Annotated in this window: 92 protein-coding genes, 1 tRNA gene and 2 pseudogenes (1 of these 95 only partly in view); 60 read left to right on the forward strand and 35 right to left on the reverse strand. The window is 70.9% G+C overall.

All coding sequences use genetic code 11. From position 1 onward, the window contains the following. Positions 1-870: the 3' portion of a zinc-binding dehydrogenase gene (locus ACWC0C_RS12115; protein ID WP_449197300.1), read on the forward strand. The gene continues 96 nt to the left of window position 1, outside the view; the window shows 870 of its 966 coding nt (coding positions 97-966); its start codon lies beyond the left edge, outside the window; the stop codon is at positions 868-870. Positions 871-886: 16 nt separating this feature from the next. On the opposite strand, the gene ACWC0C_RS12120 is transcribed toward ACWC0C_RS12115, so the two are convergent. Beyond that, positions 887-1,918: a PadR family transcriptional regulator gene (locus ACWC0C_RS12120; protein ID WP_450863531.1), complete on the reverse strand. Its 1,032-nt coding sequence runs from the start codon at positions 1,916-1,918 to the stop codon at positions 887-889. Between the two features lies 1 nt (position 1,919). Further along, complete coding sequence (locus ACWC0C_RS12125; RefSeq protein WP_450863533.1) at positions 1,920-2,975, reverse strand: DUF4097 family beta strand repeat-containing protein; 1,056 nt, start codon at positions 2,973-2,975, stop codon at positions 1,920-1,922. 181 nt (positions 2,976-3,156) lie between these two features. Here ACWC0C_RS12125 and ACWC0C_RS12130 point away from each other — a divergent pair, with 181 nt between their 5' ends. The 8 genes from ACWC0C_RS12130 to fxsT all read left to right on the forward strand — a co-directional run bounded on the left by ACWC0C_RS12130 (position 3,157) and on the right by fxsT (position 14,541). Beyond that, positions 3,157-3,336: a DUF6104 family protein gene (locus tag ACWC0C_RS12130; protein ID WP_003992906.1), complete on the forward strand. Its 180-nt coding sequence runs from the start codon at positions 3,157-3,159 to the stop codon at positions 3,334-3,336. 122 nt (positions 3,337-3,458) lie between these two features. Then, positions 3,459-3,815, forward strand: coding sequence for a CU044_2847 family protein (locus ACWC0C_RS12135; RefSeq protein ID WP_450863534.1), 357 nt, complete (start codon positions 3,459-3,461; stop codon positions 3,813-3,815). Next, positions 3,812-5,764, forward strand: coding sequence for a VMAP-C domain-containing protein (locus ACWC0C_RS12140; RefSeq protein WP_450863536.1), 1,953 nt, complete (start codon positions 3,812-3,814; stop codon positions 5,762-5,764). The genes ACWC0C_RS12135 and ACWC0C_RS12140 overlap by 4 nt, the downstream gene beginning before the upstream one ends. Before the next feature lie 136 nt (positions 5,765-5,900). After that, positions 5,901-6,899, forward strand: a complete 999-nt coding sequence (locus ACWC0C_RS12145; RefSeq protein ID WP_450863538.1) for an AAA family ATPase — start codon at positions 5,901-5,903, stop codon at positions 6,897-6,899. Between the two features lie 3 nt (positions 6,900-6,902). Then, on the forward strand, positions 6,903-10,175 hold the full coding sequence (locus ACWC0C_RS12150) for an SAV_2336 N-terminal domain-related protein (protein ID WP_450863540.1): 3,273 nt from the start codon (positions 6,903-6,905) through the stop codon (positions 10,173-10,175). Next, positions 10,172-10,324, forward strand: coding sequence for a hypothetical protein (locus ACWC0C_RS12155; protein ID WP_450863542.1), 153 nt, complete (start codon positions 10,172-10,174; stop codon positions 10,322-10,324). Before ACWC0C_RS12150 ends, ACWC0C_RS12155 begins: the two co-directional genes overlap by 4 nt. Then, positions 10,321-11,520 carry an FxsB family cyclophane-forming radical SAM/SPASM peptide maturase gene (locus ACWC0C_RS12160; RefSeq protein ID WP_450863543.1) on the forward strand — a complete coding sequence of 400 codons (1,200 nt, stop codon included), beginning with the start codon at positions 10,321-10,323 and terminating at the stop codon, positions 11,518-11,520. Before ACWC0C_RS12155 ends, ACWC0C_RS12160 begins: the two co-directional genes overlap by 4 nt. 60 nt (positions 11,521-11,580) lie before the next feature. Further along, on the forward strand, positions 11,581-14,541 hold the full coding sequence (fxsT, locus tag ACWC0C_RS12165; protein WP_450863545.1) for an FxSxx-COOH system tetratricopeptide repeat protein: 2,961 nt from the start codon (positions 11,581-11,583) through the stop codon (positions 14,539-14,541). Between the two features lie 192 nt (positions 14,542-14,733). Here the strand turns inward: fxsT and ACWC0C_RS12170 are convergent, their stop codons facing one another. From ACWC0C_RS12170 to ACWC0C_RS12185, 4 genes are all read right to left on the reverse strand, one after another. Beyond that, on the reverse strand, positions 14,734-18,552 hold the full coding sequence (locus tag ACWC0C_RS12170; protein ID WP_450863546.1) for a multifunctional oxoglutarate decarboxylase/oxoglutarate dehydrogenase thiamine pyrophosphate-binding subunit/dihydrolipoyllysine-residue succinyltransferase subunit: 3,819 nt from the start codon (positions 18,550-18,552) through the stop codon (positions 14,734-14,736). 303 nt (positions 18,553-18,855) lie between these two features. After that, positions 18,856-19,980, reverse strand: a complete 1,125-nt coding sequence (locus ACWC0C_RS12175) for a HAMP domain-containing sensor histidine kinase (protein WP_450863548.1) — start codon at positions 19,978-19,980, stop codon at positions 18,856-18,858. Further along, on the reverse strand, positions 19,977-20,717 hold the full coding sequence (locus ACWC0C_RS12180) for a response regulator transcription factor (RefSeq protein WP_449197288.1): 741 nt from the start codon (positions 20,715-20,717) through the stop codon (positions 19,977-19,979). Before ACWC0C_RS12180 ends, ACWC0C_RS12175 begins: the two co-directional genes overlap by 4 nt. A gap of 113 nt (positions 20,718-20,830) precedes the next feature. Next, positions 20,831-21,508 carry a spermidine synthase gene (locus tag ACWC0C_RS12185; RefSeq protein WP_450863551.1) on the reverse strand — a complete coding sequence of 226 codons (678 nt, stop codon included), beginning with the start codon at positions 21,506-21,508 and terminating at the stop codon, positions 20,831-20,833. Between the two features lie 197 nt (positions 21,509-21,705). On the opposite strand from ACWC0C_RS12185, the gene ACWC0C_RS12190 reads away from it, so the two are divergent. The 5 genes from ACWC0C_RS12190 (at position 21,706) to ACWC0C_RS12210 (ending at position 26,978) form a co-directional block, all read left to right on the forward strand. Next, a complete protein-coding gene (locus ACWC0C_RS12190) occupies positions 21,706-22,554 on the forward strand; it encodes a rhomboid-like protein (protein ID WP_450863553.1) in 849 nt (282 codons plus the stop codon). A gap of 88 nt (positions 22,555-22,642) precedes the next feature. Next, entirely contained in the window at positions 22,643-25,072 is a 2,430-nt protein-coding gene (gene lon, locus ACWC0C_RS12195) for an endopeptidase La (protein ID WP_450863555.1), read from the forward strand. A gap of 94 nt (positions 25,073-25,166) precedes the next feature. Then, entirely contained in the window at positions 25,167-26,117 is a 951-nt protein-coding gene (locus tag ACWC0C_RS12200; RefSeq protein WP_449197284.1) for a serine/threonine-protein kinase, read from the forward strand. Positions 26,118-26,429: 312 nt separating this feature from the next. Continuing rightward, positions 26,430-26,801 carry a DUF1153 domain-containing protein gene (locus tag ACWC0C_RS12205; RefSeq protein ID WP_450863556.1) on the forward strand — a complete coding sequence of 124 codons (372 nt, stop codon included), beginning with the start codon at positions 26,430-26,432 and terminating at the stop codon, positions 26,799-26,801. A 33-nt stretch (positions 26,802-26,834) separates the two neighbouring features. Next, a complete protein-coding gene (locus ACWC0C_RS12210; RefSeq protein ID WP_450863558.1) occupies positions 26,835-26,978 on the forward strand; it encodes a hypothetical protein in 144 nt (47 codons plus the stop codon). A gap of 1 nt (position 26,979) precedes the next feature. On the opposite strand, the gene ACWC0C_RS12215 is transcribed toward ACWC0C_RS12210, so the two are convergent. Beyond that, entirely contained in the window at positions 26,980-29,352 is a 2,373-nt protein-coding gene (locus ACWC0C_RS12215; RefSeq protein ID WP_450863560.1) for a SpoIIE family protein phosphatase, read from the reverse strand. Between the two features lie 209 nt (positions 29,353-29,561). On the opposite strand from ACWC0C_RS12215, the gene ACWC0C_RS12220 reads away from it, so the two are divergent. Further along, entirely contained in the window at positions 29,562-29,765 is a 204-nt protein-coding gene (locus ACWC0C_RS12220; RefSeq protein WP_449197279.1) for a response regulator transcription factor, read from the forward strand. Between the two features lie 52 nt (positions 29,766-29,817). On the opposite strand, the gene ACWC0C_RS12225 is transcribed toward ACWC0C_RS12220, so the two are convergent. Then, entirely contained in the window at positions 29,818-30,651 is an 834-nt protein-coding gene (locus ACWC0C_RS12225; protein WP_450863562.1) for a lysozyme, read from the reverse strand. Between the two features lie 237 nt (positions 30,652-30,888). On the opposite strand from ACWC0C_RS12225, the gene ACWC0C_RS12230 reads away from it, so the two are divergent. Then, positions 30,889-31,380 (forward strand): MarR family winged helix-turn-helix transcriptional regulator, encoded by a 492-nt coding sequence (locus tag ACWC0C_RS12230; RefSeq protein ID WP_449197277.1) that lies wholly within the window; start codon positions 30,889-30,891, stop codon positions 31,378-31,380. 85 nt (positions 31,381-31,465) lie between these two features. Here the strand turns inward: ACWC0C_RS12230 and ACWC0C_RS12235 are convergent, their stop codons facing one another. Beyond that, positions 31,466-32,254: a protein phosphatase 2C domain-containing protein gene (locus ACWC0C_RS12235; RefSeq protein ID WP_450863564.1), complete on the reverse strand. Its 789-nt coding sequence runs from the start codon at positions 32,252-32,254 to the stop codon at positions 31,466-31,468. Positions 32,255-32,638: 384 nt separating this feature from the next. Between ACWC0C_RS12235 and ACWC0C_RS12240 the strand changes: the two genes are divergently transcribed. Genes ACWC0C_RS12240 through ACWC0C_RS12260 form a run of 5 tightly spaced genes read left to right on the forward strand, consistent with a single transcriptional unit; the run spans position 32,639 to position 38,957 of the window. Continuing rightward, positions 32,639-36,130 (forward strand): nitrate- and nitrite sensing domain-containing protein, encoded by a 3,492-nt coding sequence (locus tag ACWC0C_RS12240; protein ID WP_450863566.1) that lies wholly within the window; start codon positions 32,639-32,641, stop codon positions 36,128-36,130. Beyond that, positions 36,127-36,624 carry a roadblock/LC7 domain-containing protein gene (locus ACWC0C_RS12245; RefSeq protein ID WP_449197274.1) on the forward strand — a complete coding sequence of 166 codons (498 nt, stop codon included), beginning with the start codon at positions 36,127-36,129 and terminating at the stop codon, positions 36,622-36,624. The genes ACWC0C_RS12240 and ACWC0C_RS12245 overlap by 4 nt, the downstream gene beginning before the upstream one ends. Continuing rightward, a complete protein-coding gene (locus tag ACWC0C_RS12250; RefSeq protein WP_449197273.1) occupies positions 36,621-37,049 on the forward strand; it encodes a DUF742 domain-containing protein in 429 nt (142 codons plus the stop codon). Before ACWC0C_RS12245 ends, ACWC0C_RS12250 begins: the two co-directional genes overlap by 4 nt. Then, positions 37,030-37,668, forward strand: a complete 639-nt coding sequence (locus tag ACWC0C_RS12255) for a GTP-binding protein (RefSeq protein ID WP_449197272.1) — start codon at positions 37,030-37,032, stop codon at positions 37,666-37,668. Before ACWC0C_RS12250 ends, ACWC0C_RS12255 begins: the two co-directional genes overlap by 20 nt. Before the next feature lie 35 nt (positions 37,669-37,703). Beyond that, a complete protein-coding gene (locus ACWC0C_RS12260) occupies positions 37,704-38,957 on the forward strand; it encodes a styrene monooxygenase/indole monooxygenase family protein (RefSeq protein ID WP_449197271.1) in 1,254 nt (417 codons plus the stop codon). Between the two features lie 84 nt (positions 38,958-39,041). Here ACWC0C_RS12260 and ACWC0C_RS12265 read toward each other — a convergent pair whose 3' ends face one another. From ACWC0C_RS12265 to ACWC0C_RS12285, 5 genes are all read right to left on the reverse strand, one after another. After that, a complete protein-coding gene (locus ACWC0C_RS12265; protein ID WP_449197270.1) occupies positions 39,042-39,314 on the reverse strand; it encodes a hypothetical protein in 273 nt (90 codons plus the stop codon). 117 nt (positions 39,315-39,431) lie between these two features. Further along, entirely contained in the window at positions 39,432-40,475 is a 1,044-nt protein-coding gene (locus ACWC0C_RS12270; protein ID WP_450863569.1) for an NlpC/P60 family protein, read from the reverse strand. Between the two features lie 111 nt (positions 40,476-40,586). Beyond that, positions 40,587-40,889: a hypothetical protein gene (locus ACWC0C_RS12275; RefSeq protein WP_449197268.1), complete on the reverse strand. Its 303-nt coding sequence runs from the start codon at positions 40,887-40,889 to the stop codon at positions 40,587-40,589. A 4-nt stretch (positions 40,890-40,893) separates the two neighbouring features. After that, a complete protein-coding gene (locus tag ACWC0C_RS12280) occupies positions 40,894-41,550 on the reverse strand; it encodes a TetR/AcrR family transcriptional regulator (protein WP_450863571.1) in 657 nt (218 codons plus the stop codon). A gap of 132 nt (positions 41,551-41,682) precedes the next feature. Beyond that, a complete protein-coding gene (locus ACWC0C_RS12285) occupies positions 41,683-42,621 on the reverse strand; it encodes an AurF N-oxygenase family protein (RefSeq protein WP_450863573.1) in 939 nt (312 codons plus the stop codon). Between the two features lie 123 nt (positions 42,622-42,744). Here ACWC0C_RS12285 and ACWC0C_RS12290 point away from each other — a divergent pair, with 123 nt between their 5' ends. Next, positions 42,745-43,854, forward strand: a complete 1,110-nt coding sequence (locus tag ACWC0C_RS12290; RefSeq protein ID WP_449197265.1) for a ferritin-like domain-containing protein — start codon at positions 42,745-42,747, stop codon at positions 43,852-43,854. 210 nt (positions 43,855-44,064) lie between these two features. Then, positions 44,065-44,937 (forward strand): hypothetical protein, encoded by an 873-nt coding sequence (locus tag ACWC0C_RS12295; protein WP_450863575.1) that lies wholly within the window; start codon positions 44,065-44,067, stop codon positions 44,935-44,937. On the opposite strand, the gene ACWC0C_RS12300 is transcribed toward ACWC0C_RS12295, so the two are convergent. The 6 genes from ACWC0C_RS12300 to ACWC0C_RS12325 form a co-directional block, all read right to left on the reverse strand. Continuing rightward, positions 44,930-45,418, reverse strand: a complete 489-nt coding sequence (locus ACWC0C_RS12300; protein ID WP_450863577.1) for a DUF3291 domain-containing protein — start codon at positions 45,416-45,418, stop codon at positions 44,930-44,932. The genes ACWC0C_RS12295 and ACWC0C_RS12300 overlap by 8 nt on opposite strands. A 45-nt stretch (positions 45,419-45,463) precedes the next feature. After that, complete coding sequence (locus ACWC0C_RS12305) at positions 45,464-46,921, reverse strand: penicillin-binding transpeptidase domain-containing protein (RefSeq protein ID WP_450863652.1); 1,458 nt, start codon at positions 46,919-46,921, stop codon at positions 45,464-45,466. Positions 46,922-46,944: 23 nt separating this feature from the next. Next, entirely contained in the window at positions 46,945-48,306 is a 1,362-nt protein-coding gene (locus tag ACWC0C_RS12310; RefSeq protein ID WP_449197262.1) for an FtsW/RodA/SpoVE family cell cycle protein, read from the reverse strand. Positions 48,307-48,380: 74 nt separating this feature from the next. Then, on the reverse strand, positions 48,381-49,631 hold the full coding sequence (locus tag ACWC0C_RS12315) for an ATP-binding protein (protein ID WP_449197261.1): 1,251 nt from the start codon (positions 49,629-49,631) through the stop codon (positions 48,381-48,383). Beyond that, positions 49,628-50,443, reverse strand: a complete 816-nt coding sequence (locus ACWC0C_RS12320) for a hypothetical protein (RefSeq protein WP_450863580.1) — start codon at positions 50,441-50,443, stop codon at positions 49,628-49,630. Before ACWC0C_RS12320 ends, ACWC0C_RS12315 begins: the two co-directional genes overlap by 4 nt. Positions 50,444-50,555: 112 nt before the next feature. Further along, entirely contained in the window at positions 50,556-51,065 is a 510-nt protein-coding gene (locus ACWC0C_RS12325; RefSeq protein ID WP_449197259.1) for a protein-tyrosine phosphatase family protein, read from the reverse strand. A gap of 98 nt (positions 51,066-51,163) precedes the next feature. On the opposite strand from ACWC0C_RS12325, the gene ACWC0C_RS12330 reads away from it, so the two are divergent. Beyond that, positions 51,164-51,967, forward strand: a complete 804-nt coding sequence (locus ACWC0C_RS12330) for an NERD domain-containing protein (RefSeq protein ID WP_449197258.1) — start codon at positions 51,164-51,166, stop codon at positions 51,965-51,967. Between the two features lie 53 nt (positions 51,968-52,020). Here the strand turns inward: ACWC0C_RS12330 and ligD are convergent, their stop codons facing one another. Beyond that, positions 52,021-52,908, reverse strand: coding sequence for a non-homologous end-joining DNA ligase (ligD, locus tag ACWC0C_RS12335; protein WP_449197257.1), 888 nt, complete (start codon positions 52,906-52,908; stop codon positions 52,021-52,023). Between the two features lie 63 nt (positions 52,909-52,971). Between ligD and ku the strand changes: the two genes are divergently transcribed. Further along, complete coding sequence (gene ku / locus ACWC0C_RS12340) at positions 52,972-54,033, forward strand: non-homologous end joining protein Ku (RefSeq protein ID WP_450863583.1); 1,062 nt, start codon at positions 52,972-52,974, stop codon at positions 54,031-54,033. A 124-nt stretch (positions 54,034-54,157) separates the two neighbouring features. Here ku and ACWC0C_RS12345 read toward each other — a convergent pair whose 3' ends face one another. Continuing rightward, a complete protein-coding gene (locus ACWC0C_RS12345) occupies positions 54,158-54,946 on the reverse strand; it encodes an amidohydrolase family protein (RefSeq protein ID WP_450863585.1) in 789 nt (262 codons plus the stop codon). 99 nt (positions 54,947-55,045) lie between these two features. On the opposite strand from ACWC0C_RS12345, the gene ACWC0C_RS12350 reads away from it, so the two are divergent. Both ACWC0C_RS12350 and ACWC0C_RS12355 read left to right on the forward strand, forming a co-directional pair. After that, positions 55,046-55,408, forward strand: coding sequence for a MerR family transcriptional regulator (locus ACWC0C_RS12350; RefSeq protein WP_450863586.1), 363 nt, complete (start codon positions 55,046-55,048; stop codon positions 55,406-55,408). A gap of 155 nt (positions 55,409-55,563) precedes the next feature. Further along, the gene (locus tag ACWC0C_RS12355) at positions 55,564-56,241 is read left to right on the forward strand and encodes an HNH endonuclease family protein (protein WP_449197253.1); all 678 of its coding nucleotides are present in this window, start codon (positions 55,564-55,566) and stop codon (positions 56,239-56,241) included. A 230-nt stretch (positions 56,242-56,471) separates the two neighbouring features. Here ACWC0C_RS12355 and ACWC0C_RS12360 read toward each other — a convergent pair whose 3' ends face one another. Further along, on the reverse strand, positions 56,472-56,711 hold the full coding sequence (locus ACWC0C_RS12360) for a hypothetical protein (RefSeq protein WP_449197339.1): 240 nt from the start codon (positions 56,709-56,711) through the stop codon (positions 56,472-56,474). A gap of 193 nt (positions 56,712-56,904) precedes the next feature. Beyond that, a pseudogene (locus tag ACWC0C_RS12365) lies at positions 56,905-57,169 on the reverse strand (transposase); the annotation flags it as partial. 76 nt (positions 57,170-57,245) lie between these two features. Here ACWC0C_RS12365 and ACWC0C_RS12370 point away from each other — a divergent pair. The 3 genes from ACWC0C_RS12370 to ACWC0C_RS12380 all read left to right on the forward strand — a co-directional run bounded on the left by ACWC0C_RS12370 (position 57,246) and on the right by ACWC0C_RS12380 (position 59,486). After that, on the forward strand, positions 57,246-58,115 hold the full coding sequence (locus ACWC0C_RS12370; RefSeq protein WP_450863589.1) for a trypsin-like serine peptidase: 870 nt from the start codon (positions 57,246-57,248) through the stop codon (positions 58,113-58,115). A 162-nt stretch (positions 58,116-58,277) separates the two neighbouring features. Continuing rightward, the gene (locus ACWC0C_RS12375; protein ID WP_450863591.1) at positions 58,278-58,802 is read left to right on the forward strand and encodes a hypothetical protein; all 525 of its coding nucleotides are present in this window, start codon (positions 58,278-58,280) and stop codon (positions 58,800-58,802) included. Positions 58,803-59,105: 303 nt separating this feature from the next. Next, positions 59,106-59,486 carry a DUF6083 domain-containing protein gene (locus tag ACWC0C_RS12380; RefSeq protein ID WP_450863593.1) on the forward strand — a complete coding sequence of 127 codons (381 nt, stop codon included), beginning with the start codon at positions 59,106-59,108 and terminating at the stop codon, positions 59,484-59,486. 126 nt (positions 59,487-59,612) lie between these two features. Here ACWC0C_RS12380 and ACWC0C_RS12385 read toward each other — a convergent pair whose 3' ends face one another. The 5 genes and pseudogenes from ACWC0C_RS12385 to ACWC0C_RS12405 all read right to left on the reverse strand — a co-directional run bounded on the left by ACWC0C_RS12385 (position 59,613) and on the right by ACWC0C_RS12405 (position 63,140). Further along, positions 59,613-60,413 carry an FkbM family methyltransferase gene (locus tag ACWC0C_RS12385; protein ID WP_450863594.1) on the reverse strand — a complete coding sequence of 267 codons (801 nt, stop codon included), beginning with the start codon at positions 60,411-60,413 and terminating at the stop codon, positions 59,613-59,615. A gap of 169 nt (positions 60,414-60,582) precedes the next feature. Then, positions 60,583-60,690: pseudogene (locus tag ACWC0C_RS12390) on the reverse strand (Imm32 family immunity protein); the annotation flags it as partial. A 206-nt stretch (positions 60,691-60,896) separates the two neighbouring features. Then, entirely contained in the window at positions 60,897-61,421 is a 525-nt protein-coding gene (locus ACWC0C_RS12395; protein WP_450863596.1) for a hypothetical protein, read from the reverse strand. A gap of 949 nt (positions 61,422-62,370) precedes the next feature. Next, complete coding sequence (locus ACWC0C_RS12400) at positions 62,371-62,838, reverse strand: hypothetical protein (protein ID WP_450863597.1); 468 nt, start codon at positions 62,836-62,838, stop codon at positions 62,371-62,373. Positions 62,839-63,068: 230 nt separating this feature from the next. Beyond that, a tRNA-Arg gene (locus tag ACWC0C_RS12405) sits at positions 63,069-63,140 on the reverse strand. Positions 63,141-63,373: 233 nt separating this feature from the next. Between ACWC0C_RS12405 and ACWC0C_RS12410 the strand changes: the two genes are divergently transcribed. The 25 genes from ACWC0C_RS12410 to ACWC0C_RS12530 all read left to right on the forward strand — a co-directional run bounded on the left by ACWC0C_RS12410 (position 63,374) and on the right by ACWC0C_RS12530 (position 89,735). Then, positions 63,374-63,928 carry a response regulator gene (locus tag ACWC0C_RS12410; RefSeq protein WP_450863598.1) on the forward strand — a complete coding sequence of 185 codons (555 nt, stop codon included), beginning with the start codon at positions 63,374-63,376 and terminating at the stop codon, positions 63,926-63,928. A gap of 197 nt (positions 63,929-64,125) precedes the next feature. After that, positions 64,126-65,376 carry an ArgS-related anticodon-binding protein NrtL gene (nrtL, locus tag ACWC0C_RS12415; protein ID WP_450863600.1) on the forward strand — a complete coding sequence of 417 codons (1,251 nt, stop codon included), beginning with the start codon at positions 64,126-64,128 and terminating at the stop codon, positions 65,374-65,376. 52 nt (positions 65,377-65,428) lie between these two features. Then, entirely contained in the window at positions 65,429-66,820 is a 1,392-nt protein-coding gene (gene lysA / locus ACWC0C_RS12420; RefSeq protein ID WP_450863601.1) for a diaminopimelate decarboxylase, read from the forward strand. Between the two features lie 149 nt (positions 66,821-66,969). Continuing rightward, positions 66,970-68,259, forward strand: a complete 1,290-nt coding sequence (locus tag ACWC0C_RS12425) for a homoserine dehydrogenase (protein ID WP_449197335.1) — start codon at positions 66,970-66,972, stop codon at positions 68,257-68,259. Positions 68,260-68,265: 6 nt separating this feature from the next. After that, the gene (gene thrC / locus ACWC0C_RS12430) at positions 68,266-69,324 is read left to right on the forward strand and encodes a threonine synthase (RefSeq protein ID WP_449197241.1); all 1,059 of its coding nucleotides are present in this window, start codon (positions 68,266-68,268) and stop codon (positions 69,322-69,324) included. Positions 69,325-69,582: 258 nt separating this feature from the next. Continuing rightward, entirely contained in the window at positions 69,583-70,500 is a 918-nt protein-coding gene (gene thrB / locus ACWC0C_RS12435; protein WP_449197240.1) for a homoserine kinase, read from the forward strand. Between the two features lie 403 nt (positions 70,501-70,903). After that, entirely contained in the window at positions 70,904-72,868 is a 1,965-nt protein-coding gene (gene rho, locus ACWC0C_RS12440) for a transcription termination factor Rho (RefSeq protein ID WP_450863603.1), read from the forward strand. 351 nt (positions 72,869-73,219) lie between these two features. Beyond that, positions 73,220-74,353: an LCP family protein gene (locus ACWC0C_RS12445; RefSeq protein WP_450863605.1), complete on the forward strand. Its 1,134-nt coding sequence runs from the start codon at positions 73,220-73,222 to the stop codon at positions 74,351-74,353. Positions 74,354-74,534: 181 nt separating this feature from the next. Continuing rightward, on the forward strand, positions 74,535-74,759 hold the full coding sequence (rpmE, locus tag ACWC0C_RS12450; RefSeq protein WP_014675000.1) for a 50S ribosomal protein L31: 225 nt from the start codon (positions 74,535-74,537) through the stop codon (positions 74,757-74,759). A gap of 108 nt (positions 74,760-74,867) precedes the next feature. Beyond that, positions 74,868-75,935: a peptide chain release factor 1 gene (gene prfA, locus ACWC0C_RS12455; RefSeq protein WP_449197237.1), complete on the forward strand. Its 1,068-nt coding sequence runs from the start codon at positions 74,868-74,870 to the stop codon at positions 75,933-75,935. A 37-nt stretch (positions 75,936-75,972) separates the two neighbouring features. Next, on the forward strand, positions 75,973-76,818 hold the full coding sequence (gene prmC / locus ACWC0C_RS12460; protein ID WP_449197236.1) for a peptide chain release factor N(5)-glutamine methyltransferase: 846 nt from the start codon (positions 75,973-75,975) through the stop codon (positions 76,816-76,818). A gap of 61 nt (positions 76,819-76,879) precedes the next feature. Continuing rightward, positions 76,880-77,527: an L-threonylcarbamoyladenylate synthase gene (locus ACWC0C_RS12465; RefSeq protein WP_449197235.1), complete on the forward strand. Its 648-nt coding sequence runs from the start codon at positions 76,880-76,882 to the stop codon at positions 77,525-77,527. Next, positions 77,524-78,201, forward strand: a complete 678-nt coding sequence (locus ACWC0C_RS12470) for an arsenate reductase/protein-tyrosine-phosphatase family protein (protein ID WP_449197234.1) — start codon at positions 77,524-77,526, stop codon at positions 78,199-78,201. The genes ACWC0C_RS12465 and ACWC0C_RS12470 overlap by 4 nt, the downstream gene beginning before the upstream one ends. Positions 78,202-78,317: 116 nt before the next feature. Next, on the forward strand, positions 78,318-79,556 hold the full coding sequence (locus tag ACWC0C_RS12475) for a serine hydroxymethyltransferase (RefSeq protein ID WP_449197233.1): 1,239 nt from the start codon (positions 78,318-78,320) through the stop codon (positions 79,554-79,556). Between the two features lie 151 nt (positions 79,557-79,707). Next, positions 79,708-81,018 (forward strand): MraY family glycosyltransferase, encoded by a 1,311-nt coding sequence (locus tag ACWC0C_RS12480; RefSeq protein WP_449197232.1) that lies wholly within the window; start codon positions 79,708-79,710, stop codon positions 81,016-81,018. 303 nt (positions 81,019-81,321) lie between these two features. Continuing rightward, positions 81,322-81,759, forward strand: a complete 438-nt coding sequence (locus tag ACWC0C_RS12485) for a hypothetical protein (RefSeq protein WP_449197231.1) — start codon at positions 81,322-81,324, stop codon at positions 81,757-81,759. Positions 81,760-82,032: 273 nt separating this feature from the next. Beyond that, a complete protein-coding gene (atpB, locus tag ACWC0C_RS12490; protein ID WP_449197334.1) occupies positions 82,033-82,803 on the forward strand; it encodes a F0F1 ATP synthase subunit A in 771 nt (256 codons plus the stop codon). 77 nt (positions 82,804-82,880) lie between these two features. Continuing rightward, a complete protein-coding gene (gene atpE / locus ACWC0C_RS12495; RefSeq protein WP_069778692.1) occupies positions 82,881-83,129 on the forward strand; it encodes an ATP synthase F0 subunit C in 249 nt (82 codons plus the stop codon). Between the two features lie 40 nt (positions 83,130-83,169). After that, a complete protein-coding gene (locus ACWC0C_RS12500; protein ID WP_450863610.1) occupies positions 83,170-83,718 on the forward strand; it encodes a F0F1 ATP synthase subunit B in 549 nt (182 codons plus the stop codon). Then, a complete protein-coding gene (locus ACWC0C_RS12505; RefSeq protein ID WP_450863612.1) occupies positions 83,715-84,530 on the forward strand; it encodes a F0F1 ATP synthase subunit delta in 816 nt (271 codons plus the stop codon). The genes ACWC0C_RS12500 and ACWC0C_RS12505 overlap by 4 nt, the downstream gene beginning before the upstream one ends. Positions 84,531-84,661: 131 nt before the next feature. After that, positions 84,662-86,254, forward strand: a complete 1,593-nt coding sequence (gene atpA / locus ACWC0C_RS12510) for a F0F1 ATP synthase subunit alpha (RefSeq protein ID WP_450863614.1) — start codon at positions 84,662-84,664, stop codon at positions 86,252-86,254. A 21-nt stretch (positions 86,255-86,275) separates the two neighbouring features. Then, positions 86,276-87,193 (forward strand): F0F1 ATP synthase subunit gamma, encoded by a 918-nt coding sequence (locus tag ACWC0C_RS12515; protein WP_450863615.1) that lies wholly within the window; start codon positions 86,276-86,278, stop codon positions 87,191-87,193. Beyond that, the gene (atpD, locus tag ACWC0C_RS12520; protein WP_450863616.1) at positions 87,194-88,630 is read left to right on the forward strand and encodes a F0F1 ATP synthase subunit beta; all 1,437 of its coding nucleotides are present in this window, start codon (positions 87,194-87,196) and stop codon (positions 88,628-88,630) included. Positions 88,631-88,759: 129 nt separating this feature from the next. Then, the gene (locus ACWC0C_RS12525; protein ID WP_031171909.1) at positions 88,760-89,134 is read left to right on the forward strand and encodes a F0F1 ATP synthase subunit epsilon; all 375 of its coding nucleotides are present in this window, start codon (positions 88,760-88,762) and stop codon (positions 89,132-89,134) included. 154 nt (positions 89,135-89,288) lie between these two features. Then, positions 89,289-89,735 (forward strand): DUF2550 domain-containing protein, encoded by a 447-nt coding sequence (locus ACWC0C_RS12530; RefSeq protein WP_031171908.1) that lies wholly within the window; start codon positions 89,289-89,291, stop codon positions 89,733-89,735. A 14-nt stretch (positions 89,736-89,749) separates the two neighbouring features. On the opposite strand, the gene ACWC0C_RS12535 is transcribed toward ACWC0C_RS12530, so the two are convergent. The 3 genes from ACWC0C_RS12535 to ACWC0C_RS12545 all read right to left on the reverse strand — a co-directional run bounded on the left by ACWC0C_RS12535 (position 89,750) and on the right by ACWC0C_RS12545 (position 93,516). Continuing rightward, positions 89,750-91,570 (reverse strand): glycosyl hydrolase family 18 protein, encoded by a 1,821-nt coding sequence (locus tag ACWC0C_RS12535; RefSeq protein WP_450863619.1) that lies wholly within the window; start codon positions 91,568-91,570, stop codon positions 89,750-89,752. A 126-nt stretch (positions 91,571-91,696) separates the two neighbouring features. After that, positions 91,697-92,347, reverse strand: coding sequence for a response regulator (locus ACWC0C_RS12540; protein WP_450863621.1), 651 nt, complete (start codon positions 92,345-92,347; stop codon positions 91,697-91,699). Beyond that, positions 92,344-93,516: a sensor histidine kinase gene (locus ACWC0C_RS12545; RefSeq protein WP_450863623.1), complete on the reverse strand. Its 1,173-nt coding sequence runs from the start codon at positions 93,514-93,516 to the stop codon at positions 92,344-92,346. Before ACWC0C_RS12545 ends, ACWC0C_RS12540 begins: the two co-directional genes overlap by 4 nt. 150 nt (positions 93,517-93,666) lie before the next feature. On the opposite strand from ACWC0C_RS12545, the gene ACWC0C_RS12550 reads away from it, so the two are divergent. Next, entirely contained in the window at positions 93,667-94,200 is a 534-nt protein-coding gene (locus ACWC0C_RS12550; protein ID WP_450863625.1) for a hypothetical protein, read from the forward strand. On the opposite strand, the gene ACWC0C_RS12555 is transcribed toward ACWC0C_RS12550, so the two are convergent. Genes ACWC0C_RS12555 through ACWC0C_RS12565 form a run of 3 tightly spaced genes read right to left on the reverse strand, consistent with a single transcriptional unit; the run spans position 94,197 to position 96,332 of the window. Next, the gene (locus tag ACWC0C_RS12555) at positions 94,197-94,769 is read right to left on the reverse strand and encodes a cob(I)yrinic acid a,c-diamide adenosyltransferase (protein WP_449197223.1); all 573 of its coding nucleotides are present in this window, start codon (positions 94,767-94,769) and stop codon (positions 94,197-94,199) included. The genes ACWC0C_RS12550 and ACWC0C_RS12555 overlap by 4 nt on opposite strands. Before the next feature lie 13 nt (positions 94,770-94,782). Continuing rightward, positions 94,783-95,532, reverse strand: a complete 750-nt coding sequence (locus ACWC0C_RS12560; RefSeq protein WP_450863627.1) for an ABC transporter permease — start codon at positions 95,530-95,532, stop codon at positions 94,783-94,785. Between the two features lie 14 nt (positions 95,533-95,546). Then, positions 95,547-96,332 (reverse strand): ABC transporter ATP-binding protein, encoded by a 786-nt coding sequence (locus tag ACWC0C_RS12565; RefSeq protein WP_450863629.1) that lies wholly within the window; start codon positions 96,330-96,332, stop codon positions 95,547-95,549. 114 nt (positions 96,333-96,446) lie between these two features. On the opposite strand from ACWC0C_RS12565, the gene ACWC0C_RS12570 reads away from it, so the two are divergent. From ACWC0C_RS12570 to ACWC0C_RS12585, 4 genes are all read left to right on the forward strand, one after another. Then, the gene (locus ACWC0C_RS12570) at positions 96,447-97,088 is read left to right on the forward strand and encodes a TetR/AcrR family transcriptional regulator (RefSeq protein WP_449197220.1); all 642 of its coding nucleotides are present in this window, start codon (positions 96,447-96,449) and stop codon (positions 97,086-97,088) included. A gap of 193 nt (positions 97,089-97,281) precedes the next feature. Next, positions 97,282-98,130 (forward strand): 3-hydroxyacyl-CoA dehydrogenase family protein, encoded by an 849-nt coding sequence (locus ACWC0C_RS12575; protein WP_450863631.1) that lies wholly within the window; start codon positions 97,282-97,284, stop codon positions 98,128-98,130. Between the two features lie 176 nt (positions 98,131-98,306). Beyond that, the gene (locus tag ACWC0C_RS12580; protein ID WP_014675024.1) at positions 98,307-98,630 is read left to right on the forward strand and encodes an STAS domain-containing protein; all 324 of its coding nucleotides are present in this window, start codon (positions 98,307-98,309) and stop codon (positions 98,628-98,630) included. Positions 98,631-98,934: 304 nt separating this feature from the next. After that, complete coding sequence (locus ACWC0C_RS12585) at positions 98,935-101,352, forward strand: ATP-binding protein (protein ID WP_450863654.1); 2,418 nt, start codon at positions 98,935-98,937, stop codon at positions 101,350-101,352. Positions 101,353-101,390 lie beyond the last annotated feature (38 nt).

Raw genomic sequence — 101,390 nt, forward strand, 5'->3', positions numbered from 1 at the left:
AGCACCATCAAGGTGCGGGCCGCTTCCCTCAACCACCATGACCTCTGGTCCCTGCGGGGCGTCGGCCTCACGGAGGACCGGCTGCCGATGATCCTCGGCTGTGACGCCGCCGGTGTCGACGAGGACGGCAACGAGGTCGTCCTGCACTCCGTCATCGGCCAGACCGGCCACGGGGTCGGCCCCAAGGAGCCGCGCTCCATCCTCACCGAGCGCTACCAGGGCACCTTCGCCGAGCAGGTCGCCGTGCCGACCTGGAACGTGCTGCCCAAGCCCAAGGAGCTGTCCTTCGCCGAGGCCGCCTGTCTGCCGACGGCTTGGCTGACGGCGTACCGGATGCTGTTCACGAATGCCGGGGTACGGCCCGGCGACTCGGTCCTCGTGCAGGGCGCGGGCGGCGGTGTGGCCACGGCCGCGATCGTGCTCGGCAAGGCGGCGGGGCTCCGCGTCTTCGCCACCAGCCGGGACGAGGCCAAGCGGAAGCGGGCCCTGGAACTGGGGGCCGTGGAGGCGGTGGAGTCCGGGGCGCGGCTGCCGCAGCGGGTCGACGCCGTCATCGAGACCGTGGGCGCCGCCACCTGGTCCCACTCGGTGAAGTCGCTGCGGCCGGGCGGGACGATCGTGATCTCCGGGGCGACGAGCGGGGACCGGCCGTCGCATGCCGAGCTGACCCGGATCTTCTTCCTGGAGCTGAAGGTCGTCGGCTCCACCATGGGCACCAAGGAGGAGCTGGAGGACCTGCTCTCCTTCTGCGCCGCGACCGGGGTACGGCCCGTCATCGACGAGGAACTGCCGCTGGACCGGGCCCGCGAGGGCTTCGAACGGCTGGCGTCCGGGGAACAGTTCGGGAAGATCGTGCTGACCAACAGCTGACCTGGCCTCAAGAGGTCTAGGCCTTCGGTTGGCGCAGTATCGCGCCGATGTGGGCCGCCGCCGTCGACAGGTGGCGGCGGGCGTCGCGGAGCTGGGTCTGGGTGACTCCGTGGTCGCGGGCCGCGTCGCGGATGTCGTCACGGAAGCGGTCCAGGAGGCGGTCCAGGTCGCGGGCCGGGTCGCCGGTGAAGTCCTCGTGCGCCCAGGAAGGCTCGTACTCGGCCGGGAAGTCCTCGGTGGGAGTGACGTAGTGCGGGGCGGTGTCGGGGGTGGGGGGCGGCTCCTCGGCCGGGCGGGGGGAGGTCCAGTTCTTGCCGAAGTCGCCCAGTTCCCTGGCCAGTTCGGACAGGCCCTCGCGGACGCCCGTCGGCCAGTCGCCGTGGGCGAAGTGGTCCTGGACGCGGTCCTGGACCTGGCGGGCGATGCGCTGCATCTCCTCCTGCGCCTGGGCCCGGGCCCGCGCCTGCGCCTCCTGGGCCTGGTGGCGGGCCTGCTGGGCCTCCTGGCGGGCCCGGCGGCTCTCGTCCTTGGCGCGGCGGGCCTGCTCCTTCCACTCCTGCCGGACGCGGCGCATCTCCTCCTTCGCGGCCCGCCAGGCCTCCTTGTCGGTGAGGTCGCCGTACTCCCCGGCGGGACCGGTCGCGCCCGTCCTCGCGCTCCGGCGGGCCTCGGTCGCGGCCTCGCGCATCTCGCGGCGCAGATCGCCCGCCGCGCCGCGCACGTCGGCCCTTATCTCGGCGGCCAGTTCCGCGACCGACTCGCGGATCTCCAGCTCCAGGTCGGCCAACTCGCCGCTGCGCTCGGCCAGTTCCGCACGGCCCGCGTCCGTGATGGCGTATACCTTGCGGCCGCCCTCGGTGGTGTGCCTGACCAGCCCCTCGGCCTCCAGCTTGGCCAGCCGGGGGTAGACCGTGCCCGCCGAGGGGGCGTACAGCCCCTGGAAGCGTTCCTCGAGGAGCCTGATCACCTCGTAGCCGTGGCGCGGAGCCTCGTCGAGCAGCTTGAGCAGGTACAGGCGGAGGCGCCCGTGGGCGAAGACGGAGGGCATGTCAGAGCACCTTCTTGTCGGTCGTGCCGTCGGCCGGGCTGTTGATGCCGTCGGAGGCGTCGGCACCCTGGCCGGAGACGGAATTGTCCCCCGGGGTGGTCGGGGCGTCGGCGGCGGGGGCGGTGCCGGGGGTCGCGATGCCAGAGGTCTGTGGGGGCTCGAAGGACTCGGACGGCTCGGAGGACTCGGATGGCTCGGACGGCTCGGAGGACCCGGAGGGCTCGGATTCCCACGGGGTGTCGTGTTCGTCCTCGCGTGGCGGGCGGCGCAGCAGGGCGATGGAGCCGGAGACCGTGGTGGCCCGGAGCCTGCCCGTGCCCGCGCCGAGGCGGCCGGTGATCTTGTGGGCGCCCCACTGGCCGTGCACCCTGAGGCCGTCGAAGGCGTTGGAGATCGTGCCGCTCGCGGTGTTGGCCTCCACCTCGGCGTCCCCGGGGTGGGGCAGGCGGATGGCGATCTCGCCGGAGACGCTGGTGAGGCCGACCTCCGTGGGGCCGTCCGGGTCCAGGTCCACGATCATGGAGCCGCTGACGGAGTCGGCGCGGACGGAGCGGCCGGAGCCCTCGACCACCGTCAGGTCCCCCGAGACCGACTTGAACCGGAGGTCGCCGGTGACCGCCTGGGCTTCCACGTTTCCCGACACGGTCTCCGCGCTGACCGGGCCCGAGACGCCGACGAGGGTGGTGTCGCCGGTCACTCCCTTGACCACGGCGGGGCCGCGCATGCCGGAGACGACCGCGCCGGCGCCGACCACGCCCACCTCCACGCGGGTGTCGGCGGGCACCGCCAGGGAGACGACGGCGCTGCGCCGCCAGCCCTTGCGGTCGAGCCACTTGAGGAAGCCCTTCCAGGGCAGGTCGTCGTAGGCCACCGTGAGGGTGTCGCCGCTCTGGGTGACGATCAGGGGCGGGCCTTCGATCTCCGAGATTTCGAGGCGGGCGGAACCTTCGTCCGTGCCCACCACGTTCACCGTTCCGTTGACGATGCGGACCTGGAGGTCGGTCACGCGGGTGTCGAAGGTCAGCTTCCGGGGCTCGGTGACGGACCACTCGGGCATTGGGGACTCCTCGGCCGGGCATAGTCGCGACACGTCATATCGCGTCCTCTGGGAAACACGATATATCGTGGCTCCCGGAAGTCAAGACACCCTTGCGCATCCCGCGCCCGGGATGCGGCCCACTCCGGGGAAGCGGGCCCGTACCCTGGGAAAGTAGGTCCGTCCCCATCAGGAGTGAGAGTTGTACTTCACCGACCGTGGCATCGAGGAGCTGGAGAAGCGGCGCGGCGAGGAGGAGGTCACCTTCGAGTGGCTCGCCGAGCAGCTGCGGACGTTCGTCGATCTCAACCCGGACTTCGAGGTGCCGGTGGAGCGACTGGCGACCTGGCTGGCGCGGCTGGACGACGAGGACGACGAGTAGGACAGGTCCTAGGCCGGGCGCATAGTCCTGCAACCAAGGTGGGTATGAGCCTCGTCGCTGTTCGAGTGGGCGCCGTTCAGGCCGGGTTGACCTGACGGCTCGGGCTCTGCGGGGGGAGCGGAATGAGTCACATCCAGGACATCGAACTGCCGGACGGCACGGTGGTCACCGCCCGGATCGGCGCGGGGGAGGCCTACGACGACCAGGAGGACGTGGGCTTCACCGAGACCGCGGTCGCCAAGGTCGAGCAGCTCCAGGAACTGATCAGGGGCGTCGGCGGCACCGTTCTCGACGCCGCACGCGCGGCCAAGCCGCACGAGGCCTCCATCACCTTCGGCGTGGAACTGACCGCCAAGGAGGGCCTGGCCGTCGCCGTCCTCGCGCGCGGGGAGGCCAAGGCGTCCCTGGAGATCACCCTCACCTGGCAGTTCGACCGGGGAACCGCGGGGGAGGGCGACGGGAGAACGGTCGGCGCATGAGCGAGCGTGACGAACGTCTTTTCGATCTCGTCCGGGCCGCCACCGTCCATCTGCTGCCCGCCGACGGGAAGGACGGCCCCTTATGGGGCAGCGGTTTCTTCGTCGCGCCCGGCTGGGTGCTCACCGCCGCCCATGTGCTGCGCCCGCACCTCGCGGCGGACCGCACGACCGGCTTCCGGGTGCGCGGCGAGGGCGTCGAGGCCGGGGCCCGTCTCGCGGAGTGGCTGCTCACCAACCCGCGCGACCCCAAGGTCCCGCTGGCCGAGGACCTGGCCCTGGTCCGGCTGACCGACGAGTGCCCGCACGAGTGCGTGTGGCTCACCGACCGGGCCGCCCGCCACTCCGGCGCCCTCAAGGCCTGCGGCTACTACCCCGGCCCGCCCGAGGCCCGCTTCCGCATCGTGGACGCCGAGATCAACGGCCACGAGGACACGTACGGGCTCATCATCAAGCCCGACATCGACTTCCCGAGCGGCATGTCGGGCGGGCCGCTGCTCGACCCCGAGTCGGGAGCGGTCGTAGGACTGATCAAGTCGCGGCGCAAGGAGAAGGACGGCGGCAAGGCCGTCGGGATCGCCGCACTGCGCCGGTTCGGGGAGACGTACCGCGAGGTCATGACCGCCCACGACCACTGGCACGGCGAGGAGCCGGTCTCCGAGACCGGGGACAACTGGATCGACCTCCAGCGCGGCCCGGCGGCCGACCCGGGCGCGGTCTGGACGCCCCGCGACCGCCGCAAGGCGCTCGCCCTGCTCGCCGCGCTGCCGCACCCGCCCGACGAGCCCACCGTCAAGCTCATCGCCAAGGAGGCCCGCAGCGGCAACCAGTGGCCCGGCGGCACCCCCGAACTGCGCACCTGGCGCGACGGCCTCGGCCTGCTGTACGAGGGCACCACCCCGCTCGACCCGCTCGTCTTCCTGCGCTACCTCAGGCTCGTGGAGCTCCACGCCTGCGCCCGTGAGGCCGGCGACCCCCTGCTCGCCGGCTGGATCAGCAAACGGCTGCGCCAGGACACCCGCCGGCACTTCCACGCCATGGTCCGCGACGCCACCATCCCCGACGAACTGAAGCCGCCCCCCGAGGACCACGGCCCCGAGCGCGTCGTGATCTCCTACCCCGGCCCCGGCGAGGGCCCCGTCGTGGCCCTGCTGCTCGACCCGGTGATCGGCGCGCAGCCCGTCCGGTTCTTCTGGCAGATCTGGTACGACGACGGAGACGGCCTGCCCGAGGTGCACGAGACGGACTCCTCGGTGCACGGGTACCGGCCCGACGAACTCGTCCAGGCACTGCGCGTGCCCCTCGGTGGACTGCTGGAGTCCAAGGACCGGGAGGGCCACCCCGTACCGCTCGAAGTCGCCCTGCCCGCCGAGCACTTCGACACCGCCGTGCACCGCTGGCGGTTCGCGGACATCGCCGAGCTGAACGACCCCGGGCACCTCGGCGCGCGCCGCCGCCTGGTGCTGCGCGCCCTCGAGCGCCGGGGAGATCCGGACAATCCCTGGCTGAGCCGGTGGCAGGACCTGGCGGTCGGGCACCGCTTCCAGGGCTGGCGCATGCCCCCGCCGGGCGCCGTGGACCCCTCCGGCTACCGCGCGGCCGAGCGCGACCGCATCCCCGTGATGTGCCGCCCGGCCGGACAGGGCGCCGGACGGGTCGCCATGAAGCACGCCCTGAACAGCGGCCACGCCGTCGCGCTGTGGCACATCGGCCCGCACCCGGAGCGCGGCGCCTGCCTGCCGGAGTGCGACACGCTGCACGCGCGCGTGGAGAAGTTCCTCGAAACGCTCGGCTCGCTGGCCGAACTCCCCGACCGGCTGCGGCTCGTCCGGCAGGACATCAGCGAACAGCGCCACGACAGCGCCTGGGCCGAACCGCTCGCCCTGCTCTACGACGACCCGCGCAGGCCCCTGCCGGGCGAGGAGACCGAACCCGTGGACGCGCCGCCGTGAACACCATCCAGGGCTGGCCGAAATCACCTGTGCACCAGGGCTGTTCTGGGTATGTTCTCAGGGGCCCGTTGCGGGCGCACGACGCCCCCGTCGGCCAGGACGTGGACTACCACCGACCGTCGACGAGGAGCACGGCATGAGCGAGTGGTTCATCTACCAGGGCACCGGGCAGCCGGATCCGGCCAGGATCGACGCGCTGCCCAAGCCGCCGCCCTGGCGGAGGTTCGACGCCCCGCCCGTCGACTACGCGGTCCCGGAGCTCGACTCCGCCACCCATCGCAGGCTCGGCGAGCGCACCGTCCCGCTGCCCGTCCAGGATCCCGACGCGCTCGAACTGGTCAACGCCGCCCTGTACTTGCGGCGCCCCCTGCTCGTCACCGGCGAGCCTGGCGTCGGCAAGTCCACGCTCGCCCACTCCGTCGCCTACGAACTCGACCTCGGCCGCGTCCTGGAGTGGCCGATCGTCAGCCGCAGCGAACTGCGCGACGGCCTCTACACCTACGACGCCATCGGCCGCCTCCAGGACGCCCAGCTCCCCGGCGAGGCCACCGCCCAGGACATCGGCCGGTACATCAAGCTCGGCCCGCTCGGCACCGCGCTGCTCGCCGCCGACAGGCCCCGGGTGCTGCTCATCGACGAGCTCGACAAGAGCGACATCGACCTGCCGAACGACCTGCTCAACGTCCTGGAGGAGGGCCGCTTCGCCATCCCCGAGCTGGAGCGCATCGCCGACCGCGCCCCCGAGGTGCGGGTCCTCACCGACGACGGCCGGCGCGTGGCCGTACGGGACGGCCAGGTCCGCTGCCGCGCCTTCCCGTTCGTCGTCATGACCAGCAACCGCGAGCGTGAGTTCCCCGCCGCCCTGCTGCGCCGCTGCATCCCGCTCGACTTGAAGGCCCCGCGCGAAGAGCGCCTCGCCGCCCTCGTCGAGGCCCACTTCGGCCAGGGCTCCTACGACGCCAACCACGATCTCGTCGACCGGTTCACCCAGGCCGAGGCGGACGGCGCGCTGCGCCCCACCGACCAGCTCCTCAATGCCATCTTCCTCGCCCAGCACGCCGCCCGCGAGGCCGGCCAGCGGCGCGAGGAGATCTCGGAGCTGCTGATGCAGCCCCTCGACCGAGGACCGCGCTAGCCCATGACCTCCCGCGCTCCCGGTGGCCCGACGAGCGGCGTGAGCCCGGTGCTCACGGCGCTGGTCGCGCGTATGCGGGACGCGGGGATCGCACCCGGGGTCGAGGAGCTGGCGGACGCGCTGTGGCTGGCGCGGTGGCTGCCGGCGCCCGCCGGACAACCCGCCGAGCCCCGGCTCGATCCCTCCTCCGGCCCGGAACCGCCCGGGGCGCACGGCACGCCGCCCCCACGCCCACAGCGGTCCCTCCCCCTGCCCACCGGGAGCGACGAGCCCGCGCAGCCCGACGGCGCCCGCCTGTTCGCCCCGGGTCCGGGCGGCGACGGCACCGGCACCCGGATGACCCCGGTCCGCGTCCCGGCCGCCCCCGCCCTGCCCGAACCCCTCGCCCTGCAACGAGGGTTACGGCCCCTGCAGCGCTACCGCGCGCCCGTACGGCCGGTTCCGCGCACCCTCGACGAGCGGGCCACCGCCGAACGCGCCGCCGAGTCCGGGCTCGTCCTGCCCGTCCTGCGCACCGACCGGCGCCGGGAGGCCCGCCTGCTGCTCCTGATGGACGTCTCCACCTCGACGGTCGTCTGGCAGCAGGCCCTCGACGAACTCCGCCAGGTCTGCGCCCGCGCCGGCGCCTTCCGCGAGGTGCAGATGCGCTATCTGCACGAGGCGCCCGGCGGAGCGCCCGGCTGCGCGGCGAGCCCGGAGCCCGGTGTCCCGCTCTACGCGCCGGAGCAGCTCAGCGATCCGACGGGGCGACGCGTCACGCTGGTCCTCAGCGACTGCGCCGGGCCCATGTGGCGCAGCGGCCGGGTGCAGCGGCTGCTGCACCGCTGGGCGGCCACCGCGCCCGTGGCCGTCGTACAGCCGTTGCCGCAGCGGATGTGGCTGCGGACCCATCTGCCCGCACGGCGTGGGTTGCTGCACCGGCGTGAGGGGCCGGCCGGGTCGCTGGGGTTCCGGCCGGACCGGGGGCCGGTGGAGGCCGGCGCGCTGCCGGTGCCCGTGCTGGCGTTGCGGCGGGAGTCGGTGGAGGGCTGGGCGCGGCTGGTGTCCGGTGCCACGGAGCAGTCGCTGGCCGCCGCGGCCGGGTGGGTGCGGGCCGATCACCCGGCGTCCGGGGCGCCCTTGCGGGCGGCGCAGGAGCGCGGCGCCGAGGAACGTGTGCGTGCGTTCTGGCGGCAGGCCTCGTCCGAGGCGCGGCGGCTGGCGGTGTGTCTGTCGGCGGTGCCGCTGTACCTGCCGGTGATGCAGCTCGTGCAGCACGCGATGCTGGCCGGGAGCGGGCCGGACGTCCTGTCCGAGGTGCTGTTGAGCGGGCTGCTGCGGCGGCGGGAGGACGCGGACGATCCGCGGACCGTGCGGTACGACTTCCTGCCGGGCGTCGCCTCCGAGCTGCGCTCGCGGCTGTCCGTCGACGAGGTGGAGCTGCTCTTCAAGCACTGCTCCGCGTACGTGGAACGCAAGTTCGGGCGCAGTGCGCGCAACTTCCCCGCCCTGGCCGGGGCGTTTCTGCGGGGAGCGGTGCCGCCGGACGGGGAGCTGTCGGCGGGCCCGGGGGAGCGGGAACCGGCAGGACTGTGGGCGTTCGCCGAGGTGTCGGCCGCGGTGCTGCGGGATCTGGGGACGCGGTTGCCGGCGGTGGCCGCGGCGGCCGGGCGGTCGGCGCAGGAGCTGCTGGAGCTGGGGCGGCGGGCGCTGGCCCGGTTCTACGAGGAGGGCCTGACCCGGGAACTCGACGCGGCGGTGGGATATTTCGGGGTGGCGGCGACCGATGCCGGCTCGGACGCGGAGCGGGTCCTCGCCCATGAGGACCTGGCCGACGCGCTGCTCACCCGGTGGCGGGTGCGGCGCGTGGGGGACGACCTCAGGGAGGCGTGGGAGGCGGTCGAAGACACTTCGTCCGTCTCCGGGCGACTCGTCCGGGGACTGGTGTGCTGGGCGCAGGCGCAGGAAGTGCGGTACGCGGGGGTCGGCTTCGACGGCATTCCGCAGAGCCTGCGGGAGTGGGCTCGTCAGGAGCCGGGGCGGGCCGAGGAGCGGGCACTGCGCGTGTTGCTGTACGTCGCCGAAGCGAGCCTCGTGGCCGTCATGGACGCGGGGGACGCGGGTTTGGAGCAGCGCAAGGTCGCCGCCGAGGTGCTGACGGATGTGCGGCGGGACATGGCGGGGTTGGGACCGGACGACGGGATCGACGCCGAGTTCTGGTACGTCCGCCACCTGGAGCGGGCCGGTGACGCGGTGGAGGTGTGGCTGGGGGGCCTGGACGGGTTCGTCGTACGGGGGCGGTTGTGGCTGGACCTGGCCCGGCAGTACGCGGGGAAGGGGCCGGTGGCCAGGTCCGCCCCCGACCGGTGGCGCGCCGAGTACTGCGCCGCGCGGGCCGGTGACGACCTCGTCGCGGCGGCCGGCGACGAGACCCTCCTGCCGGACGCGGTGCGCTGCCGGGTCTGGCTGGACGCGGCGGCCGCCATCGAGATCGAGCAACCCCCACGCGAGGACGGCCGGGAGCGGCGGACGCTGCTGTACGCGGTGAACGAGGCCTTGCGGGCCGCGGGCGACGACAAGGAGCTGAGGTTCGAGTGCCACGCGTGGGCCGCGAGGATCTACAGCGACCGCTACGCTCACTCCGCGGACCCGGCCCAGCTGGACCGAGCCATCGACGCGTGGTCCGAGGCCGCAGCGCTCCTCCACCTGGACGACCCCCGGCGGCCGGAGGTGTCGGCCGACCTCGGTCGTGCCCTGCTCCAGCGGTTCGTACAGGCGGGACAGTCGCCGGACGACCTCGCCCGGGCCGTCCACATGCTGCGCCGCGCGGTCGAGCAGTCCCTGCCCGACGATCCCCAGCTGCCCCTGCGGCGCCGGAGCCTGGCGGACGCGTACATCATGCGCTACCGCGAGACCGACGTACTGACCGAGCTGTACGAGGCCGACTGGCTGCTGGGCGCGGCCGTTCGCGCCGCCGACGACCCGGCGGACCTCGCCCGGTGCTGGAACAGCCGCGCACACGTGGCCCTGGAGCTGTACGGGCGCACCGAGGCGGTCACGGACCTGCACACGGCGATCGACTGGTTCGGCAAGGCCGTCGCGTACGCCGAGGAGGCGGGCGACGACGCCCTGGTGGCCGAGGCCCTCAGGGGGCGTGCCCAGGCACGGGAGCGGCAGGGCAGACCCGCCACGGCCCGCAGCGACTACGAACGTGCCCGACGCCTGACCGACCCCGCGCGTGCCGACGACTTCGACCGGCGCCGCTCCCCCCTGTCCCCCGAAACGGCCGACGAGTGATCCTTCCCGCCGACGACACCCACATACCCCTCCCGGAGATCGCGCCACCCGATCACACCGACCACCCGGTATTGGCCGCGATCCTCGCCGAACTCCGGGCACGAGAGGGGGAGCCCACCGTCGTCGCCCACTACGAGGACGCGCCATGAGGACCCACCCGGCATGGCCGTACGACACCCTGGACCCGCGCGCCCACGAGCCCGTCCCGTTCCGGCAGTTCGTGCTGAAGGTGCACGGCCGCTGCAACCTCGACTGCACCTACTGCTACCTCTACCAGGGCCCCGACCACGGCTGGCGCGACCGCCCACGGAGCGCCTCCGCCCGCACCATGCGCCGCACGGCACACCGCATCGCCGAGCACGTCCGCGCCCACCGCCTCGACGCCATCCGTATCGAACTCCACGGCGGCGAACCCCTCCTCACCGGCCCCGACCCGGTCCTCGCCTACGCCGATGCCGTACGCGAGGCCGTCGACTGCCAGGTCACCGCCACCGTCCAGACGAACGGCACGCGGCTGACGCGGGGGACCCTCGACCGCCTCGCCGAGGCCGGTATCCGGGTCGGCCTCAGCCTCGACGGCGGCCGCCCCGCGCACAACGCCCGCCGCGTCGACCACGCCGGCCGCCCCGCCTGGCCCGCCGTCCGCGCGGCAGCGGAGCGGCTCGCGGAGCGCCCGGAGTCGTACGCCGGCATCCTCTGCACGATCGACCTGGCCGCCGATCCGCTCGACGTCTACGGCTCCCTGGTCCGCCTGCGGCCGCCCGGCATCGACTTCCTCCTGCCGCACGCCAACTGGGGCACGTACGGCCGGCCCCCGGGAAGGCACCGCCCTGCCCCCACCCCGTACGGCGACTGGCTCACCACCGTCTTCGACGCCTGGTGGGACGGGCAGCGCCCCGCAGTCCCCACCCGCATCCGGCTGTTCCAGGAGATCGCCGCCCTCCTCCTCGGCGCCCCCAGCCGCGCCGAGGCCGTGGGACTGTCGCCCATGGCGGCCGTCGTCGTGGAGACCGACGGCGCCATCGAGCAGGTCGACGCGCTCAGGTCGGCGTACGAGGGAGCTTCCGAGACCGGGCTTGACGTCCACCGGCACTCCTTCGACCAAGCCCTGCGCCACCCCGGCGTGGCCGCACGCCAGCTGGGCGAGCGGGCGCTCGCCGACGAGTGTCGCAGCTGCCCCGTGGGGAAGGTGTGCGGTGGCGGGAACTATGTGCACCGGTACGCCCCGGGGACCGGGTTCCGGCACCCGAGCGTCTACTGTGCCGATCTGGAGCGGCTCGTCCGCCACATCTCCCGTCGGCTGACCGGTACCCTGCTCAACCCAGCACCTCTGCAGCCGACTTGACGCACAATTGAATAACCTGTGCACACTCGTGGCCAGGTTCAGTCGAGGGGAAACGGCGAGATGGCGGCGGAACTCGGACACGTCACGGTGGTGTTCGCCGGGCAGAGCGAGTCCTGGGCCAAGTGGATCGACCACCAGATCCGGGCCGCGGGACGGGGCACCACGCTGGTCAGGTGGAACCCGCTGCGGCGACCGCCGTCCGCCGAGGCGTTCGCCGAGCTGCTGAGCGCGCCGGGGCGCGTGCTGCTGGTGATCGACGACTGGCACGAGCGGCTCGGCGCCGAGCGGTTCGACGCCTGGGCCGAGGCCCTGCGGCAGGTGCTGCCGACGTACCACGACCGCATCGCCGCCGTGAGCATCACCGCCCGGCCCATGCCGGAGGCCGTCATCGCCCTGGCCCCCGTCGAACTGCGCGGCCTGCGGCCGGAGATCGCGCGCACCCGCGTCCTGGAGTGCGCGGGCATCCCGGCCCCGGGCACCCTGATCGACCTGCGCCGCGGCCCCCGGTTCCCCGACGACCCGCCGGACGTGTGGCAGGTCCCGCGCCGCAACCGCCGTTTCATCGGCCGCACCGAACTGCTGGAGAAGGTCTACGGCGCCTTCTCCGCCGCGGGGCTCGACGGCGCCGCCGTGGCGCTGCTCGGCCCGGGCGGCTTCGGGAAGACGCAGCTGGCGCTGGAGTACGTCCACCGGTTCGCGGGCGAGTACGACATCGTGTGGTGGGTCAGCGCCGCCCAGCGCGTCACCGCCCGCCAGCAGTTCGCCGACCTCGCGACCGCGCTGGAGCTGCGGGACGCCGGTGATCTGTCGGCCACCATCACGGCCGTACGGCGGGAACTCGACCGCACCCGGCGCCCCTGGCTGCTCGTCCTGGACGGTGCCGGCGACCCGGAGCGGCTGGTCGACCTGCTGCCCGAGGGGCGCGGGCACGTCCTGATCACCACGCACCGCAGCGAGTGGGGCGCCCACGCCGAGAACATCGCCGTGCCCGTCTTCGAGCGCGGCGAGAGCGTCGCCTTCGTCTCGCGGCGCACGGAGCGGCTCAGCGACACCCAGGCCACGCGCCTCGCCGAGGCCGTGGAGGACATGCCGCTGCTGCTCGACCAGACGGCCGCGTGGCTGGACATCAACCCGACCGTGCCGGTCGACGACTACATCCGGGACATCCGCGACGGCCGCCCGGCCCGCTTCGGTGTGATGCCCTCCGGCCAGTACCCGGAGAGCTTCGAGGTCGCCTGGGCCAAGCTCGTCAACACCCTGCGCGAGGGCTCCGAGTCCGCCTGGCAGCTCCTCAATCTGCTCGTGTGCTTCTCGCACGACGTGGTGCCGGTACGGCTGCTGCAGACGGCCCGGCACGGCGATCTGCCCGACGAACTCGCCGAGTTGATCACCGAGCCCAGCAGCTGGAACACCGCGCTGCGCCGGCTGTCGGAGATCACCTCCATGCGCATCGAGTACGAACCCGGCCCGCGGATGGACACCCAGACCGTCGGCACCCTGCGCATGCACCGCCTCTTCCACCGTTTCGTCCGCTCCATCCAGTCACCCGCCGACGCCGAGCGCTATTCGGCCGCCGCCCGCAAGGTCCTCGTCTCCGCCGACCCGCGCGACTCCTCCTCGCCCGGCAACTGGGCCCGGTACGCCTCCCTCATCCCGCACCTGGAACCGTCCGGTGCCCTAGAGTCGGCCGACGACGACGCCCGGCAACTCGTCCTGAACTGCATCGAATACCTGCGGATGCGCGGCGAGTACCACGACGGCTGGTGGCTCAGCCGTACGGCCGTGGGGCACTGGCGGGCCACCTCCGGCGACACCGACCGCTCGGTGCTCGTCGCCGGCCACCAGCTCGCCAACATGCTGCGCCGCCTCGGCCGGTACGAGGACGCCAAGACGGCCGGCCAGGAGATCCTCGCGCGCCTCGAACGCGCCGACGACGTACGGCCCATCGAGATCATCCGCGCCAAGGACGGCCTCGGCGGCACCCTCATGGCGCTCGGCCGCTACGCCGAGGCCCACGCCCTGTTCGAGGAGGCCGCCACGACGGCCGCCGCGGAACTCGGCGGGGAGCAGGTGCCGCGCACCCTCGCCGTCCGCAGCAACCTCGCCGTCGCCCTCGGCCTGGAGGGCCGCTACGCCGAGTCCCTCGCCCTGCACCGCAAGATCTTCGAGGCCCGGCTGGACATCCTCGGCGGCCGCGACGCCCTCACCCTCAACTCCGCGCTGCGCACCGCCTGGATGCTGCGGCTGCTCGGCAGCTACCGGGAGGCGCTGGCCATCCAGGGCCACAACTCCCGTGTGCACAGCCAGGTGCTGGACCGCACCCACGGCCAGACCCTGCTCGCCGAGCACAACCTCGCCCTGTGCGCCCGCCGCGTCGGCGATCTGCAGTTCGCGTACGCCATGCTGCGCGGGGTCCGGGAGAAGCTGATCCGCCGGCGCGGCCCGCTGCACCCGGACACGCTGATGGTGTCCTGCGACTACGCGATGCTGCTGCGCGACCTGGACCGCACCGAGGAGGCCCGCGACCTGGCCGAGGCCACCGCCACCCACTACGCCGCCCAGCTCGGCGAACGCCACCCGTACGCGATCGGCGCGCGGGACAACGTCGCGACCGTCATGCGCGACCTGGGCGAGCACCGGGTGGCGCTGGACCTGTCCCGGCAGGCCGCGCGTCAGATGCGGCGGGCGGTCGGCAGGGAGCACCCGTGGGCCATCGGCTGCGCCAAGAACGAGGTCGCCGCGCTGGCCGCCGTGGGACGGACCGATGAGGCGGCGGCGCTGGGCCGGGAGGCGGCCGACCGGTCCGCGCGTGTGCTGGGCGACGCGCATGTCCTCACCATCAGCCTGCGGGCCGGGCTCGCGCTCGACCTGGCCGACCTGGGCGAGCGGGACGAGGCCGAGTCACTGCACGAGGCCGCGGTGACCCGCCTCACCTCACTTCTCGGCGCCGACCACCCCCACACCCGCTACATCCTCGAACGCCGCCGCCCGTACTGGGACTTCGAGCCCCAGCCGATCTGATCGACCGAGGGTGCGGCAGTTCCCTAGGGGCGCGGGGCTGTATCGATATGCGGCTCCGCCGCGTGGGCGCGACCAGCCACGACGCATCCGCAGCCGCGAACGGACTCAACCAGCCCCGTGGGCAGGCGAAGGGCCCGGTACCGAGTAAGAACTCGGTACCGGGCCCTGAGCGTCGGCTGAACCGCCGGAGGCCTACGCCTCGAAGACCTCACGCACCAGCTGCTCCTGCTCCGCCTGGTGGCGCTTGGCCGAACCCACCGCCGGGGACGAGGAGTGCGGGCGCGAGATGCGCCGCAGCCGCTCGCCGTGCGGGACGTCCGCGCCGACCGCCAGGTCCAGGTGGTCGATCAGGTTGAGCGCGATGAACGGCCAGGCACCCTGGTTCGCCGGCTCCTCCTGCGCCCACAGGTACTTCTCGGCGTTCGGGTACTTCTTGATCTCCGCCTGGAGTTCGGCACCCGGCAGCGGGTACAGCCGCTCGATGCGGATGATCGCCGTGTCCGTGACGCCGCGCTTGACCCGCTCGGCCTCCAGGTCGTAGTACAGCTTGCCGGCCACGAAGACGACCTTGCGGACCGCGGCCGGGTCCACCGTCGCGTCGCCGATGACGGGACGGAACTGACCCGACGTGAACTCCTCCGTCTTCGACGCGGCGGCCTTCAGGCGCAGCATCGACTTCGGGGTGAACACCACCAGCGGCTTGTGGTGCGGGTTGTGCACCTGCCACCGCAGGAGGTGGAAGTAGTTCGACGGCAGGGTCGGCATGGCGACCGTCATGTTGTTCTGCGCGCACAGCTGGAGGAACCGCTCGACACGGGCCGAGGAGTGGTCCGGGCCCTGGCCCTCGTAGCCGTGCGGCAGGAGCAGGGTGACGCCGGACGTCTGGCCCCACTTCTGCTCGGCTGCCGAGATGTACTCGTCGACCACCGTCTGGGCGCCGTTGACGAAGTCGCCGAACTGCGCCTCCCACATCACGAGCGCGTCGGGGCGGGCCAGCGAGTAGCCGTACTCGAAGCCCATGACCGCGTACTCGGACAGCAGGGAGTTGTAGACGTTGTAACGCGCCTGCTCCTCGGACAGGTACTGCAGCGGCGTGTACTCCTCGCCCGACTCGCGGTCGATGAGGACCGCGTGGCGCTGGCCGAAGGTGCCGCGCTGGGAGTCCTGGCCGGACAGCCGGACCGGGGTGCCCTCCAGCAGCAGGGAGCCGACCGCGAGGGTCTCGCCCATGCCCCAGTCGATCGTGCCGTCCTCGACCATCGTCGCCCGGCGCTGCAGCTGCGGCAGCAGACGCGGGTGCACGTGGAAGGAGTCCGGGATGTTGACCTGGGACTCGGCGATGCGCTTGACGACCTCCGAGGAGATCGCGGTGCTCACGGCGACCGGGAAGTCCGCCTGGGGGTCCGGCACCGGGCCGGTGCCCTGCGGGGACGTGACCGCCTCGCGGACCTCGGTGAAGACCTTCTCCAGCTGCCCCTGGTAGTCCTGCAGGGCCTGCTCGGCCTCTTCCAGGGTGATGTCGCCGCGACCGATCAGGGACTCGGTGTAGAGCTTGCGCACCGAGCGCTTCTTGTCGATCAGGTCGTACATCAGCGGCTGGGTGAAGGCCGGGTTGTCCGACTCGTTGTGACCGCGGCGGCGGTAGCAGATGAGGTCGATCACCACGTCCTTGTTGAACGCCTGGCGGAACTCGAAGGCGAGCCGCGCCACGCGCACGACAGCCTCGGGGTCGTCGCCGTTCACGTGGAAGATCGGGGCCTCGATCATGCGGGCCACGTCCGTCGCGTACATGGAGGAACGCGAGGACTCGGGGGCCGCGGTGAAGCCGACCTGGTTGTTGATGACGATGTGGACCGTGCCGCCGGTGCGGTAGCCGCGCAGCTGCGACATGTTCAGGGTCTCGGCCACCACGCCCTGGCCCGCGAAGGCCGCGTCGCCGTGCAGCGCGACCGGCAGGACCGTGAAGTCCGTGCCGCCCTTGTTGATGATGTCCTGCTTGGCGCGGGCGATGCCCTCGATGACCGGGTCGACCGTCTCCAGGTGGGACGGGTTGGCGGCCAGCGAGACGGTGATCTGCTCGCCGTCCAGGCCGGTGAAGGTGCCCTGGGCGCCCAGGTGGTACTTCACGTCGCCGGAGCCGTGCATCGACTTCGGGTCGAGGTTGCCCTCGAACTCGCGGAAGATCTGCGCGTACGACTTGCCGACGATGTTCGCGAGGACGTTCAGGCGGCCACGGTGGGCCATGCCGATGACGACCTCGTCCAGACGGGACTCGGCCGCGGAGTCGATCACCGCGTCGAGCAGCGGGATGACGGACTCGCCGCCCTCCAGCGAGAAGCGCTTCTGGCCGACGTACTTCGTCTGCAGGAAGGTCTCGAAGGCCTCCGCGGCGTTCAGGCGGCGCAGGATCCGCAGCTGCTCCTCGCGCTCCATCTTGGAGTGCGGGCGCTCCACGCGGTCCTGGATCCACTTGCGCTGCTTGGGGTCCTGGATGTGCATGAACTCGATGCCGATGGTGCGGCAGTACGAGTCGCGCAGCACGCCGAGGATGTCGCGCAGCTTCATCAGGGACTTGCCGGCGAAGCCGCCGACCGCGAACTCGCGCTCCAGGTCCCACAGGGTGAGCCCGTGCTCGGTGATGTCCAGGTCGGGGTGCTTGCGCTGCTTGTACTCCAGCGGGTCGGTGTCGGCCATGACGTGGCCGCGGACCCGGTAGGAGTGGATCAGCTCGAAGACACGGGCGGCCTTGGTGACGTCGTCGTCGTGGCTGGCGTCGATGTCCTTGAGCCAGCGGACCGGCTCGTAGGGGATGCGCAGCGCCTCGAAGATGTCGTCGTAGAAGCCGTTCTCGCCGAGGAGCAGGTTCGCGACCTGGCGCAGGAACTCGCCGGAGGCGGCGCCCTGGATGACCCGGTGGTCGTAGGTCGACGTGAGCGTCATGACCTTCGAGATGCCGAGCTTGTTCAGGGTGTCCTGGGAGGTGCCCTGGAACTCCGCCGGGTAGTCCATGGAGCCGACGCCCATGATGACCGACTGGCCGGGCATCAGACGCGGGACGGAGTGGACCGTGCCGAGGCCGCCCGGGTTGGTCAGGGAGACCGTGACACCGGTGAAGTCGTCCATCGTCAGCTTGCCGTCACGGGCGCGGCGGACGATGTCCTCGTAGGCCTGCCAGAACTCGAAGAAGTTCAGCGTCTCGGCCTTCTTGATGGCGGCCACGACGAGCTGGCGGTCGCCGTTGGGCTTCACCAGGTCGATGGCCAGGCCGAGGTTGACGTGCGCCGGCTTGATGAGGGTCGGCTTGCCGTCCTTCTCGCCGAAGGCGTAGTTCATCGCCGGCATGGCCTTGATGGCCTGCACCATCGCGTACCCGATCAGGTGCGTGAAGGAGATCTTCCCGCCGCGGGCGCGCTTGAGGTGGTTGTTGATGACGATGCGGTTGTCGAACAGCAGCTTCACCGGGACCGCGCGGACCGACGTGGCGGTCGGCAGCTCCAGCGAGGCGTTCATGTTCTTCGCGACCGCGGCGGCCGGGCCGCGCAGCGTGACCAGCTCCGGGCCCTCGGGGGCCGCGGCGGCGGGAGCGGCCGTCGGCTTCGGCTGAGCGGGCGCCTGTGCGGGCTGCGCCGGCTTGGCCGGGGCCGGGGCCGCGGGCTTGGCCGCGGGAGCCGGGACCTGCGCGGCGGGGGCCGCAGCGGGCTTCGGAGCGGCCGCGGGGGCCGGGGCGGCGGCCTGGGGGGCCGGGGCCGCGGGCTGGGCCTGAGGGGCCGTGCTGGTGGTCTCTGCGGCCCCCGCGGCCGCAGTACCCGCCGCAGCCGGGGTGGCAGGAGCACCCGGCTTGTAATCGGCGAAGAAGTCCCACCAGGCTCGGTCTACCGAATTCGGGTCCTGGAGGTACTGCTGATAGATCTCGTCGACGAGCCACTCGTTTGGACCGAACGCGGCAGCGGGGTTCTTCCCGGCTTGGTCGTCGGTGGAGACGCTCGGGTTACTGGGGGACTGTGGCGACACGGCGGCAACCGCCCTCTTCCGCTTCACAAGGTGATGGACAGCGGGAATAAAGGCTACGCCTCCACGGCCGGGAAGGTCAGGTCGAGCAAGGTCATCGTCGCGTAAGTCACATCGAAAATCTTGTTTCAGGGCTTGATATGGCGGGAAACAAGCGTGGTTCCGCATGTGAGAGGGTGCGTGGGCACCGGCCCGGCGCGCCGTCGTCCGGCCGATCGCGCGGGCCTGCCCCTGATCACACGTGTCCAGCTGCCCGGCAGCGGCGCGGGCGCCCGTGGATCTTGTTCTTCCGGTTCGGACTTTACGTCAACTTGGGACGGAAGTCAGTCCCGGGAGAGTGACGATGATCCGGCAGCCCCGCTCGGATTCGGCCACACCGATCCGGCCACCGTGCAGATCCACCGCCCAGCGGGCGATCGCGAGACCGAGTCCCGTACCGCCGTCGCTGCCGGGGCCGTGCGGCCGGGTCACCGCGCCCCGGTTGAAACGCTCGAACACCCGGCGCCACTCCGACCTCGGGATGCCGGGGCCCTCGTCCAGGACCTCCAGCTCCAGCGACTCCGGCTGCGGCCCGCGCCGCGCCTTCACCGTCACCCGGCCGTGCGGCGGGCTGTGCTTGACCGCGTTGTCGATCAGGTTGGCGACCACCTGGTGGATGCGCTCGGGGTCCGCGTGCGCGGTCAGCTCGGGCGGGGAGACGTCCAGGTGCAGATGGACGTCGGTGCGCGTGTGGCTGCCCGAGCCGGAGGCGATGCCGGCGCGCGCCGAGGCCACCATGTTGGCCTCCTTCAGCACGCCCGAGAGGTACGGCCACACCTCGAAGCGGCGCATCTTCAGCGGTACGACGCCGTTGTCGAGCCGGGACAGGTCCAGCAGGGTCTCCACCAGCCGGCCGAGCCGCTCGGTCTGCTTCAGGGCCGTCCGCATGGTCTCCGGGTCGGCCTCGGTGACCCCGTCGACGATGTTCTCCAGCACCGCGCGCAGCCCGGCGATGGGCGTCCGCAGCTCATGGGAGACGTTCGCGACCAGCTCTTTTCGCTGGCGGTCCTGGGCCTCCAGCTCGTCCGCCATGACGTTGATCGTCTGGGCCAGGTCGCCCAGCTCGTCCCGGCGGCCCTCACTCACCCGGCGGGTGTAGTCGCCCTGGGAGATCGACCGTGCCACGGCGTTCATCTCGTCCAGCGGCATGGTCAGCGAGTGCGCCACGAACTGCGTGATCAGCAGGGTGGCGATCATCGAGAAGACCGTGATGAAGCGCAGCTCGGTCTTGGTGTGCACGGCGACGATCGACAGACCGGTGGTGATCAGCACCGCGATGACGACCAGCGCGCCCAGCTTGGTCTTGATCGAGAACGGGCGTACGCCGCCCCAGGGGTCCTCGGTGGGTGTCCCGGGGCTCCTGCGTGCGGCCTGCCGCCCGTCGCCGCTCATGGTGTGGGCGTCTCCAGCGCGTACCCGACGCCGTGCACGGTACGGATCCGCTCGGCGCCGATCTTCCGGCGCAGCGCCTTGATGTGGCTGTCGACCGTACGGGTGCCGGAGGCGTCCGCCCAGTCCCACACCTCGGCCAGCAGCTGCTCCCGGGAGAGCACCGCGCGCGGGGTGTTCGCCAGGCACACCAGCAGGTCGAACTCGGTGGGTGTGAGGTGGACGTCCTCGGACTTCACCCGCACCCGGCGCTGCGCGTGGTCGATCTCCAGCTCACCGAGGCGCAGGATGCCGGAGCGCGGGGTGGTGGCGGCCAGCGCCGCCCGCTCCACCCGGCGCAGCAGCACGTGCACCCGTGCGGCCAGCTCCCGCATCGAGAACGGCTTGGTCATGTAGTCGTCCGCGCCGACCCCGAGACCGACCAGCATGTCCGTCTCGTCGTCGCGCGCGGTCAGCATCAGCACCGGCACCGGGCGCTGCGCCTGCACCCGCCGGCAGACCTCGAGGCCGTCGAAGCCCGGCAGCATGATGTCGAGGATCAGCAGATCGGGCTGCCAGGCCTCGGCCGTGTCCACGGCGGACGGGCCGTCCGACGCGGTCTGTACGAGAAATCCCTCGGCGCGGAGCCGGGCCGCGATGGCGTCGACGATCGTGGGATCGTCCTCGACGACCAGCACCCGGCGCTGTGCGCCCGGGGTGGTCGTCGCCGCGCCGCTCTGGGAGGTGTGTGTCTGCTCCATCGCCCGCCCCTGCTTGTTGCTTTCCGGAACCAGTGGGGTGATCCCATGTCTGCGATTGACGCTTGAATGATCCGCGTCAGGGCAGCACATTACGGGGATCCACCGCGGTGTCGCTATCCAGGTCGGACGCCGAGGTGTACCGCGTCCGGAACGCCCCGGGCAACGGGCACCTCTTCGGTACGCACCTGACGGAACCCGGCATTCCGCAAGGTTCCTTCAAATTCCGGAGAGGGTTCGGCGGACCACACGGCGAGCACCCCGCCGGGGTTCAACACCCTTGAGCAGGCGGTGAGTCCGGCCGGCGCGTAAAGGGTGTGGTTGTCGTCCGTCACGGTCCAGCCGGGGCCGTTGTCGATGTCCAGGCAGAGCGCGTCGAACGTGTCGGATGTCTCATTGACGAACGTCACGAGATCGCTCTCCACGATCTCGGTGCGCGGATCGCCGAGCGCGTCCGCGGTGACCTCCGCCAGCGGCCCGTCCCGGTGCCAGCCGACGACGGCGGGCTCCCGCTCGACCACGGTGATCCGCCCCCACCGGGGGTCCGCCGCGGCATGTGCGAGTGAGAATCCCACTCCCAGCCCGCCGATCAGCACTTTCGGCTCGGGCCGCCCGTCCAGCGCGGCGTACGCGGCGTCCACCAGCAGCCGCTCCGAGCGCCCGTCGGAGGTGTCCATCAGGAAGCAGCCGTTGGCGATGATCTGCAGCACCGTTCCGTGCCGGCGCAGCACCACCTCACCGAACGGGCCGTCGCGCCGGTCGAGGACCACGGGGGAGTCGTACACGGCAGTCATGAGCCCATCTTGGTCGAACGGGGCTTGGCGTTCACGGGAATTCCCGATGTCGACCGCTCCATGGTGACGGCCGTGGTGGTGTGCGGACGCTTCTGGAGCGTGAGAGGTTGCTGTGAATCGGCTCTCGGGTGGCGTCGGTCATAGACAGCGGCCTCGGGAACGCGAAGGGTGGGGCGCGACGGAAGGAGCGCCACACCGTGGAACGGATCGTGACCGGCCCCGTGACGGCCGCGTCCCCGCCCCAGGGCACGCCTCTTCCGGCCACCGGCCTGCCGGACGTCGCCGGGCTGCTCGACGGCGTCCCACGGCAACGCGAGCTGCACGCCCCGGTCGCGGTCGCGACACCGGTACGGGCCATGTCGCCGGCCCCGGCCGCGTCGCCGGTCCCCGCCGTGCCCCGGCCCTCCTTCCGGCCGTGGCACCCGCTGCTTTCCCTCCGGCCCTGGCACCTGCTGCCCAGCCCGGCCGGCACCCCGTTCACCTTCGCCTACGCGGCCGTCCTGGCCGTCACCTCCGTGGTGGCGGCCCTGGCCGACCCGGGACTGGTGCACACCCTCTACCAGGACTCCAGCACGGACGTCGCCCATCTGCTGCGTTCGCCCGCCCTCGTATTGCTGGCGAGCGCGCTGTGGATCGCGGGGGGTGTCCTCTCGCCGTACGCGCTCGCGTTCGTGCTGGTGCTCACCGCGCTGGAGCGGCGCATAGGCGGTGCGCGGACCGCCTGCGTCTTCCTGGCCGGCCATGTCCTGGCCACCCTCGCCACCGAGATCCCCGTGGGCCTGGCCGTCCTCTTCGGCCACCTCCCCACCACCTCACTGCACCGGCTCGACTACGGCATCAGCTTCGGCGTCGCCGCCAGCATCGGCTCCCTGGCCGGCCTCCTGCGCCCCTGGCTCCGCTGGCCCCTGCTCGCCCTGACGGCCGGTCTCCTGCTGAACGACCTGATCGCGTTCCTGGACCCCATGACCAACTGGGGCCACCTGATCGCTTTGACGATAGGCGTGACGAGCTGGCCCCTTGTGCGCCGGTGGACTGTGCGCAACTGATCGCTCACAGCGAACAAACAAGGGGAACACCAGCAGCCCCCGGGTAGTTGAGTCGGCATAGCTCAACTTGACTGCAGAAGGGGAGATCATGGCTACTGAGTCCTCCGCGTTCACGCTCGTCCTGCCCGTGCTCCCGCTCGACGACGAGGTCGTGCTGCCCGGCATGGTGGTTCCGCTGGACCTGAGCGACGCCGAGGTGCGGGCCGCGGTGGAGGCCGCACAGGCCGCCGCCCGGTCCGAACCGGGCAAGCCCAGGGTGCTGCTGGTGCCACGGATCGACGGCACGTACGCGAAGACCGGGGTGCTGGGCACGGTCGAGCAGGTCGGCCGGCTGGCCGACGGTGACCCGGGGGCTCTGATCCGCGGCCGCAGCCGCGTACGGATCGGCGCGGGCACCACCGGTCCCGGCGCGGCCCTGTGGGTCGAGGGCGCGCGGGTCGAGGAGACCGTGCCGGAACCGCTGCCCGGCCAGGTCGCCGAGCTGGTCAAGGAGTACAAGGCCCTCGCCACCAACTGGCTGAAGAAGCGCGGTGCCTGGCAGGTCGTGGACCGCGTCCAGGCCATCGACGACGTCTCCGCGCTCGCCGACAACTCCGGCTACTCACCGTTCCTCACCATCGAACAGAAGGTCGAACTGCTGGAGACCGCCGACCCGGCGGCCCGGCTCAAGCTCGCCACGCAGCAGCTCCGCGACCACCTCGCCGAGCAGGACGTGGCCGAGACCATCGCCAAGGACGTCCAGGAGGGCGTGGACAAGCAGCAGCGCGAGTTCCTGCTGCGCCGCCAGCTGGAGGCCGTCCGCAAGGAACTGCGCGAGCTGAACGGCGAGCAGGACGGCGAGGAGTCCGACGACTACCGCGCCCGCGTGGAGGCCGCCGACCTGCCGGAGAAGGTCCGCGAGGCCGCGCTCAAGGAGGTCGACAAGCTGGAGCGGTCCAGCGACCAGTCCCCGGAGGGCTCCTGGATCCGCACCTGGCTGGACACCGTCCTGGAGATGCCCTGGAACGAGCGGACCGACGACAACGCGTCCGCGTACGACATCCAGGGCGCCAAGGCGATCCTGGACGCCGAGCACGCGGGCCTTCAGGACGTGAAGGAGCGCATCACCGAGTACCTCGCGGTGCGCAAGCGGCGCGGTGAGCGCGGCCTGGGCGTCATCGGGGGGCGGCGCGGAGGTGCCGTACTGGCCCTGGTGGGCCCGCCCGGTGTCGGCAAGACGTCGCTCGGCGAGTCCGTCGCCCACGCCATGGGCCGCAAGTTCGTCCGCGTCGCCCTCGGCGGCGTCCGCGACGAGGCCGAGATCCGCGGTCACCGCCGTACGTACGTCGGCGCGCTGCCCGGCCGGATCGTGCGGGCCGTCAAGGAGGCCGGGTCGATGAACCCGGTGGTCCTGCTCGACGAGATCGACAAGGTGGGCTCCGACTTCCGCGGCGACCCGGCCGCGGCCCTGCTCGAAGTCCTGGACCCGGCGCAGAACCACACCTTCCGGGACCACTACCTGGAGGTCGAGCTCGACCTGTCGGACGTGGTCTTCCTGGCCACCGCCAACGTCCTGGAGGCCATCCCGGAGGCGCTCGCCGACCGTATGGAGATCGTCCGCCTGGACGGCTACACCGAGGACGAGAAGGTCGTCATCGCCCGCGACCACCTGCTCCCGCGCCAGCTGGAGCGGGCCGGCCTGGCGAAGGACGAGGTCACCCTGGACGAGAGCGCCCTGCGCAAGCTGGCCGGCGAGTACACGCGCGAGGCGGGCGTGCGCACCCTGGAGCGGTCCATCGCCCGGCTGCTGCGCAAGGTCGCGGCCCAGCACGAACTCGGCGAGCGGGAGCTGCCGTTCACCGTGGGGGAGGAGGACCTGCGCGGTCTGATCGGGCGCCCGCACCACGTGCCCGAGTCCGCCCAGGATCCGGCCGAGCGCCGTACGTCCGTCCCCGGCGTGGCGACCGGTCTGGCGGTCACCGGCGCGGGCGGCGACGTGCTCTTCGTCGAAGCCTCCCTGGCCGATCCGGAGACGGGCGCGGCGGGCCTGACCCTGACCGGTCAGCTCGGTGACGTGATGAAGGAATCGGCGCAGATCGCGCTGAGCTTCCTGCGCAGCCACGGCGCCGAACTGGAACTCCCGGTCGGTGACCTGAGGGACCGGGGCGTGCACATCCACTTCCCGGCGGGCGCGGTCCCGAAGGACGGCCCGAGCGCCGGCATCACGATGACCGCGGCGCTCGCGTCCCTCCTCTCCGGCCGGCTGGTCCGCACGGACGTGGCGATGACCGGCGAGGTCTCGCTGACCGGCCGGGTGCTGCCCATCGGCGGCGTCAAGCAGAAGCTGCTCGCCGCCCAGCGTGCCGGGGTGACCACCGTGATCATCCCCAAGCGCAACGAGCCCGACCTGGACGACGTCCCGGCCGAGGTGCTGGACCGGCTCGACGTCCACACCGTGACCGACGTCCGCCAGGTCCTGGAGCTGGCGCTCGCGCCCGCGACGAACGGCGCGACGCCGGAGGTTCCCGTGGCGGCGTGACGGACGCTTCGGGAAAGGCGAGGCCCGGGTCCCGTGAGGGAGGCCCGGGCCTTGGCCATGCGCTCATACCGGGATAGGTCGATAGAATTCAGGCGTGAGTTGGCCCCCCAAGAGCCCCTCCGGCCTGATCGGGGCCGAGATCGCGGGTTACCGGGTGGAACGCGAACTCGGCCGCGGTGGCATGGCCGTCGTCTACTGCGCCAAGGACCTGCGCCTCGGCCGGACGGTCGCCCTCAAGCTGCTCGCCCCCGAGTACACCCGCAACGACGCCTTCCGCCGCCGTTTCGCCCAGGAGTCCCGGGTGGCCGCCGCCATCGACCACCCCAACATCGTCCCCGTCTTCGAGGCCGGCGAGTTCGACGGCGTGCTCTACATCGCCATGTGCTTCGTCTCCGGCAAGGACCTGCGCGCCCTGATCGACCGGGAGGGCCAGCTGCCGGTCGCCACGGCGCTGCGCATCGCCGCCCAGCTGGCGTCCGCCCTCGACGCGGCCCACGCGCGCGACCTGGTGCACCGGGACGTCAAACCGGCCAATGTGCTCGTCGCCAAGGGGGTCGACAGCGATCACCCCGAGCACGTCTACCTCACCGACTTCGGGCTGGCGAAGAAGTCGCTGTCGCTGACCGGGTTCACCACCGCGGGCGAGTTCGTCGGCACCCTCGACTACGTGGCGCCGGAGCGGATCACCGGGCGCCCGGTGGACGGCAGGTCCGATCTGTACAGCCTGGCCTGTGTGGTCCACGAGATGCTCGCGGGCACCCCGCCGTTCAGGCGGGAGGACCAGCTCGAACTGCTGTGGGCGCACCAGTACGACGCGCCGCCCGCCCTCAGCAAGGAGCGGCAGGACATTCCGGAGACCGCCGACGACGTGGTCAAGAGGGCGCTGGCCAAGGCCCCGGAAGACCGTCACGGCAGCTGCCTGGAGTTCGTCGCGGACCTGCGCGGCGCAGTTGCCGTCTGCGGCTCCCGTGACCGCACGCCCACCCGGGTGGACCGCGTTCCGCCCCCGGAACCGCCGTCCTGGGCCCGGCCGTTCCTCACCTGACCTGCGTCTCTTACGCGGGCATTACCCGACGCCTGTGAGTGCGTCAAGTCCCGAGTCCTCGGAACGTGACCGCGATTTCCCGTTCGGGCTTACTTGAAGCACGGCCTCACCGGAAAGGAAATGAGGCGGTCCGGAGGGCGGAAATCCTCCGGAATGCTTCCGGGAATCCTCTCGGGAAATCCTCACGGCAATGGGAGAAAATCCCTGCGTCACCGGTGGTGGCGGTGGCAGCCTCTTCTGATCGTCTCTTCACCCGAAACCCCCTCATCCAGAACCTCACCTCACCCCCCACGATCGAAAACGGAGACCCCGATGTCCACAAGCTTCTGGCGGCGTCCCCTCGCCCTCGCGGCGGCTTCCGTGGCCATCGTCACCGTCACCGCGTGCGGCGCCCAGAAGGCCACCCACACGACCCCGTCCGCCCCCACCGGCTACTCGGCCCTGGCCCACCAGTCCCCGCCCTGCGGCTTCTCGCTGCACGACCTGCCCGACAAGCCGAAGTCGGAACTCACCCTGGTCGACCGGGCACGGATCATGCTGGCCGTACTGACCGGTCAGGTGAAGAAGGACGAGGTGGCCAAGAAGTACAAGGTCTCGGACAAGGAGATCACCAAGTGGGAGCACCAGGTCCTGAACGGCGACTGGCTCGGACTCCTGGGAGATGTTTCCCCCTTCTCTTCGTGACCCGCGAACGCGAACGGAATTGAAAAAACGGAATTGAAAAAGCGGAATGGGGTCTGCGTCGGCGTCTGCGCGGGCAGCGTGAACGGCGGCAACGGCAGGAACGGCGGGATCTGTCTCGGCGTCGGCTGCGAGACCAGCGGTCAGGGCGGCCGTGGGGGCGACGGCGGCGACGGCTGACTCAGCCGGTGGCCCTGGAGAGCGACTGCTCGGCCCACACCGTCTTGCCGACCCGGTCGTGCCGGGTGCCCCAGCGGTCGGCCAGCTGGGCGACCAGCAGCAGGCCCCGGCCGCCCTCGTCGAAGATCCGGGCGCGCCGCATGTGCGGGGTGGTGCCGCTGGAGTCGTACACCTCGCAGATCAGGGTCGAGTTCTGGTGGATCAGCCGGAGCCGGATGGGCGGGCGGCCGTAGCGGATGGCGTTGGTGACCAGCTCGCTGACCATCAGCTCGGTCGTGAAGACCGCCTCCGCCAGACCCCAGGCGAACAGCTGGTCGTCGACGAGGCGGCGGGCGCCGGAGACGGCGGTGGGCTCGTTCGCCAGCTCCCAGGAGGCCACCCGGTCCTCGTGCAGGCCCCGGGTGCGGGCGACGAGCAGGGCGATGTCGTCGTCGGGGCGGTGGCTCAGCAGCGCGGTGATGACCCGGTCGCAGATCGCGTCCAGCGTCGGCGCGGGGCGGCCGAGCGCGGCGAACAGCTTGTCCAGTGCCTCGTCGATGTCGTGGTCGCGGGCCTCGAGCAGTCCGTCGGTGTAGAGCGCGAGCAGGCTGCCCTCGGGCAGGTCGGTCTCGAAGGCCTCGAACGGCAGCCCGCCGAGCCCCAGTGGCGGACCGGCCGGCACGTCGAGGAAGTGGACGTCGCCGTCCGGGGTGACCACGGCGGGCGGCGGATGGCCGGCCCGGGCGAGGCTGCATCGGCGCGAGACGGGGTCGTAGACCGCGTAGAGACAGGTGGTGCCGATGCCCCCCGCGGTCTCGGCCGCCGGGTCCGTGCTGCCCTCGTCGGCGGCGAGCCGCAGGACCAGGTCGTCGAGGTGGGTGAGGAGTTCGTCGGCCGGGAGGTCGACGTCGGCCAGGGTGCGCACCGCGGTGCGCAGTCGGCCCATGGTGGCGGAGGCGCGGATGCCGTGGCCCACCACATCGCCCACGACGAGCGCCACCCGCGCCCCGGACAGCGGGATCACGTCGAACCAGTCGCCGCCCACCCCGGCCCGGGTCGCGGCGGGCAGGTACCGGGTGGCGATGTCCAGGGCCGCCTGGTTGGGCAGCGTGTGCGGAAGCAGGCTCTGCTGGAGGGCCATGGTGGTGGTGCGGGCGCGTGAGTAGGCGCGGGCCTGCCGGATGCCGGCCGCCGCCTTGGCCGTGAACTCCTGGGCCAGCCGCAGATCCTCCGGGCCGAACCGCTCCCGGCCGGGGCGCCGGCCGAACAGCGCCACCCCGAGCGTGCTGCCCTGCTCGAGCAACGGCACCGCCAGCAGCGAGCACGCCCCGGACACGCGCAGCCACGCCGCGCCCGGGTCGACCGTCGCCCACTCGGCGACGAGCGGGTCCGTCGTGTCGTACAGCAGCGGCCGGCCCGCCGTCAGGCACTGGGCCGGCGGGGAGTCCACCGGGCAGACGATCGCCTCGCCGACGCCGGTGCCGTAGGCGGCTGCCTCGCCCTCCGGTACGGCGCGCAGCGCGGCGCGGCGCAGCACCACCGGGCCGGGCTGCGGCGCGGGTTCGTCGGCCTCGCGGGGGGAGTCGAGCAGGTCGACCGCCATGACGTCGGCGAGCCGGGGGACCGTGACCTCGCCGAGTTCCTGCGCGGCGCGGGCCTGTTCCGCCGCCGTGCCGACGTGCGCGGCGCTCGCGGCCGACGGGCGCCCCCGGCCGGCGGAGTCCGGGGCGGGCGCCTCGGTGGACAGGCAGACGGCGCGCACCCGGCCGCCCGCGTCCTTCAGCGGAGTGAGGACCGCGCCGGGGCCCAGTTCCGGGCCGAGCCGGGCCCGGGCCTGCTGCGGCCCGCCGGACTCCAGCGCGAGCCGCATCGCCCGGTCGGCCGCCTCGCTCGCGGCGCCCGGCGCGATGTGCGGCAGCCGCAGTCCGCGCATCGCGGCCTCGGGCAGGGCGAGGGCGTGTTCCATGCGCCGGTTGGCGCGTACGAGGCGCAGATCGGCGTCGAAGATCGCCAGCGGGAAGGGGGACTGCAGGAACGTCCACTCCTCCAGCGGTTCGCCCCGGGGCGGCTGTGTCCGGGCCGTCACGGCGCTCACCACGAGCCATTCGGTGACGCCGGTGTCCGAGGTCCGGCGGTGCGCGAGCACGCCCAGCTCCAGCCGCCGGCCGTCGCGGTGCAGCAGCGGGACGGTGCCGTTCCAGCGCTCCCGGCCGGCGACGATCCGGCGGGCCGCCGAGCCGTCGGCGGCGAGCAGCACGGTGGCGGGCCGTCCGACGACGGCCGGTGAGTCGTAGCCGAGCAGCCGCTCCGCGCCCTCGCTCCAGCTGGTGAGGATGCCCTGCTCATCGATGGTGGCCGTGGCCGTGTACGTCGACTGTCGCTCCTGTCGCTCCATCGCCGCTCATCTCGCCCTTGCTCGGCAGGCCCTACTGACCAGCATGATCCCGGCCGGCGCGGAGCACCAACGCAGGACGGCGGGAAGAAAACGCCGGCGGGCCGCAACCGGTCGGCGGCCTCCGGGCGTGGAGTAGACAAACGCCCTTATCGACACATTACGGATTCAGGTATTGCGGATTCCGCCGGGGGTGCGACCAGGGAGGACCGATGACCGTCATGACCCCGCCGCTGACCGACCGCGAGCTGGAGACGCTCCGGCACATCGCGGCGGGCCGCACCTATCTGCAGGCGGCCCGCGCCATGGGCGTCTCCCGGCACACCGTGGACGCCTATCTGCGCCGCATCCGCGTCAAGCTCGGCCACACGAGCACGGCCGAGCTGACGCGGATCGCGATTTCCCTCGGGCTGTGATCTCCCTCGGGCCGTGATCTGCCCGGGGCGGTGATCTCCGGAGCCGTGCCGACTAGCCGTTGGCCAGCGCCTGCACCCGGTCCAGGGCCCCGTTGAACTTGTCGTGGTCGCCGACGGTCGGGCCGGAGGAGGTGTACTGCCACATCGTGTAGTACGACCAGCCGGCCGGCAGCGTCCCCGGGTCCGAGGCGTAGCGGGCGATCCACAGCGGGTTGTTCACGGCGAAGCCGCCGTAGTTGCCGGTGCACTGGGTCCACCAGCTGGTCGCCGTGTAGATCACGGCGTCCCGGCCGGTGAGGGACTTGTAGGTGGTGAGGAAGTCGGCGATCCAGCCGACCATCTGGCTCGCGGTCTTGCCGTAGCAGGCGGCCCCGTACGGGTTCCACTCGATGTCGAGCGTGCCCGGCAGGGTCTTGCCGTCCCTGGACCAGCCGCCGCCGTGGCCGACGAAGTAGCTCGCCTGGGTGGCGCCGCTGGTGGTGTCCGGGGTCGCGAAGTGGTAAGCGCCGCGGATCATGCCCACGTTGTACGAGCCGTTGTACTGCTGGGCGAAGTACGGGTTGGTGTAGTACGTGCCTTCGGTCGCCTTGGTGTACGCCCACCTGACCCCGCTGCCCCACAGGGTCGACCAGGCCACGTTGCCCTGGTAGCCGGCGACGTCCACGCCCTCGGTCTGGGTGACGGCACTGGGGGCCGGGGTGCCGTGCCGGCCGTCGTGGGCGAGGACGCCCATGCCCATGTGGGCGGAGCCGCGGCTGGGCGTGGTCGCGGCATAGGCGGAGGTGAGGGGGAGGGAGAGGGAGAGCGCCGCGAGCAGGGCCGTGACGAGGACGGCGAGGGGCCGCGGGCGGATGGGGCGGTCGGGGCCGGGTCTGTGCACGGGCATGACGTGCCTCCGGAATGTGGGGTGGGGGGAGCGTGGCAGTGACCGTGTACCGAATGCCGCACTGGCGTGGGCATGCCATTCATTGCCTGCTAAAGAAGCTACGCACGTAGATGACGGCCTGGGAAGGGGGTCCGGACGCCGCCGTTGGTCTACGCCTGCGAAATACTTACGGAGCTGCGGCAATGACGACTTTTGGCAGAAACTTTCAGGACCGCGAAACCGAGCAGGGGTGCTGACGTGCACGAGGACGGAAACGGCGACGCACAGCGCGGCGCCCACGAGGTGACGCCCAGTGGCGCCGACCAGGAATTCCTGGCGCTGGAGCGGGAGTTGACCGTGCTGCTCCGGCGCGCCCGGGCCAACCAGGGCGAGATGGCCCGCGAGGTCCATCCCGACCTGGAGTCCTCCGCGTACGGCCTGCTCATCCGCCTGGACGAGTGCGGCGGCCGGCGGGCCACGGAACTCGCCGCCTACATCGGCGTCGGCAAGGCCACCATGTCCCGCCAGCTGCGTGCCCTGGAGGAGCTGGGCCTGATCGCCCGCGAACCCGACCCCGCCGACGGCCGCGCCTGGCTCGTCACCCTGACCGACGAGGGCCGCCGCCGGGTCGGCAAGGTCCGCGAGGCGCGCCGCGCCCGTTACGTCAGGCAGCTCGCCCACTGGGACCGCCGCGAGGTCTCCGAACTGGCCCGGCTGCTACACCAGTTGAACAGGGTCATGGAGAAGTAGGGCCGTACGGGCGCGGGGTCGTGGAGCGGCCGGCCGGACCCGCGCGCAGGGCCGTGGAGCGGCGGGCCTGGACCCGCGCACGGCCTCACAGCTCCACGTACACCACCGTCGCGTCGTCGTGCGTCTTGCTCCGCCGCAGGAACGTCCGTGTCTCCCGGTCCGCCGACTCCAGCTCCCGCACCCGGTCCACCAGTGACCGGGCGCCCTCCTTCGCGATCGTCTCGAACAGGGACTGCCAGTCGCCCTCGTGGAACTTCTCCGTCCAGCGGGTCGCGCCGTCCGTCAGCGCGGCCAGGGCGCGCACCTCGCGCCGGGGCAGGGCGCCGGCGACCGCGCGGGCGGCCACCGAGGGATCGGCGGCGGCCGTGAAGAAGCCGCCCTCCTTGTTGCGCAGGGTGGCGTCCACCAGCGCGTCGGTGGCGAGCGCGGGGCGCGGGAGCCGGGCCAGCCGGTCGTCCAGCACCGGGGTGACCGTCCCGTCGGGGCCGCGCAGCAGCAGTGCGGAGTCGGACAGCACCAGGTACTCGACCGTGTCGGCGGACCAGCGGGCCAGGGTGACGGTGGCCTGCGGGGTACGCGGGTGAGAAAGCTCACAGGTTCGCGCATGGGACTCGGCGGTGCGGGCGATCGCCCGCGACAGAATCTCCGGGAGCGTTAGATCTCCGCGCGAAACGGTCAGTTCGGTCAGCGCGCCGCCGAGCCGGGCGGTGAACCAGGGGACGGAATGCAGACACCCCGTCGCACCCCGTGGCGGAGTCACCCCGTCCAGGACGATCACACAACCTCCCTGTCCGGAGGCGGGTAGTCCGACACCGGCGAAGTCCTCGTTGGGGCGGTTCGGGTCGCCGGGTTCCGAAACGAGATCAGTTCGCATTCAGCCAGTCTGCACGAGCCCTTCACGGGATTCGCCAAAGGCTGGCAACTACCGTCGAATTGACACGACCGCGCAGGTCAGCCGCCTGGTTTGGGGTGGAATGGGCCACTCCGGGAAGGCGTGGTGGCGAATCCTGCCAAAGCCTGCCGCGCGCGTCCAACCGGCGTGCCGGGAAAGGGCACCGCACGCGCCACGGGAACTTGCCCGCCAACTCCCCTCCGATGTTCACTCCTTCGGGTGGCGGGTCAGGTGATGCGCGACCACTGTCGACCGGCGCTGGGAGGGTCGGGGACCGTACGAACCGGGTGTACGCACCACTTGGCACGGATATGACGGGGCACCACCCGGGCCCTTGAGCAGACGAGTTCAGGATTGCGAGCACCGGTGCAGATGAAGCGGCCTCGGCGCACAGGCAGGCAGACGGACCCCGCGGGGACCGCCCAGCAGACCCCCGTGGGCACCGGCCGCCCCACCCATGTGCGCACCCGGCTGATCGTCGCCGTCGCCGTGGTGGCCGCCGCCGTCGCGGGAGCAGGCGCGCCCTCCCTGCTCACCGCCTCCCAGGACGTCAGCGACTCCCAGGACCTGGTGACGCTGGCCGCCCGCACCCAGGACGCCCTGGCCCTCGCCAACTCACTCGCCGACGAGCGCGACGAGGTCACCTCCTACATAGCCGCGGGCCGCCCCAAGTCCAAGGCCCCGTCCGAGGACAGCAGCGCCCGCGTCGACCGGCAGGTCGAGGACCTGCGCGCCGAGACCGACACCCCGGCGGGCCTGCGCAGCGACCTCGACGGCATCGACGCCGTCCGCCGGGCCGCCCTCACCGGCAGGGCCACGGCCCTCCAGGCCCACCAGGCGTACTCGACGGTCATCACCGAACTGCACCGGCTCGCCGAGCAGCTCGCCGACCAGACGCCCCCGCGGGCCGGCTCCGGCGCCCACGCGCTCGCCGAACTGGACACCGCGGTCCAGCAGTCCGCCGCCGCCCACGGCCTGCTGCTCGCCGCGCTGAACGTGCCGTCGGGAACCCAGACGGTGATCAACCCCGTCACGGGCCTGCCCACCACGACCGCCACCACCTCCTCGGCCGACAAGAAGCGGCGCGACGAACTGACCGCCGCCGCCCAGCAGGCCCGGCTGCGCGCCGACGCGGCCCTCGCCGACTTCCGCGCGACCGCCCCCAAGACGGCCGTCGACTCCTACGACTCCACGGTCACCGGCGGGGAGGTCAACTCGGCGGAGAAGTACCTGGCCACGCTCACCGACCAGCCGACGCTGGCCGACAGCGAGCTGACCACCAGCACCAAGAAGCTGGACGCGGACCTGTCCGCCCGCGTCGACCTCATGCGCGGCGCGGAATCGGCCCTCTACGACCACCGCACCAAGGACCTGGCCAAACTCCGCGACGACGACGTCACGGCCCTGGAGATCCGCATCGCGGTCCTGGGCGCCCTGATGCTGGTGGCCGTGGGCCTCGCCACGGCCATGGCCCGCACCCTGACCCGTCCCCTGTCGGTGCTGCGCCGGGGCTCGGCCCGGCTGGCGGAGTCCGCGGACCCGACGACCCAGGAGCCGATCGCCTTCACCGGCCGCAACGACGAGTTCGCCCAGGTCGTCCGCTCGGTGAACGCCCTGCACGCGCACGCGGTCGCCCTGTACGAGCAGACGGTCGCCGCTGGCGAGCGGGTCGCCACGCTGGAGACGGACCGCAAGCACCTGGTCGGCCAGCGCCAGAAGATGGCCGATGCCCGCGAGGCCCTCCAGGCCGAGCTGAGCCAGGCCGCCGACCGGCTCCAGCGGCTGCGCACCAGCATCGGCGGCACGTTCGTGAGCCTCTCGCTGCGCACCCTCGGCCTGGTCGAACGCCAGCTCGCGGTGATCGAGGGCCTGGAGGACCGAGAAGAGGACCCCGACCGCCTGGCCACGCTCTTCAAACTGGACCACTTCGCCACGGTCATGCGCCGCCACAGCGAGAACCTGCTGGTCCTGGCCGGGGCCGAGCACGTCCAGCAGCACCACGGGCCGGTTCCGCTGGTCGACGTGGTCCGGGCGGGCGTCAGCGAGATCGAACGCTACGAACGCGTCCGCATCGCGGCCCTGCCCCCGCACGCCCACGTGGCGGGCTTCGCGGCGGACGACCTCTCCCATCTCCTGGCCGAGCTGATGGAGAACGCCACCTCGTTCACCCCGCCGGACCTGCCCGTCGAGGTCTCCGGCTGGCTCCTGGAATCCGGCGAGGTCATGCTCACCGTCCAGGACGAGGGCATCGGCATGGCGACCGACCGCCTGGACCGCCTCAACACCCGCCTCACCGACTTCGACCCCGAGGCGGCGTACGACGACGAGGACGACGCCGGCCTCGGCCTCGGTCTGTACGTCGTCGCCCGCCTCGCCCACCGCCATGGTGTCCGGGTACGGCTGCGCGAGCAGAAGCAGGGCGGCATCGCGGCGGTGGTCGTCCTCCCGGCCACCCTCCTCACCGAGGCCCCTCCGACCGCCCTGCCCCCGCAGTCCACGTCCATGTCCACCACGGCCACCTTCTCCCTCCCCGGAGCCGACGCCGAGGTCAACTCCAACGTCCTCCCCGCCCGCCCCAAGCACCCCGATCCCCTGGTCGCCCTCGCAGAGCAGGCAACCCGCGGCGTGCCCGCCTCCGGCGGTTCACGGGAGGGGGATGGCTCGGTCTCCGGTGGCTCGGGGGCGGGGCTTGGCTCGGCCTCCGGCGATTCGGCCGTGACGGGTGCTTCGGCCTCCGGCGGTTCGGGGGAGGGGCTTGGCTCGGTCTCCGGTGACCCGGTGGAGGGGGGTGCCTCGGCCTCCGGCGGTTCGGGCGTGTCGGGTGCTTCGGCCTCCGGTGGTTCGGCTGCGAGGGGTGCTTCGGCTTCCGGTGACCCGGTGGTGGAGCGCGGCTCGGTCTCCGGTGACCCGGTGGAGGGGGGTGCCTCGGCCTCCGAGGGTTCGCTCGTGGAGGGTGTTTCGGCCTCCAGCGGTTCGGCTGCGAGTGGTGTCTCGGCTTCCGGTGACCCGGTGGTGGAGCGTGGCTCGGCCTCTGGTGGTTCGGTCGTGGAGGGCGCTTCCGCTTCTGGGGTGTCGGTGGACGGGGATGCCTCGGCCTCCGGCGGTTCGGTTGTGGGGGGTGTCTCGGCTTCCGGTGACCCCGTGGAGGGGCCGACCGTGGCGGGTGCTTCCGCTTTCGGTGGTTCGGGCGCGCAGGCCGGCTCTGCCTCCGGAGGGTCCGCGGGGTCGGCTGACTCTGACAGGGCTGCTCCGGGTGGGGAGGCGGCTGCGGTCGCCTTCGACGGGGCGGGGGATCAGACCGGCTTCGGTGTCCCGCCCGCCGAGGAGGTCGCCCACGCCTGGCTGGGTGATGAGGGCGATGCGGGCGAGGACGGCGGTTCGGCCGAGGACGCGGTGTGGGACGCCCACGTCGGTCGGGGCGATGGCGTGGACGAGCAGGCAGTTCACGAGCAGGCCGACGCGGGCGCCCGGGAGACGGAGACCCGGCCGAAGGCCCCGGCGGAGACATTCGCCGAGTCGACGATGGAGCTGCTGCTCCCGGACCTCACGGCGGAACCCACGGACCCGGCAGCCGCCGACGCCGGACGCGCCCCACAGGAGCCACCCGCACCCGACGACGAATTCGCCGAAGCCGGAGGCGAGGCGGTCACCGCGAAAGGCCTCCCCAAGCGCACACCCAGGATCACCGTACCGACCCAGGCCCCGCGCCAGCGGACGCGCAGCGTCGACGCCGAAGCCCTCCGCAGAAGGCTCGGCGGCTTCCGTAGCGGCGCCCAGGCCGGCTACCGCGCCGTAGAAGCAGAAATCGCACACGCCGAAGAAACCACGGGGGGCACAGCCGAGGAGGCAAGCAGTTGACCGCGCCCAGTACCTACGGACTGAGCAGTGAAGCCCGCAACCTGCACTGGCTGCTGACCAACCTGGTCGAGGAAGTCCCCGGCATCCAGTCGGTCGCCGTGGTCTCCTCGGACGGTCTGCTGCTGCTCTCGTCCGACCCGGGCCACACCGAGCAGTCCCGCCAGTCCCGCCCGGCGAAGGGCCCCCGCGGCTCCTCCGCCGACCTCGCCACCATCGTCTCCGGCATCGGGAGCCTCACCGTCGGCGCCGCCAAGCTGATGAACTTCGGCGGGGTCAAGCACACGATGATCGCGATGGAGGAGGGCAGCCTGTTCGTGATGTCGATCAGCGACGGCTCGCTGCTCGGCGTGCACGGCTCCGCCGACTGCGACATGAGCGTGGTGGCGTACCACATGGCCCTGTTCGTCGGCCGCGCCGGCCACGTCCTCACCCCCGAACTCCGCAGCGAGCTGCGAAAATCTCTGGAGGCCGAGTCGGCGGGGAGCACCCGATGAGCGGCACACCCAAGAAGCTCCCCCAGCGCGGCGGCGACCGCAAACCCGCCCGCGTCCGCCCCTACTCGCTCACCGGCGGCCGTACCCGCTTCGGCCATGTCCTCCTCGTGGAGACATTCGTATCCAGCACAGCGGCGCTGGAGGCCCCGGAGGAGCGCAAGGAACTGGCGAATGGTTCCCTCACGGGTGCACAGGGCCGTGTCATGCCGGAGATGCGGGCCATCGTCGAACTGTGCCGCCGTATGCGCACGGTGGCCGAGATCGCCGCGCTGCTGAAGATGCCGCTCGGCGTGGTCCGCGTGCTCCTGAGCGACCTCGCGGACCAGGGAAAGATCCGTGTGTACGGCACCGGAACCGGTCATGGCACCGGCCGCCCGGACCGCGCTCTGCTGGAAAGGGTGCTGAGTGGACTCCGCCGTCTCTGACGCCACCGGCGTCGCCCCCCTCGTCGCCGAGCCCGACGAGGAGATGAAGTCCTGGCAGACGGACCGTACCCGGGCCCCCATCGCCACGAAGATCGTGGTGGCCGGGGGTTTCGGCGTCGGCAAGACCACCTTGGTCACCGCCGTCTCGGAGATCACGCCCCTGCAGACGGAGGCGCTGATGACCGAGGCGAGCGAGGAGACCGACGATCTCACCGCCACGCCGGGCAAGCTCACCACCACCGTGGCCATGGACTTCGGCCGCATCACGCTCGACGACGACCTGGTGCTCTACCTGTTCGGCACGCCGGGCCAGCAGCGGTTCTGGTTCATGTGGGACGACCTGGTACGCGGCGCGATCGGCGCCGTCGTCATGGCCGACACGCGCCGTCTGAAGGACTGTTTCCCGGCGCTGGACTACTTCGAGAGCTGCGGACTGCCGTATGTCGTCGCGGTCAACCACTTCGACGGCAGCGAGCGGTTCGAGCCGGAGGACGTACGGGAGGCGCTGACGGTACCCGCGCACATCCCTGTCATGATCATGGACGCGCGGCGCCGGATCTCGGTCATCGAGACGCTCCTGGCCCTGGTCGGCCACGCGCTGGACGAAACCCCCGAGTAGTCCCCGAGCAGTACCCGTTAGGAGTCCCCACCCGCATGCGGAAGATACTCGTCGTCGGAGCCGGCCAGTCCGGTCTCCAGCTCGCCCTCGGCCTGCAGTCGCACGGCTACGAGGTCACCCTGATGTCGAACCGGACCGCGGACGAGATCCGCACCGGCCGGGTCATGTCGACGCAGTGCATGTTCGACACGGCACTGCAGCACGAGCGCGATCTCCAGCTGAACTTCTGGGAGTCCCAGGCCCCGAAGATCGAAGGACTCGGCGTCTCGGTCGCGGCCCCCGGCTCACACGACCCGGGCCCCACGCAGCGGCTGATCGACTGGGTGGGCCGGCTCGACGGGTACGCGCAGTCGGTCGACCAGCGGGTGAAGATGGCCGGCTGGATGGAGACCTTCGCGCAGCGCGGCGGCCAGCTGGTCATCCACGGTGCGGCGGTCGGCGACCTCGACTACTTCTCCCGTACCTACGACCTCGTCCTGGTCGCGGCCGGCAAGGGCGAGCTGGTGTCGATGTTCGCCCGCGACCCCGAGCGCTCCCCGTACAGCGAGCCGCAGCGCGCGCTGGCGGTGGCGTACGTCCACGGGCTCGGCCCGCGCCCGGAGCACCCCGAGTTCGACGCCGTCCGCTGCAACCTGGTCCCCGGTGTCGGCGAGCTGTTCATCATGCCGACGCTGACCACGTCCGGCCGCGCGGACATCCTGTTCTGGGAGGGCATACCCGGCGGCCCGCTCGACGTCTTCAACGGCGTCAAGGACCCGGCGGAGCACCTCTCCCTGACCCTGGAACTCATGGAGCGGTTCACGCCCTGGGAGTACGCGCGGGCGACCAAGGTCGAACTGACCGATGCCGGCGGCACGTTGGCCGGGCGTTACGCCCCCACCGTCCGCAACCCGATCGGCCGGCTGCCCGGCGGCGGGCTGGTGCTGGGCGTGGCCGACGTGGTCGTCGCCAACGACCCGATCACCGGCCAGGGTTCCAACTCCGCGGCCAAGTGCGCGGCCGCGTACCTCGCCTCCATCCTGGAGCACGGCGACAAGCCGTTCGACGAGGAGTGGATGCGGGCCACCTTCGACCGGTACTGGACCACCGCCCAGCACGTCACCAAGTGGACGAACGCGATGCTCGCCCCGCCGCCCGAGCACATCCTGAACCTGATCGGAGCGGCGGGGCAACTGCAGCCGGTCGCCGATCGCTTCGCCAATGCGTTCGACGACCCGGCCGACTTCGAGAACTTCTTCTACGACCCGGAGAAGACCGAGGCCTACCTGGCGTCGGCCTCTGGAGCCTGACGGTGGTACCAGGGGCGCCGCAGTGCGCCCCTGGGCCCAGCGGGCTCGGCCGCTTTCCACCGTCAAGGCTGCTGAACCGACCTCTTAACCGGCGCTGTTGTTGCAGCCCATCGTCGAGCCGATGTGGGTGCCCTGCGCGCCTGGGTCGCCCTCGCCGTTGAGCGCATTGCCCAGCAGGCCGTTGAGGATCCCGACCTCGCCGAGGACGTCGAGGTTCAAGTCATGGTCTTTACAGTTGGAACTCTGCATGACCCCGCCGTGCTCATCGCCGCCGCCGGCGTATGCGGTGCCGGACGTCAGGAGCCCGACGCTGCCCAGGGCCGCGACCAGGACAGCAGCCTTGCGAAGCTTGTGCATGTCATCTCCATGGTGGAAGTGAGGTGGATACGGTCTGCCACAGATCGACCTCTTACGACCATGAGATTAGTCTGAAAATACATCAAAACGGACATCGACACGCCTGTTCCGCGTGTTCTACTCGTCCGGGCGTACGGCACCGAGCACCGGATACGACGCCAGCGGTGAGACCCGCACGCTCTCCCCGGGTCTTGGCGCCTGTACGACCTTCCCGTCCCCGACGTACAGCGCCACGTGGCTTGCATCCGGGAAGTAGACCACCAGGTCACCGGGGCGGAGCAGGTTCAGCGGCACTCTCCTGAGCCGCTGCCACTGCTCCTGGCTGGTACGGGGGATGGGCGTGCCGGCGTGCTCCCAGGCCCGTGAGGTCAGCCCCGAGCAGTCGTAGGAGTCCGGACCCCGCGTGCCCCACTTGTACGGCTTGCCGACCTGGTCCATGGCGTAGTGGACCGCGCGGTCGCCCTCGGGGGAGGCGGAGCGGACGGCGGACAGCGCCCCGGAGGTGACGAGCCTCTGCTGGGCCTCGGTGACGCCCTGCTGCTCCATGGCGGCGACCGCGGCCAGTTGGGCCGGGGTGAGCGCGGCCAGCAGGCGTTCCACGTCGGCCAGCCTGGTCCGGACGTCGTCGCGCTGCTTCTTCTGCCGTTCGGCGAGGGTGAGTTGGGTGTCCAGGGCCTTGCGGGCGGCCCGGGCGACGCTGTCCTTCCGCTGCTCCGCGGTGGTCAGCCGGGTCACCGTGCGGACCCGCTCACGGGCCAGCTCCCCGATGACATGGCCCTCGTCCAGCGCGTGCTGTGGGTCGGGCGCGAGGAGCAGGCGGACGTACGGGCCGAGGCCGCCGGTGTTCTGGTACTGCTGGCGGGCCAGCCGGCCGGCGTCGCTACGGCTGTCCTGCAGTGCGAGGCGGGCGCGGGCCAGTTCGCCGTCGAGCCGGGACACCTCGGCGCGCTGCCGCTCCAGCTTCTCCGCCGTGCCGTTGTAGGCCTCGGTGGCCTGTTCGGTCTGCCGGTACAGCTGCTGAAGTTCCGTCAGCAGCTGGGCGACGGACTGCTGCTGCGGGACCGGCACGGCCACGGCGGGTACGGGCGCCAGGACGGACTGGGCCGCCAGGGCCGCCGCCACCGCGGCCGTACCGGCCAGGCGCGGGAACGTTCCTGACACGTCATCACCTCGGTGCGGGGAGGGGTCGGCTTTCCGTCCCTCATCGCACCGCGATTATCAGAAGATCCGCGTGGGGCGCGCGCCGAGCGTGCGCGGTTCGGTGCAACCGTGTCACCCGCGCGTGTCACCCGGCTCGCCGGACGGCGCGCGATCCGGCTTCGACCAGGGCCATCGGAGCCTTCCGCCGGAGGTGTCGTCCGGGTCGTACCGGTACTTCCACCCCTGGATCAGACCCAGCCGCCTACTGTGCCCACGCGGCACACGCCGATAGACGAGCACCGTGGTCGGCCCGCCGGCCGGATCCGGGACGGGGATGCGGTACGTCTTCGGGGGATGCCCGGTGGGCCCGACCATGACCGGCAGCACGCGCCCGTCCATGGGGCCGCCCTCGAAGGGGGTGTCCTGACTCTTCACCGCTTCAGTCTCGGCCATCCTCGCCGAGCGCGCCGACGACGGCGGCCGTCTGCGGGTCGCGGGCCGCGGTGACCGTGAGTACGGCCACGAACTGTTCCACCAGCCAGTCGCGCAGCTCCTCGACCGGGGGCTGCTTGTCCTCGTCCAGCCAGATCAGGGAGGCCGCCTCCACGGCCGTGATCCACGTCCGGACGGTCATGCGCAGCCGTGGGCCGGGGTCGGGGACGGCCAGGTGGCTGTAGATGTGCTCGGCCGCGGCCCGGCGCACCCCGTCGACTATGGCCGTGGTCCGCGAGGTCTCCACCACGCTGCCGCCCTGGAGCAGCGCGCTGAAGCCGGTGTCGTGCTCGTCGACGAAGCTCAGGTACCGGTCCAGGGCGCGGGACAGCCGGGGCAGCAGCGGGCCCTCGCGGGGCTCGTCGAAGCACAGCTGGAGCTCTTCGGCGGCGGAACGCAGTGCGGCCTCGTACAGCTGCTGCTTGCCGCCCGGGAAGTACCGGTACACCAGCGGTCGGGACACTCCTGCCGCCTCCGCCACGTCGTCCAGCGACACGTCCTCGGGGGCGCGGTGCGCGAAGAGGGACAGGGCCGCCTCGAGGAGCTGACTTCGTCGTTCCTCGACGCTCAGCCGGCGGTAGGCGGGGGTGGTGGCCGGGGTCATGTACGGCAGCGTAATCGCTGCGCGGCTGGACCGTCGTTCGACCGCGGGTCCGTCGTGGCTGGTCGCGCGTGGTGTGGGGCGTGTTGGGCAACGGTGCGCAACGCGGCCTGGCGCCGATCGGCTCTACGCCGCCTACGCCAGCAAGCCCGACGACCTCCACAGCCGACGTCCGACCCCCCGCAGCACGCCGATGTCGTCCAGGAAGTCGGTCAGCCGCTTCGCGCCCGTCTGCATGACCTCCCGCCGGTGACCGCTCGCCTTCACCTGGGCCATGGCCTCCCGCTTGTCCAGCCCCACGTTCGTGTAGACCTCGGGATTCACGAACGCGATCGAGAACACCCGCGCGAACTCGCCGGACGTGATGCGCGTGAACTCCTGGGACCACTTCGGCGCCGTCACCATCTGGCGCCGGAGTTCCTCGCGGGCGTAGCGGACATGGCGCGCCTCCTCGACCACGTGGATGCGCGTGACGCCACGGATCAGCGGCTGGATCCGCTCGTCCGGGAAGGTCAGCCGCTGCATCCAGTCCAGGACCTCCTCGCCGAGGAGGGTGGCGGTGAAGGAGCCGGGGGTGGTGGAGATGGTCTTGAAGAGCCGGCCGAGGTTCCGGTGGACGCGGCTCACCGGGTACCAGGGCGTCTCCCCGTGCGAGATCAGCCGCGCGAACATCTTCGAGTGCCGGCACTCGTCCTCGATCTCGGTGAGGGCGTAGCGGACGTGGGCGCTCGTCGCCGCCTTGTCGTAGATGTGCCGGACGAGCAGCTGCATCAGGATGAGCTCGAACCAGATGCCGAGCGAGGCGAGCGCCGCGGCCTCGTGCTGGGAGAGCAGGATCCGCTGCTCCTCGCTCATCCGCTTCCACATCGGCGTGCCGTACAGCGAGACCAGCTCCGGCGGCCAGAACCACTTGCCCTCCTCGAAGGGCGCGTCCCAGTCCAGTTCCTTGTCCGGGTCGAAGGAGTGCTTGGCGGAGGAGGCGAGCAGCCGTTCGGCCACCTGCTCCCGGTCCTTGAGCAGGCCGAGCGCATCGCGCAAGCCCTCCAGCGCGTCCGCTTCCGTCAGGGTCGTCATGGCTCCCTCACCTCGTTACCCGGGGGTAGTGGTCCTGGCTCTTATGAGACTGCTTGTCAGCAAGACCGTCAATCCCCTGCGCGAGACTTGTTGACTTCGCGTCTACGTGTGAGCCTGCGGGGTATGCCGACCCATGACCTGTACGCCAACGACCCCGGTGACTCCCCCTGGCAGGTGCCCGCGACCGGCGCGGCCCGGTTCAGCTGGGAGTACGACGAAGGCCGCGACCGCCTGCTCGCCCTGTACCAGAAGGGCAAGGACAAGCAGTGGGACGGGCAGCAGCGCATCGACTGGGACCTCGAGGTCGATCCGTACGACGCGCTCGGCACGCCCGAGGAGGCGATGTCCCTGTACGGCACCAAGTACTGGGACAAGATGACCGAAAAGGATAAGGGGGAGCTGCGTCGGCACTACGCCTCCTGGCAGTTCAGCCAGTTCCTGCACGGCGAGCAGGGCGCGATGATCTGCGCGGCGCGCATCGTGGAGTCGGTGCCCGACCTGGACGCCAAGTTCTACTCCGCTACCCAGACCATGGACGAGGCCCGGCACGCCGAGATCTACGGCCGCTTCCTGCACGAGAAGATCGGGCTCGTCTATCCCATCAACGACAATCTGCAGTCGCTCCTCGGCGACACCCTGCGCGACAGCCGCTGGGACATGCCGTACCTGGGCATGCAGGTCCTCATCGAGGGCCTGGCGCTTGCCGCGTTCGGGATGATCCGGGACACCACCAACAAGCCGCTGCCCAAGCAGATCCTCACCTACGTCATGCAGGACGAGGCCCGGCACGTGGCCTTTGGCAGGCTCGCGCTCAGGGACTACTACAAGCAGCTCACCGACGCCGAACTGCGCGAGCGCGAGGAGTTCGTCATCGAGGGCTGCTATCTGATGCGCGACCGGCTGCGGGGCGTGGAGGTGCTGGAGAACTTCGGCATCCCCAAGGCCGAGGCGGAGGCGCTGAGCGAGCGCTCCGAGTTCCTCCAGCTGTTCCGCAGGCTGCTGTTCAGCCGGATCGTGCCCTGCGTCAAGGACATCGGCCTGTGGGGCAAGCGGCTCCAGCAGGCCTATGTGGACATGGGCGTGTTCGAGATGGGCGACGCCAACCTGGACCTGCTCATGGCCCAGGACGAGGAACTGGCCGAGCAACTGGACGCCGAACGCTTCGCCGCCGAGGAGCGGGACCGGATAGCGGAGGTGCGGGAGGCGATCGAGTCGGGGGCGGCGGAGAGCTGAGGTGGTGGGCGCTGTGGTGGTGGGCCGAGGTGGTGGGCCGAGGTGGCGGGCCGAGCTGGCGCGGAGCCGGACCGGCGGGGGGCCGAACCGGCGCGGGGCCGAGCGAGGAGCCGAAGCCCCGGGCCGAAGCGCCGGGGAGTCGAAGCGGCTGCCGGGCTGTTCGGCCGGTGCGGTGCCGGGTCGTTCACCCAGGTGCAGTAGCGTGCTGGCGTGTCCACGCCTCCGCCACCGCAGCAGCCGTACCCCAACGGCCCCCAGCAGCCGCCGTACCCCTACGGCCAGCAGCCGCCGCAGGCCGCACCGTACCCGTACGGCCAGCAGCCGCCGCAGGCCGCGCCGGGCCCCTACGGCCAGCAGGCCGCCCCCGGCCCGTACGGCTACCCGCAACAGCAGCAGCCGTACCCGCCCCAGCAGCCGTACCCGGGCTGGGGTGCGCCGCCCATGGTCCCGTTGCCGAAGAAGCGGCGGGTCGGGCTGATCCTCGGGATCGTGGGCGGTGCCGTCGTGGCGGTCGTCGTCGCGCTCGCGCTGATCGGGATGGCGGCCGAAAGCGGCTTCCCGGAGGCGAAGAACAAGCTCACCCTGCCCAAGACGCTGCTCGGCGGGAAGTACCAGCTCGCCCGGGACCTCTCCGACTCCGAGGGCAAGAAGATCGAGGACGAGGCCGACGGGGCCTGGGACGCCAAGGACCTCCACGGCGTGGTCGGCACGTACAACGTGGACGGTGACGCGACCAAGGGCACCCTGGTGGTGTCGGGCATGTACGGCCGGTTCAAGAACACCGACGCGGCCCGCAGGAACATGATGAAGGGCGCCGCCGAGGGCGCCAACGCCAAGGTCGCCGTCCCCGCGAAGGACTTCGACCTCGGTGGCGTGACGATCAGCTGCGAGGTCGTGACGCAGGAGCAGATGGGCACGAAGTTCACCGTGCCCATGTGCGCGTGGGCCGACGGCAACACGGGCGCCACGGTCGCCACCGTGAACACACCGCTCGCGTCGCAGAACCCCTCGGACATCGACCTGGAGGCGTCCGCGAGGAACACCCTCGAGATCCGGTCCGAGGCGGTCAAGCCGATCAGCTGACCGCGACCGCCTCCTGCGGTGACCCCGGCGCCGGGAACGACGTCCGCAGCGTGAAGGCGTACGGCGTCGCGCCGTGCGCCCTCAGGTGCCGCAGCCGGTCCTCCGCCTCGGCCACGGTCGGCCGGTGCCCGGCCGGCACCCACCACAGCGTGGCCATCGCCTCCTCCACCTTCTCGAACCACTCCCTGCGGCGGGACAGCAACTCCCGGTGCAGGCCCTGGTACATGAACGCGGTGAGCGCGTTCTGGTCCCGCCACACCGACATGTTGATGATCAGCCACTCGTCGCCGAAGACCGCGATGTCGGTGGCGTTGCCGGAGTCGCTCTCCAGCCGCCAGACGAAGCCGTCCGAGGCGTCCGCCACCGCGTTGACCGGATCGAGCGAGTCGACGAAGAACTTCAACTGGGGCGAGTCCAGCGGGAACTTGAGGCGGGCGATGTTGACCTGGGCGAGTTCGTACGCGGCTGCCGTATCCGTCATGACCGAACGGTAGGTCGGCCCCGGTCGCTCTCGGTACCCCCCGTCTCACAGGCCGAGAACGGCCCGCATCACATCCCGCGCGATCGGCGCCGCGTCCCCGCCGCCGCTGATCTCGCCCCGGTTCGCCGCGGCGTCCTCCACCACCACCGCGACCGCCACCTGCGGCTCCAGGGAGTTCTCGGCCTGCGCCCAGGAGACGAACCAGGCGTACGGCGCACCGGAGTTGCCGACGCCGTGCTGCGCGGTGCCGGTCTTGCCGCCGACGAGGGCGCCGCGGATGGCGGCCCGGGTGCCGGTGCCCTCCCGGACCACGTCGGTCATCAGCTCCTTCAGCCGTTCGGCCGTCGAGGGGTTCATCACCTGCCGCACCGGATGCGCCCCGCTCCCGCCGACCGGCTCACCGCCGTGCCGGGTCGTCCGCTCCACCAGGTACGGCGAGCGCAGCTGCCCGCGGTCCGCGACGGCCGCCGCCACCATCGCCATCTGCAAGGGCGTGGCCCGGGTGTTGTACTGCCCGATCGAGGACAGTGCCAGCTGCGCCCGGTCCACCCGCGGGTCGAACGTGCTGGGCGCGACGGAGAACGGGATGCGCAGCCGGGTGTCGTTGAACCCGAACGCCCGTGCCGTGGCCGACATGTCCTTCGCCCCGACGTCCACGCCCAGCTTGGCGAACACCGTGTTGCAGGACCACTCGAAGGCCGCCCGCAGCGAGGCGTCCCCGCAGCCGTCGCCCTCGTTGGTCAGCCGGGTCCTGGTGCCGGGCAGCCGGTAGGGGTCGGGGGAGTGGGTGGGCGCGTCCAGGTCGGTGACCACGCCCGCGTCCAGCGCCGCCGCCGCGGTGACCACCTTGAACGTCGACCCCGGCGGGTAGGTCTGCCGTACCGCCCGGTTGAGCATCGGCTTCTCCGGGTCGTGGTTGAGCCGCGCCCACGCCGAGGTCACCGCCTCGCCGTTGCCGGAGAGCTCCCCGGGGTCGTACGACGGGCTCGACACCAGCGCCAGGATGCGGCCCGTGGCCGGATCGATCGCGGCCACCGCGCCCTTGCGCCCGGCGAGCCCCCGGTACGCCGCCTCCTGCGTCCGCCGCTCGATCGTGGTGACGACGTTCCCGGCCGGACTGAGCCTGCGCGTCACGCCGTTCCACAGCGGCAGCGGCGACAGCACCGGATCCGTGCCGGAGAGCACCCCGTCCCCGGCGTGCTCCAGGAACGTGGTGCCGTATGCCTGCGAGGCGAAGCCGGTGACCGGCGCGTACAACGGGCCGTTGCGGTAGGTCCGTTCGTAGCGCAGCTGCTCGCCGGTGTCCACGGAACCGGTGACCGGTTCGTCGCCGACCAGGATGTCGCCGCGCGGCTGGCCGTAACGGGCGATCGTGGCACGGCGGTTGGCCGGGTTGTCGTCGTAGACCCGGGACTGCACCACCTGCACCCGGGCCGCGTTGGCCAGCAGCGCCGCCAGCAGCAGCGCGCAGAACGCGCAGGCGTGCCGGATGTACCGGGCCATCGGCCGCCCGCCGCCGTAGTCGCTCACGGTGCCTCCTGCCCGTCGTACTGGTGGCGCGCCGAGTCGCTGACCCGGATCAGCAGCGCCACGATCGCCCAGTTGGTGACCACCGAGGAGCCGCCCTGGGCGAGGAACGGCATCGCCATGCCGGTCAGCGGGATCAGTCCGGTGACCCCGCCCGCGATCACGAACACCTGCAGCGCCAGGATCGAGGCGAGGCCCACCGCGAGCAGCCGGCCGAACGGCTCGCGCAGGGCGAGGCCCGCCCGGTAGCCGCGCTCCACCAGCAGCGCGTACAGCAGGAAGATCGCCGCGAGCCCGGCGAGCCCCAGCTCCTCGCCCGCCGTGGCCAGGATGAAGTCCGACTTGGCGGCGAAGCCGATGAGGATGGAGTGCCCGAGCCCGAGGCCGGTGCCGAGGACCCCGCCGGCGGCGAAGGCGAACAGCGACTGGGAGAGCTGGTTCGGCCCCTGCCCGGCCTCGATGGTGGCGAAGGGGTGCAGCCAGTCCTCGATGCGCTGGTTCACATGCGGTTCGAGACGCCCGACGGCGACGGCCCCCAGCACGGCGAGCAGCAGGCCCATCGCGATCCAGCCGGTCCGCCCGGTGGCGACGTACAGCAGCACCACGAACAGCCCGAAGAACAGCAGCGAGGTGCCCAGGTCCCGCTCCAGGACCAGCACTCCGACGCTCAGCAGCCAGATCGTCACGATCGGCCCGAGCACCCGCCCGGTCGGGAACTGCAGCCACCACAGCCGTCGGCCCGTGTACGCGAGCGCGTTGCGGTTGGCGGCCAGATAGGCGGCGAAGAACACCGCGAGCAGCACCTTCGCGAACTCGCCCGGCTGGATGGAGAATCCGGCGAGCCGGATCCAGATCCGGGCGCCGTTGACCGCCGGGAACAGGATCGGCAGCGCGAGCAGCCCGAGCGCGGCGGCCACGCACACATACGCGTACCGCTGGAGCACCCGGTGGTCGCGCAGCACCAGGACGACACCGATGAACAGCCCGATCCCGAGCGTGGACCACACGAGCTGGGCCGGGGCCGCCTGGTCGTTCGGGGTCTCCAGGTCCAGCCGGTAGATCAGCACCAGCCCGAGCCCGTTGAGCAGCACCCCGATCGGCAGGAGCAGCGGGTCGGCGTACGGCGCCCGGATGCCCACCGCGAGATGCGCGAACAGGGCGAGCGCGGCGAGCCCGGCGCCGTAACCGACGGCGCCGGGCGGGACGGTGCCGGTCCGCGCCAGCCCCACCGCGCAGTAGCCGTACACGGACAGCAGCACGGCCAGCGCGATCAGGGCGAGTTCGATGCCACGGCGCCGGGGAAGGCGTACGGCGGGTGTGCGGGCCTGCGCCGCCGCCACGGTGGTTCCGGCCTTGGTCATGCCCGGAACCTACCCAAATAGGGCGTCTTGTGTGCGCCGCAGCGCCCCGAAGAGGCGACCTCTACCGGCGACCTCTACCGGCCCTGCATCGCGGGCAGGATCAGCGTGGCGACGGCCCCGCCGTCGATCGCGTTGCCGAAGAAGAGCTTGGCGCCCAGCACCTCCGCCTGCCCCAGCGCGATGGTCAGCCCCAGCCCGTGCCCGGTGGCCCCGCCCTCCGTACGGAACCGCTGCGGCCCATGAGCCACCAGATACTCCGGATACCCGCCCCCGTGGTCCCGTACGGTCACCATGGCCCCGTTGACCGTCACGACCACCGGCGGTGCCCCGTGCTTGTGCGCGTTGGCCACGAGATTCCCCAGCACCCGCTCCAGCCGCCGCCGGTCGGTCTCCACGCGCGCGTCCGTCAGGACGCGCACCTCCGTGTCGGTGCCCGAGGCCCGTACCACCCGCCGGGCCAGCGCCCCCAGCTCCTCGGTGTCCACCTCCAGCTTCTCCCGCCCGGTGTCCAGCCGGGAGATCTCCAGCAGGTCCTCGGTGAGCGTGCGCAGCGCGGCCACCCGGTCCCGCACCAGCTCCGTCGGCCGGCCCGGCGGCAGCAGCTCCGCCGCCGCGTGCAGCCCGGTCAGCGGAGTGCGCAGCTCATGCGCGACATCCGCGGTGAACCGCTGCTCGCTCTGCAGCTTGCTCTGCAGGCTCGACGCCATGGAGTCCAGGGCCGCCGCCACCGCGGCCACCTCGTCCTGCGGCCGGGACGGGTCCTTCGTACGGGGGTCGTCGACGCGCGCGTCCAGGTCGCCCGCGCTGATCCGCCGGGCCACCCGCGCGGTGCCGTGCAGCCGCCGGGTCACCCGGGTCACCGCGAACACGCCGACCAGCACCGTCGCCCCGATCGCGAGCCCCGACGACCACAGGATCGACCGGTCGAGCCCGGCGATGGTGCGGGACTGCTGCGAGTAGTCGACCGCCACGGCGAGCGCCCGGTGTCCGACCACCGGCCCCGCCGCCCACATGGTGGGCCGCCCCTGGTGCGTGGAGACCATCGTGCCGCGCTCACCGGCCGCCGCCAGCACCCGCAGCGGCGCCGGCAGCCCCTGGGGGTCGACCCCGGCGTTCGGCAGCAGCGTGTCCCCGGCCTCGTACGCCTGGGTGGCGTCCGCGAGGCGGGAAAGGGCCAGGTCGCGGGCCTGGCCGACGGTCTGGTCGGTCACCGAGACATGCACCAGGACGCCGAGCAGCGCGGCCAGCGCACAGCACATCACCGTGATGAACGCGGCCGCCTTCACGGCGAGCGGGCCCGCCCAGCGGGGGAGTGCGAGCCTCATCGCGCGCTCGCGGAGGAGGCGGCGGAGGCGGCGGACACGGAGGCGCCGGTGGAGACGGAAGCGGAGACGGAGGCGGCGGCGGATACGGAGGCGGAGGGGGAGGCGGATGGCGAGGGTGAGGGCTTCTTGGGGTGCCGGCCCTCACCGGTGTGCAGGTACTCGTCGCGGGAGAACACCATCGCGCGCTGTCCCGGGTCCCACACCCAGGTCGTCCGGTACTCGTAGCCGGAGATGTCGGCCGGTGAGCGCTCGATCAGCGTCCGGCCGGCCAGCTCCACGCCGATGATCGCGTCGTTGTCGGACAGCACCTGCACCAGCCTGTGCTTCTCGACGGTGTAGACCCGCACACCCGTCTGGTTGGTCGGGTAGAGCCGGAAGCCGAGCGTCATGTCGTCCCGGCCGTCGCCGGTGAGGTCCCGGTAGTACGGCTTGAGCAGCGGGCAGCGGGCCTGGTCGCCGCCGGGCCGGCACTCCTTCAGCCGGTCCACGGTCGCGTGGTAGGCACCCTTGGACCCGTAGTCGTCCGGATGCGCCTTGATCTCGGCCTCCACCACGTCCACCGGGTCCACTTTGCGGATGTCGTCGCCGGGAACCGTGACGCCCTTGACGATCTCGCGGGTCGCCACGGCGTAGGGGTAGGCGGGGCTGGACGCCGGGCGCAGGTCGGGCCAGAGCTTGGCGGGGCTGACGGCGGTCGGGGTCGCGCCCGCGCCCCGCAGCCCTCCGGCGTCCCCGCACGCCACCGCCGTCGCCGCGAGCAGGGCGACGGCGGCTGCGGTGAGGGCGGTGCGCGCGGGACGGCGGGCTGGCACGGTGCTCCTGAGGTGTCGGGGTCGGTCGGGGCCCCGTAACACCTTATGTGTAGACGAGGGAATTCGTATGTAAGTCCTTTTTGCACCCGTCAGGGTGATGCTGGGAGAGAGGCTACTCGGCCAGCTCCTCCAGCAGTCGCACGGTCGACAGGCCCGCGCGCAGGTACTCCACGAACAGCTCGTTGTGCAGCGCCCACGCCGAGCGCCGGGCCCGGATCAGCTGGACCACCTCGTCCGGCGACGCCTGCCCCCGCTGGGCCAGCGCATGCCCGACGACCAGGCCCGAACGGTTGTACCCGTGGTAGCAGCGCACGAGCACCCGGCGCCCGGCGTCCAGCGCCTCGTTCGCCGCGCGGGCCAGCCGGATCACCCCGGCGAGCTGCGTCCCGTCCAGCGGACCGTCCGGAATCGGCCACACATGGTGCTCGACCCCCGGATCGGGGCCGTACCCCGGCAGCCGCAGCAGCGTCTGCACCAGATCGAACTCATCGCGTACGACGGCGAGCTCCGGCCGCCCCGAGCGGCCCCGGAACTCATGCCCGCCCATCCACAGGCCGGGCACGATCTCGTTCCACGGGCTCTCCGGAGCCGGTACGTCGGGCTGCTTTCCGCGGATCCGCAACGGCGCCTCCCCAACTCCCCCTCGTGGGCCGCCCCCAAGGTAACCGGTCTTGCCCCGGGAGCGCCCCGCCTGTTCCCATGGTCGAGGGGTGATGGCGCATGAGCGCACTGCGCGTGGTGCCGGCCTATCGGCACGGCCGGGAACGGCTGTACGTCTGCCGCCCGGACGGAAGCAATGTCGCCTGGTACGACCGTGAGACCAGCCGGGTCAACCTGCTCGGCGAGGACGCCAGGGACGACGTACTCCAAGCCCTGCGGCCGTTCCTCACCGGCCCGGTGACCGTCGGCCCGCCACCGGTCCCGACCCCCGCGGAACTCGCCCGGCTGACCCTGCATCCGGACGACGACCTCGCGCCCAACCGCCCCGGCGAGGCCCTGCTCGTCGCCCTCGACCGCGACCCCGGCCCCGCCCACCGGCTGCGCCCCGACCCGCGCCGGCGCGCCCTGGCGGCCGAGGAGACCGTCGGCACGGCCCTGGACGGCCTGGAGGGCGCGGGCTGGCACAGCCTGCACTCCATCGCCCTGCCCGGGGGCGACCGCATCCACCATCTCCTGCTCGGCCCCGGCGGCCTGTTCGCCGTACACGCCCTGTACGCCCGCAAGACCCGGGTCCTGATCGCCGACCCGATGGTCACCGTGGGCCGCCGCGAGGCCGAGCCGCTGCTGCGCCGCCTGCGCGCCGTCGCCGACCGGGCCTCCTACGCCCTGACCGCCGAGGTGCGCCCGGTGCTGGCCCTGGCGGGCCCGGCCGAGGTGACGGTGGCCGCCCGGCCGAGGACGGTACGGATCCTCCAGGACACCGAGCTGACGGGCCTGGCCCGGCTCGGCGGGGTGCTGAAGCCCGCGGACGTGGAGGCGCTGCACGCGATGGCGCGGGACCGGAACACGTGGGGGAGGGTGTAGATCGGGGAGGGCGTGGATCAGGGGATTGATCTGGGGCTTGACCAGGGGATTGATCAGGGAAGGGAGGCTGCTGTCTCCGGGTCCAGCAGGGGCGCGCTGAGGTCCCCGAGGTCCTGCAGCCGCGGCGCGATGTCACCCGCCTGGAACTCCAGCTGCGCGGGGTTGCGGCAGTCGGCGACCTCCTCCCAGGTCACGGGCGCGGAGACGAGCGGGGTGCGGCGGGCGCGCAGGGTGTAGGGCGTGGCCGTGGTCTTGCGGGCGGCGTTCTGGCTCCAGTCGACGAACACCTTCCCCGGCCTGAGGCTCTTCGTCATCCGGTGCACCACCAGCCGCGGCATGGCCCGCTCGGCCTCCACCGCGAGCGCCTTCGCATACTCACTCGTCCGCTCGGAGGACGAGCCGCGGACCGGGGCCAGCAGATGCAGCCCCTTCGACCCGGCCGTCTTCGGGTACGCCTCGATGCCGTCCGCCGCGAGCCGCTCGCGCAGCCACAGGGCCACCTCGCAGCAGTGCACGATGGTCGCGGGCGCGCCGGGGTCGAGATCGAAGACCAGCCGGTCGGCCTCGTCCGGCGTCCGCACCAGCCACTGGTGGGTGTGGAACTCGGTGACGAGATTCGCCGCCCACACCAGGCTCGCCAGATCCTGTACGACGACCATCCGGGCCGGACTCTCCGCCGACGACCTGGGCACCTCGGCGGTCGTGACCCACTCGGGCGTACCCGGCGGAACGTTCTTGGTGAAGAACACCTGCCCCTCCGGGCCGTCCGGGTAGCGCAGGAAGGACACGGCCCGGTCGCGCAGATGCGGCAGCAGCACATCGGCGCTGGTGGCGTAGTAGTGCACCAGCTCCGCCTTGGTGAAGCCGGTCTCCGGATACAGCACCTTCTCCAGGTTGCTGAGGGCGACCCGCCGCCCCTCCACCTCTGTGATAGGCGTCATACGATGACAATCCCAGACAAACAGCTGAAAGCGCTGGAATCGGGCTAGGGAAGGGTGCGGCACGTGCGATCCATATGGAACGGCGCGATTTCCTTCGGGCTCGTCAGCATCCCGATCAAACTGGTGAACGCCACGGAGAGCCATGCGATCTCCTTCCGCCAGATCCACACCGAGGACGGCGGCCGCATCCGCTACCGCAAGTTCTGCGAGCTGGAGGACCGCGAGGTCAGCGGCACGGAGATCGGCAAGGGGTACGAGGACGCGGACGGCACGATCATCCCGATCAGCGACGACGAGCTCTCCCACCTGCCGATTCCGACCGCCCGCACGATCGAGATCGTGGCCTTCGTGCCGGCCGACCGGATCGACCCGCTGCAGATGGGAGCGGCGTACTACCTGGCCGCGTCCGGTGCCCCGGCCGCGAAGCCGTACACGTTGTTGCGCGAGGCCCTCAAGCGCAGCAACAAGGTCGCCATCGCCAAGTACGCGCTGCGCGGGCGGGAGCGGCTCGGCATGCTGCGGGTGGTCGGCGACGCCATCGCCATGCACGGCCTGCTGTGGCCGGACGAGGTCCGCGCCCCGGAGGGCATGGCCCCTGACGTCTCCGTCACCATCCGCGACAAGGAACTCGACCTCGCGGACGCCCTGATGGACACCCTCGGCGAGGTCGAGCTGGAGGACCTGCACGACGAGTACCAGGAGGCGCTGGAGGAGGTCATCGCCGCGAAGGCCGCCGGCGAGGCCCCACCGGAGGCGCCGGCGCCGGCAGCCGGGGGCAAGGTGCTGGACCTGATGGCGGCCCTGGAGAACAGCGTGCGGGCGGCCCGGGAGTCCCGCGAGGCGCCCTCCGGCGCCGAGGCCGAGGTCAGACCACTGCCGCGGAGGGCTGCGCCCAAGGCCGCCGGGGGCAAGAAGTCGACCTCCACGGCGAAGAAGGCGGCCGCCACGAAGAAAGCCGAACCGGCCCGGAAGTCGACGTCCAGGACGGCTCAGGGGGCGGGAGCGGGGGCGGGGACGGGAGCGAAGAAGGCGGCGGCTTCGAAGAGTACGGCGAAGAGTACGGCCAAGAGCGCGGTGAAAAAGACGGCAGCAAAGAAGACGGCGTCGCGGAGGCGGACGGCTTGAGCGGGGTCTTGAGGGGGGTTTCGGGGCGCGCGGTGGTCTGGCGGCCGCGGGTACGCGGGGGCTGGTGGCACAGTTCCCCGGGCCCCCAGGGGCCGCAGCCACCACCCCCCCGTAGACGCCTGTGTCAGGTGAGCCCGAGAAGCCGGGCTGCTGTTCCTCCCAGCACCTGGTCGCGTAGCTCACCCGGGCTGGTGACGCGCTCGACGGTCGCGCGGGCGAGCGCCGGGTCGCCGTACGGGGCGTCCGAGCCGAACAGGGTGCGGTCCGGTACCTCCTGGATGGCCAGCCGAACGGCGAAGATCACGTTGGCTGTGGACAGCTCCAGGAACATGCTGGGCGTGTCCCGGACCAGCTCGATCGCGTCCATCCAGTGCAGGCCCCCGAGCTGGCTGATGACCAGAGGTACGGACGGATACGCGGTCGCGAGTCGGGCCAGGGTCCGCAGGTCTTCCGCCGTGGTGGGCGCGGCTCCGTGGATGACCACGGGCAGCCCGCTGTGGTCCGCCGCCGCCCGCATCACGGGCTCCACGAGGTCCGCCCGGCCGGGCGGCGGCGTCAGCTCCCCGATTCCCCGCAGGCCGCGACCGACCACGTCCCGGTCGACCAGTTCGGCGATCCGATGCGGAGCCAGGTCGAGTGGCACGCTCCTGAAGCCGATGAAACGGTCCGGGTGGGCGGCGAGCGCCATGTCCAGTTCCCGCCATGCGGTCCGGTACCCCTCGATTCCGGTGGCCCGGCCGCCCACCGCCTCGTGCAGTACGGCCATCTCGCGGCGCAGCGACTCAAGGCCGGTGGCACGTTCCGGGTGCGGCCGGGTGCCGAAGAGCACCGCCCGGTCCACCCCGGCGTCGTCCAACAGCATGATGTGGTCCTCGACCGGATCGTGGACATGGCTGTGCGCGTCGATGATCATGCGTCTCTCCCCGAGCGAAAGTGGCCGGCCAGGAATGCGGCCGACCGGGCCAGAGTTGCTCCCTGACACCGTTGGAAGGTCAAGCCGAAGGAGGAGAGCGTGCTGATCGGTGAGCTGTCACGCCGTACCGGAGTCAGTGAACGCCTCTTGCGTTACTACGAGCGCGTCGAGCTCATCCGGTCGGAGCGGCGTGCCAACGGCTATCGCGAATACGCCGACGAGACGGTGGAGACCGTCCGGCGGATACGCGGATTGCTCGCCGCCGGCCTTCCCACACGGGTCATCCGCCAGGTCCTCCCGTGCGCCGTCGACGGCGCCACTCTGCGTCCCTGCCCTGGCGTCCTGGACCGCCTGCGGGCCCAGTTGAGCGCCTTGGACCGCCGCGCGGCCGACCTGGCCGCGGCCCGCGACCTGCTGCGCGAAACGATCGCCGCGACAGAGGGTGCAGCACCCCCGCACTAGTCACTCGTGCTGCGGTCGTCTCCTCCTTGCCGGACACTGCCTTCCCCCATCAGGTGATCATGGGCACACCTGTCCGGTGAACTGACGCATCCATATGGCTCATCCATTCGAGTCGAACCCCTCGAACGAGGTACTTGCGGTCAACTCTGTTTGACGTGATCAAGAACCTCAAGTGGGCCGCCTGCGCGGTCGCACTTCTCGTCGTGCCCGTCGCGGCACCCACACCGGCCCAAGCACAGGACCGCTCCGCGGCGGTGTCCACCATCCCTGTCGCGGCGGCGGTCCACGCACTCCCGGTCGCTGCGGAGGTGCGGGCCGGCTATCAGCGCACGAGCTTCAAGCACTGGAACGCGGGCAAGAACCCGAACGACGGCTGCAACACCCGAGCCGAGGTGCTTCTCTCCGAGGCGGTCGACCCTCCCCAGGTCCTCCCGGGCTGCAAGCTGTCCGGAGGGCGTTGGTGGTCGTACTACGACTCCAAATGGATCACCTCAGCCGCCGCCCTGGACGTCGACCACATGGTGCCGCTGGCCGAAGCCTGGGACTCCGGGGCGTCGCAATGGACCGCGGCGCGGCGCGAGGCCTACGCCAACGACCTCGACGCCCCGACCTCCCTCGTCGCCGTCTCGGCAGCCGCGAACCGCAGCAAGGCCGACCAGGACCCGGCAGAGTGGCTGCCGCCGACCCCCGAAGTCACGTGCCGGTACATCTCGGAATGGGTCGGAACCAAACTCCGCTGGGGACTCACCGCCGACGCCGTCGAACTCGAAGCGCTCAACCAACTCGCGGAGGCGTGCCCCGGTACGACCGTGACGTACCAGACCGCTCCATAAAGCTGCGGCCGGCCCCTCCCCCTCAATAGGCGGAGCCGCTGGACACCCCTGAAATGCCAGGAGCCCCGGAGGCATCCGGGGCGAGTGGGCGCAGGTCTTCGGTTGTGGTCGGCAGGGCGGTCAGGGAGAGGGATCCCGTCCCTGTTCCTGACCGCCCTGGGGGCGGGTGAGTGGACTTCTTCCATGTGCGGTTGTGTGGTTGGTCGGCAGGAACTTCCGTCGGCTGTCCGTCAGTTGCAGAAGTTGAGGATGGGGAGGAGGCCGTTGCCGCACTGGTTTTCTTCGCCGCCGCCACCGCCGCCGTGGCCGGCTGGGGCGGCCTTTGTCGCGACGTGCGTGGCGGGCGTCGCGGCTACGGCGGTTGTGGCAGTTGCCAGCCCCGCCGCACAGGCGATGCCCACGGCGACACTCACCGCGAATACTCGCGGAATCCGGGAAACGGTCTTCTCGGGGTGAGGTGTAGTGTTCATGCACTCACCATGCACACCCCCGCAACCAGTTGCTCGCCGAGCGCATCCGAGAGGGTGAGCCACTTTCAGCGCGGCCACTGACGGGGTGTCGGCGTTGGTTTCCGCCACGGGCAACTCCTGTGCCGTTGAGTGAGGGATTCGGAGTCTCAACTCACTGGCGCAGCAGCCTTGTTGGTGTTCCCTGGCGTTCCCTGGTGTTGCCGTCGGAGCCACGCTGCCAGGGGCTGACGGGGTCGCGGAAGCAGACCGCGATGCCGACCGGGAATGGTGAACGCGCCGTGGTCGCCCATCTCGCTTCCCTGGCCCCGGGCCAGGGAGCGTCGGAGGTGGGAGAGCAGGGTCTGGACCGTGGTGACCAGCCCGTCCCGTACGCTTTCGACGCCGTGGTCGCCGGGCAGGTGCAGGTGCAGGAGCATGACGTAGCGGGTGGCACGCTCGACCAGGGTGCCGACGGCCGATCCGAACGGTGGATTGTGACGGGAGCCTCCCGGCGGAGCACCTGCCGAATTCCAGGCCCGCGTCGATAATGACCTTGTGCGCTCGCTAGCCAGGAATTCCATCCTGCCCCTGACACTGGTCATCGTCGGGGCAGCCGCAGTGGTGGGCGACGCGGCGGAGGAAACCCATACGGTCGCAAGCAGCGGGCGCAGCGGTTTCGGCAAGTCCGGCGCGCCGGGCCAGTTCCCGCAGGACCAGGACCAGGACTTCTCCGCGACGGCGCCGGCCGCGGACGGCCACGCGTACACCCCCCGCAGGACCGAGGAGAACGCCCGGATCGGCGCGGTCTTCGAGAAGGACGACCAGGGCGCCCACTTCTGCACGGCGAGCGTGGTGCAGAGTCCGGGCCGGAACATGCTGATCACCGCGGCCCACTGCGCCTTCGACGCCGACTCCGGACAGCCGGTGAACGACCTGGTCTTCGCCCCCGACTACCGCAACGGCGACGAACCCACCGGCCTGTGGAAGGTCAGCAAGGTGGTCGTCGACGACCGCTGGGCCAAGTCGCAGGACGAGGACCTCGACGTCGCCTTCCTCGTCCTCGACCAGAAGGACGGCAAGGACATCCAGGACGTCCTGGGCGGCAACACCCTCGGCATGGACCGCGGCTTCGACAACAAGGTCAAGATCACCGGCTATCCCACCAGCCGTGACACCCCGATCTCGTGCCAGAACCGCACCACGAAGTTCAGCGATACCCAGCTGCGCATCCAGTGCACCGACCTCGAGGACGGGACCAGCGGCAGCCCCTGGCTCGCCGACTACGACCCCAAGAGCCACACCGGCACGGTCATCGGCGTCCTGGGCGGCCACGAGGGCGGCGGCGACCAGGACGATGTCTCCTACGCCGCGTACTTCGACGACGACATCGCCAAGCTCTACCGGCGCGCCCAGGACGAGGACTGACTCCAGTTCACCCGCACCCCGCTCACGGCGAAGGGCCGTACCCCGGCGGGGCTCTTTCGCGTCGGCCCCCGTGCGCACGGATGGTCCAGTTCAGGAAGGTGCCGCAGCCGAAGGGCCCCTAACGTCGCTTATGCCCCACTCGCTCACCGTCAGGAGCCGGATGTGAACCTCATGCGCCGCTACATGGCCTGCACCACCGCAAGCACACTGCTCACCCTTGGCGCCTTCGCGCTCGCCACTCCCGCCCAGGCGCAGACACGCCCCGTCACCAGCGTCGCCGCCCCGGGCGTCCAGGCCGACAGCGGCAGCTCCGACGACAACGGCAACGACAACGGCAATGGCAATGGCAACGGCAGCTCCAACGGCAACGGCTGCGCCTGCGGTAGCGGCAAGGGCAACGGCGGTGGCGGCGGTGACGGGGGCGGCAACGGCAACGGCTGCGGTTGCGGCTGCGCCTGCGGCAACGGCTGCGCCTGCGGTAGCGGTAAGGGTAACGGCGGTGGCGGCGGTGATGGGGGCGGCAACGGCAATGGCTGCGGCAATGGCTGCGGTTGTGCCAGCAGCAGCAACAGCAGCAACAGCAGCGAGGGCAGCGGTACCGGTACCGGTGGCGGCAGTGGCAACGGCTGCGGTTGCGGCAGCAGTAAGGGCAACGGCTGCGGCAAGGGCAGCGGCGGCCATCAGTGAACTGGCCTCCTCGGCGACCTGCTGGGCCTGAGCTCGATTTCCTGGACGGCACCGACTGCTACTCCTGGCCAGGTCACCGTGCAACTGCTCACCGATCCCGTCCGCCGGCCCCTCGCCTGAATCGGAGAGCCCCGGTGGCTGTCGTGCCGGGGGCTTCGGCGTGTCTCGGCCGCGATTCCTCGGCTGGTGGTTGCTAGTTGCACCTGCAGCGTCGTATTCCATTTCATCGGCCCACGGTTGCCCCAGGTGTCCCGTCTGGTTCGCGCTCTACGCACAAGCCGCCGAGGTGCCGACCCTCGCCCTATGGGGGCTTTGAAGAAGACGCCGCGTCGGCTGGGCAGCGGACAGTCGCGCTGCCCGTACTGCGGCTTACCACAAGACCGGGTGGCGACGCTTGAGTATGACTGGGTGATGTTGGAACCGGACATGGCTCCACTGGCTCACACGGTGCCGGCGGAGCACCGGTGGATCGAGCTGTCCGATGGACGGGTGACCGTCTACGGGGTCTGTCCGCCGGATCAGTCCCAGCGGTGCCGTATCGAGCACCGCCTGGCCTGCCCGGCACAACCACTTCCGGATCTCTGGCCGTGGCTGACGGCTCTGCGAGGGGAGAACGCGCGGCAGGCGGAACGGGACGACCCGGAGCCGCCCCCGCCCCCCGAGCAATGGCCGGACGCCGGCTGACGGGCACTCGACGGGGTGCCCGGGCAGGATTCGAACCTGCGCAGACGGCTCGGGAGGGCCTTGCGCCTCGCGGATCGGCAAGTCCGTTGACAATCGAGTGCCGGTGCTGGCCGGTGCTGCGTGTGGTTAGGGCCTGACCGCGAACACCATGCCGATGTCGCCGGCCTGTTGCACCGAGTCCTGCTCGGTGCTGACCGTGAAGCCGTGCGTGAGGAGGACCTCGCAGACTGTGTCGCGGTTCTGCTGCCAGCGCTCCACCTCGACGACGGCCTGGCGGACCAGCGGCCAATGCCGTTCCTCGATGCCTCTGAGTACATCGAGTTCGGCGCCTTCCACATCGACCTTGAGCAGGTCGATGTCGTCGATGCCCTGCTCGTCGAGCGCTGATGACAGGGACCTGACCTTCACTCGGTGTGTCTCAAGCCGCCGCATCACCCGCAGCTTGCGGCTGACGAGAAGAGTGAGGATGGGAGTGGGTACGCGGCGTAGGACCGGTCCCAGGCCGCCCTGGCGGATCATTTCGACAACGCTGGCGGTGACCCGCCGCCGCTCCGCCTCGATGTTCCCCTGATCCCGCGAGGAGGACGAGAAGATCGTGGCGGCCGGAACGTAACTGAAGTCGAGTTCGTCGTCATGGGACGCCAGGCCGTAAGGGAGCGCGGTCAGACGTCCGTTGAAGAATTCGCGGGCATTGCGTTCGAGCGTCGCGTGGAGTGGCGGCACCGGCTCGAAGGCGTAGATCCGCACGTCCCCGTCGAGCCGCTCATAGACGGCCGCCGAGAACACACCGATGTTGGCGCCCACGTCGAGTACCGTCGCGCCTGGCGTGCACTCGATGCCGTGGGTGAAGTAGCCGCCCACCTCCTCGCGCAGGAAGGACGCCTCCCAACGATTGATACTGTGCAGTTCAATCGCGTTCATGGCCATGACAAAGTCATTTATCAGGGTTGGAGCCAACAATCCAGCTCGCGCGCTTCACTTCGGCCGAACTGCGGCGGAGGGGGGTAGACGTCGGGTGCACTGCGGCTGGGTTCCCCGCTGTTCCCCATGGCTCCCCGCACAATCTGGCACACGTCTGGCGCGCGTCTGGCGCGAGTCATTCGCCGTCGCGTCTCTCCAAGACCAGGCCTGCGGAGCCCTCTTCGAGTCCGTCGTGCTCCTCCAGGTGGAGGTGAGCGCCCTCCGGTGTGCCGTCCTGGGCGAGTGTGAGGAGATCTCGTACTCAGGGACCGTCAGGCACCGAAGGCGCAGGCTTTCCAACTGTGTTGGTGGGATGGTGAGCGTCGTACAGGGACGTTCACCTGCGTTCATGGGCAGCCGACCACAGAGGCGAGGAGACAGCTGCTGGCCTCGTCTGAACGGCCGTGAACGTAGCTGAATGAGACGGAAACCGAGACGGTCGCGCGGTCGCTAGGGGCGGGCCAGGTCGTGAGGCAGGTCGCAGACGTCATCACGCAGGTGCAGCCTGCGGAGGTCCTGGACCAGGCCGATGGGGAAGGGATGGAACAACCACTGGGCGCGATAGCCGGCCTCGCCATGCTCCGTGAGCACGTGCTGGGCGGCGTCCAGAACGGCGTGGACAAACACACGACGCGGATGCGCCGACTGCCAAACCACCGTGCCGTCGGTGTCCGGCAGGTCTGGGCTCAACGCGACATCGGGGAACGTGTAGACGGTCACGCCGACCGCTTCATCAGCCGCGCGAAGCACCCAGCGGAGTTCCTGCGGTTCGGCGTCGAAGAAGAACCGGTTTGTGCGTCGCTGCCGGTACAACTCACCCGTGGCCGACACGAGATCTGCCAACGCATCCGTGCAGTAGCTGACTACCAGCGAAGCCTTCTGCGAGTCATCGGCCAAGTGGCACTTCGCCCAACCACGCCCCACCAGCTCCCACTTCAGCTGAAAGGCGCCCGCCGACGCCTGATCTAGCGGCACAGTGCCCAGGATACCGGCAGCGATCGGTCCTGAGCTTGGGAAGCTTGGGTTCCCGGTGGGTGGGGGGCTGCTTGGCTGAACTGCGGCGGAGCGGGCGCGGGGCCTGACTGACCGGCGGCCTGGTCCCCGCCGTTCCCCGTGGTTCCCCGCACGATCTGGCGCGTGTCTGGCACGGGATCGGCCGTCCGATCTGTACGTCCGCCTTGAGCCACGGACTACTCGTAGGTGGTCGCAGCTCGTAGAGCTTGTGCGAAGAAGCTCCAGGTACGGACGGACGTTGAGGTCTGGAGTGCGTCCAATGGTGGTCGGCTTCCGGCAAGATCGCACAGCACTGGCAAGGTCGAAGTCGGGTTACCCGCGACCTTCCCGGGAAAGATCTCGAGTGCATCTCGGTGAGTTGGAGGGGGCTGCTCATGAGCGGTACGTCACGGTCGCGTCACGACAGGACGGAGCCGGGGCCGCCGCCCGAGCGCGGCTCCGATCGCTTCAGCGACGATCCCCCTGATCCCCTTGCCTCGCTGCTGGCCAAGGTCAACAAGGGGGAACACATTTCGACTCCTGGAGACAGCGCGGGCGGAGAAGACCGTGACCCCCATGAGGAGGAATGGCGGGAACATGATCGCCGCGGCCCCTATGCGCAGGGGCGTCGCCGGAGGAACTAACGCACAGGGCGGAGTCCCCGCCTGCGGCAGCGCAGGCGGGGACTTGGCGTGCGGGCTGCTCACGCGGGCTGGAGCGGGGCGGCTTGCAAATCGACGAGCAGACCGCGCGCCGGGCGACAGCTTGGCCCCGTACGGGCACATGTGGCCCGACCGTCTCAACGCGGGGGCGCTTTCGAGTCAAGCGTCAGTTAACCCGTGTCGTTCGCCGGACTGCTGCGCGGGCTGCTCGACCAGCGCGGAATCGAAGCGGCGGCCCGCGCTGGCGTCCAGCTTGGATCAAAGCCAAGCTACTGCACGTCCGAGGTAGCGAGCTTGATGAACTGCTCCACGAGCTCTCGTGCCTGCTGGCCGAGAGCACTCACCTCTGCCCTGTCGGCTGCCTTGTGCAACTTGGACGTCAGGGCGTAGGCGTTCTGCGCGGCGTCGATCAGCGGCCGCGCGCTGGCTATGAGCTGGACCCGGAACAGTGCGTGGAGGGCAATCCCACGGAGCCGGTAAGCCTCCTTGCGAGCTTCGATGAACGCGGAGCCGTCTGGATCTTCGTTCCAGCGATACCAGCGATCTTGTTCCGCGCGTCGGAACTCTGTCAGCGCTCCGGCGAAGTCGCTGTAGACGGTCATCCGGTCTGAGCGGAGTTGCTGTTGAGTCGCGAACAGCTGGTCTCGTGCGGACGCTTTGCGCTGAAACGCGTGGGTGACAGCAGAGCCCAACAACGTGCCCGCAATGGCGATTACGGCCGAGATAACACCATCCACGGCAGTAGAACATCACGAGATCGTTTGCGTGCCCAGGTCCATAATGAGCCTTGCTTGGGACCCCGCGAAAAGGGCGTCTGGCCTGCGAAGAGGCCCCTCAAGATCATCACGTCGCCATTCCGTGATCACTGGCAAACGGCTGCTTTCGGCGACATCTGCCTGCGCATACGACAAGACCCCGCACCCAGCGAACTCGCTGATGGCGGGGTCTTTAGGCACTTCCTGCGAAGTGCCCCCGGCAGGATTCGAACCTGCGCACACGGCTCCGGAGGCCGTTGCTCTATCCCCTGAGCTACGGGGGCGTGTCGGCTGCGGAGCTCTTCGCTCGCGGCGACGGGTAGAACACTAGCAGGTCCGGCGGGGTGATCAGGAACCCGTTTCCCTGGGCTGGGGCAGGGGCGGGTCCCTGGGCGGGGAGAACGGGACCACGGTGTGGGCGGAGTCGGTTCGCTACGTAGGCGGGGCGGGTCCCCTGTACGGGGTGGAAGTGGGGAAAACCCGGACGCGGTGGCCGGTCCGGACCTACTCTCGAGTTGTGCCAGGCGCTTCGGGTCGGGTGCTTGTTGTCGACGACAACAAGGTCATCCGGCAGCTGATCAGGGTCAATCTCGAGCTGGAAGGGCTCGAGGTCGTGACCGCGGCCGACGGTGCCGAGTGTCTGGACGTGGTGCACCAGGTGCGGCCCGACGTCGTCACGCTCGACGTCGTCATGCCCCGGCTGGACGGTCTGCGGACCGCCGCCCGGCTTCGCGCCGATCCCCGCACCCATCATCTGCCCCTCGCCATCATCAGCGCCTGCACGCAGTACGAGGTCGACAGCGGCCTCGACGTCGGCGTGGACGCCTTCCTCGCCAAGCCCTTCGAACCCTCCGAACTCGTACGGCTCGTCAAGCAACTGATCGACCGCGGGAACGGCGAAGACGGGGGAGACGGGCATGGGGGAGAGGGAGGACACCGAGGCGGGGGTGGGAGCGGCGACGATGACGGGGATGGGGATGAGGATGCGGATGGGGGTGGCGAGGGGGGCGACGGGCCGGTTTCGGGCGGGGTCTCCGATGGCGTACCAGGTGGGATCTCGTCCGGTGGTTAGCGCGGCCTCATCCAGCGGGGTAGTCAGGGGTCTCAACCGGTCCTGCGGTTCGTGAGGGCTCGTTCGGCGGTTACGGGCGTCTCGTCCGGTGGTTGGGTGATCAGGGATCGGTTGGGGCCCTCGGCCCGTCAGGGCAGGTCGTCCCACACTGAGAACCACTTCGACTACCCACCCCCTCCCTCCCCTACGCTTGTCCCGTGACCCCCGTCGAGCTGTCCCGCACCGTGCTGCGCGCGGTGCGTCGTGCTGTCGAGGACGGGGAGCTGAGTGTGACCGTGCCCGAGCGGGCTGTGGTGACCGAGCCGGGGCCCGGGGGATGTGGGGACTACGCCACCAACGTCGCCCTGCAGCTCGCCCGGCCGGCCGGGCAGTCGCCGCGCCGGGTCGCCGAGATTCTGCGGCCCCGGCTCCTCGAAGCCGACGGCATCCGGGACGTCGTCGTCACCGGGCCCGGGTTTCTCAACATCAGCCTCGACGCGGGCGTCGACCTCGTCACCGGGCTCGTCCGGGAGATCCGGGCCCGTGGTGCCGCCTACGGGCACGGTGACGCCCTCGCCGGGCAGGTCGTCGCGCTGCGGGTGCCGTACGAGGTCCGGGCCGAGGTGATCGCCGACGCCGTCGTACGGATCGTCGCCACGCAGGGTGCGCGGGGCACGGTTGAGCATGCCGAGCCCGTGAATCTGCGGCCCGTGCCCGCGGCCGAGGACCCCGCCCCGCTCGGCCGCGACGCCGCCCAGTGGGCCCTGCTCCACCCCGCCCCGCACGACCGGCCCCGGATCACCGCCGATCACCTGGTCCAGCGGGAGAGCAACCCGCTGTTCCGGGTGCGGTACGCCCATGCACGGGTCCGCGCCCTCAGCCGTAACGCCGCCCGGCTGGGCTTCGCCGCCGAGCCCGGCCCCCTCGACCCCGGCCCCCTCGACCTCGGCACCAGCGCTGGCGATGGAGCCGCCGCCCGGCTGAGCTTCGCCGCCGAGCCCGAGCCCGAGCCCGAGCCCGAGCCCCAGCCGAAGCCCGAGCCCGAGGCCAGGCCCCTCGCCCTCGCCCCAGACCCCGGCACCAGCGCCTGCAACGAAGCCACCGGCGCCCCCGTCCCCGGCACCACCGTCGGCAACGCAGCCGCCGCCCGCCTGCCCGAGCCCGCCCCGCTCCCCCCCGGCAACGGAGCCACCACCCACCCCATCCCCCTCCGCGACCTCCTCACCCCCCTGGCCGACCACCCCCGCATCCTCGCCGCGGCCGCCACCCACCGTGCCCCGGACCGGCTTGCCCGGCATCTCGTCACCGTCGCCGATGCCGTGTTGCCCTTCCTGCCCTCCGTGCTTCCCTGCGGGGAGGAGAAACCCTCGGCCGCCCACCGCGCCCGGCTCGCCCTTGCCGAAGCCGCCGGGACGGTGCTGGCCGGTGGTCTGTCCCTGCTCGGCATCGACGCACCCGAACATCTCTGAGGCCCCTCGCGAGAGCGCCCGGAGAGCGACAGAGAGTCTGAGAGTCTTCGTCATGAGCCGTTCCGCCCATCCCGCCGGACCCCGTCACGCCGACGTCCTGCCCGAGGGGCACTACGCCGCGCCGCCCACCGACCTCAACGCCCTGGACCAGAAGGTCTGGGCGCAGACCGTCGTACGCGACGCCGACGGTGTCGTCACCGTCGGCGGGGTCGATGTCAGCCGGCTCGCCGAGGAGTTCGGCACCCCCGCCTACATCCTCGACGAGGCCGACTTCCGGGCACGCGCGCGTGCGTGGCGCACCGCCTTCGGGGCCGATGCCGATGTCTTCTACGCCGGCAAGGCGTTCCTCTCCCGTGCCGTCGTGCGGTGGCTGCACGAGGAGGGGCTCAACCTCGATGTGTGCTCGGGCGGGGAGCTGGCCACCGCCCTCTCCGCCGGGATGCCCGCCGAGCGCATCGCCTTCCACGGCAACAACAAGTCCGAGGACGAGATCCGTCGTGCCATCGAGGCCGGTGTGGGGCGGATCGTGCTCGATTCCTTCCAGGAGATCGTGCGCGTCGCCCACATCGCGCAGTCCCTCGGCAAGCGGCAGAAGGTCCAGATTCGGATCACCGTCGGGGTGGAGGCGCACACGCATGAGTTCATCGCGACCGCCCACGAGGATCAGAAGTTCGGGATTCCGCTCGCCGGCGGACAGGCGGCGGAAGCCGTGCGGCGGGCCCTTCAGCTCGACGGGCTCGAGCTCATCGGGATCCACTCCCACATCGGGTCGCAGATCTTCGACATGTCCGGCTTCGAGGTCGCCGCACACCGTGTCGTCGGGCTGCTGAAGGACATTCGCGACGAGCACGGCGTGGAGCTGCCCGAGATCGACCTGGGGGGCGGGCTCGGGATCGCGTACACCAGTGACGACGATCCGCGTGAGCCGCACGAGATCGCCAAGGCGCTCACCGAGATCGTCAGCCGGGAGTGCGACGCCGCCAGGCTGCGCACCCCGCGCATCTCCGTCGAGCCCGGGCGCGCCATCGTCGGCCCGACCGCCTTCACGCTCTACGAGGTCGGCACCGTCAAGCCGCTGGAGGGCCTGCGCACCTACGTCTCCGTCGACGGCGGCATGTCCGACAACATCCGGACCGCGCTGTACGACGCCGAGTACAGCGTCGCTCTCGTCTCGCGCACCAGCGACGCCCAGCCGATGCTCGCGCGCGTCGTCGGCAAGCACTGCGAGAGCGGGGACATCGTGGTCAAGGACGCGTTCCTGCCCGCCGACCTGGCGCCGGGCGACCTGATCGCCGTACCGGCCACCGGCGCGTACTGCCGGTCCATGGCCAGCAACTACAACCATGTACTGCGGCCGCCCGTCGTGGCCGTGAAGGACGGCGAGGCCCGGGTGATCGTCCGGCGCGAGACCGAGGAGGACCTGCTGCGTCTCGACGTCGGCTAGAAGCATGGCCGAGGAGGGCCGGAAGATCTCCGTCTTCCGGTCTCGTACAAGTGAAATACGAGTCTCAGGATCCGGACGAAGGGTAGAAAGTCTCGTCCGGTGAGTGAGACTGGTCCAACCGTGACGGTGAGAGGAAACGAGGTCGGATGATGCGTACGCGTCCGCTGAAGGTGGCGCTGCTGGGCTGTGGGGTTGTCGGCTCAGAGGTGGCGCGCATCATGACGACGCACGCCGACGACCTCGCCCAGCGCATCGGTGCCCCGGTGGAGCTGGCGGGGGTCGCGGTCCGGCGCCCTTCGAAGGTCCGTGAGGGCATCGACCCGAGCCTCGTCACCACCGACGCCACCGCCCTCGTCAAACGCGGGGACATCGACGTGGTGGTCGAGGTCATCGGCGGGATCGAGCCCGCGCGGACCCTCATCACCACCGCCTTCGAGCACGGGGCCTCCGTCGTCTCCGCGAACAAGGCGCTGCTCGCCCAGGACGGCGCCGCGCTGCACGCCGCCGCCGAGGAGCACGGCCGGGACCTGTACTACGAGGCCGCCGTCGCCGGTGCCATCCCGCTGATCCGCCCGCTGCGCGAGTCCCTCGCCGGCGACAAGGTCAACCGGGTGCTCGGCATCGTCAACGGCACCACCAACTTCATCCTCGACAAGATGGACTCCACGGGGGCCGGCTACCAGGAGGCCCTCGACGAGGCCACCGCGCTCGGGTACGCCGAGGCCGACCCGACCGCCGACGTCGAAGGGTTCGACGCCGCCGCCAAGGCCGCCATCCTCGCCGGGATCGCCTTCCACACGCGCGTGCGCCTCGACGACGTCTACCGCGAGGGCATGGCCGAGGTCACCGCCGCCGACTTCCGTTCGGCCAAGGAGATGGGCTGCACCATCAAGCTGCTCGCGATCTGCGAGCGGGCTCAGGACGGGGCGTCCGTCACCGCGCGCGTGCACCCCGCCATGATTCCGCTGAGCCACCCGCTCGCCTCCGTGCGCGGCGCGTACAACGCCGTCTTCGTGGAGTCCGACGCGGCCGGCCAGCTCATGTTCTACGGCCCCGGCGCCGGCGGTTCCCCGACCGCCTCCGCCGTGCTCGGCGACCTGGTCGCCGTCTGCCGCAACCGGCGGGGCGGCGCAACGGGGCCCGGTGAGTCGGCGTACGCCGCCCTGCCGGTCTCGCCCATGGGCGACGTCGTCACGCGCTACCACATCAGCCTCGACGTCGCGGACAAACCGGGCGTGCTCGCCCAGGTCGCGACCGTGTTCGCCGAGCACGGGGTGTCGATCGATACGGTGCGCCAGCAGGGCAAGGACGGCGAGGCCTCCCTCGTCGTCGTCACCCACCGTGCGTCCGACGCCTCCCTGTCCGGGACGGTCGAGGCGCTGCGCAAGCTCGACACCGTGCGGGGTGTCGCCAGCATCATGCGGGTTGAAGGAGAGTAACCAGCAATGACCCACCAGTGGCGCGGAATCATCGAGGAGTACCGGGACCGGCTGCCGGTATCGGACACCACGCCGGTCGTAACGCTCCGCGAGGGCGGTACGCCTCTCGTGCCCGCGCAGGTGCTCTCCGAGCGCACGGGCTGCGAGGTCCACCTGAAGGTGGAGGGGGCCAACCCCACCGGGTCCTTCAAGGACCGCGGCATGACCATGGCCATCTCCAAGGCGAAGGAGGAGGGGGCCAAGGCCGTCATCTGTGCCTCCACCGGCAACACCTCCGCCTCGGCGGCCGCGTACGCGGTGCGCGCGGGCATGGTTTCGGCCGTCCTCGTGCCGCAGGGCAAGATCGCGCTCGGCAAGATGGGCCAGGCCCTCGTGCACGGCGCGAAGATCCTCCAGGTCGACGGCAACTTCGACGACTGCCTCACGCTCGCGCGGAACCTGAGCGAGAACTACCCGGTGGCGCTGGTCAATTCGGTCAATCCAGTGCGTATCGAGGGCCAGAAGACGGCCTCCTTCGAGATCGTGGACATGCTCGGGGACGCGCCCGACATCCACGTTCTGCCGGTGGGCAACGCGGGCAACATCACCGCCTACTGGAAGGGCTACAAGGAGTACGCCGCCGACGGCATCTCCTCGAAGACCCCGCGCATGTGGGGCTTCCAGGCCTCCGGCAGCGCGCCGATCGTGCGCGGCGAGGTGGTCAAGGACCCCTCGACCATCGCCACCGCGATCCGCATCGGCAACCCCGCCTCCTGGCAGTACGCCCTGGCCGCGCGGGACGAATCGGGCGGCGCCATCGATGAGGTGACGGACCGTGAAATCCTGCGCGCCTACCGCCTGTTGGCCGCGCAGGAGGGCGTCTTCGTGGAGCCCGCCTCCGCCGCCTCCGTGGCCGGTCTGCTGAAGGCCGCCGAGCAGGGCAAGGTCGACCCGGGCCAGACGATCGTGTGCACGGTCACCGGCAACGGTCTGAAGGACCCCGACTGGGCCGTCGCCGGCGCCCCGCAGCCGGTCACCGTCCCCGTCGACGCGGCCGCCGCGGCCGAGCGCCTCGGCCTCGCCTGAGCGCCGACGAGCATCGGTACCCGGGTTTTTCCCTGACAGGGGGCACAGGGGGCTTACGACACGCATCGTGCGCCTCCTGTGCGCCCTATGTCGCCACAGAACCTTCCTTCGATACGCTGTACTCAACCCGCCCGTCGCATATGCCCGCGCATATGGGCGACGTCGTGCCGTCTGCGCGGCCATGAGGGTCTTCACGTACGTATCGAATGTCATCGAATGTCTTCGACAGTCACGCAGCTCAAGGAGAGTCAACGAGCGATGGCCGGTCCAGCGTTCCGCGCCGCCGCCGTCCGGGTGCGCGTTCCCGCCACCAGCGCCAATCTCGGCCCGGGCTTCGACGCCCTCGGCCTCGCGCTGGGGCTCTACGACGACGTGGTCGTCCGGGTGGCCGACTCCGGGCTGCACATCGACATCGCGGGTGAGGGCAGCGAGACCCTCCCGCGTGACGAGTCTCACCTCCTCGTCCGCTCCCTGCGCACCGCCTTCGACCTGCTGGGCGGACAGCCCCGCGGCCTGGAAATCGTCTGCGCCAACCGCATTCCGCACGGTCGGGGCCTGGGCTCCTCCTCCGCCGCCATCTGCGCCGGCATCGTCGCGGCCCGTGCGGTGACCATAGGCGGCGAGGCCCGCCTGGACGACGCGGCCCTGCTGGAACTGGCCACCGAGATCGAGGGCCATCCGGACAACGTGGCCCCGTGTCTGCTCGGCGGGTTCACGATCGCCTGGATGGAGTCCGGCGCCGCCCGGGCGATCAGGATGGAGGCCAGTGATTCCATCGTTCCGGTGGTTTTCGTGCCCGGAAAGCCGGTCCTGACCGAGACCGCGCGCGGCCTGCTGCCGCGCACCGTGCCGCACGTCGACGCCGCCGCCAACGCGGGCCGTGCCGCCCTGCTCGTCGAGGCCCTCACCCGGCGCCCCGAGCTGCTGCTGCCCGCCACCGAGGACCGCCTCCACCAGGAGTACCGCGCCCCGGCCATGCCGGAGAGCGCCGCGCTGGTGGAGCGGCTGCGCGCCGACGGCATCCCGGCCGTCATCTCCGGCGCCGGGCCCACCGTCATGGCCCTGGCCGACGCCGAGAGCGCCGACAAGGTCGCCCACCTCGCAGGTGCGGGCTGGGCCGCGAACCGGCTGGACCTGGACGTCCAGGGAGCGAGCGTGCTGCCGCTTGCGACCTGACACACGGTTGCCGGATTTGGAGAGGGGGAATGTTTGTTGGATCCGGTAGTGTTAACCTCAAGTCTGCACCCGACCCCACCATGGCGAGGTGCCTCGTGTCCCCGTCCGGGACAGACATTCTTCCGGGAGCCTCCCGCGCCACTCCGTGTTCCATGTGCCGTACCTGGGCAGTACGTCGTATGCGGGCACTGAGCGGGCCGCCGGGCACGCTTCGGAACAGGTGCTACCACGCCACGTGACACTGGGTGCCACGGCTCGCGGAAGCGCCATCACCGCACATTTCTTCCGCCGCTTTGGCGGACCACCGCCCCGGCACGGTTCACGGAAGACAGGACCGTAGTCGGACAGCACAACCGGTCGCCGAGCCAGACAGGCCGACGTCCGCTCCAGGGAAGGACCCTTCGTGAGCGACACCACCGATCTGATGGGCGCACGTGTCGAGGAGACCGCTGCCGCGCCCGCCACGGACGCCTCCGCGCCTGCCACCGGTGCCGGCTCCCGGCGGCGCCGCGGTACCGGCCTCGAGGGCATGGTGCTGGCCGAGCTGCAGCAGGTCGCCTCGGGCCTCGGTATCAGGGGCACCGCGCGGATGCGCAAGAGCCAGCTGATCGAGGTCATCAAGGAGGCGCAGGCCGCCGGGGGTGCCGCCCCCAAGGCCGAGGCCGCCACCGAGACCAAGCCGAAGCGCCGCGCCACCTCCAAGGCCCGCACCGGCGAGGAAGCCGAGAAGAAGGCGGAGGCCAAGACCGAGGCGCCCGCCGAGAAGGCCGTGGCCCAGCAGCAGATCGAGATCCCCGGCCAGCCGGCCTCCGACGACGCCCCGACCGAGCGCCGTCGCCGCCGTGCCACCGCCGAGGCGGGCAGCCCCGCCGCGGGCAGCGCCGAGACGGTCGCCGCCGAGGCGAAGACCGAGCCCAAGGCCGAGACGCCCGCCCAGCAGCCGCAGGGCGAGGCCGGTGACGGCGAGGGCCGTGGCCGCCGCGACCGTCGCGAGCGCGGCCGGGACCGCGACCGTGACCGCGACCGCCGGGGCAAGGGCGACGACCAGCAGGGCGGCCAGCAGCGTCAGCAGCCGAGCCAGCAGCAGGGCGGCCGCCAGGACCGTCAGCGGGCCGACGAGGACGGGGACGACTTCGAGGGCGGCCGCCGGGGCCGTCGCGGCCGCTACCGCGACCGCCGTGGCCGCCGTGGCCGCGACGAGATCGCCGAGCCGCAGCTGGCCGAGGACGACGTCCTGATCCCCGTCGCGGGCATCCTGGACATCCTCGACAACTACGCCTTCATCCGGACCTCCGGCTACCTGCCGGGCCCGAACGACGTGTACGTCTCCCTCGCCCAGGTCCGCAAGAACGGCCTGCGCAAGGGTGACCACGTCACCGGCGCGGTCCGTCAGCCGAAGGAGGGCGAGCGCCGCGAGAAGTTCAACGCGCTGGTCCGCCTCGACTCCGTCAACGGCATGGCCCCCGAACACGGCCGTGGCCGCCCGGAGTTCAACAAGCTGACCCCGCTCTACCCGCAGGACCGGCTCCGCCTCGAGACGGACCCGGGCGTGCTCACCACCCGCATCATCGACCTGGTCTCGCCGATCGGTAAGGGCCAGCGCGGTCTGATCGTGGCCCCGCCGAAGACCGGTAAGACCATGATCATGCAGGCGATCGCCAACGCGATCACGCACAACAACCCCGAGTGCCACCTGATGGTCGTCCTCGTCGACGAGCGTCCGGAAGAGGTCACCGACATGCAGCGGTCGGTCAAGGGCGAGGTCATCTCCTCGACCTTCGACCGCCCGGCCGAGGACCACACCACGGTCGCCGAGCTGGCCATCGAGCGCGCCAAGCGGCTGGTGGAGCTGGGCCACGACGTGGTCGTGCTGCTGGACTCCATCACGCGTCTGGGCCGCGCCTACAACCTGGCGGCGCCGGCCTCCGGCCGCATCCTGTCCGGTGGTGTCGACTCGACCGCGCTGTACCCGCCGAAGCGGTTCTTCGGTGCGGCGCGCAACATCGAGGACGGCGGCTCGCTGACCATCCTGGCCACGGCTCTCGTGGACACCGGGTCCCGCATGGACGAGGTGATCTTCGAGGAGTTCAAGGGCACCGGCAACATGGAGCTCAAGCTCGACCGGAAGCTCGCCGACAAGCGCATCTTCCCGGCGGTGGACGTGGACGCGTCCGGTACCCGTAAGGAAGAGATCCTGCTCGGTGCCGAGGAGCTGGGCATCGTCTGGAAGCTGCGCCGGGTGCTGCACGCCCTCGACCAGCAGCAGGCGATCGAGCTGCTCCTCGACAAGATGAAGCAGACCAAGTCGAACGTCGAGTTCCTGATGCAGATTCAGAAGACGACGCCGGCTCCGGGTAACGGTGACTGAGCGCCGTTGAGGTGACTGTGGTCGAAAGGGCCGCCCCTCGTCCAGCAGTGACGAGGGGCGGCCCTTTCGTCGTACCGGAAAGCCCGTAAGCGAGATCTTTGCCACAAGAATCTCGTTTGGCACCGGTTTCCAGTAGTACGACCTCGCGGCCTGAAACCCCAGGTGAGAGGGGTGCGCCCGCCCCGGATGACTACACGGAGTGCCCATCGCCGTACGCGATGGGCACTTAGCGTTGTGCAACTCTGTCCCGAGTTTCTCCGTCTGACCATGCGGAGCGACGATGGAGCGGTACTGACCGCGCCTGACCCTGAAAGCAGGGGGTAGCCGACACCGACGAGACCTAGGAGCGATGTGTCCGCCGAGAGCACGCCGGAGCCCGTCATAGCCGAGCCGGGCGAGACCGGCCCCCGCAAGGGCGGCAGGGGCCGCCGCCGCAAGGCTCCCAGCAAGGGCCGTAAGGCCCTGCGCGTCACGGCCTGGACTCTCGCGGGCGTGGTCGTGCTGGGCGGTGCCGGCGTCGGGTACGTGTACCTCAAGCTCAACGGCAACATCAAGAGCGTCGACATCGACCAGGCCCTCGGCAACGACCGGCCCTCGAAGGTCGACAACGGCTCCGAGAACATCCTGGTCCTCGGCTCGGACACCCGCTCCGGCTCCAACAAGAAGCTCGGCGGCGGCATCGACGACGGCAGCGCCCGCTCCGACACGGCGATGATCGTCCACGTCTACGAGGGCCACAAGAAGGCCAGCGTGGTCTCCATCCCCCGGGACACCCTGATCGACCGCCCGGCCTGCACCGACACCAAGGGCACCGCGCACCCGGCCGCGACCGGCGTGATGTTCAACGAGTCCTACGGCACCGGCGGCGCGGCCTGCGCGGTGAAGACCGTCGAGTCGATCACCGGCATCCGCATGGACCACTATCTGGAGGTCGACTTCGCGGGCTTCCAGAGGCTCATCGACGACCTCGGCGGGGTCCCCGTCACCACGACGAAGAACATCAACGACCCGCAGAGCCACCTGACCCTCCAGGCCGGCACCCACACCCTGAACGGACAGCAGGCCCTCGGCCTGGTCCGCACCCGGCACGGCGTGGGCGACGGCTCCGACCTGGGCCGCATCCAGCTCCAGCAGGCCTTCGTCAAGGCCCTGCTCAACCAGGTCAAGCACGTCGGAATCTTCAGCAGCCCCAAGAGGCTCTACGACCTCGCCGACACCGCCACCAAGACGGTCACCACCGACTCCGACCTCGGCTCGGTCAACTCCCTCATCGACTTCGCGGACGGCCTCAAGGGCATCGGCGCCAAGAACATGACCATGATCACCATGCCGGTCCAGTACGACCCGGTCGACCCCAACCGGGTGATCATGGCCAAGTCCAAGGCCCAGCTGGTCTGGGATGCGCTGAGGAACGACCGCCCGATCCCGAAGTCGGCCACGAAGGGTACGGCCACCGGTGAAGCCAAGGGCGTGGTGACCGGCTGAGGGGCGCGGGGGCCTGCGCGAGAACCCACCGCGCGCCCGCACGCGCCCGCAGGAATAGAACAACCGCACCCCCGGTTTGGGTGGATGGCCCCAGTCCTGGCAGACTGGTACGTCGGCTCCGGTTCACGCTCCCGCACCCCGCGGCGGCGACCCGGCGCCCTCCCGAAAACTAGGAGACACCTTGAAGCGCGACATCCACCCCGCGTACGTCGAGACGCAGGTCAGCTGCACCTGCGGCGCGTCGTTCACCACCCGTAGCACCATCGAGTCCGGCACCATCCGGGCCGAGGTCTGCTCCGAGTGCCACCCGTTCTACACGGGCAAGCAGAAGATCCTCGACACCGGTGGCCGTGTGGCCCGCTTCGAGGCCCGCTTCGGCAAGGCTGCTGCCGGCTCCAAGAAGTAGCGAGCCCCATATCGCCGGTCCACGGCCGCGCGCCCTCCTCAGGCGTGCGCCGGGACCGGCGTTTTTGGTCGCCCGCCAGCCCTCCCCCCGCAGTATCAGGAGCCCAAGATGTTCGAGGCCGTCGACGAACTCGTCGCCGAGCACGCCGATCTGGAGAAGAAGCTCGCCGATCCGTCGGTCCACGCCGACCAGGCGAACGCGCGCAAGCTGAACAAGCGCTACGCAGAGCTGTCCCCGATCGTCGCCACGTACCGCTCCTGGAAGCAGACCGGCGACGACATCGAGACCGCGCGCGAGCTGGCGGCGGACGACCCCGACTTCGCCGCCGAGGTCAAGGATCTGGACAAGCAGCGCGAGGAGCTGACTGAGCGCTTGCGCTTCCTGCTGATCCCGCGCGACCCGAGTGACGACAAGGACGTCATTCTGGAGATCAAGGCGGGCGCGGGCGGCGACGAGTCCGCGCTGTTCGCCGGCGACCTGCTGCGCATGTACCTGCGCTACGCCGAGCGCGTCGGCTGGAAGACCGAGGTCATCGACGCCACCGAGTCCGAGCTGGGCGGCTACAAGGACGTCCAGGTCGCGGTGAAGACGCGCGGGCAGATCGAGCCCGGGCAGGGCGTGTGGGCCCGGCTGAAGTACGAGGGCGGTGTGCACCGCGTGCAGCGCGTGCCGGCCACCGAGTCCCAGGGCCGTATCCACACCTCCGCCGCCGGTGTCCTCGTGACCCCGGAGGCCGAGGAGGTTGACGTGGAGATCAACCCGAACGACCTCCGCATCGACGTCTACCGCTCCTCCGGTCCGGGCGGCCAGTCGGTCAACACCACCGACTCCGCGGTGCGCATCACGCACCTGCCGACCGGGGTCGTCGCCTCCTGCCAGAACGAGAAGAGCCAGCTGCAGAACAAGGAGCAGGCGCTGCGTATCCTGCGCTCCAGGCTGCTCGCCGCAGCGCAGGAGGAGGCCGAGCGGGAGGCCGCCGACGCCCGCCGCAGCCAGGTCCGCACGGTCGACCGCTCCGAGAAGATCCGCACCTACAACTTCCCGGAGAACCGCATCTCGGACCACCGCGTCGGCTTCAAGGCGTACAACCTGGACCAGGTCCTGGACGGCGACCTCGACGCGGTCATCCAGGCCTGCGTCGACGCCGACTCGGCGGCGAAGCTGGCAGCCGCGTAACGCCCAACGGCACGTACGAGTACCACGGAGGACTTGCGTGAACCTGCTGCTCGCGGAGGTGGCCCAGGCCACCCAGCGGCTGGCCGACGCCGGCGTGCCCTCGCCGCGCACCGACGCGGAGGAGCTCGCCGCGTTCGTGCACGGTGTGAAGCGCGGCGAACTGCACTCCGTGAAGGACTCGGACTTCGACGCCCGGTACTGGGAGGTCATCGCCCGGCGCGAACAGCGCGAGCCGCTGCAGCACATCACCGGGCGGGCCTACTTCCGCTACCTGGAGCTCCAGGTCGGGCCGGGCGTCTTCGTGCCCCGGCCGGAGACCGAGTCCGTGGTCGGCTGGGCCATAGACGCCGTGCGCGCCATGGACGTCGTGGAGCCCTGCATCGTCGATCTGTGCAGCGGCTCCGGCGCCATCGCGCTCGCCCTCGCCCAGGAGGTGCCGCGCTCGCGCGTGCACGCCGTGGAGCTGTCCGAGGACGCCCTGGTGTGGACGCGGAAGAACGTGGCGGGGTCCAGGGTCGATCTGCGCCAGGGCGACGCCCTGACCGCCTTCCCCGACCTCGACGGACAGGTCGACCTGGTCATCTCCAACCCGCCGTACATCCCGCTCACCGAGTGGGAGTACGTCGCCCCGGAGGCCCGCGACTACGACCCCGAGATGGCCCTGTTCTCCGGCGAGGACGGCCTGGACCTCATCCGCGGCCTGGAACGCACCGCGCACCGTCTCCTGCGCCCCGGCGGGGTCGTCGTGATCGAGCACGCCGACACCCAGGGCGGCCAGGTGCCGTGGATCTTCACCGAGGAGCGGGGCTGGGCCGACGCGGCCGACCACCCCGACCTCAACAACCGCCCCCGGTTCGCGACCGCCCGCAAGGCGCTGCCGTGACCGCCCCGCAGGCAGTGTTCCCCGAAGTCCCGCATTACGTGTACGAGGAGGCCCGCTAGACATGGCACGGCGATACGACACCAACGACGCGACCGACCGCACGACGGGTCTGCGCGAGGCCGCGTCCGCCGTCCGCCGGGGCGAGCTGGTGGTGCTGCCGACCGACACGGTGTACGGCATCGGCGCCGACGCGTTCTCCTCGGAGGCGGTCGCCGACCTGCTCGCCGCCAAGGGCCGGGGCCGCAATATGCCCACCCCTGTCCTCATCGGCTCCCCGAACACGCTGCACGGCCTCGTCACGGACTTCTCCGAGCTGGCCTGGGAGCTGGTCGACGCCTTCTGGCCGGGCGCCCTGACGCTGGTCGCCAAGCACCAGCCGTCCCTCCAGTGGGATCTCGGCGACACCCGGGGCACGGTCGCCATCCGTATGCCGCTCCACCCGGTCGCCATCGAACTGCTCACCGAGGTCGGCCCGATGGCGGTCTCCTCCGCCAACCTCACCGGCCACCCGGCACCGGAGGACTGCGACGCCGCCCAGCAGATGCTCGGCGACTCCGTCTCCGTCTACCTCGACGGCGGCCCGACCCCGGGCAACGTGCCGTCGTCCATCGTGGACGTCTCCCGCGAGGTGCCGCTGCTGCTGCGCGAGGGCGCGATCTCGCCGGAGGAGCTGCGCAAGGTCGTACCCGACCTCGAGGTGGCGAATTGACGGCCCCTGAAGCGGGGCGTGGCATAGGCATCGGGGACCGTCTCGCGGAAGAGACGACGACGTTCGGCTTTCCGCGCGACACCTTCCGCATCCTCCACGTCAGCACCGGCAATGTGTGCCGCTCACCCATCACCGAGCGGCTGACCCGCCATTTCGTCGCGGAGCGGCTCGGCGTGCTCGGCGGCGGGCTGATCGTGGAGAGCGCGGGCACCTGGGGCCACGAGGGCGCGCCGATGGAGGCCAACGCGGAGACCGTGCTGGCCGACTTCGGTGCGGACGCCTCCGGGTTCTTCGGCCGGGAGCTGCTGGACGAGCACGTGATCATGGCCGACCTCGTGCTCACCGCCACCCGCGACCACCGCGCCCAGGTCATCTCCATGGGCCATTCGGCGGGCCTGCGCACCTTCACCCTGAAGGAGTTCACCCGCCTGGTCCGGGCGATAGACCCGGCCACCCTGCCGCCCCTGGAGGAGGGCGTGGTCATGCGCGCCCGCGCACTGGTCCGGGCGGCGGCGGCGCTGCGCGGCTGGCTGCTGGCGCCCACGGCGGAGGCGGACGAGGTCTACGACCCCTACGGGGCGCCTCTTCCGTTCTTCCGGTCCATCGGGGACGAGATACATCAGGCGCTGGATCCCGTGGTGACCGCGCTGACGGGTGTGCCGGCGCGGGCGTAGGGACTCCGGCCGGCGCCGGGACGGCACCAGCGCCGGTTGGACGCCGATACCGGGCGCCCCCGCTGTCCCCGGCCTACATTGGGAGCACGTCACCGTCGACCGCCCGGGAGCCCGCCATGTCGGTCACCCATACCCTCGAGACCGATGTCCTGCGGCGGCAGGACCCGGCGATGGCCGAGATCCTGCTCGCAGAGGGCGCACGGCAGTCCCAGACCCTGCAGCTGATCGCCGCCGAGAACTTCTGCTCGCCGGCCGTGCTCGCGGCCCTCGGCTCGCCGCTCGCCAACAAGTACGCCGAGGGCTACCCCGGCGCCCGGTACCACGGTGGCTGCGAGATCGTCGACCTCGCCGAACGCGCCGCCATCGACCGCGCCAAGGCCCTCTTCGGCGCCGAACACGCCAACGTCCAGGCCCACTCGGGTTCTTCGGCCGTCCTGGCCGCCTACGCCGCCCTGCTGCGCCCCGGCGACACGGTGCTCGCCCTCGGTCTGCACTACGGCGGCCACCTCACCCACGGCTCACCCGCGAACTTCTCCGGCCGCTGGTTCGACTTCGTGGGGTACGGGGTGGACGCGGAGACCGGGCTCATCGATCACGACCAGGTGCGTCACCTCGCCCGCAACCACCGCCCGAAGGCGATCGTGTGCGGCTCGATCTCCTACCCCCGGCACGTGGACTACGCCTTCTTCCGCGAGGTCGCCGACGAGGTCGGGGCCTATCTGATCGCCGACGCCGCGCATCCCATCGGGCTGGTCGCCGGCGGCGCGGCACCCAACCCGGTGCCGTACGCCGACGTCGTGTGCGCGACCACCCACAAGGTGCTGCGCGGGCCGCGCGGCGGGATGATCCTGTGCGGCGGCGAACTGGCCGAGCGCGTCGACCGGGCGGTGTTCCCCTTCACCCAGGGCGGTGCGCAGATGCACACGATCGCCGCGAAGGCCGTCGCGTTCGGCGAGGCGGCAACCCCGGCGTTCGGCGTGTACGCCCATCAGGTGGTCGCCAACGCACGGGTGCTCGCCGGTCACCTGGCCGCCGAGGGCCTCACCGTCACCACCGGCGGCACGGACACCCACATGATCATCGCCGACCCCGCCCCGCTCGGGGTGGACGGCCGCAGCGCACGCGGTCGGCTCGCCGCCGCCGGGATCGTCCTGGACTGCTGCGCACTGCCGCACGGCGACGGCCGCGGCCTGCGCCTGGGCACGGCCGCGGTGACCACCCAGGGCATGGGGGAGCCGGAGATGGTGCGGATCGCGGCGCTGATCGCGGCCGTGCTGCGGGGCGGGACCGACCCGGCCGGGGCACGGGACGACGTGCGCTTGCTCACGGGCGATTTTCCGCCGTATCCGGGCTGAACAGGGGTAGGCGGTGTCCCGTACACCCTGATGTGCGCCGTGGTCCACAGCCACACGTGCAACCATCGTGGCTACCCGGAAGTCCCCATCCATATACGTCCATCGCTAGGGTATGGGGCTGTGATGGCCAGCGAGACCTGTGGGGAAGCCTGTGCGTGAATACCTGCTGACGCTCTGCATCACGGCCGCGGTGACGTATCTGCTGACAGGGCCGGTACGGAAGTTCGCGATCGTGGCCGGGGCGATGCCGGAGATCCGGGCACGTGACGTGCACCGGGAACCCACTCCGCGCCTCGGCGGTATCGCGATGTTCTTCGGCCTGTGCGCGGGTCTGCTGGTCGCGGACCACCTGACCAACCTCAACGAGGTCTTCGCGAAGTCGAACGAGCCGCGGGCCCTGCTCTCCGGCGCGGCCCTGATCTGGCTGATCGGCGTCCTGGACGACAAGTTCGAGATCGACGCGCTGATCAAGCTGGGCGGACAGATGATCGCCGCGGGTGTCATGGTCGTGCAGGGTCTGACGATCCTGTGGCTGCCCATCCCCGGCGTCGGCAATGTGGCGCTGACCCAGTGGCAGGGCACGCTGCTGACCGTCGCGCTCGTGGTCATCACGATCAACGCGGTGAACTTCGTGGACGGCCTGGACGGCCTCGCGGCCGGCATGGTCTGCATCGCGGCCGGCGCGTTCTTCCTGTACGCCTACCGGATCTGGTACTCGTACGGCATCGAGGCCGCCGCCCCGGCGACGCTCTTCGCGGCCATCCTGATGGGCATGTGCCTGGGCTTCCTGCCGCACAACATGCATCCCGCGCGGATCTTCATGGGCGACTCGGGCTCGATGCTGATCGGTCTGGTGCTGGCGGCCGGAGCGATCTCCATCACGGGACAGATGGACCCGGACGCGCTGGGCCTGTACGTGGGTTCCGAGAAGGCCGCGGTGCACGCGACGGTCCCGGTCTACATCCCCCTCCTCCTCCCGCTGACGATCATCGCCGTACCGGCCGCGGACCTGGTCCTCGCGATCGTCCGGCGTACCTGGCGCGGCCAGTCCCCGTTCGCCGCGGACCGCGGGCATCTGCACCACCGGCTGCTGGAGATCGGCCACTCGCACAGCCGGGCCGTGCTGATCATGTACTTCTGGTCGGCGCTGATCGCCTTCGGGGCGCTGGCGTACTCGGTCAACTCGGCCTCGATGTGGATCGTGCTCGGCGTGGTCTTCCTCAGCGCGGTCGGCCTGGTCCTGCTGCTGCTCCCGCGCTTCACGCCGCGGGTGCCGGTCTGGGCGCAGCGGTTCGTGCCGCCGCGTTACCGGCGGCGGCGCCGTACGGCCGGGGCGGATGTGCCGGTGGAGGCCGGCGTGACGGAGGAGGCCGAGGAGCGGGCCCCTGTCGCCGCCGGGATCTCGGGCGTCAACGGAGCTACCGCGATCGGCCCCCGTTCGCGTTTCGTTGATCGCCGGTGAGACGACACAAGGTAAGAATCTGACGAGAGCATTGCCCACTCATGGGGGAGCAAAGCCCCCTAATACCAGACAAGTGGGCGGGGTTTCTGCACAGACGCGCACAGTCAGTCTCATGTGTGACAGCAAGCACACCTACCAGGTAAAGACCTCATCAAATAGTTTGTGATACGGTTCACGAGAACCCCGGATAGAGCCGAAGGACCGTAGTGCGACGGTCCCTTGGTGTGAGGTCTCGATCACTCAGCCCGGGACTACGCTCGTCCATGACGACACCCTGCCCCCTGTGAAAGCGGAGTTGCCGCCATGCCGTCCAAAGACGCCCGGAACCTTCTGCAGATCGCTGTGCCCGCAGCGGCTGCAGGCGTGATCGCTGTCGCCGTGAGCGCCGCGGTCGCGGGGGGTAAGGGTGCGCTCGGGGCGGCCGTCGGCACGGTGCTGGCCATCCTGTTCATGGGAATCGGCCTGTACGTGCTGCAGTGGACGGCAAAAACGCTCCCGCAGCTGTTCCAGATGATGGGGCTGTTGCTCTACGTCGCTCAGCTGCTGCTCCTCCTGATCTTCGTCGCTGTTTTCAAGGACACCTCCCTCTTCAACGCGAAGACGTTCGCCGTGTCGCTCGTCGTCGCGACCGTGGTGTGGATGGCCGCGCAGGCTCGCGCGCACATGAAGGCCAAGATCTTCTACATCGACCCGGACTCCGCGAAGAGTGAGAAGCCCGAGAAGACAGGGCCGAAGCAGTGAGGCGTAGGGGCGGGATAAAGGCTTGTGAGATCTCCTGCTATCGTCCGGTGCCAACTGCGGCATCGCGGGCGCGGGCATCTGAGCTGACGCCTGCTCAATCGCGAGGCTCGATGCCCCCCAGCCGCCCCCACATCCGTAACACCAGTCCGGTGCCGATCCGCGGCCGTGTGCCGCGCCGACACAACGAGGTTGCCGTACCCATGCGTCACGCCGAAGGAGCCCGCGGTGAGTGCTGACCAGACCCAGCTCGCCTTTGACTGGAGTTGTCGGATCATGTCCGACAACGGGTGCGGCTTCCCGGCCCCGGGCCTGCAGTCCTTCCTGTTCAAGCCGCTGGTCACCGTCGGGGGCTTCGAGTTCAACAAGGTGATGCTGCTCGCGCTCATCACCACCGTGCTCGTCATCGCGTTCTTCTGGGCCGCCTTCGGCAAGGCCAAGGTCGTCCCGGGCAAGCTCCAGATGGTCGGCGAGGCCGGCTACGACTTCGTACGCCGCGGCATCGTGTACGAGACCCTCGGCAAGCGCGAGGGCGAGAAGTACGTCCCGTTCATGGTCTCGCTGTTCTTCTTCATCTGGATCATGAACGTCTGGTCCGTGATCCCGCTGGCGCAGTTCCCGGTGTCCTCGGTCATCGCGTTCCCGGCGGTGCTGGCCGCGATCGTCTACATCACCTGGGTCGCGCTCACCTTCAAGCGGCACGGCTTCGTCGGCTTCTTCAAGAACGTCACGGGCTACGACAAGTCGCTCGGTGGTGTGCTGCCGCTGGTCATGGTCATCGAGTTCTTCTCGAACCTGCTGGTCCGCCCGTTCACGCACGCCGTGCGACTGTTCGCCAACATGTTCGCCGGTCACCTGATGCTGGTCATGTTCACCGTGGCCTCCTGGTACCTGCTGAACAGCTGGATGGTCCCCGCGGCCGGCGTGTCGTTCATCATGACGCTCGCCATGATCTGCTTCGAGCTCTTCGTCCAGGCCGTCCAGGCGTACGTGTTCGTGCTGCTGGCCTGCTCCTACATTCAGGGCGCTCTCGCCGAGCACCACTGAGCCGTACCACCCCCGCCAACCCCCAGACGTCCGGTGGCCAACCCCCACCGGTCCATGAAAGAGAAGGAAGAACCGGCATGTCCGCTGCTCTTGAGACCCTCGCCGCCACCGCTGGTGTCCACGGCTCCGTCGGCTCGATCGGCTACGGCCTCGCTGCGATCGGCCCCGGCATCGGCGTCGGCATCATCTTCGGTAACGGCACCCAGGCCCTGGCCCGCCAGCCCGAGGCCGCCGGTCTGATCCGCGCCAACCAGATCCTGGGCTTCGCCTTCTGTGAGGCGCTCGCCCTCATCGGCATCGTTATGCCGTTCGTGTTCGGTCGGTAATTGACCCACCTACCGACACGTTTCGACGAAAGGCACTGATGTGATCGCCAACCTGGTACAGCTGGCGGCCGAGACCGAGCAGAACCCGCTCGTTCCCGAGAGCCCTGAGCTGGTCGTCGGCACCATCGCCTTCGCCATCGTGTTCTTCTTCTTCTGGAAGAAGCTGCTTCCGAACATCAACAAGGTTCTGGAGGAGCGCCGCGCGGCGATCGAAGGTGGTATCGAAGAGGCCGACGCCATGAAGGTGGAGGCCGCGAGCGTCCTTGAGCAGTACAAGGCCCAGCTCGCCGAGGCCCGGCACGAGGCCGCGCGCCTGCGCCAGGAGGCGCAGGAGCAGGGTGCCTCGCTCATCGCCGAGATGCGGGCCGAGGGCCAGCGGCAGCGCGAGGAGATCGTCGCCGCCGGTCACGCCCAGATCGAGGCCGACCGCAAGGCCGCCGCGCAGACGCTGCGTCAGGACGTCGGCAAGCTCGCCACCGATCTGGCCGGCAAGCTCGTCGGCGAGTCCCTCGAGGACCACGCCCGCCAGAGCCGTGTGATCGACCGCTTCCTCGACGAGCTCGAGGAGAAGGCCGAGGCCACGCGATGAACGGAGCGAGCCGCGAGGCCCTGGCAGCCGCACGGGAGCGTCTCGACGCGCTGACGGACTCGACGTCCGTGGACGCCGTGTCGCTCGCCGACGAGCTGGCGGCCGTCACCGCGCTGCTCGACCGCGAGGCCGGACTGCGCCGGGTCCTCACCGACCCGGCGAAGCCCGCAGAGGCCAAGGCGGACCTGGTCCAGCGCCTGATCGGCGGCCAGGTCAGCGGGCCCGCCGCCGACCTGGTGGCCGGGGTGGTGCGCTCCCGCTGGTCGCAGTCGCGTGACCTGGTGGACGCGCTGGAGCAGCTGGCGGACATCGCCGACCTCACTGCCGCGGACAAGCGGGGCAACCTCGACGAGGTGGAGGACGAGCTGTTCCGGTTCGGCCGGATCGTCTCCTCCAGCACCGACCTGCGGGCCGCGCTGACCGACCGCGCCGCCGGTACGCCGGCCAAGACCGAGCTGCTGCACCGGCTGCTCGGCGGACGGGCCAAGCCGATCACCGAGCGTCTGGTGACGCGCCTTGTGACCGCGCCGCGTGGACGTAGCCTGGAAGCGGGACTGGAGTCCCTGTCCAAGCTCGCCGCCGAGCGCCGGGAGCGCATGGTCGCCGTCGTCACCTCGGCGGTGCCGCTGAGTGACGGCCAGAAGCAGCGCCTCGGCGCCGCCCTCGCCAAGCTCTACGGTCGGCGGATGCACCTGAACCTGGACGTGGACCCCGAGGTCGTCGGCGGTATCCGGGTGCAGGTCGGTGACGAGGTCATCAACGGCTCCCTCGCGGACCGGCTGGACGACGCCGCCCGCCGCATGGCGAGCTAGCAGCAACTCGATATTTCGAGAAAAGCAGTACGTACTTACGGCCCGGTTGGGCCGTGCAGAGGATTCCTGGGGGTCGCCCCCAGACCCCCAAGTTGAAACTTCGGGCCCAACAAGGAGAGCAGGGAACCCAGATGGCGGAGCTCACGATCCGGCCGGAGGAGATCCGGGACGCGCTGGAGAACTTCGTCCAGTCGTACAAGCCGGACGCGGCCTCGCGCGAGGAGGTCGGTACGGTCACCCTTGCCGGCGACGGCATCGCGAAGATCGAGGGTCTTCCCTCGGCCATGGCCAACGAACTGCTGAAGTTCGAGGACGGCACCCTCGGCCTCGCCCTCAACCTCGAGGAGCGCGAGATCGGTGCCATCGTCCTCGGTGAGTTCAGCGGCATCGAGGAGGGTCAGCCGGTCACCCGTACCGGTGAGGTCCTCTCCGTCGCGGTCGGCGAGGGCTACCTCGGCCGCGTTGTCGACCCGCTCGGCAACCCGATCGACGGCCTCGGCGAGATCGAGACGTCCGGCCGCCGTGCGCTGGAGCTGCAGGCCCCCACGGTCATGCAGCGCAAGTCGGTGCACGAGCCGATGGAGACCGGCTACAAGGCCGTCGACGCGATGACCCCGATCGGCCGTGGTCAGCGTCAGCTGATCATCGGTGACCGCCAGACCGGCAAGACCGCCCTGGCCGTCGACACGATCATCAACCAGCGCGACAACTGGCGCACCGGCGACCCGAAGAAGCAGGTCCGCTGCATCTACGTCGCCATCGGCCAGAAGGGCTCCACCATCGCCGGCGTGCGCCGCGCGCTGGAGGAGAACGGCGCCCTGGAGTACACGACCATCGTCGCCGCCCCGGCGTCCGACCCGGCCGGCTTCAAGTACCTGGCGCCGTACACCGGTTCGGCCATCGGTCAGCAGTGGATGTACGAGGGCAAGCACGTCCTGATCATCTTCGACGACCTGTCGAAGCAGGCCGACGCCTACCGCGCCGTGTCCCTGCTGCTGCGCCGCCCGCCGGGCCGTGAGGCCTACCCGGGTGACGTCTTCTACCTGCACTCCCGGCTGCTGGAGCGCTGCGCCAAGCTCTCCGACGACATGGGTGCCGGTTCGATGACCGGTCTGCCGATCGTCGAGACCAAGGCCAACGACGTCTCGGCGTTCATCCCGACCAACGTCATCTCCATCACCGACGGCCAGTGCTTCCTGGAGTCGGACCTGTTCAACGCCGGTCAGCGCCCCGCGCTGAACGTCGGTATCTCCGTCTCCCGAGTCGGTGGTTCCGCCCAGCACAAGGCGATGCGCCAGGTCTCCGGCCGTCTGCGTGTGGACCTCGCCCAGTTCCGTGAGCTGGAGGCGTTCGCCGCCTTCGGTTCCGACCTGGACGCGGCCTCGAAGGCGCAGCTGGAGCGCGGTTCGCGCATGGTCGAGCTGCTGAAGCAGGACCAGTACCAGCCGATGGCCACCGAGGACCAGGTCGTCTCCGTCTGGGCCGGCACCAACGGTCGTATGGACGAGGTCCCGGTCGTCGACATCCGCCGCTTCGAGAAGGAACTGATCGACTTCCTGCACCGGAAGCACCAGGGCCTGATGACCTCCATCAAGGAGGGCGCGAAGATGTCGGACGACACCATCCAGGCGATCGACGACGCGGTGGCCGAGTTCAAGAAGCAGTTCGAGACCTCGGACGGCAAGCTGCTCGGCGAGGACGTCCCTGCCGCTGCCGCCAAGTGACGTAAGGAAGGGACCTGACTCATGGGAGCCCAGCTCCGGGTCTACAAGCGTCGCATCCGATCCGTCAGCGCGACCAAGAAGATCACCAAGGCGATGGAGATGATCGCCGCCTCGCGCGTCGTCAAGGCGCAGCGCAAGGTGGCGGCCTCCACGCCGTACGCGACCGAGCTGACGCGCGCGGTCACGGCGGTCGGCACCGGCTCGAACACCAAGCACCCGCTCACCACGGAGGCGGAGAACCCGACCCGTGTCGCGGTCCTGCTCCTCACGAGCGACCGCGGCCTGGCCGGCGCCTTCAACTCCAACGCCATCAAGATGGCGGAGCAGCTGACCGAGCGCCTGGAGCGCGACGGCAAGCAGGTCGACACGTACATCGTCGGCCGGCGCGGTGTCGCCCACTACAACTTCCGTGAGCGCAAGGTCGCGGAGTCGTGGACGGGCTTCACGGACGAGCCGACGTACGCGGATGCCAAGAAGGTCGCGGCGCCCCTGATCGAGGCCATCGAGAAGGAGACGGCCGACGGCGGTGTGGACGAACTCCACATCGTCTTCACCGAGTTCGTCTCGATGATGACGCAGACGGCGCTGGATGCCCGACTGCTGCCGCTGCGCCTCGAAGAGGTCGCCGAGGAGGCTCACCCCAAGGGTGAGATCCTCCCGCTGTACGACTTCGAGCCCTCGGCGGAGGACGTCCTCGACGCCCTGCTGCCGCGCTACGTGGAGAGCCGTATCTACAACGCGCTGCTCCAGTCGGCCGCTTCGAAGCACGCCGCCACGCGGCGCGCGATGAAGTCGGCCACCGACAACGCGGGCGAGCTGATCAACACGCTCTCCCGTCTTGCCAACGCGGCCCGCCAGGCCGAAATCACCCAGGAAATCAGCGAGATCGTCGGTGGCGCGAGCGCACTGGCCGACGCGACCGCGGGGAGTGACCGATAAATGACCACCACTGTTGAGACCGCGACGGCTACGGGCCGCGTCGCCCGGGTCATCGGCCCGGTCGTCGACGTGGAGTTCCCCGTCGACGCGATGCCGGAGATCTACAACGCCCTGCACGTCGAGGTCGCCGACCCGGCGAACGCGGGCGAGAAGAAGACGCTGACCCTGGAGGTCGCCCAGCACCTGGGTGACGGCCTGGTCCGCACCATCTCCATGCAGCCGACCGACGGTCTGGTCCGCCAGGCCGCGGTGACCGACACGGGCGCGGCGATCTCCGTCCCCGTCGGCGACTTCACCAAGGGCAAGGTGTTCAACACCCTTGGTGAGGTGCTGAACGTCGACGAGACCTACGACGGCGAGCGCTGGCCGATCCACCGCAAGGCCCCGAACTTCGACGAGCTCGAGTCCAAGACCGAGATGTTCGAGACGGGCGTCAAGGTCATCGACCTGCTCACCCCGTACGTCAAGGGCGGCAAGATCGGCCTGTTCGGCGGCGCCGGCGTCGGCAAGACGGTGCTCATCCAGGAGATGATCTACCGTGTCGCCAACAACCACGACGGTGTCTCCGTGTTCGCCGGTGTCGGTGAGCGCACCCGTGAGGGCAACGACCTGATCGAGGAGATGTCCGACTCGGGCGTCATCGACAAGACCGCGCTGGTCTTCGGTCAGATGGACGAGCCCCCGGGCACCCGTCTGCGCGTCGCGCTGGCCGGCCTCACCATGGCCGAGTACTTCCGTGACGTCCAGAAGCAGGACGTGCTGTTCTTCATCGACAACATCTTCCGCTTCACGCAGGCCGGTTCCGAGGTCTCCACGCTGCTCGGCCGTATGCCGTCCGCGGTGGGTTACCAGCCGAACCTGGCCGACGAGATGGGTCTCCTCCAGGAGCGCATCACCTCGACCCGCGGTCACTCGATCACCTCGATGCAGGCGATCTACGTCCCCGCCGACGACCTGACCGACCCGGCCCCGGCCACCACCTTCGCCCACCTCGACGCGACGACGGTTCTGTCCCGTCCGATCTCCGAGAAGGGCATCTACCCGGCCGTGGACCCGCTGGACTCCACGTCCCGGATCCTGGACCCGCGCTACATCTCCGCGGACCACTACAACGCCGCCATGCGCGTGAAGACGGTCCTGCAGAAGTACAAGGACCTCCAGGACATCATCGCGATCCTCGGTATCGACGAGCTCGGCGAGGAGGACAAGCTCGTCGTCCACCGTGCCCGTCGCGTGGAGCGCTTCCTGTCCCAGAACACCCACGTCGCCAAGCAGTTCACCGGCGTCGACGGGTCGGACGTGCCGCTGGACGAGTCGATCGCCGCGTTCAACGCGATCATCGACGGTGAGTACGACCACTTCCCGGAGCAGGCGTTCTTCATGTGCGGTGGCCTGGAGGACCTCAAGGCCAACGCCAAGGAGCTGGGCGTCTCCTGAACTCCCTGAGTTCGTGAGAGGGGCGCGGGCCCACCCCCTGCGGGGTGCGTCCAGCCCCTCTCTCCACGCCTACTAGAATTGACCCCAACACCCGGCAGAACCGCCGGGTGGTGACCCGAGGAGCCACCCTTGGCTGCTGAGCTGCACGTCGAGCTGGTCGCCGCCGACCGCCAGGTCTGGTCCGGCGAGGCCACCCTGGTCGTCGCGCGCACCACGTCCGGCGACATCGGCGTCATGCCCGGTCACCAGCCGCTGCTCGGTGTGCTGGAGTCGGGCCCGGTGACCATCCGTACGAGTGACGGTGGAACGGTCGTCGCCGCGGTGCACGGCGGTTTCATCTCGTTCGCGGACAACAAGCTGTCGCTGCTGGCCGAGATCGCCGAGCTGTCGGACGAGATCGATGTCCAGCGCACGGAGCGGGAACTGGAGCGCGCGAAGGCGGAGGGCGACGCCGCCGCCGAGCGCCGCGCAGACGTCCGCCTGCGTGCGGCGGCGGCGCGCTGAGTCCAGCGCGCGGTACGTTGACGTCACTCAGCCGCGGCCGGCCCGGAGCAATCCGGTGCCGGTCGCGGCTGAGGCAGATGTGGGTGTTTTTCCGGTTTCATTACTCAGTGACAGTCGCAGTTCCAGTACTCAGGAGACGAGGAGGTCGGTGCCGATGGTCCTCGCTCTGACTGTGTGCGGGATCGTGGTCGCGCTCGTGGTGGTGGGACTGTTCCTGTTCGGGCTGCGCCGCAGGCTCATCCAGCGCTCCGGCGGCACCTTCGACTGTTCCCTGCGCTGGGACGTGGCCGAGAAGCCGGACGCCAACGGAAAGGGCTGGTCCTACGGCGTCGCCCGCTACAACGGCGACCGCATCGAGTGGTACCGCGTCTTCTCCTACGCCTTCCGCCCGCGCCGCACGCTGGAGCGCGCCGCCATCGAGGTGGCCGGCCGCCGGCTGCCCGAGGGCGAGGAGGAACTGGCGCTGCTCTCCGACGCGGTGGTCCTCGCCTGTACCCATCGGGGCACGCGCCTCGAACTCGCCATGAGCGAAGACGCGCTGACCGGATTCCTCGCGTGGCTGGAGGCAGCCCCGCCCGGTCAGCGCGTCAACGTCGCTTAGGACACTTACGGGTACTACAGGTTGCTGCTGATGGCGTTCACCAGCTCACCGTTGCTGGTGTCGCCGCTGAACTCCCAGAAGAACGCACCGCCCAGACTCTGGGACTTGGCCCAGCTCATCTTCCCGGCGATGGTCGACGGGGTGTCGTACGACCACCAGTTGCTGCCGCAGTGGGCGTAGGCCGTACCGGCGATCGTGCCGGTGACGGGGCAGGACGTCTTGAGCACCTTGTAGTCCTCGATGCCCTGCTCGTAGGTGCCGGCCGCCGGGCCCGTGGCCGTGCCGCCCGGGGCGTCCTGGGTGACACCGGTCCAGCCGCGGCCGTACAGGCCGATGCCGATGAGCAGCTTGGACGCGGGGACCCCGATGGACCTGTACTTGGCGATCGCGTCGGCCGTGTCGTAGCCGGCCTTCGGCATGCCGAAGTACGAGGTGAGCGGGGAGTGCGGGGCCGTCGGGCCCTGGGCGTCCCAGGCGCCGAAGAAGTCGTAGGACATCACGTTGTACCAGTCGGCGTAACTCGCGGCACCGGCGTAGTCGGCGGCATCGATCTTCCCGCCGGACGTACCGTCGGCGGTGACCGCGGCCGTGACCAGCTTGCCGCTGCCGAACTTGGCGCGCAGCGCGGCCAGCACGTTCTTGAAGGCCGCCGCCCCGCTGGTGTCGCAGGACAGGCCGCAGGCGTTGGGGTACTCCCAGTCGATGTCGATGCCGTCGAAGACGTCGGCCCAGCGCGGGTCCTCGACCAGCTTGTAACAGGAGTCGGCGAACGCGGTCGGGTTGGCCGCCGCCTGCGCGAAGCCACCGGACCAGGTCCAGCCGCCGAAGGACCACAGCACCTTGAGGTTCGGGTACTTGGCCTTCAGCTCGCGCAGCTGGTTGAAGTTGCCGCGCAGCGGCTGGTCCCAGGTGTCGGCGACGCCGCTGACGGACTGGTCGGCGGTGAACGCCTTGTCGTAGTCGGCGTAGGAGTCGCCGATCGCGCACTGGCCATTGGTGACATTGCCGAAGGCGTAGTTGATGTGCGTGATCTTCGCCGCGGAGCCGGACGTCACCAGGTTCTTGACGTTGTAGTTGCGGCCGTAGATGCCCCACTCGGTGAAGTAGCCGAGTTTGACCTTGCCGCCGGTGGTCGGGGGAGTGGTGGTGCCGCCGGTGGTGTGCACCTTGACCGCGCCGCTGACCGGGCCGGTCTGGTCGGCGGTGTCCCGGGCCTGCACGGTGTAGGAGTAGTCGGTGCCGGCGGTCAGGCCGCTGTCCGTGTACGACGTGGTGGTCACGGTGGAGACGACCTTGCCGTCGCGCAGCACATCGTAGTTCTTGACGCCCTTGTCGTCGGTGGCCGCACCCCAGGAGAGCTTGACCGAGGTGTCGGTGATGTTCGACGCGGTCGGGGTGCCGGGGGCGCTCGGGGCCGCGTCGCCCGGGACGGTCGTACCGTCACAACTGTCGCCGTTGAGCTTGCAGTTGCCCGGCGACCCCGGCCCCGAGCCGTTGAAGCCGAAGGAGACGGAGGCACCGGGGGCGATGGTGCCGTTGTAGGACTTGTTCTTGGCGGTCCAATGGTTGCCGGAGCTGGTGACGTCCGCGTCCCAGGCGGAGGTGACGGACGTCCCCGAGGGGAAGTCCCACTCCACGGTCCAGGAACTGATGCCGGCGGTGCCGGTGTTCTTGATGGTCCACTGACCGCCGAAGCCGGTTCCCCAGTCGCTGGTCTTGGTGAAGCTCGCCGTCGCGTTGGTCGCGGCCTGGGCCGGGCTCGCGAGACCGACGAGGCCGGCCAGGGGGAGCAACAGGGTCGCGAAGCCTGCCGCGGCTCTGTGTCTGAAGCGCATGCTGCGCCTCCTCGCTATGGAATGAGGGGTGGGGCATGACTGAGCCTTCACGCCCACGGTGCCGCGAGAATAGAAAGGTCTGGACCACAGGTCAATAGGTCTGGACCACTTGCCCGGTGCGGTCCGCTAGATTCCCAACTCCTGTGCCAGTACGGCAGCTTGGACCCGGCTGCGCAGCTCCAGCTTGGCCAGCAGCCGGCTGACGTGCGTCTTCACCGTGCCCTCCGCCATCTGCAGCCGCTGGGCGATCTCGGCGTTCGACAGCCCCTGGCCGACACAGGACAGCACCTCGCGCTCGCGCCGGGTCAGCCCGTCCAGCACGGCCGGATCGGCCCTCGACTCCCGCGCCCCTCCCGCCGCGAACTCGGCGAGCAGCCGCCGGGTCACGGCCGGCGCGACGATTCCCTCCCCGCGCGCCACCGTACGGACGGCCGCCACCAGGTCCTTCGCCTCGGCGTTCTTCAGCAGGAACCCGGCGGCTCCGGCCCGCAACGCCCCGAAGACGTACTCGTCCAGGTCGAAGGTGGTCAGCACGAGGACGTCGGCCAGCCGTTCGGCCACGATCTGCCGGGTCGCCGACACCCCGTCCAGGCGCGGCATCTGTACGTCCATCAGTACGAGGTCCGGCCCGAGCTCCCGGGCCAGCTGCACCGCCCGCTCGCCGTCCGCCGCCTCGCCGATCACCTCGATGCCGGGCGAACTGCGCAGGATCAGGACGAGTCCGGCGCGCACGGCGGACTGGTCCTCGGCGACGAGGACCCGGATGGGCGGGTTCATGCGGGGTCTCCTCCAGTGAGCGGAAGGGTGGCGCGTACGGTCCACAGTCCGGCCCCGGATCCGGCCGCGAAGGTGCCGCCGAGCAGCGCCGCCCGCTCCCGCATCCCGGTGAGCCCGGAGCCCGAGCCCGGCGCGCGCGGGGCGCCACCGGGCCGGTAGGGGCTGGCGACCTCGACACGCAGGGTGCCGTCGGCCTGCCGCAGGACGACCCGGACCGGCCCCGGCGCCGCGTGCTTGAGCGCGTTGGTCAGCGACTCCTGCACGATCCGGTAGGCGGCCAGTTCCACCGGCGCCGGCACCGGACCGTGACCGGCGTCGAGGCGGACGTCCAGGCCGCCCGCGCGGGCGCCCTCGACCAGTCCGGCGAGGCCGTCGAGGGTCGGCGTGGCGGCCGGTTCCAGATCGCCGCTGCTGTCCCGCAGGATGCCGATCAGCCGCCGCATCTCGGCCAGCCCCGCCACACTGTTCTCCCGGATCACGCCCAGGGCCTCCCGGGAGGTCCGCGGATCGTCGAGGGACAGCGCGGCCGTGGAGTGGATGGCGATCGCGGACAGGTGGCCCGCCACCATGTCGTGCAACTCCCGTGCCATCCGGGCCCGTTCGGCCGTGACCGCCTGGGTGCGGTCCATCTCGGCGAGCAGCGCGGTCTGTTCGGCGCGCAGCCGGGCGGCCTCGGCGGCGTCCCGGTGGTTGCGCACCACCCAGCCGGTCGCGGCGGGCGCCAGCGCGACCACGCCGATACCCACACCGATCAGCAGCGCGTGCGGATCGCGCCAGAGGGCGGCTGGTACGACACCGCCGAGGACCGTCAGCAGCCCGGTGATCCAGGGGATGCGGCGGGCGGAGGACGGGGTGCCGTACAGGACGGCCGCGTACATCAGGTCGGTGTACAGCACGACGGTGACGACGCTGCCGAGCGTCACCGTGTCCAGGGTCAGCGCCACCGTGCCGACCAGCAGGCCGAACCGGGGCCGGGTGCGGCGCACCGGCTCGACCGCGGCCGTCACGGCGAGCGGTACCAGCGGCGCCCAGGGCGCGGCCCACAGCACCAGCGGGTCCGAGGGCACGCGCGGGTGGATCCCGAACAGCCACAGCAGCACCCCGCCGAGCAGCCCGCCCACGGCGATCCGCACGTCGTGGCGGTGGGGGCGGGGGAGTGTGAGGGCCATGCCCCCATCCAACACGGCCCGGAGCCGCCCCGCGTGCTCCCCGGGCAGGGTCCTGCACTGCAACTTTCGCTTACACCGGGTTCGCCCCCGCAGACGACGATCCGCTCACCGGCGGCCCGGACCCTTGAGGGTGAGCGAGGGGAGCGAACCGTGGTCGTCGGGTTGATCATCGCCTGCGAGGTGGCGTTCTGGGTACTGCTGGCGGCCGGACTGACCTTCCGGTATGCCCTGTGCATGCCCCGCACCGGACTGGCGCTGCTGCTGTGCGAGCCGCTGCTGGAGGTCGTGCTCTTCGCCGTGACGGCGATCGACCTGAAGCACGGCGCACAGCCGGACTGGCGGCACGGCCTGGCCGCCGTCTACATCGGCTTCACGGTCGGGCTCGGCCACTCCACGATCCGGTGGGCCGACGCCCGCGTGGCCCACCGCTTCGCCGAGGGCCCGCCCCCGCCGAAGCCCCCGAAGTACGGCACGGCCCGCGCCGTCCACGAATGGAAGGTCGCGGCCCGCTGGATCCTGGCCTCCCTGGTCGCCCTCGCCCTCCTCCAGAGCGCCATCTGGTACGTCGGCTCCACCGGCGACACCGGTGCACTACGGCAGTGGCAGCTGCGGATGCTGTGGCTGATCGGCATCAACGTGATCATCGCCGGGAGCTACACGCTGTTCCCGAAACGGGAGCGTTAACGCTCCCCGCCGGGCACCCACAGGACATCGCCCATCTCCTTGTTCGCCGTCCGCGCCAGGATGAACAGCAGGTCGGACAGGCGGTTGAGGTAGGTCGCCGTGAGGGGGTTCATCGTGTCGGCGTGGGCCTCCAGGGCCGCCCAGGTGGAGCGCTCGGCCCGGCGGACGACCGTGCAGGCCTGGTGGAGGAGGGCGGCGCCCGGGGTGCCGCCCGGCAGGATGAAGGAGCGGAGCTTCTCCAGCTGCTCGTTGAAGCGGTCGCAGTCCGCCTCCAGCTTGTCGATGTAGAACTGCTCCACCCTGAGCGGCGGGAACTCGGGCTTCTCCACCACCGGCGTCGACAGGTCCGCACCCACGTCGAACAGGTCGTTCTGGACGCGCGTGAGGACCTTGACGACCTCCGCGTCCAGGCCGCCCAGCGCGATCGCGGTGCCGATCACCGCGTTCGCCTCGTTGGCGTCCGCGTACGCGGAGATCCTGAGGTCGGTCTTGGGCACCCGGCTCATGTCGCCGAGGTGGGTGGTGCCCTTGTCCCCGGTCCTGGTGTAGATACGCGTCAGATTGACCATACGGCCAGCGTAGTTACGCCCCGGCCGTCCGGAACACCCGTGTGCCCACCGTCACGGCCAGTACCGCGAAGCCGACGGCGACGAGGGCGCCGTAGAGCATGTGCCCGGTCGCGTACCGGCCGACGTACGCGTCGCGCACCGCGTCCACCAGATAGCGGAACGGGACGAAGTGCGAGAGCACGTTCAGCCAGGCCGGGGCCAGCGTCATCGGGAGCATCAGGCCCGACAGCAGCATCGACGGCATCGACACCATGTTGATCAGCGGCCCGAACTCCTGCGGGGTGCGCACCTTCATGCCGAGCGCGTACGACAGCGAGGCCAGCGAGAGCGTCAGCAGGGCGACGAACACGAAACCGATCAGGACGCCCGCGAGCGGCGCGCGCAGGCCCATCACCAGCGCGGCCAGCACCAGCAGCACCGCCTGGAAGACGAAGACCGTGGCGTCGCGCAGCACCCGGCCGAGGAGGAGGGCGAGCCGGCTGACGGGGGTGACCCGCATCCGCTCCACCACCCCCTGCCCCTTCTCCATGATGACCGTGAACCCGGCGAACAGCGCGCCGAACAGGCCGAGTTGGAGCAGCAGGCCGGGCACCAGCACCTGCCAGGAGCTGCCGGTGCCGCCGAGCGGGAGACGGGTGAGCAGGGGGCCGAAGAAGAGCAGATAGAGGAGCGGCGTGAGGACGCCGAAGAGCAGGGCGAAACGGGAGCGCAGGGACTGGCGCAGATAGCGGCCGTAGATGAGGGCCGTGTCGTTCAGCAGCATCTTTGTGTGGATCCCTATACGGCTACGGGGGCGGGGTCGGCCTGGGCCGGACCGCGGCCGGTGATGGCGAGGAAGGTGTCCTGGAGGCCGGCGTCGAGCGAGCCGCCGTACTCGAGCTTCAGCGCGCTCGGCGTGCCCTCGGCGGCGACCGTGCCCCGGTCGACGATCACCAGGCGGTCGGCGAGGGCGTCGGCCTCGTCCAGGTAGTGGGTGGTCAGGAAGACGGTCGTGCCGTGCTCGTCGCGCAGCCGGCGGACCAGATCCCACAGGCCGGCGCGGCTGCCCGGGTCGAGTCCGGTCGTCGGCTCGTCCAGGAACAGCACCTTCGGCCGGTGGGTGAGCGCCATCGCGATGTCCAGCCGGCGCCGCTGACCCCCGGAGAGCGCACCGGCCTTGCGGTCGAGGAGCCCGGTCAGGTCCAGCTCCCGGGCCAGCTGCTCGGCGCGCAGGGCGGCCTCGGGCTTCGGTAGGCGGTACATCCGGCCCTGGGTGACCAGTTCCTCCCGCACGGTGATCTGCGGGTCGACGCCGCCGGACTGGGCGACGTAGCCGCTGGCCGCGCGCACCCCGGCCGGATCCGTCACCAGGTCGTGTCCGGCGATGGTGGCCGCACCGCCGGTCGGCTTCAGCAGGGTGGTGAGCATCCGCAGGGTGGTCGTCTTGCCGGCGCCGTTGGGCCCGAGGAAGCCGAGGATCTCGCCCTCGCGGACGGCGAGATCGATGCCGCGCACGGCCTCCACGGGCCCGGCCTTGGTCTGGAAGGTGCGGGCGAGGCCCGCCGCACTGATGACTGGTGCCATGCCCACAGAAAAACAGAGTCCCTGAATTTTTGCAATGCCACCAAGTTTTCAGCTCCTACTAAGTTTTGATCCACGCCAAGTCTTCATGGCCACCAGCGAAGCTAGGATGCGGGCATGGCAGAGGGGCTCAGGGAGCGGAAGAAGCGGCAGACCAGGCAGTACATCTCCGATGTCGCCACGGGGCTGTTCCTGGAGCGCGGCTTCGACGCGGTGACGGTCGCGGAGATCGCGGAGGCGGCGAACGTCTCCGTCAACACCGTCTACAACTACTTCCCGGCCAAGGAGGACCTCTTCTTCGACCGCTCCGCCGGCATGACCGACCGGCTGGCCCGCTGGGTCCGCGGCCGGGACGCGGGGGAGTCCGCCGCCCGCGCCGTCCTGCGCGAACTGCGCGGCGAGGTCGAGGCCGTCTCGCCCCGGGTCGGCCTGATGGCGGGTTACGACCGGTTCATGCGGGTCATCCACGAGGCACCCGTGCTGCGCTCCCGTCTGTGGCTCCTCCAGCAGGAGATCCACGACGCCGTGGCGGCGGCACTGCGCGAGGAGACCGGCGCCGCCGACGACGACCCGCTGCCGGGCCTGATGGCCGGTCAGATCTGCTGGATCCATCAGACGGTCTTCGTCACCATCGGCCGCGAGATGCTCGCAGGCCGCAAACCGGCCGAAGTATCCCGAGAGGTACTCGTCCTCCTCGACGACATCGAGGACCTGTTGAGCGAACGTGTCCTGAACTACGCCGTCCGGGGAACGTCCTGAGCGCGCTGCTCCCGGATGCCCGTTCCGGTGTTGTGTCAACGTCCTAAGGGCGTGGAGAAGTCCGTCAATTGAGACGTGACGGGTGTCTCAGCCCCTGAGACCGTGACACGCGTTACTAACCGCTCACACAGCGGCGTCGGAGCGCTATGGTCCGCCGGAGAAGCAGACTTGGAGCGCGTTCAAGGGAGTCGGAGTGGCACGGAAGCTCGCCGTCATCGGGGCCGGTCTCATGGGGTCCGGGATTGCTCAGGTCGCCGCGCAGGCGGGCTGGGACGTCGTCCTGCGGGACGTCACCGACGAGGCACTGGGGCGTGGCACCGACGGGATCAAGGCCTCGTACGACAAGTTCGTGAGCAAGGGGAAGATGGAGGCGGGTGACGCCGAGGCCGCGCTGGCCCGGGTCACCCCGACCACCGACCTGGACGCCGCCGCCGACGCGGACATCGTGGTCGAGGCCGTCTTCGAGAAGCTGGAGGTCAAGCACGAGATCTTCCGCGCGCTCGACAAGATCGTGCGCCCGGAGGCGGTGCTCGCCTCCAACACCTCCGCCATCCCGATCACCAAGATCGCGGCGGCCACCGAGCACCCCGAGCGGGTCGTCGGCGTCCACTTCTTCTCGCCGGTGCCGATGATGCAGCTCGTCGAGCTGGTCCGCGGCTACAAGACGAGCGACGAAACCCTCGCCACCGCACGGGAGTTCGCCGAGTCCGTCGGCAAGACCTGCATCGTCGTCAACCGGGACGTGGCCGGCTTCGTGACCACCCGGCTGATCTCCGCCCTCGTGGTGGAGGCGACCAAGCTGTACGAGTCCGGTGTCGCCACCGCCGAGGACATCGACCTCGCCTGCAAGCTGGGCTTCGGCCACGCCATGGGCCCGCTCGCCACCGCCGACCTGACCGGCGTGGACATCCTGCTGCACGCGACCGGCAACATCTACACCGAGTCCCAGGACGAGAAGTTCGCCCCGCCGGAGCTGATGCGCCGGATGGTGGATGCCGGTGACATCGGCCGCAAGAGCGGGCAGGGCTTCTACAAGTACTGAAAGTACCGAGGCGGCCGCGCACCGACTCTCACCCCGGGAACATCACCCCCCGGGGTGAATTCGGTATCGGTTCGCTTACAAGCAGCAACCGCACCACCACTCACGCAGTCAGACGGTGCACAGCATCGTCACCATCGTCACCGAAGTACGCCAACCTCACTCAACGGGGAGCGCATATGCACATCAGGGGCGACCATGCCGAGCTGGTCGTCGGGGGCCGCCTCGACGTCCGCAGCGCGGCGGACGCCCGTACGGCCCTGCACTCGGCCGTCGACACCGGAGTCGGCGACCTGGTGCTCGACCTGTCCGAACTGGACTCCTGGGACGCCACCGGACTCGGGGTGATCATGGGTGCCCATCGGCGGGCCGGCCGCTGCGGTCGCCGTCTGGTGCTGCGCGGTGTCCCCCCGCAGATGCAGCGCCTGCTGGTGGCCACCCGGCTGCACCGCATCCTCGCCATCGAGGGCGGTATCGGGGTGGAGTCACTGCCCCGGGTGTGATCCGTCCCAGGGCCGGGATGCAACACCACGAGCGGGTGGGAAACGGGCGACGGGGGAGACCCGGGCGCAGCCGCCGAAGCGCACGTCGGGGGCAATCCTCACCGGACTGTGACGTCTCGGACCACACGGCACCCCGCCCTGTCGGAGATACTGAGCGAAGGTTTAGGGTTCGGTCGCCCGCTGCCTCGCAACCCTCGACCGAGCGGGCCCGGACCAGAAGCGACAGCGCAGTGTGCGACAAGGCCGGGAGGGGCCGGAAGTCCGGGCACACGACGCTTTTGGGGGGTTTGAACCCATGGAACCCATGGACCCGATCGACCGGGAACCCGAGGAGCACGGCCAGGCGCACAGCCGCCGCTCGCCCCGGGAGTCCCTGACCTCCGACTTCGGTCAGAGCGCGCCCGCGCGTACGGCGCAGCTCGTCTCCGGCGATCTGCTGCTGACCGTCAACCCGGTCGACGGCAGCGAGATAGAACCCTGCCCGCCGTCCCGGCGGCCGGAGCGGCCCCGTAAGCGCACCGCGACCGAGCGCGCCGAGGCCGAGCGGGCCGCCCGGCCGCCCGTGCCGCCCGGCCCCGCTCAGCCGGCGCTCTCCCTGCTGGAACGCCAGGACGAACGCGAGCGCCTGGTCCGGCTGCTGGCCCGCGGCCGCTCCGTCCGGCTCACCGGGCCCGGCGGCTCCGGCCGCACCGCCCTGCTGGACCTCGTCGCCGAGGACTGCCTGGACCTCGCCCCCGACGGTGTGGTGCGCCTGAACGGCTTCCACCGCACGGCGGGCGACCTCCTGCACGACCTCTTCCACGCCGTCTACGACGCCCCGCACTACCGCCCCGAACCGGACGAACTGCACACCCTCGTCGGCGAGATCGGCGCGGTCGTCGTCCTGGACGACATCGAGTTCGGCGGCGCCGCCCTCGACGAGCTGCGCGACGCCACCCCCGAGTGCGCGTTCCTGATCGGCGCCACCCCCGATGTGCCCGCGCCGTCCGCCGAGTCCGAGGTCGAGGAGGTCTTCCTCAGCGGTCTCGACCGCGCCGCCGGCGTGGAGATCCTGGAGCGGACCGTCGGCCGCGTCCTCACCGAGGAGGAGGCCAACTGGGCCGGCGACCTGTGGTTCGAGTCGGAGGGGCTGCCGCTGCGGTTCGTCCAGGCCGGCGCCCTGCTCCGGCAGCGCGACGAGCTGCGGGCCGGCGCCGGGGCGGTGGACGAGTACGGCGTCTTCGAGGACGTACGCCCCGATGTACGGCCGCCCGCGGAGCTGCCAGCGGAGCTGGAGGACGCGGTCCCGCTGCCCTCCCTCGGCGAGGCCGCCGCGCCCGCCCCGCTGCTCGCCTCCCGGCTCAGCGCCTCCGCCCGCGCCACCCTGCGCTTCGCCGTCGCCCTCGGCGGCGAGCTGCCGCACCAGGCGCATCTGCCGGCGCTGATCGGCGACACCCATGCCGACGCGGCCCTGGGTGAGCTGGCGAGCTGCGGGCTGGTCTCGCCGGTCGGTACCCGCTACCGCCTCGCGGCCGGTGTGCTGACCCAGCTGGAGGCCGCCGGGTACACCGACGACGCCGAGGCGCAGGCGCTGACCGCCGCCGAGCACTACGCCTGGTGGGTCGGGCATCCGTCGGTCACGCCCGAGCGGGTGGGCGCGGAGGCGGACGCGGTCCTGGCCGCACTCGCCGCGATCGTGCCGCAGACGGCTCCGCCCGCCGAAGGGGAGCTGAGCTGCGCGGTGCGGCTCGCCCGTACGGCCGCGCCCGCGTTCGCCGCCGGGCTGCACTGGAGCGCCTGGGAGCGGGCCCTGCGCTCCGGCGCGGAGGCCTCGCGGCTCGCCGGTGAGGTGCACGAACAGGCCTATTTCCACCATGAGTTGGGTGTCCTCGCGCTCTGCGGTGGCCAGCTCGACCGGGCCCGCGCCGAGCTGGAGGCGTCCATCGGGCTGCGGGGCGCGCTCGCCGACAAGCGGGGCACGACCGCCGGCCGCCGGGCCCTCGCGCTGGTCGCCGACCGCTCCGGCGAGGTGCCCGGGATCGCGGCGCCGGCGGGGGAGGAGCCGCCCGAGACGCGGCACGAGGAGTCGGCGCCGCCGCCGTACGTGCCCCTCGGCGACCCCCTGGTCACCCGCCTCCCGGCCACCACTCCGCGCGTCGGCGGCCTGCGCCACCTGGCCCGCCGCAACCTCGTGGCGGTCGGCTCCGGCGCGCTGCTCGCCGCGGTGCTGGGCACGGTCGTCACCCTCGGCATGACCTCCGACGACAACGCCGGCAAGAACCCGGCGGGCAAGGTCGACGTCAACCCCTCGGCCAGCCAGGGCGTGGACGACGGCAGCCTGGGCGCGGACCCGAAGAAGGATCCGGCGGCGGGCACCGTCTCCCGCCGGCCCACCACAAGCCCGACGAACCCGGGCCCCGACGGCACCTACGGCACGACGGACGACCCGAGGCCGTCACGGCCGGCCACGACGCCTTCGGCCGACCCGAGCGGCACCAAGGGCACGGGCGGCGGGGGTACGACGCCGACGCCGTCCAAGTCCCCTACGACCAAGCCGGGTTCGCCGACGCCGACGAAGCCGACCTCCCCGGGCACGCCGTCCTCGACCCCGCCCACCACTGCGCCCACCACGCCGACCACGTCGCCCCCCGCGACGACCCCGACCACGACGAACACGGCAAGCGGCCCGACGACGCCGAACAGCTCGGGGAGCACGTCCGAGTCCCCGGGCTCGGTGATCTAGCGCTCTTTCCTGTGGCGGCGCTCGGTCCGAGCGCCGCC

Source organism: Streptomyces sp. NPDC001709, assembly GCF_053596375.1.

Coding starts and splice junctions, on each gene's coding strand:
- ACWC0C_RS12330 (WP_449197258.1), top strand. CDS start 51,164: ATGAGCGCACTGCGCGTGGTGCCGGCCTATCGGCACGGCCGGGAACGG.
- ACWC0C_RS12215 (WP_450863560.1), bottom strand. CDS start 29,352: ATGGAGCGACAGGAGCGACAGTCGACGTACACGGCCACGGCCACCATC.
- ACWC0C_RS12160 (WP_450863543.1), top strand. CDS start 10,321: ATGAGGACCCACCCGGCATGGCCGTACGACACCCTGGACCCGCGCGCC.
- ACWC0C_RS12485 (WP_449197231.1), top strand. CDS start 81,322: ATGCCGTCCAAAGACGCCCGGAACCTTCTGCAGATCGCTGTGCCCGCA.
- ACWC0C_RS12380 (WP_450863593.1), top strand. CDS start 59,106: ATGGGGGCTTTGAAGAAGACGCCGCGTCGGCTGGGCAGCGGACAGTCG.
- ACWC0C_RS12310 (WP_449197262.1), bottom strand. CDS start 48,306: ATGACCAAGGCCGGAACCACCGTGGCGGCGGCGCAGGCCCGCACACCC.
- ACWC0C_RS12125 (WP_450863533.1), bottom strand. CDS start 2,975: ATGCCCGAGTGGTCCGTCACCGAGCCCCGGAAGCTGACCTTCGACACC.
- ACWC0C_RS12565 (WP_450863629.1), bottom strand. CDS start 96,332: ATGGCACCAGTCATCAGTGCGGCGGGCCTCGCCCGCACCTTCCAGACC.
- atpB (WP_449197334.1), top strand. CDS start 82,033: ATGTCCGACAACGGGTGCGGCTTCCCGGCCCCGGGCCTGCAGTCCTTC.
- ACWC0C_RS12260 (WP_449197271.1), top strand. CDS start 37,704: ATGCGGAAGATACTCGTCGTCGGAGCCGGCCAGTCCGGTCTCCAGCTC.
- thrB (WP_449197240.1), top strand. CDS start 69,583: ATGGCCGGTCCAGCGTTCCGCGCCGCCGCCGTCCGGGTGCGCGTTCCC.
- atpD (WP_450863616.1), top strand. CDS start 87,194: ATGACCACCACTGTTGAGACCGCGACGGCTACGGGCCGCGTCGCCCGG.
- ACWC0C_RS12540 (WP_450863621.1), bottom strand. CDS start 92,347: ATGAACCCGCCCATCCGGGTCCTCGTCGCCGAGGACCAGTCCGCCGTG.
- ACWC0C_RS12505 (WP_450863612.1), top strand. CDS start 83,715: ATGAACGGAGCGAGCCGCGAGGCCCTGGCAGCCGCACGGGAGCGTCTC.
- ACWC0C_RS12305 (WP_450863652.1), bottom strand. CDS start 46,921: ATGGCCCGGTACATCCGGCACGCCTGCGCGTTCTGCGCGCTGCTGCTG.
- ACWC0C_RS12265 (WP_449197270.1), bottom strand. CDS start 39,314: ATGCACAAGCTTCGCAAGGCTGCTGTCCTGGTCGCGGCCCTGGGCAGC.
- atpA (WP_450863614.1), top strand. CDS start 84,662: ATGGCGGAGCTCACGATCCGGCCGGAGGAGATCCGGGACGCGCTGGAG.
- ACWC0C_RS12385 (WP_450863594.1), bottom strand. CDS start 60,413: ATGGCCATGAACGCGATTGAACTGCACAGTATCAATCGTTGGGAGGCG.
- ACWC0C_RS12475 (WP_449197233.1), top strand. CDS start 78,318: ATGTCGGTCACCCATACCCTCGAGACCGATGTCCTGCGGCGGCAGGAC.
- ACWC0C_RS12425 (WP_449197335.1), top strand. CDS start 66,970: ATGCGTACGCGTCCGCTGAAGGTGGCGCTGCTGGGCTGTGGGGTTGTC.
- ACWC0C_RS12235 (WP_450863564.1), bottom strand. CDS start 32,254: ATGCGAACTGATCTCGTTTCGGAACCCGGCGACCCGAACCGCCCCAAC.
- ACWC0C_RS12545 (WP_450863623.1), bottom strand. CDS start 93,516: ATGGCCCTCACACTCCCCCGCCCCCACCGCCACGACGTGCGGATCGCC.
- ACWC0C_RS12515 (WP_450863615.1), top strand. CDS start 86,276: ATGGGAGCCCAGCTCCGGGTCTACAAGCGTCGCATCCGATCCGTCAGC.
- ACWC0C_RS12285 (WP_450863573.1), bottom strand. CDS start 42,621: ATGACGACCCTGACGGAAGCGGACGCGCTGGAGGGCTTGCGCGATGCG.
- prfA (WP_449197237.1), top strand. CDS start 74,868: ATGTTCGAGGCCGTCGACGAACTCGTCGCCGAGCACGCCGATCTGGAG.
- fxsT (WP_450863545.1), top strand. CDS start 11,581: ATGGCGGCGGAACTCGGACACGTCACGGTGGTGTTCGCCGGGCAGAGC.
- ACWC0C_RS12180 (WP_449197288.1), bottom strand. CDS start 20,717: ATGGAGCAGACACACACCTCCCAGAGCGGCGCGGCGACGACCACCCCG.
- lysA (WP_450863601.1), top strand. CDS start 65,429: ATGAGCCGTTCCGCCCATCCCGCCGGACCCCGTCACGCCGACGTCCTG.
- lon (WP_450863555.1), top strand. CDS start 22,643: ATGGCTACTGAGTCCTCCGCGTTCACGCTCGTCCTGCCCGTGCTCCCG.
- ACWC0C_RS12280 (WP_450863571.1), bottom strand. CDS start 41,550: ATGACCCCGGCCACCACCCCCGCCTACCGCCGGCTGAGCGTCGAGGAA.
- ACWC0C_RS12465 (WP_449197235.1), top strand. CDS start 76,880: ATGGCACGGCGATACGACACCAACGACGCGACCGACCGCACGACGGGT.
- ACWC0C_RS12345 (WP_450863585.1), bottom strand. CDS start 54,946: ATGATCATCGACGCGCACAGCCATGTCCACGATCCGGTCGAGGACCAC.
- ACWC0C_RS12175 (WP_450863548.1), bottom strand. CDS start 19,980: ATGAGCGGCGACGGGCGGCAGGCCGCACGCAGGAGCCCCGGGACACCC.
- ACWC0C_RS12530 (WP_031171908.1), top strand. CDS start 89,289: ATGGTCCTCGCTCTGACTGTGTGCGGGATCGTGGTCGCGCTCGTGGTG.
- ACWC0C_RS12145 (WP_450863538.1), top strand. CDS start 5,901: ATGAGCGAGTGGTTCATCTACCAGGGCACCGGGCAGCCGGATCCGGCC.
- thrC (WP_449197241.1), top strand. CDS start 68,266: ATGACCCACCAGTGGCGCGGAATCATCGAGGAGTACCGGGACCGGCTG.
- ACWC0C_RS12225 (WP_450863562.1), bottom strand. CDS start 30,651: ATGCCCGTGCACAGACCCGGCCCCGACCGCCCCATCCGCCCGCGGCCC.
- ACWC0C_RS12580 (WP_014675024.1), top strand. CDS start 98,307: ATGCACATCAGGGGCGACCATGCCGAGCTGGTCGTCGGGGGCCGCCTC.
- ACWC0C_RS12560 (WP_450863627.1), bottom strand. CDS start 95,532: ATGCTGCTGAACGACACGGCCCTCATCTACGGCCGCTATCTGCGCCAG.
- ACWC0C_RS12220 (WP_449197279.1), top strand. CDS start 29,562: ATGACCGTCATGACCCCGCCGCTGACCGACCGCGAGCTGGAGACGCTC.
- ACWC0C_RS12535 (WP_450863619.1), bottom strand. CDS start 91,570: ATGCGCTTCAGACACAGAGCCGCGGCAGGCTTCGCGACCCTGTTGCTC.
- ACWC0C_RS12555 (WP_449197223.1), bottom strand. CDS start 94,769: ATGGTCAATCTGACGCGTATCTACACCAGGACCGGGGACAAGGGCACC.
- ACWC0C_RS12135 (WP_450863534.1), top strand. CDS start 3,459: ATGAGTCACATCCAGGACATCGAACTGCCGGACGGCACGGTGGTCACC.
- atpE (WP_069778692.1), top strand. CDS start 82,881: ATGTCCGCTGCTCTTGAGACCCTCGCCGCCACCGCTGGTGTCCACGGC.
- ACWC0C_RS12290 (WP_449197265.1), top strand. CDS start 42,745: ATGCCGACCCATGACCTGTACGCCAACGACCCCGGTGACTCCCCCTGG.
- ACWC0C_RS12360 (WP_449197339.1), bottom strand. CDS start 56,711: ATGAACACTACACCTCACCCCGAGAAGACCGTTTCCCGGATTCCGCGA.
- ligD (WP_449197257.1), bottom strand. CDS start 52,908: ATGACGCCTATCACAGAGGTGGAGGGGCGGCGGGTCGCCCTCAGCAAC.
- ACWC0C_RS12585 (WP_450863654.1), top strand. CDS start 98,935: ATGGACCCGATCGACCGGGAACCCGAGGAGCACGGCCAGGCGCACAGC.
- ACWC0C_RS12205 (WP_450863556.1), top strand. CDS start 26,430: ATGTCCACAAGCTTCTGGCGGCGTCCCCTCGCCCTCGCGGCGGCTTCC.
- ACWC0C_RS12150 (WP_450863540.1), top strand. CDS start 6,903: ATGACCTCCCGCGCTCCCGGTGGCCCGACGAGCGGCGTGAGCCCGGTG.
- ACWC0C_RS12185 (WP_450863551.1), bottom strand. CDS start 21,508: ATGACTGCCGTGTACGACTCCCCCGTGGTCCTCGACCGGCGCGACGGC.
- ACWC0C_RS12315 (WP_449197261.1), bottom strand. CDS start 49,631: ATGAGGCTCGCACTCCCCCGCTGGGCGGGCCCGCTCGCCGTGAAGGCG.
- ACWC0C_RS12570 (WP_449197220.1), top strand. CDS start 96,447: ATGGCAGAGGGGCTCAGGGAGCGGAAGAAGCGGCAGACCAGGCAGTAC.
- ACWC0C_RS12250 (WP_449197273.1), top strand. CDS start 36,621: ATGAGCGGCACACCCAAGAAGCTCCCCCAGCGCGGCGGCGACCGCAAA.
- ACWC0C_RS12140 (WP_450863536.1), top strand. CDS start 3,812: ATGAGCGAGCGTGACGAACGTCTTTTCGATCTCGTCCGGGCCGCCACC.
- ACWC0C_RS12300 (WP_450863577.1), bottom strand. CDS start 45,418: ATGACGGATACGGCAGCCGCGTACGAACTCGCCCAGGTCAACATCGCC.
- ACWC0C_RS12120 (WP_450863531.1), bottom strand. CDS start 1,918: ATGCCCTCCGTCTTCGCCCACGGGCGCCTCCGCCTGTACCTGCTCAAG.